Origin of the sequence: Aeromonas cavernicola, assembly GCF_002795305.1 — a bacterium.
Classification (GTDB): Bacteria; Pseudomonadota; Gammaproteobacteria; order Enterobacterales; family Aeromonadaceae; genus Aeromonas; species Aeromonas cavernicola.
The window spans coordinates 1-87,121 of the sequence record NZ_PGGC01000044.1 but is presented as its reverse complement, the minus strand read 5'-3'; the positions used below and the strand labels follow the sequence as shown (position 1 = coordinate 87,121).

Sequence of the window (87,121 nt, the reverse complement as noted above, 5' to 3'; positions counted from 1 at the left end):
CTGACGTCGTGGATGGCGGCCGCATCCCAGAACAGCGGGTGGGGCAGCGGCTTGCCAGTCTTGAGGGTCTCGTGCATGCCGAGCAGCGGCATCATCCCCTCCACCGTCAGGCGGATGTCGAAGTCGTTGCCGCCGATCCGCTGGCCGCTGTGGCCGAGCAGATCGCCGCTGCGATCCAGCTGATCGCGGTAGCTCGGGCCCATCCGCAGCATGGAGCAGTCGGTGGTACCGCCGCCGATATCCACCACCAGCACCACGGCGTCTTCGGTGAGGCGCGCCTCGAATTCAAACCCGGCGGCTACCGGTTCATAGAGGAACTCCACCTGCTCGAAACCGGCCAGACGGGCCGCCTCGGTCAGGATGGCGATAGCTTGCTGGTTGCTCTCCTCCCCCGCCAGGCCCTGGAAGTTGACCGGGCGGCCGATCACCGCCTGGCGGATCGGGGCGCCCAGCTGCTGCTCCGCCTGCTGGCGGACATGGAGCATCATGGCGCAGACGATATCTTCAAACAGGGCGATCTGGGGGGCCTTGAGGCCATAGGCGCCAAGGAAAGATTTTGGCGATTTGATATAGTAGCCGTCGTCCGGCTCTTCCAGATAGCGTTCCAGTGCGGCACCGCCGAAGCAGAGCTCGTCGATCAGTCCCTCTTCGCGCATCTGGCGGCGAACCATCTGAGCGCGGCTGACCACGGGGCCACGCAGCTTGAGGTACTCCGCCTGCTGGGCCGGTGCCAGCCCTTCAGCCAACAGACCGGCGATGGCATCTCGGTGGGGGGCGTGCAAGGTGGAGGGAAGATAGTGGGATGGACCAAGGTTGAGCAGTCTGGGGCGGCCCTGTTCCATCACGGCCACCGCGCAGTTAGAAGTGCCGTAATCAAATCCGATAAACATAGGCAACCAGACTCCTGCATAAAAAGGGCTGGTAGCCTAACCGATGGCGCCGAGTCTCACAACCCGGCGCATAGAGATGTAAAGCGGGGTACGACGAGGGGGGGTTACTCCACCTCGTTGTCGCAGCGGCCCTGGCTTTCGATGGCGCGAATATTGCCGAGGGTGGTATCAGCAATGGCATGCAGCGCCTCGCGGGTCAGGAACGCCTGATGGCCGGTAAACAGCACATTGTGACAGGCCGATAAGCGGCGGAACACGTCATCAGTGATCACTTCGTTGGACTTATCGGAGAAGAACAGATCTTCCTCCTCCTCGTAGACATCCAGCCCCAGCGCGCCGATGCGGGAGGTCTTGAGCGCCTCGATGGCTGCGTTGGAGTCGAGCAGGCCGCCACGGCTGGTGTTGATGATCATCACCCCGTCCTTCATCTTGGCGAACGCCTCCTGGTTCAGCAGGTGGTAGTTCTCCTTGAACAGCGGGCAGTGCAGGCTGACGATATCGGATTGGCGAAACAGGGTATCGAGATCCACATACTCGGCCCCTAACTCGATGGCGACCGGATTCTGATACGGATCGTTGACCAGCAGACGAACCCCGAACCCCTTGAGGATGCGCAGGGCGGCGAGCCCAATCTTGCCGGTGCCGATGACGCCAACCGTTTTGCCATGCATGTTAAAACCAACCAGCCCTTCCAGCGAAAAATTAGCATCGCGGGTGCGTTGATAGGCCTTATGAATCCGGCGGTTGAGGCACATCATCATGCCGACAGCATGCTCGGCGGTCGCCTCGGGGGAGTAGGCGGGGACTCGCACCACTTTCAGCCCCAGCTCTTTGGCAGCGGCCAGATCCACGTTGTTGTAACCGGCACAGCGCAGGGCGATCACCTTGGTGCCATTGCTGGCCAGTTCGGTCAATACCTCGCGATCCGCATCGTCATTGACGAACAGACAAACTACCGGAACACCATGGGCCAGCCGCGCTGTCTTGGCTTCCAGTCGCACATCGAAAAACTCCAGCTCAAAGCCGAAACGGCTATTAGCTTGGTTGAAATGCTCTTTGTCATAGCTCTTGGTACTGAATACGGCGACTTTCATGATGTGCGCTCCGCGACTGATGATGTGGTTAAATTACAACAAAACAGGCTGGTTATCACCGGAAAAACCAATGGTTCATCGGCCCCACGGCATAATGGGCACTGCACTGACAGCACTTTTGTACGATCCATCCACCAGCTTAGTGCTGTAAGTCAGGTAGATCAGCGCATTGCGTTTTGTATCGTAAAAGCGCACCACTTTCTGCTCCTTGAACACCAGCGAGGTGCTAACGTCGAACACCTCTTCTCCCGCCTTGAGCTGCTCGGGCACGGTGATGGGGCCGATCTGGTGACACGACAGGGAGGCGTGGGAGGGATCTTCCGCCAGTCCCAGCCCCCCCTTGACGCCACCAGTCTTGGGACGCGCCAGATAGCAGACGACGCCGTCGATGCGCGGGTCGTCGAACGCTTCTACCCGAATCTTGTGGTTGGGGCCAAACAGCTTGAAGGCGGTACTGACTTCACCAATGGTATCCGCGTTATCTGCGAATGCCGACATACTCAGCAACCAGCCTGCGAGTAGCAGGCTGAGGTTGGCTTGCCTCATGGTCATACCTCGAATCATCAGGTTAGTAGTAGCCCCGCTCACACAGAGACAGGTCACCACATGGTTTCTGTCACAGGGGGGGATAGTCCCAATATCGGGCTGGGATGCTTTTTAACAAGGGGGTGAGATCTGGGTTGGTGAGAGTAATGGTGATGCGCTGATCCAAATTCGCACTGGCTAACGCCTCGCGGATCCGAGGATGTTGTTTATAAAACGTCATAAAACTGCCATCGGCATATGAGCGCTCTAACCCTTGATGGATCGCTCGCGCCAACTCAGGGTGTTTGGGGCTCACAAAAAATAGCTGTGCCATGGAGTAACGCAGCACCAGACGCTTTTCAATAGCAAGATTGGAATACTCTGCGCCTAGCTCTCTACGCTCAGCGAAGATCGCTATAAGGGATCGCGGGAAAAAATCCAGCTTGTCACCATCGTTAATCAGCCGAAACAAATTGCTGTACCGCCCCGAATAGGTCTTAATTCCCGCGTGCCTGAGCACCTTGTTATCCGCCCAACCCACCCCCTGCGCTACCTTCATCTGCTTTAAATCATCCACGTTTTTAACGCGATCGAAGCGCGCTTGATCATTGACATGGATCAGGCCAAGGCGCAGCCCTTCCAAGCCACGGAAAATGGGAATGGGGATGGGAATAAACATCGATTCAAGCTCGCTGGATGTACTCATCCAAAACACATTGATGCTCTCGCCCTTGCTCAATTGCTGCTGTAGCGTGAATTGGTTTAGATCGAGGTCAACCTGTTTAATTTGAAAAGGTTGACCTGAGTGGGAGAGTGCCAGCTCCAGCAGCTTAAGCTGGTACTCTTGCTCGAGATGGTTAACGGGCCGACTGGGCACCTTCACTATTAGACCTTGGGCTTGTACCAGCATCGGCAAGCAGACACATAGCTTGATGAGCCATTTCATACGCCGTTTTCCGCTAGAAATCAGGGGTAACTGAAGTCTAACCAAGTTATCACTAGCGTGCTGAAAAGTGGCCATACCCCCAAGCCTATGGGCATGACCTCGGGGTCATCAGGTGGTGCCGATTAACCGGCGATCACTACATCCTCGCCATATCAGGCGACACGGCGGAACACATGATTATCGTTGAACTCTTTGGTGCTTTGGCACTCAAGACAGAACCGAGATTCAGGCCGAGCTTGCAGTCGCTTCAGTGAGATTTGCTCCCCACAAGACTCGCAGTAACCAAATTCCCCTTCACTGATCCGTCTTAACGCACCTTTGAGATTGCGCAGATGCAGTTTGTCATGCTCGATTCGATTCAGCTCCAAACGACGAGCTTCTTCAATGCTGGCACGATCAATTTCGTCAGCCATCTCGTTGGTATCGGTGGCGATGGCTTGGCTAGCCTGAGAATTGAGGCGTTCTTCGAGCTCGACGATGTGTCGCTCGATCTGGCCCTTATAAAAGGCCAGTTGGTCTTTATTCATGAAGTCACACATTCGATTTTACTACCAGTCAGTTAACTCAATGATCTCTGTTAATGGGGTCATCTGGATAAAGACCAACCCCCTTGTTACTGGATTGACACCGCGCTACCTCGGCTGAAGCGGCCACAACAGGTGTAAATCAGGGCGGGCCTTGTACCAAAAAAAAACCGCTCTGCAAAGTAAATCGGCCAAAGAGTGTGGTTCTTGACAAAGAAAAACCCGCCAGTGGTCGGATAAGTGACCACTTTATTCAAGATGGAAGCCTGATGAGATGAGCGGTCAGTACGACGCCATATTGCCTATCTACGTGTTTAGTATTTGGCATCGAGATGGTCATTATATGCGCCGTTATTTATAGTTTTTTAAACACTCCCGCTTGACATCGCCCTTGCTGGCGGGCTTTTATGGGGGTATTAATTACAATTTCGTAACAAGGGTGTTCCATATATTAGACACCCTTGCCAATGGTAATCGTACAGTCGGGGTTTAACATGGACAGTATCAAAGGCTGGATGGAGAGCAATCGCATCACGGAAGTGGAGTGCCTGTTCCCAGATTTCACCGGCAACGCCCGGGGTAAAATCATCCCAGCCAGTAAGTTTTTACGTGAGGGTGGCATGCGCCTACCCGAAGTCATCTTCACCCAGACAGTCACCGGCGAATATCCGGATGACGACAGCATGATTGACCCGCTTGAGCGGGACATGCAGCTTTACCCAGACCCTAACACTATCCGCTTCGTGCCGTGGGCACTGGAGCCGACCGCCCAAGTCATTCACGACTGCTTTGATGTCAACGGTAAGCTTATCGACATTGCGCCGCGCTCGGTGCTGCGTCGGGTACTGTCATTTTACGAAAAACAGGGCTGGAAACCGGTGGTCGCACCAGAGCTGGAATTTTATCTGGTCACTCGCAATGAAGATCCTGATTACCCGCTGATGCCGCCAGTAGGCCGTAACGGCCGTCCAGAAACCGCGCGCCAATCCTTTAGCATCGATGCGGTTAACGAATTCGACCCCATTTTTGAAGACATGTATGACTACTGCGAGGCGCAAGAGCTGGAAGTCGACACCCTGATCCACGAATCCGGCGCCGCCCAGATGGAGATCAACTTCCTACATGGGGATGCTATCGACTTGGCCGATCAAGTGTTCCTGTTCAAACGCACCATGCGTGAAGCCGCGCACAAACACGGAATCTACGCCACCTTTATGGCCAAACCGATGAGCAATGAGCCCGGCTCGGCGATGCACATTCACCAGAGTCTGGAAGATGCCAACGGCCATAACCTGTTTGCGACGGCGGAGGGGAATAACTCCGATCTGTTCATGCACTTTATCGCCGGACTGCAAAAGTACACCCCAGCGGTGACTGCCCTGTTGGCCCCTAACGTCAACTCCTATCGTCGTCTCACCTTTGGCGAAAGCGCACCGCGTAACGTCCAGTGGGGGGTGGAAAACCGCACCTGCGGTTTGCGGGTGCCGTTCTCCGAGCCCAGTGCGCGGCGGGTAGAAAACCGCTTCGCTGGGGCCGATGCCAACCCTTATCTGGCGCTGGCCGCCACCTTGGCGTGTGGTTATCTCGGCATGATGGAGAAACTAGAGCCGATGCAGGAGATGAAATCGAGCGCCTACGACCTGCCCTACAGCCTACCCCGCTCACTGGAAGAGGCGCTCAGCCACCTCGAACAGTGCGAGCCCATCAAGGAGATGCTGGGTGAGCGGTTCACTCGCGCATTTGTCGCGGTCAAGCGCAAAGAGTATGAGACCTATTTTGGGGTGATCAGTCGCTGGGAGCGGGAGTTCCTGCTGCTGAACGTATAAATCAGGCGAGCCAATCCATCATCCCACTTGGGGAGGCCCGCCTTGGCCTGCTCCATGTACCGCCAAGCCATGGCAACGAGCCAGAGCGTCCCATCATCGATTCATCACCATGATGGGTTGCTCTCCTCTTATCCCATGCCGACCACATCGCTGACATCGAAGGACCAAGGAGCAAGCAATGCAACAGACTACCCGTGAGTGGCAGCAGCTGGATGCCAGCCACCACTTACACCCCTTTACTGACTTTCAGGCGCTCAATAAAAAGGGCAGTCGCATCATTACCAAGGCCAGCGGTGTCTACCTGGAAGACTCCGATGGTCAACGTATCCTCGATGGTATGGCGGGGTTGTGGTGCGTCAACATGGGCTATGGTCGGCAGGAGCTAGTCAATGCCGCCACCCAGCAGATGCAGCAACTGCCCTACTACAACCTGTTCTTTCAGACCGCCCACCCGCCAGTAATTGAGTTAGCCACCCTGTTAACCGAGATCACCCCCCCTCACCTCAATCAGGTGTTTTTTACCGGCTCAGGGTCCGAATGTAACGATACCGTGCTGCGGATGGTGCGCCACTACTGGGCCAGTAAAGGGCAGCCAGAGAAACAGGTGATCATCAGCCGCCATAACGCTTACCACGGTTCTACCGTCGCAGGGGCCAGCCTCGGTGGCATGAAGGGAATGCACGCTCAGGGTGGCCTGCCCATTCCCGGCATAGTGCACATCGATCAGCCCTATCACTTCGGTGAAGGACAAGGGATAAGCCCCCATGAGTTTGGGCTAGAGCGGGCCCGCCAGTTGGAGCAGAAGATTCTGGAGCTGGGGGTGGACAAGGTCGCTGCCTTTATTGGCGAGCCAATCCAAGGGGCGGGCGGGGTGATTATTCCGCCCGACAGCTACTGGCCTGAAATCCAGCGCATCTGCGATCACTACGGCATTTTGCTGATCGCCGACGAGGTGATCTGCGGCTTTGGTCGCACCGGTCATTGGTTTGCCAGCGAGGGATTTGGCATCAAACCCGACCTGATGTGCCTCGCTAAGGGGATCACCTCTGGTTATTTACCCCTTGGCGCGGTGATGGTGAGCGATCGGGTCGCCAAGGTGTTAGTTGAAGAGGGAGGCGAGTTTAACCACGGTTTCACCTACTCAGGCCATCCGGTGGCATGTGCCGTGGCCATCGCCAACATTAAACTTATGCAAAGCGAAAGCATAGTTAAGCGAGTAAACGAGACCATCGGCCCCTATTTACAGCGCCGCTGGCGCGAGTTGGCTGACCACCCATTGGTGGGAGAAACCCGTGGCAAGGGCTTGGTAGCGGCCCTTGAAATTGTCCAAGATAAGCGGACTAACCAGCGTTTCCCAACTGCGGCCAACGCGGGGATGACCTGTCGGGAATTCTGTTTTAACAATGGCTTGGTGATGAGGGCGGTAGGCGATACCATGATCATATCGCCCCCCTTGGTCATCACCGAGGAGCAGGTTGATGAATTAGTCAGTTTGGCAAGGCGAAGCCTAGACCTCACAGCCCAAACGCTGAAAGGTTGAGGCCGCCCGAGCAGATTGGCATTCGCATACAATGTGCTTAGGAGACAAGGATGATGTCTTTCAAAACAGGCGTAATCGCCGCCAGCGTTGCGTTGGTGATAGCCAGCACTGGCGCCATGGCCCAAGAGAAAGTGCTACATGTCTACAACTGGAGCGATTATATCGCCCCAGAAACCTTGGAGCAGTTCCAGAAGGAAACAGGCACCAAGGTGGTGTATGACGTGTTCGATAGCAACGAAGTGCTGGAAGCCAAATTGCTGGCTGGCAAATCTGGCTACGACATCGTGGTGCCCTCTAACCCCTTCTTGGCAAAACAAATTAAGGCTGGGGTGTTCCAAAAGCTCGATAAGAGTAAGCTCCCCAACTGGCAAAACATGGATGCTGATCTGCTCAAAGCTCTCGAACCAAGCGATCCGGGTAACCAATACTCCATCCCCTATCTGTGGGGCACCATCGGCTATGCCTACAACGCTGAGAAAGTGAAGGAAGTATTAGGTGCCGACGCGCCGGTTAACTCGTGGGATCTGGTGTTCAAGCCCGAGAACATGGCCAAGCTCAAGGAGTGCGGCGTCTCCTTCCTCGACTCACCGACCGAAATGCTACCCGCCGCCTTGCAGTATCTGGGCTTTAAACCTGATAGCCAAAAGCCCGCTGAGCTGAAGAAAGCGGAGGAGCTGTTCCTCTCCATTCGCCCCTATACCGCCTATTTCCACTCCTCCAAATACATCTCGGATTTAGCTAACGGCAACCTGTGCGTCGCGGTGGGTTACTCCGGTGACTTACAGCAGTCCAAAGCGCGAGCGGCAGAGGCAAAGAATGGGGTCGCGCTGACCTACACCATCCCACAAGAGGGGGCAGGCAGCTTCTTTGACATGATCGCCATCCCCGCGGATGCCAAGAACGTGGAAGATGCCCACACCTTCATCAACTACCTGATGAAGCCAGAGGTCATCGCTAACATCACCAACGTGGTGCAATTTCCCAATGGTAATAAAGCGGCGACCCCGCTGGTCGATGAGCCGATCCGCACCGACCCAGGTATCTACCCCAGTAGTGCCACCCTGCAAAAGATCTACACCTTTCCAGACCTGCCCGCCAAGGTGCAGCGGGTAATGACCCGGAGCTGGACCAAGATCAAGTCAGGTAAGTAAATATGAATGCCCCTCCCAGTCCGCAGTTCGGCTGGGAGGGGGGTGACACCATCGCTTAAAGATGGGCCGAGCGAATGGATGCGCTAACGGTCAACCACTGAACAGGAGAACTGAGACTGTGTATGTAAGTAAGCTCATAACCCTGACCTTGGCTGCAGGGTTAGCCAACCTGGCCCAGGCCGCCCCTGTGGTCCATTTTTACAACTGGTCTGACTATATCGGCGAGACGACCCTCAGCGACTTTCAGCAAACCACTGGCATCAAAGCGATCTACGACGTGTTTGATTCCAACGAAACGCTGGAAGGCAAGTTGCTGACGGGACGAACCGGTTATGACGTGGTCGTGCCCTCTAACAACTTCTTGGCCAAGCAGATCCAAGCTGGGGCGTTTCAGAAGCTAGATAAAGCCCTGCTGCCCAATCTCAGCAATCTGGACCCGCTGCTGCTCAAGCAGCTCGATAAGGTCGATCCGGGCCATCAATACGCGGTCCCCTATCTGTGGGGTACTAACGGCATCGGCTATAACGTCGACAAGGTCAAGGCGGTGTTAGGGGTCGATAACATTGACTCTTGGTCAACCCTGTTTGAACCAGAAAACATGGCAAAACTGGCACGCTGTGGCGTGGCCTTTCTCGACTCAGCCGATGAGATGATCCCCGCGGTGCTCAACTATCTCGGTCTTGACCCCAATAGCCACGATCCCGCCGACATTAAGCGGGCAGAGGCACAAATCTTGAAGGTGCGGCCCTATGTGGCCTATTTCCACTCCTCGAAATACATCGGCGATCTGGCCAACGGCAACATCTGTGTGGCCGCGGGTTTCTCGGGTGACATTCTGCAAGCCGCCACCCGAGCCGAGGAGGCAGGCAAAGGGGTCAAGATTGCCTACCGCATTCCCAAGGAAGGGGGCAATCTTTGGTTTGACATGATGGCCATCCCAACCGATGCCACCAATGTCAAAGAGGCGCACGCCCTGATCAACTATGTGTTGCAACCCGAGGTCATTGCCAAGGTCAGCAACTATGTGGGTTATGCCAACCCCAATGCCAAAGCAGGCGCATTTATGGATCAAGCCGTGCGCAACGATGAAGGGGTATACCCGCCCCAGGCGATACTCGAACGTTTATATGTGCAACAGGCCCATCCCCGTTCAGTGCAGCGCCAAATCACCCGGAGTTGGACCAAGATCAAGTCCGGAACCTAACCTTGGTGCCCACCACTGGGGCACCAAATCGCATTTATAGACCGGCTTTGCGGTCGGTATCCTGTTAGGAGTTTGGTCATGGCGATAGCTTCCAGTGCCTACAAAAAAGCCCTTGAGGGCAGTCAGCAGCGCAAAGAAGTGCTGGTCAAGATCGATCGGGTCAGCAAGCAATTTGATGAAACCTTGGCGGTCGATAACGTCTCGCTCAACATCCACAAAGGTGAGATCTTCGCCCTGCTTGGCGGCTCGGGCTCTGGCAAATCGACCCTGCTGCGGATGTTGGCAGGGTTCGAGCGCCCAACCGAAGGCCGGATTTTTCTTGATGGAGTCGACATCACCGACATGCCGCCTTATGAGCGCCCCATCAACATGATGTTCCAGTCCTACGCCCTGTTTCCCCATATGACGGTGGCGCAGAACATCGCCTTTGGTCTTAAGCAAGACAGCCTGCCTAAGGCTGAGATCGATGCCCGAGTGGAGGAGATGCTCAAGCTGGTGCAGATGACCGAATACGCTCGGCGCAAGCCGCATCAACTCTCTGGTGGTCAACGGCAACGGGTGGCACTGGCACGCTCGTTAGCCAAGCGCCCCAAGCTGCTGCTGCTAGATGAACCCATGGGGGCACTCGATAAGAAGCTGCGCTCCAAGATGCAGCTGGAGCTGGTGGAGATCATCGAGCGGGTCGGGGTGACCTGTGTCATGGTGACCCACGATCAGGAAGAGGCGATGACCATGGCAGAGCGGATCGCCATCATGCATTTGGGCTGCATTGAACAGATCGGCAGCCCGATGGATATCTACGAGACCCCGGCCAGTCGGTTGGTGTGTGAGTTTATCGGCAACGTCAATCTGTTCGACGGCCTGCTGGTGGAAGATGAGCAAGATCACGCCACCATCGCCTGTGCCGATCTGGATCAACCCATCTATGTGGGCCACGGCATCAGCTCCCGCGCCGAAAACAAGAAGGTAACTTACGCCCTGCGGCCAGAAAAACTGCTGATGAGCCTGCAAAAACCGACCGACATCGAGCACCCCGACTTTAACTGGACCACGGGGGCAGTCTACGACATCGCCTATCTGGGCGGTCACTCGGTTTATCACATTGAACTGCCATCAGGCAAAATCGTTCAGGCTTTCATCGCCAATGCCGAACGCCACGGCAAACGGCCAACCTGGGATGACCAGGTATTCCTCTATTGGGAAGATGACAGCGGCGTGGTGTTGCAATCATGACCATATTGAGACGACTGAAGCAGGTGGGGGGGCGCCGACTGGTGATCGGCATCCCCTTCTTCTGGCTGTTCCTCTTCTTCTTGCTGCCCTTCATCATCGTGCTGAAGATAAGCTTCGCCGAAGCGGATGTGGCCATTCCCCCTTACACCGACGTGGTGAGCTGGGCCGATAACCAACTCACCATCTTGCTCAACATGGGCAACTACCTGCTGCTGCAGGAAGATGAGCTCTACATTGCGGCCTATCTGGGCTCGCTGAAAATAGCCTTTGTCAGCACCCTGTTGTGCTTGCTGATTGGCTATCCGATGGCTTACTCCATTGCGCGGGCGAAAAAAGAGACTCAAACCGTCCTACTGCTGTTAATCATGATGCCCACGTGGACTGCCATCTTGATCCGGGTTTATGCCTGGATGGGGATTCTTAGCAACAACGGCTTGCTCAACAGTGTGTTGTTGGGGATCGGCGTGATTGACGAACCGCTGCAGATCCTCAACACCAATCTGGCGGTCTATATCGGTATCGTTTACTCCTATCTGCCCTTTATGGTGCTGCCGCTCTACGCCAATTTGGTCAAACATGACCAAAGCCTGCTGGAAGCAGCCTCCGATCTGGGTGCCCGTAACCTGACTCGGTTCTGGCAAATCACGGTGCCGCTCTCCAAAAACGGCATCATCGCCGGCTGCATGTTGGTGTTTATTCCGGTGGTGGGTGAGTTTGTCATCCCCGAGATGTTGGGCGGCCCAGAAACCCTGATGATCGGCAAAGTGCTGTGGCAGGAGTTCTTTAATAACCGCGACTGGCCGGTGGCCTCAGCACTGGCAGTGGTGATGTTGGCCGTGCTGATCATCCCAATCATCCTGTTTAACCGCAATCAGGCCAAAGAGCTGGAGGGCAAGATATGAAGCGCATTGAGTTTGCCAAGCTGATGCTCTGGCTGGGGCTGCTGTTTATCTACTTGCCGATGGTCATCATGGTGATCTACTCCTTCAACGCCTCTAAGCTGGTGACGGTGTGGGGCGGCTGGTCACTGAAGTGGTACTTCGGCCTGCTCGATAACAAGCAGCTGATTGGCTCGGTGTTCCGCTCGCTGGAGATCGCCCTCTATACCGCGATTGCCGCAGTGGCGTTGGGCACGGTGGCGGCCTTCGTGCTGACCCGCATCCCTCACTTTCGTGGTCGCACCCTGTTCGGTGGCATGGTCACGGCGCCGCTGGTGATGCCCGAGGTGATCACCGGCCTCTCCTTGCTGCTGCTGTTCGTGGCGATGGCCCAGCTGGTGGGCTGGCCCGCCGAGCGGGGCATGTTGACCATCTGGATCGCCCACACCACCTTTTGCAGCGCCTATGTGGCGATCGTGGTGTCGGCGCGGCTGCGGGAGCTGGATCTTTCCATCGAGGAGGCGGCGATGGATCTCGGCGCCAAGCCGTGGAAGGTGTTCTTCCTGATCACCATCCCGATGATCGCCCCCTCGCTGGCGGCAGGTGGCATGATGTCGTTCGCCCTGTCGCTCGATGATCTGGTGCTGGCGAGCTTCGTCTCCGGCCCGGGCTCCACCACCCTACCGATGGAGGTGTTCTCGGCGGTACGGCTCGGCGTGAAGCCGGAGATCAACGCGGTCGCCAGCCTGATCCTGCTGTCAGTGTCCCTGTTCACCTTTAGTAGCTGGTATCTGATGGCCAGAGCGGAAAAACGCCGTCGCGCCGAAATTGCCATGACTAATCAGCTCCAAGCGCTGGCCTAACCTCGCAATAACAAGGGGACCGTCGGTGTCCCCTTCCCCCTCTCTTAACCCATCTCGATATTGGCCGCCTTTTGAGTCCCAGTTTGCGCCCCCTTATGCTGAGCCTCGTCAGGTCTGGGATCCTCGCGGTGATGTAGGCGCGCTATCTGGCGAACAAAACCTGCATATTAGCTGGGCTGGGTACATGCTGAATAGTTAACCGAACGGTCGGTTTTCCTGGTTTTGAGCGCAAAAAAGGCTTGTGTCATATCAGGGCTTTCGGTAGATTCTCGCCCCGCAGACATCGGTGTGTAGCGCAGCTTGGTAGCGCACTTCGTTCGGGACGAAGGGGTCGGAGGTTCGAATCCTCTCACACCGACCAAATTTGAAAAGGCCGCTCAATAGAGCGGCCTTTTTGCATCACGGCAGCAACGCTAGGTTATCCCCCTCTTATCCCCTCGCAGCCAGTAGATCACACTCGCGTTAATCCCAGTCAGGTTGCGGGTAAAGTGCGCCGTGCGCGCCAGTCACTCGCCACTACCCCACTAAATAGGTGCCAGTGCCAAACGCAATGTGGGTGCCTTGCTCGTTGTGCAGCTCCATTCTGGCAACCGCCACCTTGCTGCCCGCTCGGATAATGTGGGCGGTGGCGATAAACTCGTTGCCGCGCCCTGGGCGCAGATAGTCAACCCGCAAGTCGATGGTACCAAGGCGAGAAAAACGCTCCTTGAGGTAGCTGTGGGAGAAATCCTCCAGCTCGTCGATGCAGGAGGCGGCGACGATCATACCGCCCGCCACATCCAGTAGCGTGGCGGTGACGCCGCCGTGCAGGATGTGGTGGAAAGGGTTGCCGATCAGCTTCTCGTCCATCTTGATCCGCAGCTCCACCTTGTCGAAGTCGTAGTGGGTCACCTGCATCCCGATCAGCTTGTTAAACGGCATCTTTTCGGCAAACAGGTTGGCAATGCCACTGAGCGCCATCTTCTTGAGCATCTGCTTCATTCTCTGATCCCAATCCTTGTCAGCACAGCGGAGTAAAAGCTCAAGCCAGTCTGCAACAGTTCGTTAACAGCCGCAATGGCAGGTTTATTGTGAGCGGCAGCTGCTTTAGAATGGCGACCCCAAAGGAGAGCCCATGACCGCGATTGCCGACACCCTGCCCGATCCTCAGCCAGAAACCGCCCTCGCGCTGTTACAGGCGGTGTTCGGCTATCAGCAGTTCCGGCCGGGCCAGCAGGAGATCATCGAGCAGATCGTCGCGGGGCGCGATGCGCTGGTGCTCAAACCGACCGGCGGCGGTAAGTCACTCTGTTACCAGATCCCTGCCCTGCTACGGCCCGGGCTCGGGGTGGTGGTATCACCGCTAATTTCACTGATGAAGGATCAGGTCGATAGCCTGCGCGCCAACGGCGTGGCGGCGGCCTATATCAACTCGGCCCTGAGCCGGGAAGAGATGATCCAGCACATCGCCGCCATGCGCCGTGGCGACATCAAAATCGTCTATGTCTCCCCCGAACGACTGTTGCAACACGAATTTATGGATCGGCTGGCCGAGCTGCCACTGAGCCTATTCGCCATCGACGAGGCCCACTGCGTCTCCCAGTGGGGCCACGATTTTCGGCCAGAATACGCCGCGCTCGGGCGGCTTAAGCAATGGTTCCCGCAGGTGCCGGTGGTGGCGCTCACTGCCACCGCTGATGAAGCGACCCGCAGCGACATGCTGCACCGGTTGGAGCTGAGCGATCCCTTTATCCACACCGCCAGCTTCGACCGCCCCAATATCCGCTATAGCTTGGTGGAGAAATTCAAGGCCGCCGAGCAGCTGCTGCGCTACGTGCAGAGCCAGAAGGGCAACTGCGGCATCGTCTACTGCTCCAGCCGCAATCGGGTGGAAGAGGTGGCCGAGCGGCTCTCCCGCCACGGCTGCAAAGCGGCGCCCTATCACGCTGGGCTGCCCCTTGAACAGCGCCAGCAGACCCAAGATGCCTTCCTCAAGGATGACATCGAGATCGTGGTGGCCACAGTGGCGTTTGGCATGGGCATCGACAAGCCCAATGTGCGTTTCGTGGTGCACTACGACATCCCAAAGAACATCGAATCCTACTATCAGGAGACCGGCCGCGCCGGCCGTGATGGCACCCCCGCCGAGGCGCTGCTGCTGTACGATCCTGCCGATATTGGTCGGGTGCGGCGCCTGCTCGACAATATCGAGAACCCCCACCAGTTACAGGTAGAGCAGTACAAACTCAACGTGATGGCCGCTTTTGCCGAAGCGCAAACCTGCCGCCGTCAGGTGCTGCTCAACTACTTTGGCGAGTACAACGACAAGCCGTGCGGCAACTGCGATATCTGTCTCGATCCGCCCAAGAGCTATGACGGCACCGAAGATGGCCAAAAAGCGCTCTCCTGCGTCTGGCGGGTGGGCCAGAATTTCGGAGTGGGTTATGTGGTGGAGGTGCTGCGCGGCTCGCTCAACCAGCGGATCAAGGATCACGGCCACGACAAACTCTCGACCTACGGCATCGGCAAGGATCAGAGCCACGAATATTGGATGAGCGTGATCCGTCAGCTGATCCACAAGGGGCTGCTGACCCAGAACATCACCCGCAATCTGGTGTTGCAATTGACCGAGGCCGCCCGCCCCGTGCTGCGCGGCGAGCTGAAACTGACACTGGCGGTGCCCCGCTTGCAGCCCATTTCCAGTCGCAAAGAGAAGCGCAACGATCTGCTCGATAACGCCAACTACGATAAGCGCTTGTTCAAGGAGTTGCGCGGCCTGCGCAAACAGATCGCCGAAGATGAAGAGGTGCCGCCCTACGTGGTGTTCAACGATGCCACCCTAGTAGAAATGGCCCAACTCATGCCAATGACCGAGAACGAGATGCTGGCGATCAACGGCGTCGGCCACCGCAAGCTAGAGCGCTTCGGCGAGGCCTTTATGGACCTGATCATCGACTACTGCCGCAGGTAGCGAGCAACTCAGGTGGAAATGGGCTCAACTCATGCCAATGACCGAGGACGAGATGCTGGCGATCAACGGCGTCGGTCACCGCAAGCTGGAACGCTGCGCCGAGCGTCATCGACGGTTAGCTGGAAGCCGCCAATAGCGGTATAAAGGGTAACCCTGAGGATACCCACGGATGCACCGCCCCCATGAAGCTTATCAACACCTTTGCCACTGAACTGCCTTGGGCTTGTGAGCCCGTGGTCCCGCAGCCACTGCAGGATGCGCAGTTATTACACCTCAATCGCGATCTGCTCGCCGAACTGGGGCTTGCCGAGGTCAGCGATGCACACTGGCTCGCTTGCTGTGGGGAGGGGCGACCGCTCCCTGGGATGCAGCCGGTGGCACAGGTCTATGCCGGCCATCAGTTTGGCGGCTACAGCCCACGGCTCGGCGATGGGCGGGCGCTGCTGTTGGCTGAACAGCAGGCGCCAGATGGCCAGCGCTGGGATCTTCATCTCAAGGGGGCAGGCAAAACCCCGTTCTCCCGTTTTGGCGATGGCCGCGCCGTGCTGCGCTCCAGCATTCGCGAGTATCTCGCCAGTGAGGCCCTGCATGCCCTCGGCATCCCCACCACCCGCGCGTTAGTGCTGGTGGCCAGCCAAGAGCCGGTTTATCGCGAACAAGTCGAGACAGGGGCGACCGTGCTGCGCACCGCCCCTAGCCATCTGCGCTTTGGCCATATCGAGTATTTCGCTTGGAGCGGACAGGGGGAGAAGATCCCGCTGCTGCTCGATTATCTGCTGCGCCACCACTTCCCCGAGCTGAATAATGGCGCCGAGCTGTTTACCGAAGTGGTGCGCCGCACCGCGCGACTGATTGCCAAGTGGCAGGCGGCGGGCTTTTGTCACGGGGTGATGAACACCGACAACATGTCGCTACTCGGCCTGACCCTAGATTACGGCCCCTACGGCTTTATCGATGCCTACGTGCCTGATTTTGTCTGCAATCACTCAGATCCGGCGGGCCGTTACGCGCTGGATCAGCAGCCGGCGGTCGGCTATTGGAATCTGCAAAAGCTGGCGCAGGCACTGGCAGGCCATGTGGACGATGCCGCACTGGCCGCGGCGTTGGCCCAGTACGAGCAGCAGCTGATGCTGCACTACTCCGAACTAATGCGGGCCAAACTGGGGTTGGCGGTGTGGCAGGAGGATGACCCAGCGCTGTTCCGTGAGCTGTTCCGGCTGCTGGCGGCAAATAAGGTGGATTACCACCTGTTCCTGCGCCGTCTCGGTGAGGTGACGCAAGAGGGGGCATGGCCTGCGTCTCTGCTGGCCCTGTTGCCTGATCCGGCCATTTGGCAGGCGTGGCTGGAACGCTATCGGCTGCGACTGGCCAGTGAAGGGAGCGAGGATGGGGCGCGCAAAGCGCAGATGGATGCCATCAATCCCAAATATGTGCTGCGCAATACTCTGGCCCAGCAGGTGATCGAAGCCGCCGAGCAGGGCAACATGGCGCCGTTCGAGCGGCTGTTCACCGCCCTGCGCCGTCCCTATGATGAGCAACCCGACTATGAGGATCTCGCCACCCCTAACCCTGCGTGGTATTGCGGCGGCGAGCTTTCTTGCAGTAGTTAAGGGGCTGTCGCTAAGAGGTACTAGATGAACTGGCGAATAATTGAGACCGACCCCACCACGGGGGTGATATTGCTGACCTGCCCCGCACTGGCGTGGGATAACTTCCCCGCCCTCGCCCCCCAGCTGTTAGCCGCGTGGGAGCTGGAGCTGCTTGAGCAAGAGTCCGGCGCTGACCGACACAGCTGGCGAGTGGCGTTTGAAGGCAGCCAGCTGCGGCTGGAATATGATCACTACAGCGGCTGCTGGCTCGACGCGGTACTCCCCGAGGATCGTGAGGTGCTGTACTGGCTCGCCCGCCAGCATAAAGATTGAACTCTCGGCGGCGGTGGGTATAATGCCGCCCCTCAATTATCGCCATGGTGGCGATATGGGTTCCCTAACCCCATTAACCAAAAAGGTCACAATATGAATCTGACCCCTGCTCAGCACCAGACGGCGCTGATGCGCCTCTCGTTGTTCCACATCCTGATCATTGCCAGCAGTAACTATCTGGTGCAGCTGCCGATCACCGTGTTTGGCTTCCATACCACCTGGGGGGCATTTAGCTTCCCGTTTATCTTTCTGGCCACCGACCTGACGGTGCGGATCTTCGGGGCAGGCCTAGCCCGCAAGATCATCCAGACCGTGATGCTGCCCGCCTTGGCTGTCTCCTACGTGCTCTCGGTGCTCTTTTTTGAAGGGAGCTTTCAGGGCCTTGGCCAGCTGGCCGATTTTAACCTGTTCGTGGCACGCATCGCCTTGGCCAGCTTTATGGCTTATCTGGTGGGACAGTTTATGGATGTGGTGGTCTTTAACCGCCTGCGCTTGCTCAAACACTGGTGGATTGCTCCTGCGGCATCCACCCTGTTTGGCAATCTGGTCGATACCATTACTTTCTTCAGCATCGCGTTTTGGCGCAGCACTGACCCCTTCATGGCCGAACATTGGGTCGAGATTGCCACCGTGGACTACGTGTTCAAACTGTTGATTAGCTTAGGGTTGTTTGTCCCGCTCTACGGCGTGTTGCTGCGCTACCTGAGCCGTAAACTCTTGGGCAACGCAGAACAAGCAAGGCTGCATACCGCCACGCGCTCAGCCTAATAAGCCCATCGCCCGGCCAGTACCACAACGCCCGCCACCAGCACAGCTGGCGGCGGGCGTTGCTTATTGGGCGCGTAGCAGAGGGGGCGACCCAGCGGCCGCCGCCCATTACTTATTGAGCATTTCCAGATTTTCCTGTTTATCCAGCACCACTACCTCACATTCAGCCCAGATATCCTGAAATGCACGGGGGGCGGCGCGGTTAAACAGACACATCAGATTACCCAGCCCAAACGCCGCAGTGGCCAACCGGATCAACGCCTGAGTCACCCGGATCGGGCTGCCATCTTTATTCTGGATACGCAAACGCCACGCACGCATCCCCAGCGTCTGCCCCGCTCTGGTCCAGAACCAGCCATAAAACCCAAATCCCACCACGGCAAGCCAGGCGGTATAAATCAAGCTGAAGCGGTGGCGAGTCAACAACCATAAGGCGTCCTCTCCCTCCGGCACACTCGCAAGCTCAGTGGCCAGTAACAACTCGGCGATGCCCATGCCAATAAAGCCCGCAATGATCAGCAGCGACGCCACCACCAATCCGTCATATAACAGGGCGCCAAGGCGCCGTAGCAGCCCAGCAGAAGGGTGATGAGGTGTCGACACAGCGGAGGGAGTAACAGAGATGGGTTTACGCTTGGCCATTATTTTTCTTCCTATAAAATGATGGCCGCATTCTATGTAACTAGTTCTTTATCAGCAAGTTGTTGAATAAATAAGCAAATGATTGCATTACTTTGAAAAACATCTTGCATGGCATCGCGCCATTCGTATAATCGCCCGCAGTTGCCCGGGTGGCGAAATCGGTAGACGCAGCGGATTCAAAATCCGCCGATGAATAATCGTGTCGGTTCGAGTCCGACCCCGGGCACCATTAGAATTCAATGACTTAAGGCCATCCTAGCGGGTGGCCTTACGTTTTTCTGGTTTAAAATGGCGACAGCGTGGCGGCAGAGCATTAACTGTCCATATCAGTGTCCGCTGAGGTTTAGGATCAAAGCCTAGGTGCGCCCCATCGCGGCGACGCCAACCCAGCCAGCCCCAACACCTTGCCCTACCCTAGCCCCCTTGCCCCTCTCCCTTGCTGGCGCGGCAGCCTGTTGGTTTTGCGCATCCCACAATTTTGCTCAACCGACTGTGTTACTTATCCCACAGGGCGCACTCACGGCGACACCGTCTCAGCGTCACTGCCGCGTGGGGCGCCTCGGCGGCCATATGGGCTATTGCCAGCATTAGTTGCCAGCATATGTTTAAAATTGGTGCCGCCGATGCCCCACTCGGCACAGAGTCATCGTGTTTTTGAGTCTCAGATCAAGCCATCCAAAGGGCGGTTGTGAGACAATCTCGCGCAATCTGTCCCGCAAACGGAAACGGTTCATGGTCGAGATCAACAAAGCCACGCTCAGCGAAGCTGACATCATCGCTAAATACCTGCTGCCCGCCATCAAAGCGGCGGGGTGGGACGATCTGACCCAGATCCGCCACGAGGTGAAACTGCGGGATGGCAAAGTGGTGGTGCGCGGCCAGCTGGCCGCCCGCAAGAAGGTCAAATCGGCCGATATCGTGCTCTATCACAAGCTGGGCTTGCCACTGGCGGTGATCGAGGCCAAAGCCAACCGGCATGAGATTGGTAAGGGGATGCAGCAGGGGCTCGATTATGCCCGCCTGCTGGATGTGCCGTTCGTGTTCGCCAGCAACGGCGATGGCTTTATCTTTCATGACAAGACCAACTCAGCCAAGCTGGAATCCGAGCTGGCGCTGGCGGATTTCCCCAGCCCAAGCCAGCTGTGGGACAGATTTTGTCAGTGGAAGGGCTACAGCCAAGCGCAGTTGCCCGTCATCAGCCAAGACTACTACTCCGATGGCAGTGACAAAACTCCCCGCTACTACCAGCTGCAAGCCATCAACAAGACCGTGGCAGCCATATCAAAAGGTGAGGATCGGGTATTGCTGGTGATGGCCACCGGCACTGGCAAAACCTACACCGCGTTTCAGATCATCTGGCGTTTGTGGAAGGCGGGGGCCAAGCAGCGCATCCTGTTTTTGGCTGATCGCAACATTCTGGTGGATCAGACCAAGATCAATGACTTCCAGCCCTTCGGCTCGGCCATGACCAGGATTACTGGGCGCACTGTCGATCCTGCCTATGAGATCCATCTTGCCCTCTATCAGGCGCTCACTGGGCCAGAAGAATCACAGAAAGCCTTCAAGCAGGTCTCCCCTGATTTTTTTGATCTGATCGTGGTGGATGAGTGCCATCGGGGCAGCGCCGCCGACGACAGCGCGTGGCGCGAGATCCTCGAATACTTCTCATCGGCCACCCAGATTGGCCTCACCGCCACCCCCAAAGAGACCGAGACCGTCTCCAGCACTGATTACTTCGGTGACCCTGTTTATAGCTACTCCCTGAAAGAGGGGATCGAAGATGGTTTTCTTGCCCCCTACAAGGTGGTGCGGGTCGATATCGATGTGGATTTGCAGGGCTGGCGTCCTACCAAAGGGCAGCTGGACAAACAGGGCAACCAGATTGAAGACCGCATCTATAACCAGCAGGATTTCGACCGCGCTTTGGTGATCGACGAGCGCACCCAGCTGGTGGCCGAAACCATCACCAACTACCTCAAGAAAACTGACCCGATGGCCAAGACCATCGTGTTTTGCAACGACATCGATCATGCCGACCGGATGCGGCGGGCCTTGGTCAACCTCAACCCGGAACAGATGGCCAAGGACGATCGCTACGTGATGAAAATCACCGGCGATGATGAGTTGGGTAAGGCCCAGCTTGAGAACTTCATCAACCCGAAAAAGCCCTATCCGGTCATCGCAACTACCTCCGAGCTGATGACCACCGGCGTCGATGCCAAGACCTGCAAGCTGGTGGTGCTGGATCAACACATCCAGTCCATGACCAAGTTCAAACAGATCATCGGCCGTGGCACCCGTATCGACGACAAGTACGGCAAGCTCTGGTTTACCATTCTTGACTTCAAGAAGGCCACCGAGCTGTTTGCTGATCCCCGTTTCGATGGCGAGCCGGAGCGGGTCATGGTGGTCAGCCCAGCCGACATCAACAACCCCGATGATGATCTGGGCGATCTCATTGACGGCGCCGATCCACTGCCAGCCGATCAACCCGGCGATCATAACGATCCGTTTGCCCTTGGGATCGATGAGGATCCCAACCACTACACAACCGATAGTGATGGTGGTCAGTGTGGCACTGAGTGCGGCGCAGGGGGTCAGGGTGCAGGCCCGCTGGGCGACCCCGAGCCAGGGGTCAGCAAGTATTATGTCAACGGCGTGGCGGTCAGCGTCATGGCCAAGCGGGTGCAGTATTACGATGCCGATGGCAAGCTGGTGACCGAATCCTTCAAGGACTACACCAAAAAGACCCTGCTCAAGGAGTTTGCCACCCTCGATGCGTTCAGCAAACGCTGGCAAGGGGCGCAGCGCAAGCAAGCCATCATGGATGAGCTGGCACAGGCGGGCGTGCTGTGGGAGGTGTTGGAGCAGGAAGTGGGTAGGGATCTCGACCCGTTCGACCTTATCTGCCATGTGGTATACGATCAGCCGCCGCTGACCCGCCGCGAGCGGGCCAACAACGTCAAAAAGCGCAACTACTTCACCAAATACAACGACACCGCCCAGCGGGTATTGACCCGCCTGCTCGATAAATATGCCGATCAGGGGGTGATCGAGATTGAGACCAAAGATGCGCTAAAAGTGGCCCCCTTTACCGAGCTGGGCCGCCCGCTGGAGTTGGCCAAGAAGGGCTTTGGTGGCGCCAAACAGTTCGAGCAGGCCATCACCGAGCTGGAGCAAGAGATTTACCGGCACGCCTGACACCAAGGCGGCCACCGTACCACCAAGCGGCCATGGCAATCATGGCCGCTTGTGTTTATTGATATTGCCGACGCATTCACCCCGGTATTCGTCACCCTTTAGTAACAAGCAGAGAAGCACATGTCATCCATCAGCTCAGTTATCAAATCCATTCAAGACATCATGCGCAAAGACGCCGGCATCGACGGCGATGCCCAGCGCCTCGGTCAGCTCTCTTGGCTGCTGTTTTTGAAAGTGTTCGACGCCCAAGAAGAGGAGCTGGAGTTTGAGCAGGATAACTACCGTTGCCCCATCCCCGAGCGTTTCCTGTGGCGCAACTGGGCGGCCGATAGCGAAGGGCTGACCGGCGATGCCCTGCTCGATTTCGTCAACAACGATCTGTTCGACTCGTTAAAAAACCTGCCCGCCAGTATCAGCCTCAACCCCCGTGGTTATGTGGTGAAAGAGGCGTTTTCAGATGCCTTTAACTACATGAAAAACGGCACCCTGCTTAAGCAGGTGATCAACAAGCTGAACGAAATCGACTTTACCGACAGCAGCGAGCGCCACCTGTTTGGTGACATTTACGAGCAGATCCTGCGCGATCTGCAAAGTGCCGGTAACGCGGGCGAGTTCTACACTCCCCGCGCCGTCACCCGCTTTATGGTCAACCGCATCGACCCCAAACTCGGCGAGCGGATCATGGACCCGGCCTGTGGCACCGGCGGCTTTCTCGCCTGCGCCTTCGATCATGTCAAAGCGCACTATGTCGAGACCTCAGCCGACCATCAGACCTTGCAGCAGCAGATCCTCGGGGTCGAGAAGAAGCAGCTGCCCCATCTGCTGTGCACCACCAATATGCTGCTGCACGGCATCGAGGTGCCGGTGCAAATTCGCCACGGCAACACCCTCGACAAACCGCTGTCGAGCTGGGATAGCAATATCGATGTGATCCTCAGCAACCCGCCCTTTGGCGGTACTGAAGAGGATGGCATCGAGCAGAACTTCCCGGCCGATCTGCGCACCCGCGAAACCGCCGACCTGTTCTTGCAGCTGATTATCGAGGTGCTCGCCCCAGCAACAGATGGCAAGGGCGGGCGCGCCGCCGTGGTGCTGCCCGATGGCACCCTGTTTGGCGAAGGGGTCAAAACCAAGATCAAACAACTGCTGACCAGTGAGTGCAACCTGCACACCATAGTGCGGCTACCCAACGGGGTGTTTGCCCCCTATACCGGCATCAAGACCAATATCCTGTTCTTCACCAAGGGCGCACCCACCAAAGAGGTGTGGTTCTACGAGCACCCCTATCCGGCTGGGGTAAAGAGCTACAGCAAAACCAAGCCGATGAAGTTCGAGGAGTTTGACGCCGAGATCGCTTGGTGGGGCGATGAGGCAGACGGCTTTGCCGCCCGGGTTGAGAACGAACAGGCGTGGAAGGTCAGCATCGACGAGATTGTGGCCCGTAACTTCAACCTCGATATTAAAAACCCCCATGTCGGCGAGCAGATAAGCCACGATCCCGACGAGTTGCTGGCGCGCTATGCCACAGAACAGGCCGAGATCCAGACCCTGCGTGACCAGCTACAAGCCATTCTGGGTGATGCCTTGGGCAAAGGCGGGGCAGATCAACGCCATGAATGAGACCACTCAAGAGATCGCCATCTTCGAGGGGGAGAACGGCGACATTGCCGTCACCCTGCAACAAGAGACCGTCTGGCTCAATCAGGCCCAACTGGCAGGCCTGTTTGCCAAAAACAAACGCACCATCTCCGAGCATATTCGCAACCTGTTTAAAGAGGGCGAGCTTGAAGAGAGCGCAGTTGTCCGGAATTTCCGGACAACTGCCAGCGATGGTAAAAGCTACGATACCCAACACTACAACCTCGATGTCATCATCTCAGTGGGCTATCGGGTCAAGTCACCGCAAGGGGTGCGCTTTCGCCAGTGGGCCACCAGACAACAAAGGCCAGCAACCAACAACATGACTCAGACCACCGCCCTGCGGGTAATACATCCAGCGCAAGGCAAAGGTGAACAACGCGGAGCCGCATAATGAGCAATCCCGTCGATCGGTTACCCCATCATCAGCTCATTGCTGAGTTAAAGCAGCTGATCACCACAGCCAAGCAGCAAGTACAGGTGCACGTTAACGCACAGATGACCCTGCTCTATTGGCAGCTCGGCCACACCCTGCAACACCACATGCTCAACAACCAACGGGCAGACTACGCCAAGCAGTGGGTAAAACAGATCGCCAAGCAACTGACCGAGGAATATGGCAAAGGCTTTAATGAAAAAAGTCTGCGTAAAATGATGCAGTTCTATCAAGCCTTTCCCGAACAAGAGATTGTCGCGACGCTGTCGCGACAATTAAGTTGGTCGCACTTTATCGAGGTGCTGCCGATCACCGTGCCGCTTGGCAAGAACGGGGCAGATCAACGCCATGAATGAGACCACTCAAGAGATCGCCATCTTCGAGGGGGAGAACGGCGACATTGCCGTCACCCTGCAACAAGAGACCGTCTGGCTCAATCAGGCCCAACTGGCAGACCTGTTTGCCCGCGATCAATCGGTGGTCTCCCGCCATACCCGCAATGTATTTAGGGATGGCGAGCTGCCTGTCGCAGGCAATATGCAAAAAGTGCATATTGCTGGCAGTGACAAGCCGGTGACCCTCTACTCCCTCGATGTCATCATCTCAGTGGGCTATCGGGTCAAGTCACCGCAAGGGGTGCGCTTTCGCCAGTGGGCCACAAGGCTGCTAAAAGAGCACCTGATCAACGGCTACACCCTCAATCGTCAGCGCTTTGAGCAAAATGCCCGCGAACTGGAAGCAGCACTGGCACTGGTGCGCAAGGCGGCCCGTGGCGATGGGCTTAGCCTCGCCAGTGGTCGGGGGTTGGTGGAAATTATTAGCCGCTACACCCAAACCTTTCTCTGGCTACAACGCTATGACGAAGGGCTACTGACCGAGCCGACCGGCACCGAGGGCGGCATCTTGCTGGCCCCCGAGCAAGCCATGCAGGCGCTCGGCGAGCTAAAAGCCCAACTGATGGCGCGCGGTGAAGCCACCGAGCTGTTCGCCCGTCCACGCGGCGACGGACTGGCCGCCCTGCTCGGTAACCTTGGTCAGAGCGTATTTGGCCAGAGCGCCTACCCCACCGTGCAGAGCAAGGCCGCACACCTGCTCTATTTTGTGGTGAAAAACCACCCCTTTACCGATGGCAACAAGCGCAGCGCCGCCTTGTTGTTTGTCGATTTTCTCTATCGCAATCAGGCGCTGTGGCTGGCAAGTGGCGAGCCGATCATCAACGACAGCGGGCTAGCGGCCCTGACCCTGTTGGTAGCCGAGTCGGCCCCAGCACAAAAAGAGACCCTGATCCGCCTGATCATCAACATGCTGACCCCGGCAATCGCTGCGACTGACTTTGGAACCACCCCATGAACCCTATCGATACCCTGATCACCGACCATCTGGATCTCTGGACGGCGGCGGTGCGCCCCAAAAGCAGTGCCGGACGCGGCAGCAGTAGCAAGCTGGAGCTGACCGGCATCAAAAAGCTGCGTGAGCTGATTCTGGAATTGGCCGTGCGCGGCAAACTGGTACCACAAGACCCCAGCGATGAACCGGCCTCCGTCCTGCTGGAACGGATTGCCGCCGAAAAAGCGCGGCTGGTGAAAGAGGGCAAAATCAAAAAGCCCAAAGCCATGCCGGAAATTAGTGAAGAAGAGAAGCCGTTTGAATTACCGGAGGGATGGGAGTGGTGTCGACTCTCTGAACTAGGTGTTTTTTTTGGTGGGAAAACACCTAGTAAAATGAAGTCAGATTATTGGGGGGGGGATATTCCTTGGGTGACACCAAAGGATATGAAAGTTGACTACATAATTGAATCAGAAGATTACGTAACAGATCTTGCAGTTGATGATGGACTTACTTTGGTAAAACCAAATTCGCTATTATTTGTTGCGAGAAGTGGAATCTTGAGAAGGAAATTCCCCGTTGCCATTACAACTGTCACATGTACAGTGAATCAAGATTTAAAAGTATTGCAACCATTTGATTGTGGATTGACTCCGTATATTCATTTAATGATGAAAGGATTTGAGCAATACATTTTAAAAAATTTAACTAAAGTCGGAACTACAGTGGAAAGCTTGGTTTTTGATGAGTTTTCAATAAATCCATTTATATTACCTCCGCTTTTTGAGCAACAACGCATCGTTGCCAAAGTCGATGAATTAATGGCCCTCTGCGACCAGTTGGAGCAGTGCAGCGAATCGCAGTTGGCGGCCCATCAGACGCTGGTTGAGACCCTGCTCGGCGCTTTATTGCAGCCTGCGGCTGCCGCTGAGGGCTCACTGACAGACTCCTGCGATGCCGAGGAGTTAAGCCAAAACTGGGCGCGGCTCAGCACTCACTTCGATACTCTCTTTACCACCGAAGCCAGCATCGACGCCTTAAAACAGACCATCCTGCAACTGGCGGTAATGGGCAAGCTGGTACCGCAAGACCTGAGCGATGAACCAGCCGCAGCTTTGCTGGAGCGCATCGCTGCCGAAAAGGCGCGGCTGGTCAAAGAGAAGAAAATTAAAAAAGAGAAACCGCTTCCTGCAATCAGCGAAGAAGAAAAACCGTTTGAATTACCTAATGGATGGGAATGGTGTCGCTTGAATGATTTGGCATTATCATCAGAGGCTGGCTGGAGCCCTCAATGTGAAGCCAACCCAAGAGAAAATAAAAATTGGGGTGTGCTTAAGGTTAGTGCCGTGACATGGGGTACATTTAAACCTGATGAAAACAAAGTATTGCCTAATGCTCTTGAACCTAAACCTGAATATGAAGTCCAGTCAGGTGATTTTCTTATTTCTCGTGCTAACACCGCTGAATTAGTTGCAAGAGCCGTTGTTGTTCCAGACGAAGTTCCGCCTTATTTGATGATGAGTGACAAAATCATTAGATTTAAATTTTCTAAATCTATTTTGGCTGATTACATCAATCTGGTTAATAACTCTGCTTTTTCTCGAACCTACTATGCAAAAGTCGCAGGTGGGACAAGCAGCTCAATGAAAAATGTTTCAAGAGTTCAAATTCAAAATTTGGTTATTGCTTTGCCACCGATGCTTGAGTCACGAGAGATAATCAAAAAAATAAATCAACTAATGACCCTCTGCGATCAACTAAAATCCCGCCTGCAAACCAGCCAGCAGACCCAACTTGCCTTGGCCGAGTCGCTGGTGGCAGGAGCCCTTGCCTGATGCCCTTCGCTCGCCCTTGGCTTAGCTATCAACAGCAACTGGATCAGCTGATTGGGCGCGGTATCACGGTCACCGACCGGGATGCCGCACTGAGCTATCTGGAGCGGATCGGCTATTACCGTTTAAGCGGCTACTGGTACCCGTTTCGCCGCTTTGAGCCCGCGGCTGAGGGGGAAAGCAAACGGGAGACCCGGGCGACCGACCAGTTTTGCCCCGACACCCATCTGTTGGATGCGGTGGAGCTCTATCTGTTCGACAAGAAGCTGCGCCTGTTGGTAGTGGATGCGCTGGAGCGGATCGAGGTGGCCTTGCGGGTCGATCTTGCCTATCTCCTTGGCAAGCGAAATACCTTTGCTCACCTCGATCGCAGCTACTTCCACCCCAGCTTTATCCGGCAGCCCGCATTCAGGGGAAGTCACCAGACCCGCTTTGAGGCGTGGATGGAGAAATACCGGGGGCTGGTAAAGCGCTCCAAAGAGGATTTTGTGCGCCACTACCATCAGCGCCATGGTGAGGAGCTGCCGATCTGGGTGGCGGTGGAGGTGTTTGATTTTGGCGCCATCTCGCAGCTGATCGGCATGATGAAGGTGTCGGATCAGCAGCATATCGCCAGCAAATACGGTCTGGACTGGCAGGTGTTTGCCAGCTGGATCTACGGCCTCAGTTACCTGCGCAATATCTGCGCCCATCATAGCCGCCTCTGGAACCGCAACGTAACGACGCAGGTGAAGTTGCCCAAGCCAAGAGAGGTGCAATGGTGCGATTTTCTGGCAAAAGATGATGAGCGGCTGGCCAAGCCATTCGTGTTGCTGGCCATCACACGGCATCTACTCAAGGTGATTTGCCCGAATACCCTGTGGCATCTGCGCCTGCGGGATCATCTGCTGACGTTCCCCACACAAAAGTCGGTGCGCAAGCTGGGGTTGGCAAACATGGGGTACATAGAGAACTGGCAGGAGTGGTGGTAAATCCACCAAATAAGAACCCCAGCGTAAGTTGCGAAGCAACCAAGAGGCCGGGGTCGTGTTGCGGATAAGACTATGTCCAGTCGACAGGATAGTCAAACTGTTTGTCTCACATTGAGCCAGAGAACCTGATGGTCTGGGACAGATAAAACGGGGTTCTCTGCACGTCATTGCTGATGTTTTTTTGTTTTATGACAAGGAGTTGCGATGCTAGATGCCATTTTTGGGGTGGTAAAGCTGGCCGCAGGGCAAGGGGCTATTACCGCTCGCCAAGTGACAGCAGCCCCTAATGCCGCGCCCTACTCAATCACACCACGGGGCCATGGCTAACGGCCCGCGCCCTTGATCCCATCACCTTACGCCGCCATACCGATGTGCGGCGCTACCCGTGTACGGTCCGGCTAGCTGCGCTTTCATCGCAGGGCGCTTCCATTCCATTTGCGGTGCGCTTTCATTTACGGTGCGCGGCGCAGGTCTGCCGGGGCTCGCTATCCCCACAGAGCAAACAGCAGGGTGCCGAGGGCGCCAGCGGTGCCAATCAGGATCACGATGCGGGGGTGGCCGTGCAGCTTGGTCCACATAAACAGGCTGGTGAGGGCCAGCAGCAGCAGGGCGATGGCAGCCAGATCGCCAAACAGTTGCCAGCCAAGGCCGGTGCCCATGCCGCGATGCAGGCGATTGAGGCTGGCGGCGAAGTTGGCTTGCTGCAATTCGGTGCGCACTTGCAAGGTGCCCGCCACATAGCTCGCCGCGACCGTCTGGCTCAGGCTGGCCCCTCGGATCTCCCAGCGGGCTGGTAGGGTCAACTCCCCGGTCGGGGTTGGCAGTGTTTGAGCAGGGGTGAGCATGGTCCGGCTCTGCTCGAAGTTATCAGGGTAGCGTTGTTGCAGCAGCGCTTTGAGGGCATCTGGGCTGGCAAGGGGCTGCGTTAGGGTGATCAGTTCGCTGGATTTATCGGTGTGCGGGCCGGGGATCGGCAGCACGGCGCGATGCTGCAACCAGAGCCCGGTGATGCCGTAAATCAGCATCAGGACGAGGGTGGCAAACCCAGCCCAAGCGTGAATGCGGCGTACCCATTTATTGTTATGAAGGGGGATTCGGCGGTGTTTGAGCATCTGCGGTGTTACCTAATAATGGTGGCGCCTAACCCAGACGCCTAAAAAAGTGGCCAGCAAACGCTGGCCGGGGATGATTACCATATGGTGATCAGAAGCGGTAGCTGCCACTTAAGATCAGCTGACGAGGGGTGCCCGGCATGATCTGGTTGGCGCTGGTAGCACTCACGACGTATTCATGGTCAGTCAGGTTTTCGGCACTCAGCTCGGCTTCCCATTGTTGCCAGCGGTAACCGGCCCGCGCATCGAGGCGGGCATAGCCGGGCAACACGGTGGCATTGGCATTATCGGCGAAGCGATCGCCTACCGCTGTCACGCCGGTTTCACCGAACCAACCCTGCTCACCACTTTTGTAACCAACATAGAGTTGGCCATTGTGACGGGAGACGTTAGCCGGGCGTTTGCCCTGCAAGTTGGCCTCGGCCCTGACTTGTTCGGCATCTTGAATAGCAATGCCGCCACGCAGGTAGATCTGGTCGGTTAGTTCGGCACGAGCGCTTAACTCGATCCCCTCGGTACGTTGCAACCCAGTGAGCAGGATTTTGGTCGGATCGAGTGGGTCTCTGGTGCGTTTGTTGTACATTTCCAGTCGATAAATCGAGAGGGTGGTCGCGACATGACCGGCCAACCAGTCGCTTTTCACACCCGCTTCATAGAGCCGGGTGTTCTGAGGGTCGAGATTGTTGTTTTGATCGCCTGGGGTCAGACCGATCAGCTCGCCCCCCACTGGGGTGAAGGTCTTGCTGTAGGAGGTGTAGAACGCATGATCCTCAAGCGGGCTCCATACCAACCCCAAACGCGGACTAAGGCTGATGACTGAGCGGGTCTCTTCCTTATTCAGGTCATGGCGGCGGCTGGTCACGGTGAAATCATCGCGGCGCAGACCGGCCACCAGCTGCCAATCGCCAAGGGTCAGTTGATCTTGCAGATAGAGGCCATTACCGCGCACCCGATGCTGGGCATCGCTGGATAACCTCATGGCGCCGTTATAGCTCGGCAGCGCGCCCGGCTCATAAAGATTGCCCGCAGGGATCGGGGTGGCATTTTGGTAGAGCTTGGGGGTGCGCTGTTGAGAGCTCAGCTCGACACCAACCAGCAGCCGATGCTCAACGGGGCCGGTTTGCAGCAAACCTTCCGCTTCGATGTTGTTGATCAGGCTCTTGGCCTTGAGATCTTGCTGCCAACGGGAGCGGGTGACCTGATCCCCTCTCACCCCAGTGACATAGGTATTGTCAAACTGGCTATCGAGGGTGATGTAACTCAGTTGCTGGCGCAGCTGCCACTGCTCGTTGACATCCCAAGTGAGACTAGATCGGGTCGATTGCGCCACGTCGTCGATGAAGTCGCGGCTAGTATCGCTGTAGACATATTCACGGGGTACGTTGGCGGGGCGACCATTCATCCCCGGAATGCCGCGATCTGGGGTGCGATCGTGCTCGTTACGCTCGTACTGTACCAGCCAGTTGAGGTTGTCGCGGATCGCCCAGTTAGCCGAGGGCGCCAGCAGGGTACGCTTGCTCTGCACGCCGTCACGAAAGCTATTTTTATCTTCCTGTGCCACGTTCAACCGCAGTTGCAGTTGCTCGTTTGCCTCGCCATTGAGATCGGCGGCCAGCCGCTGGCTGTCGAAACTGCCGACCTGGGCGCTGACGCTAGATTGCTGCCCCTTGTGCGGTTTTTTGCTGATCCGGTTGACGATCCCGCCCGTGCTGCCACGGCCGTAGAGCACCGCCGCCGGCCCTTTGAGCACCTCGACTCGCTCGATATTGCCAAGGTCGCGGGTGTACTGCATATCGTCCCGAAAACCGTCCAGATAGAAATCACTGCTGGCGCTGAACCCACGGATGTTGACGCTATCAAAGCGGGTATCGCCGCTGGCGTTCACCCCGGGGATGCCGGTCAGCGCTTCGCTCAGGGTCGGTTGACCAAAGGCGGTCAACTCGCTGACCGAGACGCTGTCGATGGTCTGGGGCACCCGCTTAGCAGGTGTGTTGGTGCGGGTGGCGGTGGCCACTTCCTGATGTTGCGATTTCTTGCCAACGACCGTGATGGTTTCATCGGCAGCATGGGCATTGTTACCTGTGCCAAGCAGTGCCAGCGCGGCGAGCGCGCTGCTAAAACGAGTGTGCTGCATATTCAATGTTGACTCTGCAATAGTAGCCTTAAGGCAAAAAGTTATTGATTTTATTGTAATTATGAGGGCTCACAAAACTGGCATGTGAATGATATTGATTTTCATTTTTATCGCAAGGTGAAAAACAGCGTCGCTTAACCAACACGAGCCAGGAACGGTGACAAGCCATCCCTAGCCGATGGAGAACAGCAGATAAAACGGGCCGTGGGGCCGCGTTAATAGATGAAATTATTAATAATTACTTTTTCGTAAGATTTATCTGAATCTTCGTCAATTGTGACAAATCCCCTTCTTCGTTGATTGAATTTTCTCCTCAGTTTCTATCTAATCCCCCGCCAAAATCGTGATGCGTCACCCTCCCTTGGTCGTTGCCCTTAGTGAACGTGGTGGCGAGCTAACGTTGCGGTGTAACCACTCGCCTCACCTCCGTTTCACCTATGTAGGCTATACACACAGATGATCCCTTTTGTCCTGCGCCAACTCTCCATCGGGCGCCTTGTTATACTCCCGCTGATCTTGGCATCCGTGGGGGCGGTAGCCTTGGCGGCCTCCCCTGCCGAGCAACAGGACATTGAGCAGCGCCAACGGGCATTGCTTGAAGAGGCGGCCCGCCAGCGGGATGAGGTCTCCCGCCAGCAGGTGTTGCCTATCACCCCGACAGGCCCAGCCAGCGAGGCATCAGGCCCCTGCTTTCAGGTGACCAAGATCCAGTTTGATGGCGCCTCACAGCTGACCGAAGATCAACAGCACCGTCTTGCCACCCCGTACTTAAACCGCTGCATGGGGCTCGCCCAGATCAATCAGCTGATCCGAGACACCAGTCAGTGGTATGTGGCACAAGGATGGGTGACCAGCCGCGCCTTCTTGCCAGAGCAGGATCTGGCACAGGGGACCCTGACCATCGCGATACTGGAAGGTCGCATCGAGGCCATCAGGGTCAATGGCCAGCCAGATCGGATCACCCGCACTCTCTTTCCGGGGTTGATTGGCCAAGTGCTCAACTTGCGGGATTTAGAACAAGGGGTAGATCAGCTCTCGCGGCTGCGCTCGCTCTCCTATCAACTTGATATCCAGCCCGGCACCCTGCCCGGCCACTCTATTGTCAACCTCAACGGCAGCCAAGGCGTGCCATGGCAAGGCAACCTGGAGTTTGACAACAGTGGCCAAAACAGCACCGGAGCAGAGCAAGGGCGGCTCTCGCTTAGCGCCGACAATCTGTTATCACTGGCCGAACAGTGGACACTGGCGGCCGCCCGCAGCACCGATGGGCGCCCTAGCCACCAGGCCAGCAACTGGCAGGCGGGGATCAGTCTGCCGTATGGCTACTGGTTGTTTGATGTGGGCTACCAGTACAGCGATTACCGTAACGATCTGCGGTCACGAGGGTTTATCTATGACAGTCGTGGCGATACCCGCACCACCACCGGAAACCTGACCCACACCCTGTATCGGGATGGCCAGACCAAGTTAGCGGGCGTGCTTGGCATCACCCACCGCCAGAGTCGCAACTTCATCATGGATCAACTGCTCGACACCAGCAGCTATCAGCTCTCCTCACTGCGACTGGGTACCAATCTGGCTACCCGTGTCGATCGCCACTTCTTCACTCTTAACCCAGCCCTGACGCTGGGTACTGACTGGTTCGGCGCAGATAGCGACCACGGCCGAGCGGCCCAGTGGCCGCAAGCCCAGTTTACAAAATGGGGACTGTTTGGCAGTTACAGCACCGCAGGCGAGCAGTGGGGCTGGCTGTCGACCCTCAATGGCCAATGGACATCGGATCGACTCTACAGCGTGGAGCGGCTCTCCCTTGGCGGGGATGCCTCGGTACGTGGGTTTAAAGAACAGAGCATCAGCGGCGATGTGGGCGGCTACCTGCGTAGCGAAGTGAGCTGGCAAGGCGCTGTCCCCCATTGGCTCGGTCAATGGCGTAGCTGGCTGGCACTGGACATGGGCCGGGTCGACATGGCGGAACAAGGGGATGGCTGGCACGACTTGGTGGGCACCGCGATCGGCTGGGAGCAACGCTATCGCTACTTTACCGGCAATATCAGCGTGGGGTTCCCGTTAAGCGCCCCAGACTGGCTCGATGCTGACGACTGGGTGCTCTATTACCGAGCAACAGTGCCCTTTTAATCGGGTCCACCGACCCATCAGCAGACGAACCAACACGAGGTGATTGACCTGCCCTACTAATGGCTGGCGTCACTGGCGTATGAGCGCCTCCATCAGGCAACCAAACTAAGCCGTTTGGCTCAGTAACACCGTGCGGATAAGTAACAATGACCATGAAACAACCGGGATCAATAACAGTAACGCCCCCCCAATTCTCACGGGTATGTCGCGCCGTTGTATACCAACTCTGCCTGATGATGGCGCTGCAGCCAGCTCATCCTGCCTTTGCTGAAGGCATTGCCGTGGCCACCGGCAACACCACCCTCAATCAAGCGGGGAATGGAGTACCCATCGTTGACATCGCCACCCCCAACGGGGCAGGGGTCTCGCACAACCGCTATCAGGATTTTAACGTCGGCCAGGCGGGCGCCATTCTCAACAATGCCACCGGTCAGCTGACCCAGACCCAGCTGGGCGGGCTGATTCAAAACAACCCCCATCTCACTGGTCAGGCTGCCAATCTCATCATCAATGAGGTAGTGGGCGCCAATCCGTCGCAGCTACAAGGCTATCTGGAAGTTGCAGGCCAGCAAGCCGGCGTCGTGATCGCCAACCCCAATGGCCTCACCTGCGATGGCTGCGGCTTTATTAACACCCCCAATGTGACGCTCTCCACCGGTAAGCCGGTGTTGGATCCACAGGGGCAACTGCAAGCACTGGATGTTAAACAGGGCACCCTGACCGTGGGCGGCAAGGGGCTTGATGCCAGCCGCCAAGATTCCGTTGACTTGATGGCGCGGGCGCTGCAACTGAATGGCGCCCTCCATGGCCAGACCGTCAATGTGGTGGCAGGTGCAAACCGCATCGATCGCCAAACTGGTGAGGTGACGGCGCAAGCAGGCACCGGGCCCACCCCGACCATTGCCATCGACGGCGCAGCGCTCGGTGGCATGTATGCCAATAAAATTCGACTGGTGTCCAGTGAGCAAGGGGTCGGGATCAATCTGGCCAACGTAGTGGCCAAGCAGGGCGACTTAACCCTGGATGCCAATGGTGCCATCCGGCTGCGAGACAGTGCAGCCCAAGGCGATCTCACCCTCGCGGCGAAAGGGAATGTTGCGCTGGGCGGTAAGCTGGCGGCACAGGGGGCGCTAACGGCTAGTGCTGCGGGCGACATCCACCTCTCGCAAAGCCAGTTAGCGGCCGACAGTGCCAAGCTCGCAGGCAAGCAAGTCACGGTATCAGCCAGTCAAGTGGACGCTCGTACTATCAATGTGGCGGCAACAACAGCCCTTGTGCAGCGTGGTGAGCTAAGCGCAGCCGAGCAGCTAGCGCTATCAGGTAACACCGTGACCCTTGCCGGCCGTCAACAGAGTGGTGGCGGCGTAACCGTTACCGCTAGCGAGGCGGCCAGTTTGCAAGGCACCTTGGCTGCGGCGGGCTCGCTGACCGTCAAGGGCGGTCAGCGCTGGGTGCAAAGTAAAGAGGCCAACCTTGAAGGTCAGGCACGGGTCGAGATCACCGCTGATGAGATCGCCCTGTCTGGCAGGATGCAAGGCCAGCAAATAGCCATAAATGGTAAAAAACTCACTAACGAGGCCAGCGTAACGGCGGGGCAAGCTCTGACCGTTAAAGCCGATCGAGCCACCCAGCAAGGCACCATGCACAGTCAGGGGCAACTGAGCTGGCACGGTGACCAACTCGATAATCAGGGTACCCTCTCGGCTGATGGTCATGGCGAACTCACCCTCACTCAGCTCACCAATGGCCCAACGGCACAATTGCTCAGTAAGGGGCCATTGACCCTGAACAGCAGCACCTTGACCAACCAAGGTAAGGTGGTGAGCGAAGACGCTTTGACGATCACCAATCAGGGCGCGCTGCTCAATAGCGGCACCCTAGGGGGCGCTCGGTTAACCCTTGGCACAGACCGACTAGATAACCGTGGCATGTTGCTTGGCCGCGATGGTATTGCCCTCACTGGGCGTGACATGGCTTCTGCTGGGCAACTGATCAGTGATGGCACCCTCACCATCGGCAGCCAACTGCTGCTACTCAGTGGGATCACCAAAGGCCAGCACGTCACCCTCAACGCCCAGCAACTGGCGCTTGATGGCACCTTGCAGGGGGAACAGGTCACACTGACAGCAGACCAGATAGCCAGTGGTCAGCAGGGGCAATTGCTTGCTCAAACTAACCTCAACGTCAGCGCGCGTGAGGCCGTGCAAGAAGGAACATGGGCCGCGAAAGGGGAGATGGGGTTAGCCATCGGGACCCTGCTTAACCGTGGCACCTTAGCCAGTGATGCGCTGCTGCGCTATCAGGGCAAGCAATTTGTCAATGGTGGTGCGGTCTCGGCAAATGCACTGACCCTGCACGCTAATGCGCTGCGCAACAGCGGCCAGCTTGTCGCGGCGCAAACGGGCCAGATCACCAGCGATACCTTAGACAATCAAGGCCGGTTGCAGGCTGGGGGCACCCTGAGCCTGACCAGCCCCCATTTACTCAACAGTGGCCAGCTGATCAGCGGCTTAGCGCTGGCTATCACCACCGGCACCTTCACCAACAGCGGCACCACGGCAGCGGGCACCACCCTTGCCCTGCACGGCTCGCTGCTCACCAATCACGGTAAATGGGTAGCGGGAGAGGCCTTGCACCTCAAGGCTGACACCGTAACCCAAGGGCAAACCGGCGTCACCGCCAGCAATAGCGCCCTGACCATCGATGCCACCACCCTGACTGGGCAAGGCATGTTTTCGGCCAAAGGTCCGCTCGCCCTGCGAGCGACGACCCTTAACGTCGATGGCCAGCTCTACAGCGACGATGCCCTCACCCTGAGTGCTGAACAGCTCAGCTTGAGCGGCCGTAGCGACAGCAACACACTGCAACTTGCAGCAAGCAATGCCACCCTCAATGGCACCCTTACCACCTTGCAAGATGCCGCCCTACAGCTGAGCGGCACCTTGCAACACCATGGCCGCATCAACGCCAATCAGATTGCGATCAACGCTGTGCGCATGGAGGGTAACGGCGACCTCTATGCAGAGAAAACGCTCAATGTGAACGCCAACCAACTGGCGCAAGGTGGCACTTGGTTGGCCAAAGAGAGTGCGGCCCTGCGCGGCGACACCCTGCAGCTGGGCGGCACCTTGGCCGCGCTGGCGGGGCTTAGCCTGAATGCCAGCACCGCCCTTGCCAGCAGTGATAGTGCCAAGGTGATAGCAGGCAGCCAACTGGCCGTCACCGCCCCTACCCTGCAGATGGCAGGACGCTGGCAGGCAGGCACAGCGGCCACCCTGACCAGCCGCCAGCTAACCCAGCTTGGCGATCTGGTGACTGGCGGCGCACTCACGGTACAGGCACAGGATTGGCAAGTAGGTGGGAACACCCAAGCAGCAGGCGCCATCGCGGCGACCCTCAGCGGCCACGCCGATCTGGCGGGGCGTGTCAGTAGTCACCAAGATATTCGCATCACCGCTAACCGCCTGACTCAGCGCGGGGAGCTGCTGGGACAGGCCAATGTCACGCTTAGCGTGCAAGGCATGTTGCAGCAGTTGGGCAAGCTGATGGGCCAACAGACCCTCAACATCAGCGCGGATCACCTAGACCAGCAAGGCGACATCATCGCAGGCCGCAGCGTGGTCATGGCTCGCACCGTCACTCAGCAAGGTCAGTGGCTGAGCGACGGACAATTTCGCTATCAGGGCCAACAGCTTGATAACCGTGGCCAACTGCAAGCCGCCGATATCCAGCTGCAAGCCAACCACACCAGCAACCGAGGCAGCGTGCTGGCGCACAACCAGCTGACCTTGGCTGGCGAGCGGCTCGACAACCTTGGCCAGTGGCAGGCAGGGGCACAAACCCTGACCCTCAACGCGTTAAGCAACACACAAGGGGCCCAACTGCGCAGCCAGACCGATGGCACCTTAGACGTGGCGCAGCTAGATAACGCGGGTCAATTAGTGGCACAAGGCACCCTGCGTGTCAGTGGCCAGACCCTGCATAACCAGAGCGGCGGCCTGATCAGTGCCGATAACCTCGCGCTCACCAGCACCGACACCCTCAGCAGTGCCGGCATCTTGTTTGGCCTGCGCCAACTGCTGGTCACCAGTGCCACCCTCGATGGTAGCGGCCAACTGCTGGCAGGCCGCCAGTTAGGGATCGATACCGAGCGCGTGACCCAGATTGGCCAATGGCTCTCTGGCGGCGATCTAGCGTTGAAGGTCGGCAGCAGCCTGACCAGTCAAGGGAACATCAGTGCCAACAATCAGCTTGAACTGGACGTACAAGGTGACTGGCAAAACCGGGGCCAGTGGGTGGCAGGCAGTGGCCTGCGCGCCACCACCAGCGGCGCCCTCGACAATCAAGGCCAGCTTATCAGCAATGGCACCCTGCAACTGAGCGCCAGCAGCCTAGATAACAGCGGCAGTGTGCAAGCAGGCAATACGCTACGCCTTGATACCAACGGCGCACTACGCAATAGCGGCATGATCGCCAGTGTGGGGAACCAACAGTGGCTAGGTGACTCTTTTTATAACGAAGGCACTCTGTATAGCGGTGGCCATCTGTCGCTGACCGCCAACAGTAACCTAACTAATCAATACGGCACGCTATTAGCTGAACAAGGCGCCGCACTGAAGGTCAATAACGGCCAGCTTATTAATGCCTCGGGGACCATTGATGCGGGGAATGGTGATTTAACACTATCAGCCCAACAGGTTATTAATAAAAAGGCTGTATGGAGCATTAGAGAAGATGAACCCACCCGTATTGATTTTCAGTTTACGGTAGCACCGGAACTTACGATCCCCGCTTTCATATCCTTGGCAGATATGACTGCCACAGATGCCTGCTGGTTATCATACGCCGACACCTGCGTTTCTTTTGACGAATTTAAAGCACAGCCTGGCCGTGACTATGGTTTTACCTATCAGCAGTTTGATGATATGAGAAACTCTCTTAGCGCTGATGAAGTCATGGTATACCCAGCCGCAATAAATGATGGTGACTATGCAAAGGGCCTATACAAGGCCAGAAAAATTGCGGCAGATCAATTACGGCTGTACTTGACCAAGGGCGGGATGAGTGTACTAGCTGATAGCCCGTCAGCAATGCTGCTATCGACGTCAAACATCACCATTAACGCACAGCAAGTTGAGAATGATGCTAGCCAGATTCTGGCGGGCGGCAATATCAATATCGATGCAGACACGCTGTATAATCGCAGCTACCAAGCTGGCGGGATTTATGAATACGTAGATTATTTCTTTTCTTGGGATCAGCCCAACGATGCTGGTGCCGTGTTTGGGGATGGCTACGCCCCAAGGGATAACAGCGTTTATTCTGAACGGGTCGAGGGCAAAACCTTCAACGCCCTGATCTCCGCAGGTGGTAATTTAACCGGCACCGTGGCCGGTATGATTGACAACGTCACCATCAAAGCCAATGCGGGGCCGGTTTCCAGCACCACTCCTCGCCCTGAGCTTGCCAATGTCGCGGTCGATGGCCCGCGTGGCCCCAGTTGGCAGGCTGGCCCCAATGCTCAGCAGGTCACCTTTACCCCAGTGGGTGAACCCAATGGCGTACCACTGCCGGATTATCCGCTGCCGGGCGGGGGCAATGGTCTGTTTGTGGTCACCGATAAACCCGATAGCCAATACCTGATCGAGGTCAATCCGCTTATCAGCGAGCTGGGTTCGGCGGGCAATGCCGCCCTCGCCAATATCGACCAAGCACTGGCCGCCGCCGCCCAGGCGAGTGGTCAGTGGGATAGCTGGCAAGCCATTAACGCCGCCCAGCCAGGGGCCCTGCCCGATGGAACGCCGCTCACGCTCGCCCCCGCTGTCGAGCAAAACCCGGTTTGGACCGACCCTGGCAAGTTCTTAGGTTCCAACTACTTCTTTGCCCAACTGGGCTACAACCCAGAGCGCGATATCAAGCTGCTCGGCGATGCCGCCTTCGATACTCGGGTTATCCGCGATGCGGTACTGGCGCAAACCGGCCGCCGCTTTATCAATGGCGAGATGGGCTCTGACTTGGCCCAGATGCGCGCTCTGATTGATAACGCGGCGCAAAACCAGCGTGACTTGGGCTTGATGCCGGGGGTCGCCTTGACTGCCGCGCAAGTGGCGCAGCTCGGCCACAGCATGGTGTGGTGGGAGCCAATCTGGTTTAACGGCCAGATTGTGCTCGCTCCCAAGCTCTATCTGACCGAGGCCGACCAGCGTCACCTCACGGGCAGCGTCATCACCGCAGGCAATATCGACCTCAAAGCAGGTGCCATCAACAACAGCGGCACCTTCTTGGCCGATGGCACCCTGTCGCTCAAAAGCGGCACTACCCTGACCAATCAGGGCTCCTTGCAAGCGGGCGGCAACCTTGGTTTGCTGGCAATGGACGACATCCTCAATCAAGGACAGATAGCCGGCCAGAACGTGACCTTGGCCAGCGCCAACGGCAGCATCATCAATCAGACCCAGACCGCTCAGCGCCATGTGGATGTCAACGGCATCCTCTCCGAAGTCTTAAGCGACCAGACCCGCTTTAGCCGCACCGACATCGGTGACACCGCCAGCATTACGTCAGCAGGCACTCTGTTGTTGCAAGCGGGCAAAGATATCAACCTCTCCGCCGCCGAGCTGCTAGCGGGCGGCAATATGACCCTGCTGGCCGCTAACGATATCACCATCGACAGCCTTGAGAGTCGCCACAGCTGGGAAGAGGGACAAAACCGCTTCTCGCGTATCGACCAGCTGATGAGCGAGCTCAATGCCGGGGGCGCGCTCTCCCTCACCGCAGGTAATGACCTCAGCCTGACAGCCTCAATGGCCGAAGCCAAAGGGGATGTCAGCCTTAGCGCAGGCAATAACCTGCTGCTGGCCAGCGAAGCGAACCAGACCAGCGATGATGTGCGCCAAGGCAACAAACACACCATCGACCGCACCACCGCTCAGGTCGGCGCAACCATAGCCGGCGATAACGTCAGCGTCAGCGCAGGCAACCACCTACTGGCCCAGGCCAGCACCATCACGGCGCTAGGCAATGCCAGCTTGCAAGCCGGTGGCGAGTTGCAACTGGTCACCGCTGATAACGAGGAGTTCCACTACGAGAAAAGCAAGAGTAAAGGCACCTTTAGCTCGAAAACCACCGAGATAGAGCAGCGGGATGTGACGGCACAAGGCACCACCATCACCGCCGCTGGCAACGTCAGCCTCGCTAGCCAAGGGGATATGACCCTCAAGGGCAGCGCCATCAAGGCCGGCGATACCCTCGCGCTGGATACCGACGGCCAGCTCAACCTGTTAACCGCGACCGACGAGCACTTCTACCGCAAAGATGAGCAGAAGAAGGGCTTCACCGTCACCGCCCAAGGCAATGGCACCAGCTCGACCACCGAGCGGCAAAACCAGCTGGAGGGCAGCGATATCACCATCAACGCAGGCCAAGGTGTGCTGCTGCAAGTGGGCCAGCGGGAAGGGGAAGACCTGCAAGCCAACCTCACGGCACTGGCCAACGAGCCGGGGATGGCGTGGGTCAATCAGGTCAGCCAACTGCCGGGCGTCAAGCAGGAGGCAGTGCAAGAGGCCTATGAGCAGTGGGACTACAAACAGCAGAGCCTTAACCCCATCGTTGCCTCGGTCATTGCCATTGCTGTGGCGGCGGCCTCGGGCGGTGCGGGTGCTGCCTTACTGAGTACACAGACTGCCGCGACCACGGCGATGGCCAATGCCGCCTTTGCCACGCTGGCAACCCAAGCCGCCCAGTCGATGGTGCTGCACGGTGGCGACCTCTCCGCAGTGCTCAAAGACCTCGGCAGCAGCGCCAACATCAAACAGCTCGCAACGTCGGTCGCCACGGCTGGGGCGCTGAGCGGCTTTGACCAATGGGCAGGGCTCGACAGTGCCGCTAAGCAAGCCAATAACCCGTTTGCCCAACCGGGTGCTGCGGACTTGATGAGTTGGGACACCTTTAACCGAGTGACCGGCCACGCCACCATCAGCGCCGGCATCACTAGCACCATCAACGGTGGCAGTGTTGGTGATGCCTTTAAAGACAGTCTGTTGGCCAATATTCAGGCCCAAGTAGGCAAATCGGTAGCGGGGGTAATTGGCGATAACGGCAATGCGTTGGGTGATGTAGGCAAAACCATCGCCCACGGCGTCACCAGTGGCGCCATTGCCGAAATCACCGGTGACAAGTTTGCCGCAGGGGCCGCTGGCGGTGCCATGTCTGAGCTTGCCAGCAACTGGAGCCTTGGCGCCTTTGGCGACAACGAAGAGTACCAAGTTGCCCTTAACAAGGTACTGGGCGGATTGGCCGCTGCTACCGTTCACACTAGCGATATAGGTTCCTCACCTGCTCTTCCCTCGTGGAAAATCGATTAACGCGGCATAAGCTGTTACGCGACGAGCAAGCCATCACCTCTTTAGGGTCCAAGATAAGAAAAAATATCGACACGTTTGTTACTGTTCGCAGCTTTTAATCGATTTCGCAGATAACTTTTTGACAATACTAAAAGTACCTCTATAATCCTTGCGGTTTTGAATAAGGTCGGGATATAGCAATGCGATTGTTAACTCAAATAACATCCTTACAAGCTGGGAAAGCACAGCCACGCTGCCCCCTTCTTGTTAATGCTTCCCCCTTAGATCGATCCCCATTTTCAAAAAAAAGCCCCTGTTTCAGGGGCTTTTTTTTGTGTCCGAAAAACCTCAACACATCTCAAAGGGAGTGCAGACGATGACCAATCCGCTCTATAAGAAACACGTCATCTCCATCTCTGACCTCACGCGGCCAGAAATGGAGTTGGTTGTCTCAACCGCACAGCGGTTGAAAGCTGAGCCCAACCACAGCCTGTTACAGAACAAGCTGGTTGCCAGTTGTTTTTTCGAGGCTTCGACTCGTACCCGCCTCTCGTTTGAAACGGCAGTGCAACGCCTCGGGGGAAGGGTCATCGGCTTTGCAGATGGGGGTAATACCAGTGCTAAGAAGGGCGAAACCTTAGCTGACTCGATCCAAATTATCGGGTCTTACACTGATGCGGTGGTGATGCGTCACCCAAAAGAGGGGGCGGCTCGGCTTGCCTCTGAGTTTTCTCGTGTGCCAGTGATCAATGGGGGGGATGGTTCGAATCAACATCCCACCCAGACTCTGCTTGACCTGTTTTCTATTCACGAAACCCAAGGCCGCCTTGATAACCTCAATGTGGCCTTCGTTGGTGACCTGAAATATGGTCGAACCGTGCACTCGCTGACCCAAGCATTGAGTTTGTTCAACTGTCGCTTCTTCTTCATTTCTCCCGAAGCGTTAGCCATGCCTGAGTACATTTGTGAAGAGCTGGAGGAGAAAGGCATTCAATTTAGCGTGCACGACACGATGGAAGAGGTGATGCCTGAGCTCGACATTCTTTACATGACACGGGTGCAAAAAGAGCGCTTCGATGAGACCGAATATAAGCACATGGCTGCGAAATTTTTGCTGGATGTAGTGATGTTAAAAGGCGCCAAAGCCACCATGAAGATCCTGCACCCCCTCCCTCGGGTTGATGAGATTGACGTCGCCGTTGATCACACGCCTCATGCCTATTACTTCCAGCAGGCGGAAAATGGGGTGTATGCACGCCAAGCTTTGCTGGCATTAGTACTGAACGAAACTGTCTGAGGGGAATATCATGCCTGATAAGAATCAATTACAAGTCGAAGCGATTCACCACGGTTCCGTCATTGATCACATCCCTGCTGGCCAGGGCATTAAGATCCTCAAGCTGTTCCAGCTGATCGAAACCCAAGAGCGGATCACTGTAGGCTTCAACCTTAAGTCGGGTGCGCTGGGTAAAAAAGACCTGATCAAGATTGAAAATACCCGCTTAACAGAGCAACAAGCCAATCAACTCGCATTGTTTGCCCCTAACGCCACCGTCAACATTATTGAAGATTTCGTGGTGGTGAAAAAACATCTGTTAGCGCTACCAGAATCCATCAGCGGTGTCTTTCACTGCCCCAACTCTAACTGCATTTCTCATAACGAGCCGGTAGCGAGCTACTTTCGAGTGCGGGAAGTGAAAGGGGTGGTACAGATGAAGTGCAAATATTGTGAGAAATCCTTTCCCCAAGAGATCGTGAGCGAACGCTATTAATCAATAGTAAACACGGGCAGGCCAGTGTGATTCATCCTTGCATGATGCACTGGCCTGTGCGCATTTTTTCACCGCGAACCGCCGCAAAGCTCGCTTATTGCCACTGGTCATCCTCCGGATCTGGCAGAAGATCAGGATTAAGCTCGCCTGGAATTCGTTTTTCTTCATCAGCCCATTCACCGAGATCAATGAGCTGGCAACGCTTGCTGCAAAAAGGGCGAAAAGGGCTCTGAGGCCCCCACTCTAACTCGGTTTGGCAGGTGGGGCAGTTAACCTTGGTCACCATCATCACTCCTTAGCAACAGGCCAGTAAGAAAGACACATCACCGATCTGCTGCTCCGCACTAGGGAGAAACCGTAAGGCGAAACGATTCTTGTGGCCACTCAGGGTCGGGTAACACAGCTGGTTTCCCGTCAGTTTGATGCGAATTAACTCGGCACTTTCCGCGGTATCTTGGAAAAAACCATTGCTCGCCAAGCGCTCATTGAAACTGCCCGACTCACGCCACAGTCTCAGTAGTAGCGAGATGGCATCCATTAATAGGTTGATGTCACTGAGCCATTGTTGCATCTGCTGATGACGAACCGCGACAGGGGTATTGATCCAATGATGCAGCTGGGGGACATCAAAGGCACACAAGCCACCAGGGATCGAGAAACGCTGGCGAATGGAGCCAAGTAGTCGATCTTCCTTAAGCCGCACACCAGGACGCGAGCTATTAAGCAGACTGCGGGCCAGCTGGCTACTCTCCTGCTGCATCTGCTTAATCTGGGCTAAGTCGACGTCGGGCAGGCTCGCCCAATGGGTCAAACGCTGACCCAGCCGCTCCAAGTCTTTGATAAGGTCCGCCCGCAGATCGCCACGCTCCAGCAGCTCCTGTAAGTCAAACAGTCCTTTGAAAAAGGCAATATGCGCCCAAGGCTGGTCACAGCCAAGATTGTCGCGGATCTGGGAAAATAAAGATTCCAAACGAAGGTAAGTCCGGCTTTTTTCATTGAGGGGAAAATCGTAAATCATGCCTAATCCTGGCCAGCTATAAACCCGCTTAGTTTACTCACAGTTAGCGGGCTTGTTGAGAGGCAAATGCCAGATATGATTCATGTAGCGCTAGGATCTGCGCTTTTATCGCTCGTCTGTCGCTATGTTGATTGTCTAGCACGTCATCTGCGGCAGCCAGTCGCTGTGCTCGACTGGCTTGGGCTGCCAAAATAGCCTGTGCCTGCTCCCGAGTCACACCATCTCTATGGCACGTGCGCTCAATTTGAGTCGCTTCATCCACATCCACCACCAGCACCCGATGGGCGATAGCTGTTAAGTTATTTTCCACCAGCAAAGGCACCACTAACACGCAGTAAGGGGATCGCACGACGGCGCACTGACGCTGCATTTCACTGCGGATCAACGGATGGAGTAACCCATTTAGCCACTCTTTGGCTAAGGGGTCGGCAAATACTCGCTCACGCAAGCAACGGCGATCGAGCTGGCCTGCCACATCCATGATACTTAGACCAAAATGCGCCACGATAGTCGCCAGCGCAGGAGTACCAGGCGCGACGACTTCTCGCGCAATCACATCAGCATCGACGATCTCAATACCCAACTCGGCAAATTGATTAGCAATGGTGGTTTTACCGCTGCCAATCCCCCCCGTTATTGCGACAATAAACATCAATTACAGCACCATATCGAGATACCAATTGGTGAGGGCATTTCCCCATAGCAAGGCGACCCAGCCCGCCACCGCCAAATAGGACCCAAATGGAATGGGCTTCCCCTGTTGATGTTTACGCAGCAAAAGCAACGTAATACCAACAAGCGCGCCAATGAGTGAAGAGAGCAGCAACGCAATCGGTAACGCTTGCCAACCCAGCCATGCCCCCAAGGCCGCCAGTAGTTTAAAGTCGCCATACCCCATTCCTTCTTTGCCAGTGAGCAGCTTGAAGGCCCAGTAGAGACTCCAGAGCACCAGATAACCCACCATGGCCCCGATCACCGCATCGGCCAGTGGTACCAAGCCGCCAACCCAATTGAACAACAAACCGCCCCACAGCAGCGGCAAGGTGAGCTGGTCAGGCAGTAGCATCTTGTCGAGATCAATAAAGGCCAGCGCCACTAGCGTCCACGTGAGCAATAACGCGGCCAAGGTGCCCCAGCCCGGCGTCATCACCATGGCAACAACCACCGAGAGCAGGGCTGTCAGCAGCTCTACCAAGGGATAGCGGGCCGAGATAGAGGCCTGACAATCGCGGCAACGCCCTTTGAGCCAGAGCCAGCTCAGCAGCGGGATGTTCTCCAACGCAGTGATGGCGTGGCCACAGTGAGGGCAAGCGGATCGCGGTACCATCAGGTTGTAACTCTCTGGTGCAGTGGCTTGCTCATCGGGGGCAAAATAGCTGCGATACTCAGCATGCCACTGCCGCTCCAGCATGATGGGCAAGCGATGGATGACCACGTTGAGAAAGCTGCCGACCATCAGCGAGAAGAGAAAAACCAGCGAGAAGTAGAGCCAGGGCAAGCCGTGAGCCAGCTCGAGAAGAAGTGTCATAACCAACCGTCAGTCATTAAATGAGGGGAAAGACATGGCGGTGGCGCCATGCCCTGATGAGTCAACCTACCACATCGCCAAGCTTGAAAATGGGCAGGTACATGGCGATAACCATACCGCCGACCAGCACCCCGAGTACCACCATGATGAGGGGCTCCAGCAGGCTGGTGAGGCCATCGACCAAGTCGTCCACCTCTTGCTCAAAAATCGTGGCGACCTTGGCTAGCATATCATCGATGGCCCCTGACTCCTCACCAATCATCACCATCTGGATCACCATATCCGGGAAGAGAGCCACCGTGCGCATCGCCACATTGACCTGCATCCCTGCGATGACTTCGTTCCGAATGGCCAGCACCGCTCGGCGATAAACAGCATTACCCGACGCCCCCGCAGCAGACACTAGCGCATCGACCAGTGGAATCCCTGCCGAAAACGTTGTTGACAGTGTGCGAGCAAAACGCGCCATGGCCGCTTTGTGGAGAATCATCCCCACCACCGGCACAGTCAGCAGAAACTTATCGGTATTGTCTTTCACTTTTTGGGAAGATCGCCAAGCACGAACATAGACAAAAACCGCCAGCGCCACAGCGCCAAAAAACAGATACCACCAATCCTGCATAAAGCGAGAGATCCCGATGACCAACTGGGTAAAGATGGGTAACTCGGCACCGAAGCTCTTAAAAATTTCTTCAAACTGCGGAATAACAAACAGTAACAAGATTGAAGTCACGACAATCGCCACCAAAATCACCATGGAGGGATAGAACATGGCCTTCTTGATCTTGGATTTCAGCGCCTCAGACTTCTCGCGGTAAGTAGCGATGCGATCATAAATGGTTTCCAACGCCCCAGAGTGCTCACCCGCCTCCACAAGATCACAATAGAGATCGTCAAAATAGCGAGGATGGCGGCGCAGCGCATCAGAGAGCGGGATCCCGGTCTCGACATCTGCTGCGACTTGCCCGATGAGTTCTCGCATGGTGGCTTTTTCATGGCTGCGCGCAATGATTTGCAAGGTTTGCACCAAAGGCACCCCTGCAGTCAGCATGGTGGTGATCTGACGCGAGACGATGGCGATATCCATTGGCTTGATATTAGCGCCTTCCTTGGAAAAAAAGCCTCGACTCTTTTTGCTGACCTTGGTGGCACTCACCCCCTGCTTGCGCAGCTCAAGCTTCACACTATTGATGCTGTCAGCTTGCAACTCACCCGATACCTTTTGTCCCTTGCGGTTTAGCCCGCTCCAACAAAAGGTAAATACTTTTTTCGGTGTATTTCGTTTTTGCGTCAGCGTCGCCATCGTTACTGCATCCTGCAATTGAATCGGCTGAGGGAAGTGCGCCAGTCTGATGATTACTTCCGGCACCTGCAATGCATTGCGTTAGCAACTTATTGATACTCAAGCATGTTAGAGCGACATGTAGCGAATGCTCCTGATCATGGTTCGTCTGTAGGATCAGTTCGTCGTCACTCTGTTAACTTCCGCCAAACTGGTCACGCCCAGCCGAGCTTTTTCGAGCCCAGATACACGCAGCGTTCGCATACCTTCTCGCTGTGCGAGCGCGGCAATCTGCAATGAGTTAGCCCCCTGCATGATCTCTCTTGCGATGTCATCTGACATCAACATCACCTCATACAAACCCACTCGTCCCTTATAACCGCCCGCACACTCTTTACAGCCCACCGGCTTAAACAACCGTAAACCCGCCGCGAGCTGCTGTGGGCTAAACCCGAGCTGCAGGAGCTCCGCATCCGGCAGCTCGTGTGGCGCCTTACAATGCTCACACAGTTTGCGAGCCAAGCGCTGAGCCACGATCAAGGTCACGGAAGAGGCAATATTGAAGGCAGGCACCCCCATATTGATCATCCGAGTCAGAGTTTCAGCGGCGGAGTTGGTGTGCAAGGTCGAAAGAACCAAATGGCCCGTTTGCGCAGCCTTGATGGCTATTTCAGCGGTTTCGAGATCACGGATCTCCCCCACCATCACCACATCGGGATCTTGCCGTAGAAAAGAGCGCAGGGCGCTGGCGAAAGTAAGACCCGCTTTAGGATTGACCTGAACCTGATTGACACCAGGCAAGTTGATCTCCACCGGATCTTCTGCGGTAGAAATATTGATCTCAGTGGTATTTAAAATATTCAGGCCAGTATAAAGCGAGACTGTTTTGCCCGAGCCGGTCGGGCCCGTCACAAGGATCATGCCCTGTGGCTTGGCAAGCGCGTGCAGATACTGCGCCTTTTGCTGCTCATCAAACCCCAGCTGATCGATATTCAACCGTGCTGCAGAAGAGTCGAGCAACCGGATCACGATCTTCTCGCCCCACATGGTCGGCAAGGTGTTCACCCGCATATCGATGGATTTATTACGGGGTAATTTGAGCTTGAGGCGACCATCTTGAGGGAGCCGCCGCTCTGCAATATCAAGCCTCGCCATCACCTTGAGGCGAGCCGAGAAGCGGCTCGCCAAACTCACTGGGGGTGTCGCTACTTCATGTAAAATGCCATCAATGCGAAAGCGGATCCGGTATTTCACTTCATAGGGTTCAAAATGCAGATCGGAGGCACCGCGCTTGATGGCATCCATCATGATTTTGTTGATGTACTTAACGATAGGTGCGTCATCATCGGTGGTGTTGACGCTTTCATCGAGCCGACTACTCTCGTCGAACACCTCAAGCTCAGCGATCTCCGATTCATCGAGATGCTCGATACCCAGCGCATCACTGTCGTTTTCCAATAATTTACTAATCGCGGTGCTGAGTTTGTTCTCCTCCACCAACAGCGCTTCGGTATGCAGCCCGAAGTTAAAGCCAAAATCCTCCAATGCCGACACATTGGTCGGATCTGACATGGCGATATAAAGAGTGTGCCCTTGAGTGTAAATTGGCAGGACGTGGTATTTCTCAATCAACTTTTGATTGAGGTACTTCTGCGGGATCTCGGCCAAATTGAATGCGGCAAGATCTAACAGAGGCACCCCATACTCTTGCTCGCAAAAGTCAGCCAATACCCGACTGTCCAGAATCTTTTGTTCAACCAGAAAGCTCACAAAGGGTTTACGCACAGCCTGAGCTTGGCTGAGATAACGTTGCGCATCTTCTTCATTAAGCAGAGAAGAGGCGGCCAAGCTTAATGCTAGGCCGCTATTGAGGTTAGAAGTCATATGTTAGCAGAGGCCTGCCGCCACACAGGTACCGGTATCTCTTGACCAGTTGACCTGTTTATTAGCCTCGACAGTGCCAACCAAGTCAAATCGGGTATCGTCATCAAAATCAGTCCCCCCCTCCACTCGAATTAAGACCTCTGTTGCTGAATTTGCTGTCACTTCTGTATTACCTGCTCCAGAAGCAATTCGCTCAGAGCTAGCATTAGCGATACCAGCGACTAAAGCAGAATTTGCCGCTGTCACGCATGAAGCATTGGTTGACGTAAGATTAATGTTTGCACCGGTTTCATCCGCAGCTTGCACACAAACCTCAAATGCGGTTTTTGCTGGGCTAGCTGCTGATATAACTTCGGAAAATTTTGCCCTCTGGGTATACGTCTGATAAGCAGGCAGTGCCACCGCGGCCAAAATAGCCACAATCGCTACCACAATCATCAATTCAATAAGGGTAAAACCTGATTGTTTGTTCATTACAAATATCCTTTTTGTCTTTGTTTGCTACCGATGACGTTGGAAAACTATCCACGGGTCAAGAGCTTCGCGCAGCTTGCTTACTTAATGTTGTCAACAAAAAACCAAATTAAAATCATAACCTTATGCATCACTGACAGAGCAAGTACCCAGCAAAGTCAGTGACGGCTAATGCCACCCTCTTCGTTTTTAGGTTCGTCATGGCTTTAAGGAAAGGCCCATTAAGCACCTTTTGCAAGTCGGTCAAGATAGTGCGTCACTCACCTTTATACGCCTCTCTGATTTGGGAAGATGGCGACCCCATCACTTATGCGTCATCAGAGAAAACGCATCGAGAGGTCAAGCGCCCGCACATGTTTGGTCAGTGCCCCAACCGACACAAAGTCAACGCCGGTCGCAGCCACATCGGCTAAGGTGGCGAGAGTCACATTGCCGGAGACCTCCAGCTTGGCACGGCTTTGGTTGAGAGTGACCGCCTCGCGCATCATGGTCAGATCGAAGTTATCCAGCATCACGATGTCTGCGCCAGCGGCGAGCGCTTGTTGCAATTCGCGCAAGGATTCGACTTCGACCTCCACTGCTTTACCTGGGTTGAGACGGCGTGCCTCGGCTACCGCTTGGGGAATCCCACCGCAAGCGAGAATGTGATTTTCTTTGATGAGGTAGGCGTCATACAGGCCGATGCGGTGATTGTTACCACCGCCACAGGTGACCGCATACTTCTGGGCGGAGCGCAGCCCAGGAAGAGTCTTGCGGGTATCAAGCAGGCGGCAGGCGGTGCCGGCTAGCTCAGCCACATAACGGGCCGTAAGGGTCGCAACACCGCTGAGCGTCTGCACGAAATTGAGCGCCGTACGTTCACCGGTTAACAAAATACGAGCTGGGCCATGCAATCGAAACAATGGCTGATTGGCGACCACTGGCTGCCCATCTTGCACCAACCACTCCACCTCGACGGCCGCCTCCTGCATCACCTGCAGTTGCCCAAAAACCTGATCAACCCAAGGCTGACCACAAAATATGCCCGCCTCGCGGGTAATCACTTGAGCATTGGCCATCCGATCGGCGGGGATCAGCTGGGCACTGATATCAGCTGTGGCATCGGGCAGCCCCTGTTCCGTGAGGGCATCGCCCAAGTCTTCGAGTAGTGCAGCACGTACCGCGCGGCTAACATCCTGTTGAAACATCGTCTATTCCTGCAAAGGCCTGAGCTGCAACTGCCGCTCTTTTTGAACCAGCTCCAGTCGCCCGAGGGCGTTCATGCCGACCAGCACTTCGTCGCTATCTGCTGCTGGATTGATAAAAATGGCCAAATCGTACAGGGTCAATGGCCCCATCGCTAGCGTTTCAATCTGGCCAGTGCCGACCTGAACAGCGCCCGCAGCCGTCGTGACTTGGCTGCGACCACGGGCACTCAACCCCAGCTGATCCGCAACCTGCTGCGGCACCGTTACTAGCGTGGCACCGGTATCGAGCAGCAGTTGCACCGACTGACCATTGATGGCACCCTCCAACCGATAGTGGCCGCTCGGATCAGCCCTCAGCAGCAACTCGCCATTGGCCGTTACACTGGGTTGGGTGCGAGCATGGAAGTACAAGGTCAGTAAGCCCATTAAAGAGAGCCAAGTTAGTAACCAGAGCCAGCGAGCGGTGTGCTGCATACCTTATCCATCTCGAGCGGGAAGTGGCTCAGCCTACCATAATCGGGCCTAGCCATGGATGTTGTCATGGAGTCAGTCGGCCTAGCTGGCCACGACTCTTTACCTGTTAGCCAAAGCGAGTAGCCGATGACGCAACCTAATCGCGAGCTCTTTTTCTCCATTGATGACGCAGGCTGGTGCCAACCAGCACGCCACTCGCCCTCTCCTCATCACAACGAGCGGGCCGACCCAAGCGATATCTCTTTGCTAGTGATACACGGTATCAGCCTGCCACCCGGCCAATTTGGCGGCCCCTATATCGACCATCTGTTTTTGGGCAAGCTGGATCCCGATGCCCATCCTTACTTTGCCGCCATCCATCAACTGCAAGTCTCGGCCCACTGCTTGATCCGCCGTGATGGCGAAGTAGTGCAATATGTCCCATTTAACGCCCGTGCTTGGCATGCTGGGGTCTCCCACTGGCAAGGACGGGAGGCGTGCAACGATTTCTCCATCGGCATCGAGCTAGAGGGGACCGATGAACTGCCCTATACCGATGCGCAATACCATGTGCTAGCGGCGTTAAGCCACGCCATTTGCGCCCATTATCCCGCCATCACCCCCACCCAGATTGTCGGTCACTGCGACATCGCACCTGGCCGTAAAACCGACCCCGGCGATAGCTTCGACTGGCCGCGTTACCGCTCAGCCATCATCACCTAAGCAGATTAACGCCCCCCCTTCGCAGGTGGGGAGCACGCTGGCAGCCGCATGATGGGTACAGATGCACCATGCCGGGCGTTACTCAAATGTTGTTGCGCACCCATCATCCTTTATTGGTCAGACCAATTTCTTTGAGCGTCATCATGTTTGTACTCACTCCCCCTTTAAATAGTCCAATTCAATCTTGACCTAGATCATCTTTTGGGTGGACTTTTCTGGAGGGCTCTGCTAATTTTTGCCGCATCCACCAAATTGGTAATACCAATTTAACAAAGTAGCCCCATGCCCTACCGTAAGATTACGCAACCCAAGTTGGCTGACTCCATTGTCGCCGAATTGGAACAGATGATTCTGGAAGGCAGCCTGCAGCCGGGGCAAAAATTACCCCCTGAGCGGGAGCTCGCCATCCAGTTTCAAGTGTCACGCCCCTCCTTGCGCGAAGCTATTCAGCGCTTGGAAGCGCGCGGCTTGCTGTCTCGTCGGCAGGGTGGCGGCACTTATGTGCAAAATGCCCTGAGTAAGGGGATCGCTGACCCCTTATTCGAGCTGCTCAGCAATCACCCAGAAGCCCAGTATGACCTGCTGGAATTTCGCCACGCACTAGAGGGCATTTGCGCCTACTATGCCGCGTTGCGGGGAACTGAATCCGACTTTACCCGGATTCGTCAGGTGCAAGTCACCATTGAAGAGGCTGGCCAACAGGGATCCTTGGTGGCTGAGTCGAGCGCCGTCACCCAGTTTTATCTGGCGGTGGCGGAGGCATCTCATAATGTGGTGTTACTGCATCTGCTGCGGGCCATGGGGCCTATGCTCGAACAGAACATTTTGCGAAATAACGAGATTTTGAATCGCCGTCCGGGAGTGGTAGCCAAGATCCGTCGCCATCGCGCGAACCTGATCGAGGCGATTCTTTCGGAGGCTCCGGAACGGGCTAGAACCGCTTGTCATGAGCATCTGGCCTTTATCGAGGACACCTTGTTGGATATGCAGAGGGAAGACAGCCGGATCCAGCGATCCATGCGTCGGATCCGTCGGCAGGAAAACTGATCCCACAAGGCTTTATTGTCTAATCTTTGCACCATTCAACTGCCGTGCAATCACAATAGGAACCAGCCATGTCTGATATCCTGAAGAACGATGTGGACCCGATAGAAACGCTGGAGTGGCTTGCCTCTCTGGAATCCTTGCTGCGTGAAGAGGGTCCGCAACGCGCATCGTTCATCCTTGAACAGTTGGCCGAAAAAGCTCGCGCAAGCGGCGTGGACGTGGCTGCCAAGGCGAATCGCGATTACATCAATACCATTCCGTCCAGTGATGAGCCGGACTATCCCGGTGACTTAGAGATAGAGCATCGCATTCGTGCCATCATCCGCTGGAACGCCATGATGATCGTATTGCGTGCCTCGAAGAAAGATTTGGACCTCGGTGGTCACATGTCCTCTTTCGCCTCTTCTGCGACCATTTATGATGTCTGCTTCAACCACTTCTTCCGTGCTCGTAGCGAAAAGGATGGCGGCGATCTGGTTTATTTCCAGGGCCATATCTCCCCAGGTATCTATGCCCGTGCCTTCGCTGAAGGTCGCCTGACCGAAGAGCAGCTGGATAACTTCCGCCAAGAAGTCGATGGCAAAGGTATTCCTTCCTACCCGCACCCGAAACTGATGCCGGACTTCTGGCAGTTCCCGACCGTCTCCATGGGCCTGGGCCCGATTGCGGCTATCTATCAGGCGCGTTTCCTCAAATACCTGACCGACCGTGGCATCAAAGATTGCTCCGAACAGACTGTTTACGCCTTCTTGGGTGACGGCGAGATGGACGAGCCAGAAGCCAAAGGTGCCCTGACCGTTGCCGTGCGTGAAAAGCTCGACAATCTGGTATTCGTGGTCAACTGCAACCTGCAGCGGCTGGATGGTCCGGTTGTCGGCAACGGCAAGGTCATTAACGAGCTGGAAGGCCTGTTTGCTGGCGCCGGCTGGGATGTCACCAAGGTGATCTGGGGTCGCAAGTGGGATGAACTGCTGCGCAAAGATACCTCTGGCAAGCTGGTGCAGTTGATGAACGAGACCGTGGATGGTGACTACCAGACCATGAAGTCCCGTGATGGCGCTTATGTCCGCGAGCACTTCTTTAATCGCTACCCAGAAACCGCGGCGCTGGTCAAAGATATGACCGATGCGGAGATTTTTGCCCTCAACCGCGGTGGCCACGATCCACGTAAATTGTTTGCTGCGTTCACCAAAGCCGCGCAAACCAAAGGTAAGCCGACCGTGATCCTCGCCAAAACCATCAAGGGTTATGGCATGGGCGACGCGGCTGAAGGCAAGAACATCGCTCACCAGGTCAAGAAGATGGAGCTCGACTCCGTGCGTCACCTGCGTGATCGCTTCAACCTGCCCGTCAGCGATGCTCAGCTGGAAAACCTGCCTTATCTGAAGATTGAAGCAGGGTCAGCGGAGCATAAGTATCTGCATGACCGCCGTGCCGCACTTAAGGGCTATGTGCCGACTCGTCTGCGCGAGAGCACCACCAAGCTGGAAATCCCGGCGCTGGATGCCTTCGGCCCGCTGCTCGGTGAGCAAGCGCGCGAAATCTCCACCACCATGGCGTTCGTCCGTTCCCTGAACGTGATGCTCAAAGACAAGTCCATCGGCAAGCGGATCGTGCCGATCCTGGCTGACGAAGCCCGTACCTTCGGGATGGAAGGTCTGTTCCGCCAGATCGGTATCTACAGCCCGCACGGTCAGCAGTACACCCCGCAAGACCGCGACATCGTCTCCTATTACAAGGAAGACCAGCAGGGTCAGGTGCTGCAAGACGGTATCAACGAGCTGGGCGCTATGTCCTCTTGGCTGGCTGCTGCGACCTCTTACAGCACCAACGACTGCCCAATGATCCCGTTCTACATCTACTACTCCATGTTCGGCTTCCAGCGCGTCGGCGACATGGCGTGGGCAGCCGGTGACCAGCAAGCCCGTGGCTTCCTGCTGGGTGCAACCTCCGGTCGTACCACGCTTAACGGAGAGGGCTTGCAGCACGAAGATGGTCACAGCCACATCCTGGCGAACACCATCCCGAACTGCGTCTCCTACGATCCGTCCTACGCCTATGAAGTGGCGGTGATCGTACAAGACGGCCTGCGCCGGATGTACGGTGAGCACCCAGAGAACGTGTTCTACTACATCACCACCCTGAACGAGAACTATGCCATGCCGGCCATGCCAGCAGGCGCTGAAGAGGGTATCCGTAAAGGTATCTACAAACTGGAGTCTGTGGCAGGTGCCAAGGCGAAAGTTCAGCTGCTGGGTTGTGGTTCAATTTTGGGTCATGTGCGCACCGCTGCCCAGATCCTGGCAAGCGAATACGGCATCGGTTCCGATGTGTTCAGCGTCACCTCCTTCAACGAACTGGCCCGTGACGGCCAGGACGCGGATCGCTGGAACATGCTGCACCCGACCGCTCAAGCACGTGTTCCCTACATCGCTCAGGTACTGGGCGGCGAAGCCACCATCGCTGCGACCGACTACATGAAGTCGTTCGCCGATCAGGTGCGCGCTTTCGTACCGACCGAGAACTACCGCGTGCTGGGTACCGACGGTTACGGCCGTTCAGACAGCCGTGCCAACCTGCGTCGTCACTTCGAAGTGAACGAGTTCTACGTAGTGGTTGCTGCCCTGACCGAACTGGCCAAGCGTGGCGAGGTAGACAAGCAGGTTGTGGCCGATGCGATCAAGAAGTTCGGCATCGATGCTGACAAGGTCAACCCGCTCTACGCATAAGCAGATCAGGTGTTGCACCGCACTGCGGCGCGACCTTGCTGGGGTTTAAACGGTTAACGCGAGATCTGCGTGGCGGCATCAGCCCGTCACGCGGATCAACGCAAGAGGATAACGCACAATGTCCAAACAGATTATGGTGCCGGATATCGGCGCTGATGAGGTTGAAGTTACCGAGATCATGGTGGCCGTGGGTGACAAGGTCGAGCTGGACCAGTCCATCATCGCGGTAGAAGGCGACAAGGCCTCCATGGAAGTACCGGCGCCGTCTGCCGGTATCGTCAAAGAGATCCTGATCAAGGTGGGCGACAAGGTTGCCACCGGTTCCCAGATCATGATCTTTGAAGCTGAGGGCGCTGCTACGGCGGCACCCGCTCAAGCCGCATCACCCGTTGCTGCTACTCCGGCCGCCGCCCCTGCTGCTGCCGTGCGCAAAGATGTGCATGTACCAGACATCGGTGACGACGAAGTAGACGTCACTGAGATCATGGTTGCCGTGGGCGACATGGTAGCAGCCGACCAGTCCATCATCGCCGTGGAAGGTGACAAGGCCTCCATGGAAGTGCCGGCGCCGTTCGCCGGTCGGGTAGTCGAGATCAAGGTTGCCGCTGGTGCCAAGGTTTCTACCGGTTCTCTGGTGATGGTGTTTGAAGTAGCTGGCGCTGCGTCCGCTGCCGTTGCCACTCCGGCTCAAGCCGCCGCTCCCGTGGCTGCAGCCCCGGTTGCCGCTGCTGCCAAAGAGGTCAACGTACCGGATATCGGTGGTGACGAAGTGGAAGTCACCGAGATCATGGTCGCCGTGGGTGACAAGGTTGCAGCCGACCAGTCCCTGATCGCCGTGGAAGGTGACAAAGCCTCGATGGAAGTACCTGCGCCGTTCGCCGGTGTGGTCAAAGAGATCAAGGTGAAGGCGGGTGACAAGGTCTCCACCGGATCGCTGATCATGGTCTTCGAAGTAGCTGGTGCTGCTCCGGCCACCGCAGTTGCTCAGGCTGCCGCCCCGGCACCGGTTGCCGCCGCACCTGTGGCGGCTGCGCCTGCGACCGTTGCCCAAGCTGCTGCCGCTTCCGATTTCGTGGCCAACGATGCTTACGTGCACGCTTCTCCGGCAGTACGTCGTCTGGCGCGCGAGTTCGGCGTCAATCTGGCCAAGGTCAAAGCCTCTGGCCGTAAAGGCCGCATCGTCAAAGAGGACGTGCAAGCCTATGTGAAAGATGCCATCAAGCGCGCCGAGTCCGCTCCGGCTGCAGGTGCCGGTACTGGCAACGGCATGAGCGTGTTGCCGTGGCCGAAGGTCGATTTCAGCAAGTTCGGCCCTGTCGAAGAGCTAGAACTGACTCGTATCCAGAAGATCTCCGGTCCTTCACTCCACCGCAACTGGGCCATGATCCCTCATGTCACCCAATTCGACGAAGCCGATACCACCGAGCTAGAAGCGTTCCGCAAAGAGCAGAACGCGATGCTCGAGAAGCAGAAGTCGGATGTGAAGATCACCCCGTTGGTGTTCATCCTGAAAGCGGCCGCCAAGGCGCTGGAAGCGCATCCGCGCTTCTGCAGTTCGCTGTCTGAAGATGGCAGCAAGCTGATCATGAAGAAATACATCCACATCGGTGTGGCGGTCGACACCCCCAACGGACTGGTTGTGCCGGTCGTGCGCGACGTCAACAAGAAGGGGATTTTCGAGCTGTCGCGCGATCTGGCCGAGATCTCCAAGAAGGCCCGTGCTGGTAAACTGACCGCGGCCGACATGCAGGGTGGTTGCTTCACCATTTCCAGCCTAGGTGGCATCGGTGGTACTAGCTTTACCCCGATCGTCAACGCGCCGGAAGTGGCCATCCTCGGTGTCTCCAAGTCCGACTTCAAACCGAAGTGGAACGGCAAGGAGTTCGTACCGCGCCTGATGCTGCCGCTGGCACTGAGCTACGACCACCGCGTGATCGACGGAGCCGATGGCGCTCGTTTTATTACCACCATGAATGGCGTACTGTCCGACATTCGTCGGCTGGTTCTGTAAGTGAGAGGGTGGGCCCAGCGCCCGCCCTTTTTACTTCTCATTTCATTAACAGACTTGTAAACTTGCCCCGTTTTTCACAGCCGAAGCGTCCTTCTTAAACTGAGTAAAAAGTAGGTTTAATACTGCGCTGTCCGGGGATCTAAGAACGACAAAGAGGTCATGATGAGTAAAGAAATCAAAACTCAGGTCGTGGTACTGGGTGCTGGCCCTGCCGGTTATTCTGCCGCCTTCCGAGCTGCCGATCTGGGTCTGGATACCATTATCGTCGAGCGTTACTCCACCCTGGGTGGTGTCTGCCTGAACGTGGGTTGCATCCCTTCCAAAGCGCTGCTGCACGTTGCCAAAGTGATTGAAGAGGCCAAAGCGCTGGCTGAGCACGGCATCGTCTTCGGTGCACCGCAAACTGACGTCGATAAAGTTCGTCTGTGGAAAGAGAAGGTGATCAATCAGCTGACCGGTGGTCTGGCTGGGATGGCCAAGATGCGTAAAGTGCAGGTTGTGAACGGCTTTGGTAAATTTACCGGCCCAAACACCCTCGAAGTGGCTGGCGCTGATGGCAACACCACCATCACCTTCGACAATGCCATCATCGCGGCGGGCTCCCGTCCGGTGAAGCTGCCCTTTATTCCCCATGATGATCCGCGCGTATGGGACTCTACCGATGCGCTTGAGCTGAAAACCGTGCCCGGCAAGCTGCTGGTTCTCGGTGGTGGCATCATCGGTCTGGAGATGGGGACTGTGTACTCCTCGCTGGGCTCCGAGATCGACGTGGTGGAATTTGCCGACCAGCTGGTTCCCGCTGCCGACAAAGACATCGTCAAGATTTACACCAAGCGGGTGGCCAAGAAATTCAACATCATGCTGGAGACCAAGGTCACCGCCGTTGAAGCCCGTGAAGACGGCCTGTACGTCTCCTACGAAGGCAAGCACGCCCCAGCCGAGCCGGTTCGTTATGACAACGTGCTGGTGGCCGTAGGCCGGGTGCCGAACGGCAAGATGCTGGATGCCGAGAAGGCGGGCATTACCGTCACTGAACGCGGTTTCATTGAGGTGGATAAGCAGCTGCGCACCAACGTGGCCCACATCCACGCTATCGGTGACATCGTGGGCCAGCCGATGTTGGCTCACAAAGGGGTACACGAAGGTCATGTTGCCGCTGAAGTGATCGCCGGCAAGAAGCACTACTTCGACCCGAAAGTGATCCCCTCCATCGCTTACACCGAACCAGAAATGGCTTGGGTTGGGGTGACCGAGAAAGAAGCCAAGCAACAAGGGCTCAACTTCGAAGTCGCGACCTTCCCGTGGGCCGCTTCCGGTCGCGCTATTGCGTCTGATTGCTCCGACGGTATGACTAAGCTGATCTTCGACAAGGAGAGCGGTCGCGTCATCGGGGGGGCCATCGTGGGTACCAACGGCGGTGAACTACTGGGTGAAATCGGTCTGGCTATCGAGATGGGGGCTGACGCCGAAGATATCGCGCTGACCATCCATGCTCACCCGACGCTGCACGAGTCAGTCGGTCTGGCAGCCGAAGTATTTGAAGGCTCCATCACTGACTTGCCTAACGCCAAGGCAAAGAAGAAGTAATAACTTCTCGCTGGTAATGCCGATGAGAAAAGCCGCTCCGTTGTTGTGAGCGGCTTTTTTATTGTCAGTCCAGCGTCGCTAAATTAGCAGCGCCCCTTCTTAGCCTGACCGGGTGGGCAAAATGTCCCATTATCGTGACCATCGCTGACTCTGATACGTGCATCATCAATGCTCACATCCGCCCCATGTACCCGAACCGGCCCGTTACTGCAGGCGCAGAGCAAGCTCCCAAGCAACATCATCATTAACCACGTGTGCATACCGCCTCCTATGTTTTGCTCATTATGATCGATCCTATTCTCACGCATATAGGGTCGTTCGGCTGTGCCACGTCACAGGGTGGCGCGGTGATGGCGGGAATCCACAGACAAACATCGTTTATGTCTCAGCCTAATGGCACTCATACCGATACGACGGCAGTTAATGCAGCACAACATGTGGCCCCAAACAGCAACACGCATAAAAAAATCCGAAGCCAGTTGGCTTCGGATTTTGGGCACATGGCATCGGTCTCCCGATGACGTCTCACCACCAATCAGTTAGCGACGAACACAGCTTATATATCCTCTGTTATCGCCAAAGCGCTGGGGAGTCACCTCACCATTTTCTAAGTCCAAGTACTCATTGGTATTAAAAAAGTTCGTCAGGTATTTGTCATTGGTTGCCCAGCCCAACACCGACCTGGCTTGACCGTTCGGATAGGCCGCATACAGGGATTTCATCTCATTAGTTGTCGGTGCTCGCCAGCCACCACCATTGGTAGTAAGAGTGTTACAGTAGCGTTGAGCCATCAACCACCGTCTCATCACACCGTCCGGGCGACTAAACTGGCCCACCCCATTAACCACGACAAAGTTATTCACCTTCGCGGTAGCACGACCAACAACAGATTTGTCATTAGAAGTCATCGTGGCGGTAATCTCAGTACTCCCCTCACCAATACCTCTTACAATACCTCTTACAATACCTCTACTACTGCTGTTAGAGACCGTCACGACGTTCGTATTTTCACTACGCCAAGTCGCAGACTCGGTGACGTTTAAGGTATTACCATTATCCAAGCGGGCCCGTGCAGTAAACTGCACCGGCTGGCCAATAGCCACGTCTGCAAAAGATGGGATGACCTCAATTGACTCAATACTTGCACTGACCACTTCGACAGGTAAGGTTGCAGCCACCGTTTGGCCATTGATCGTGCCTTGCGCCTCGATCATTGCTATCCCCACACTATTGCCGCGTATAAATCTGCGACCTTGGTTGGTTGGTAGATCCGCATTCACAGAAGTATTTGTCTGACTCCAAGTGAGCTCGCTGCTATTAGTGACATCCAGCTCACTGCCATTGGAGAGACGGATGAATGCCTTCAGCTCTGTGCTCATCCCCTCAACCACATAAGGTGAGTCAGAGGTCAAACGCAATTGGCTGACGATGGCATCAGTAATGTTAAGCCACGCTCGTGCCTCGAACGGTCGCTCATTAAACGTACCAGAGGCGGTTACCTCAACTCTACCTGGCGCCATAGCTCTTAGCACAGCGCTCGCACTCGGCGTCACTGTTGCTAGATTGGCATCACTGGTTGCCCAGCTTAGGCGATCACCACTGATCTCGGTTACTGAACCATCGCTCAAGGTAAGGTAAGCCTTAACATCGGTGGAGAGACCAGCGGGAAGATCCGCTGCGTCAGGCACAATCGTCAAGGCCGTAGCAATGGCATCGGTCACTGTCACCTCACTGCTAGCACGCAGCTCTTGATTATCAAGTGTAACACCTACTGCAGTGATGGTGGTCTGGCCGGGACGAAGTCCAGTGACCCACACCTCGCCATCTGTCCAACGATGAGTGAAGCTGGCGGTCTGCGGATCACTACTACTCCACTCCAGCCCCTCATCCGAGGTCACATCAACCAGCTGACCATCATCAAGCTCCACTTGTGCCTCTATCACGGTCGAGCCACCTACCACAATCGATGTACTAGGCGGGATCAGGGTTAAAGATTTGGCAGTCACCACCTTGATCTCTACCGAACCACTCAGCATTCGACCACTTACGGTGGCGGTGGCAGAGATCGTAGCCGTGCCCACTCCTGCACTATCGATATACGCATAGCCAGGAGCGCCATCAGCTTCGGCACTGGTCACCGTTGCGACTGTCGGTGCGTTGCTACCCCAGATAACAGAAACATCTGATGAGATATCGACCAGCTGTCCATCAGAGAGCCTGACTTGGGCGAGAGCAACGGTTGACATTCCCAGCCCCAGCGAAGTGTTATCCGCCGTGACCACTAACCGCTCAGCGACCGCTTCGGTGACCGTCACCACTGCGGTAGCCTCGACGGATTTGCCAAAAAACTCGGCGGTGGCGGTCAGCGTCGCTGTACCCGGTTTATTCCCTTTGACCAGTGGTTTGCCTGCACCAGTATCTATTACCTCTGCTGTTGCCGGATCGCTGCTGCGCCAAATCAAGTTGTTCCCCATGGCATCAAACGTCTGGCCATTTGTCATAGTAAGAAATGCGGATAAAGGAGCAGACAACCCATGCGCAACAGAGATAGTTGACGGAACAATATCCAACCGCTCCACCGCAAAGACAGTCAAGGTGATGCTTGCATTCAAGTTGTCAAACATGCTACCGCCAGCTCGGCTGGCTTGGCCTCCTGATAGGGTTACCGTGGTGACACCAGGGGTCAAACCACGGAAAAGCACTCTATCAACTCGGTTATTTAAGACTTCACCTATGGTCGGATCACTCACACGCCACACCAAGATATCGTCATTGGTAATATCTAGCTTGTTACCATCCGACATAGTGGCAATTGCTTTAAGTTCTAGCCCCACCCCCACAGGCACAGAAGAGGATACCGAAATCAATTCCACATGATTCACTACTGCATCCAGCACCTGGATCTCGAACTCAGAGGTCAATAACTTACCATTGATATTCAGCGAAACGGTGATGGTGGTTGATCCCGCTTTCAAGCCCACCACTTGATACGAGCCATCACCCTTATTCACAATGGTGGCAACATCAGGATTACTACTACGCCAACTCAAACCAGCTTGAGCAGTGACATCGACCACTTGTCCATCGGATAATCTGGCTTTTACCATGATGGGCTCCGAAAAACCCGCCACGATGTTTGAGCCAGTAGGTTTAATGACTAACTGTTCAACTTGCGCATTCGTGACTGTTAGCTGAAAAACGCTAGTAAATGAACGACCATTCATTTCCAGCGTCGAGCTGATAGTCGCGGTACCTGGGGCTACCCCTTTAACCTGAAATCGGCCCGCCCCTCGATCGACAATGACCGCCACCTGCGGATTGCTACTTTTCCAACTCAAACCCGATGGTGCACGCACATCCTGGAGCTGACCATCAGATAACCGCACTTGTGCCGCCAATGGTAATGACAGCCCCGCAGCAACGGATGATGCCGTCTGTTTTATCAACAAGTGTTCAATCACCGCATTGGTCACGACAATCGGCGCTGATACCTCAAATACACGCCCATCGAAATCGAACGTGGCAGTAATGGTCGCCTCACCAGGGGCCACCCCAACAATTTGATATATGCCAATACTTTTATTCAATATGGCTGCGATTTGAGCACGATCACTGCTCCAGCGCACACCGGAATGCGCAGTGATATCGACCGTCGAGCCGTCAGACATTCTGGCTCGCACTGTTAATGGTTGTGCTAACCCAACCGCAATAGAGGGGGGAATATCGTCGATAAGCAACTCTTCAACGACCGCGTCCGTGATCGTGACCTGCACCTTTTCAGCAAATTGAGTGCCATTGACCGAGCCTGACACCGCAATCGTTGCGACTCCGCTCGCCACGCCCTTGATGGTGCCTCGACTATCACCTTGCGTACTGATGGTAGCAACACTGGCATCATCGCTGCTGAGGTTAAGCTCGGCATCTTGGGTTACGTCTAACACTTGGCCATCAGCAAAGACGGCTTCTATTTTTACCTGCTGTTCTAACCCAACCGGCAAATTAATCTCAGTTGGCGTAATAATGAGTCGTTCAACCGCTACTTTCCCTTCATCATCGTTCGATGAACCACCGCAGGCCACCATCACCAGTGCGGTAAAACACACCATAAAGAGGCGAATCATATAAAAAAAGGCGGTATTGATGTGGGCACTTTTTAGCCCATTAAAGGCTGTTATATTCCCTGCCCTCACCAGTCTTAATCTCTTATCCATTAGATGTATCCTTTCTGTCTGGTATTAAGATTGACATTTCCTTGTTGCCACATGACCAACCTTTAAATAACAGCGTCCATTGTGCTTATTGCTGTAAACAACATAAAAAATCCGTGGAGTCATGCGCGTCATCTCTAGCGGCAAGGTCGTTCTTTTCTTTAATAATTAATTCCCACGAACATAAAATAACAAAATAATCAATTGTGAATATCTCTCATAAACGCACTAGGCGCTAACACCAATAAGCACGCAAGCCGCGCACGGCGTGCTTGTGATCATCAATGGGCTCCTTATAGTAAGGCGCAAACTTAGCTCGCGATTCCCGAGAACAATGAAACCTAGACTCTCTAGCGCACGCACGATCAAAACCCATTTGTTATTACTGTTATTGGCGGTGTTACCGTGTGTGGCTATGGCCTCCGAGAACGAACGCCCGCAGATTGCCCTAGTGCTCAGTGGTGGTGGTGCTAAGGGAGCGGCCCATATCGGCATCCTCAAAGCACTCGAACGCCAGAGGATCCCCGTCGATATTATTGTGGGAACCAGCATGGGGGCATACGTTGCTGGCATGTATGCAATGGGACTGAGTGCCCAAGAAGTAGAACAAGCGACCCTCGCCATCGACTGGAATAAGGGTTATCAGGATAAAGTGGGTAGGGATGAACTTTCCCTGCGTAAGAAACAGCAGAGTGAAAAATATCAGCTGCGCACGGATATCGGCCTCAACGGAGATTCAACACTGCTGCCGGATGGCTTCTTTCAAGGCCAATCCATGGCCAGCTTGCTACGCCATGCCACCTCCAATTTACCAGTACAAGAAAGCTTCGATAACCTGCCGATCCCCTATCGGGCGATGGCAACTGACATGGAAACAGTCACCCCATTTGTGCTCAAACGCGGCAACTTGGCCAAGGCCATGCAAGCGTCGATGTCGATTCCAGGGGTACTCAAACCGGTAGAGTGGGAAGGCCATATCTTGGCCGACGGCGGCACGGTCAACAACATGCCAGTCGATGTGGCCAAAGCAATGGGGGCCGATGTGGTGATCGCGGTAGACATTGGAGCCAAGCTGCGCACCCGCGAATCCCTCACATCAGGGCTCGCCATGATCGATCAACTCACCACCTACATGACACAGGTCGGCACGGAGAAACAAAAATCGCTACTCGGCCCCCGCGATATTTTGCTCACTCCCATACTGGGTGACATAGGGATCGCCGATTTTGCACGGATGCCAGAGGGGATCAAAAGCGGAGAAGAAGCCGCCCTTCACGCATCCGCACAGCTCAGCCCCCTTGCGCTATCTAAAGAACGCTATAACGAATACCGTAGCCATAAACTCAGCCGCCGTGCTGAGCGCAGTGGCCAACTGGCCTATTTCATCGATAAGGTGGAGATCATCAACCGATCACGCCTCTCTAATGAAACCGTGCGAGCCACCTTGAAGGTTCGACCCGATAAAGTCCAAACCAATGAGAAACTGGAAGCCGGGATTCGTCGACTCTATGCGTTAGAGTCGTTTGATCGCATTACTTATGAGGTGGTCGAGCGTGATGGCGAGAACGTATTAGTGGTTGATGCCAGCGAAAAAAGCTGGGGGCCGGGTTATCTCAATTTCCAACTGGGTTTTTCTGACGATTTCGAAAGTCGCTCCAGCTACAACGTTGGCATGTCTTATACCCTCACTAACATCAATGAGTGGGGGGGCGAATGGTTGACGGAAGCGTCGTTAGGCACCGCAAAACACCTGAAAACCGAGGTTTATACCCCACTTGAGCCTTCGCAAACCTTTTTTGGTGAGGCCAATCTGAGCTATGACGAAACTCAGCGGCGGCTCTTCTTGTCCGAACAACCCCTCAACGAGTCAGCAATTCGTTACCTTGATGCGCAGTACGCCTTCACTAGTGCAGAGTTGGCGGTGGGCTGGAACTACCAGCCTTGGAGCCGGCTCTCGCTGGGCCTAGGGGGACAGGTTGGCGATATTGAGATCAGCAGTTTTAGCCGCATGGACAGCGACATCTCATCTTGGGGCCCCTATCTACGAGCTGAACACGACACGCTGGATAGCCGTTATTTCCCCTATCGGGGCAGCCACTTCGACCTGACAGGGGGCTATTCTCATGTGCAATTCCGTGACAACCGCGACTTTAGCGAGCGATACAAGGGGATCAACTATCAGCTAGCGATGAGCAAACCTTGGTCGTGGGAGAGGCACAGCCTCAACCTAACCGTGGAGGGTGGCGGTTCGACATCTGAAGAAGTGTTGCCGTTATTTGTCCAAGACTTAGGCGGCTTATTTCGACTATCTGGCATCCCATACGGGCAACTCAGCGGCCGTTACAGCTTGTTTGGCGGATTGCGTTACATCTATCGTGTGGCAGATAACGACTTTGGCGCACTGCGCATTCCCCTCTACCTTGGCGGTTCTCTCGAACAAGGCGGGGTCTGGGAAAAAGGGGAGGAGATCAGCATGGCCACCTCATACAGTGCAGGCTCCCTTTATCTAGGAATGGAGAGTTTTATCGGCCCTATCTTCCTCGCTTATGGCATGGCAGAAGGGGGAGAAGACATGCTGTATCTCCAACTAGGCAGCACATTTGAATAGCCTATAAATGATGCTTAATTGTTAAATTAAAACGAGTGTCGTTTTGGCTTATTTCAAAAAAACGAGTTGATTTAAATGGTTGCATCTTGATGACCAATAACAACAAGGGCAGTGGATTTTAATTAGTCGTTAAAACTTATATAGTGGGGAGCACCCCGCAGGGTGCCCCGCAAGGACGATCGCCGCGAGCGTGGGCGACCCCCCAAAAAGACCAAAGAGGAATTAGTCGTGCTTGAAACATACCGTAAACACGTCGCAGAACGTGCCGCCGAAGGCATCATCGCCAAGCCTCTGGATGCAGAGCAGGCCGCCGCCCTAGTTGAGCTGCTCAAGAACCCGCCCGCTGGTGAACAAGATTTTCTCAAAGAGCTATTAGCTTCCCGCATTCCCCCCGGTGTTGATGAAGCGGCCTATGTCAAAGCCGGTTTCCTCACTGCGCTCGCCAAGGGCGAAGCTCACTCCCCCGTCCTGCCTGCTGCAGAGGCCGTTGAGCTGCTCGGCACCATGCAGGGTGGTTACAATATTCAACCGCTGATCGACCTGCTGGACGATGCGACTCTGGCTCCTCTTGCCGCCAAGGGGCTCTCCCACACCCTGCTGATGTTTGACTCCTTCCACGACGTGGAAGAGAAGGCCAAGGCGGGGAATACCCATGCCAAGCAGGTGATGCAATCTTGGGCCGACGCCGAGTGGTTCCTCTCCCGCCCGGAACTGGCCGAGAAGATCACCGTCACCGTGTTCAAGGTGACCGGCGAAACCAACACCGACGACCTCTCGCCGGCGCCAGATGCGTGGTCCCGCCCGGACATTCCGCTGCACGCCCTGGCGATGCTGAAAAACGCCCGTCCCGGCATTACCCCGGACAAGGATGGCGCCGTCGGCCCCATCAAGACCATCGATGCCCTGAAAGAGAAAGGCTTCCCGCTGGCCTATGTGGGTGACGTGGTCGGTACCGGCTCTTCCCGTAAATCCGCTACCAACTCGGTGCTCTGGTTTATGGGCGACGACATTCCGTTCGTGCCGAACAAGCGCGCTGGCGGTGTCTGTCTGGGCGGCAAGATTGCCCCGATCTTCTTCAACACCATGGAAGATGCCGGTGCCCTGCCTATCGAAGTGGATGTCTCTGGGCTTGCGATGGGCGATGTGATCGACATCTACCCGTTTGCCGGCAAGATCTGCAAGCACGGCACCGAGCAGGTGCTGGCGCAGTTTGAACTGAAAACCGAGGTGCTGATCGACGAAGTGCGCGCCGGTGGCCGTATCCCGCTGATCATCGGTCGTGGTCTGACCGACAAGGCCCGCGAAACACTGGGTCTGCCGTTCTCCACCGTATTCCGTCGCCCTGTGCCTGTGGCCGATACCGGCAAGGGCTTTACCCTGGCCCAGAAGATGGTGGGCAAGGCGTGCGGCGTGAAGGGCATTCGCCCGGGCACCTACTGCGAGCCCAAGATGACCACGGTCGGTTCTCAGGACACCACGGGCCCGATGACCCGCGATGAGCTCAAAGATCTGGCTTGCCTCGGCTTCTCCGCTGACTTGACCATGCAGTCCTTCTGCCACACCGCGGCTTATCCCAAGCCTATCGATGTGCAGACTCACCACACCCTGCCGGACTTCATCATGAACCGCGGCGGTGTGAGCTTGCGTCCGGGTGACGGTGTCATCCACTCCTGGCTGAACCGCATGCTGCTGCCGGATACCGTGGGTACCGGTGGTGACTCCCACACCCGTTTCCCCATCGGCATCTCCTTCCCGGCGGGCTCCGGTCTGGTGGCCTTCGCCGCCGCCACTGGCGTGATGCCGCTGGATATGCCGGAATCCGTGTTGGTGCGCTTCAAAGGCGAGCTGCAACCGGGCATCACCCTGCGTGATCTAGTGCATGCCATCCCCTACGCCGCCATCCAGAAAGGGCTGCTGACCGTCGAGAAAGCGGGCAAGAAGAACATCTTCTCTGGCCGCATTCTCGAGATCGAAGGTCTGCCGACCCTGAAAGTGGAACAAGCATTCGAGCTGGCCGATGCCAGCGCCGAGCGCTCTGCCGCCGGTTGCACCATCAAGCTGGATCAGGCACCGATCATCGAGTACCTGAAGTCCAACATCGTGATGCTGAAATGGATGCTCTCCGAAGGCTACGGCGACCCGCGCACCATTACCCGCCGCATCAAGGGGATGGAAGAGTGGCTGGCCAACCCTGTGCTGATGGAAGCGGACAAGGATGCCGAGTACGCCGAAATCATCGAGATCGATCTGGCCACCATCAAGGAGCCGATCCTGTGTGCGCCGAACGATCCGGACGATGCCCGTCTGCTGAGCGACGTGGCTGGCGACAAGATCGACGAGGTGTTCATCGGTTCCTGCATGACCAACATCGGCCACTTCCGCGCCGCCGGCAAACTGCTTGAGAAGTACCAAGGCGAACTGCCGACCCGCATGTGGATCGCACCGCCTACCAAGATGGACAAGGATCAGCTGACCGAAGAGGGCTATTACGGCATCTTCGGCCGCGTCGGTGCCCGCATCGAGATCCCAGGCTGCTCCCTGTGCATGGGCAACCAGGCGCGGGTAGCGGAAGGGGCCTCTGTCGTTTCTACCTCCACCCGTAACTTCCCGAATCGCCTAGGTAAAGGTGCCAACGTCTATCTGGCCTCTGCTGAGCTGGCCGCCGTTGCCGCCATCCTCGGCAAGATCCCGACCGTGGCGGAGTACCTGCAATACGCCAAGGCGCTCGATGCCACGGCGGCAGATACTTACCGCTACCTCAACTTCAACGAGATCGCCTCCTACACCAAAAAGGCCGATGCAGTGATCCTGCAGCAAGCGATATAACCCAGTAGGCGACCCGTTCGCCCACCTACTCTCAGCCCAGCAAGCTTGTTGCTGGGCTGTTTATTTTCCAGCCGATGACGTTTGTGATCGGGCCAATACTTAGCAAGCTGCGACATTTGCTGGCTAGGGCCGTGAGATAGGCCGCATATCTTAACCCGCGGTCGCAGTATGATGTGACCCGAATCCTGACGGAATAAGTGCCACGGCGGCTGACGGACAAGGAGCTCCTCATGCTAGAAATGCAGATCCATCCCCGTTTTCAAGAAACCGACGCTCTCGGCCATATCAATAATACGGTGCCTGCGGTCTGGTTCGAATCGGCACGCGATCCTCTGTTTCGGATCTTCTCTCCCACTTTGGCTGTCGATGACTGGCATTTGATCATCGCAGGCTATACGGTGCAGTTTAAGCGGGAGCTATTTTATGGCCAGCCGGTGTTGATTAAGACTGGGGTTTGCCACATCGGCACCCGCTCTTTCACGGTCTGGCAAGAGGCTTGGCAAGATGGCGAGCTGGCTGTCACCTGCGAAACATCACTGATCCATTTTGACTACCAAACTCGCCAAGCCCAACCCCTTAGCAATGCTCAGCGGGAAGCGCTGCGCGTTTGGTTACGCGACTCTTAACCTTGGCGTTAAGCCAATCACAGGAACGTTATGTATCACCACACTATGCGCAGCACCGTATTTGCACTCACCCTTGGGCTTTGTTCGCTACCTACTCTGGCTGCCTCCCTCGCAGAGCAATTCACCCTGATGGAACGAGCAGCAGAAGGCGCCCTCGATACCCGATTATTTAGCTATGACGGCGTGGACATTAAAGCCTGGGTTGACGGCGACCCCGTAATTATCGCCGTCCCGATTAAAGATGCACAGGGCAAGCAAGAAGGAGAAAGCCGCTACTACTTCAAAGGGGGAACGCTGTTTGGGGTCAAAGAGCCTGCCGCGCAATTTGCCTTTGATCCCAGTGGCAAGCTGACCGAATGGCTCGACGACAAGGGTCAACCTGCTGAATTTGTCAGTAAAATGAGCATGACACAGCGTCAAGAGTGGCTGCTCAAACGTGCCGATGAGTTAAGTCAGCTTTTTGCTGCCAGCCCAAGCGAGCAGCAAGCGGCTAGCAAGAAGGTCAAACTCAAGGGTGCGGACCTTGCCCATTGGCTTTGCAGCCATAAGCTCATGGCGCTCGCCAAAGGCGATAAGGTGATCTACGAGCAAGAGAAGCTCAAGGTCAGCCAACAAGGCATCGAGGGGGAAGTTTCATTACGTCAGGACCAAGGCTGGCAAGAGCTCAGCCTCTCCTGTGAAACCCAGGGCCATCGCGTCACTCGGCTCACTTGGCAGCCATTACCGAGTGCCAATAAGCCACGTTGAGCCGCCGATGTTAACTAACCTTGCTGGCTGCACCCGATAGGCTCGGGTGCGTCTTTTTACGCTGTCATCACATCAACTTAGCCTTGAATCTACCCTATGCCCCTTGCTCACTTAGTCCGCCCAATGGTGATTGTCTGTTGCCTATTGCATCTCCCTATCAGCCTTGCTGATCCGAGCGTAACCCTGAGCACACCCACTGCTGGCTGGCGCTATTCAGGGCTAGTCGATAGCCCGCAACAGGCGCGGGTCGCTTACCCTACACCACCGATTGATCGTGGTGGTCAGCGTGGCCGCAGTTTGATTGAAGGTCAGTTACAAGCGCTTTCTGCGAGTCGGGCACAGCGGCTGATCGTCAACGGTAATCCTTTACCCCTTTACACGGATGGTGAGGGCCGCTTTGTCCGACCCTATTCATTCGGTGCTGGCAGCAATAGTGTTGAAGTCGTGAGCGATACCGGAAAATCCCTCAAAAAGGTACAGTTTTACGAAGCCAATACAGCGCAAGCTACGCCACGTCTACGGCTTACCTTGGGTTGGAACGATCCCAAAGCGGAGTTGGATCTCCATATCCTGACGCCTGATGGTCAACATGCGTTTTGGGCCAAGCCGACCTTGAACACGGGGGGCGGCTTAGAGCCCGATGGCGTGGATGGCCCAGGGCCAGAGATGTTTACCATGGCGGCCCCACTCAGAGGCACCTATCTGGTCTATGTCAACTACTGGGGTAACTACAACGATCAGCAGGGTTATAACTTTAACGAAGAGACGAATCAGCAAGAGGTCGTCACCGCGGAGATAAACCTGATTTTTAATGAAAATAGTGTCGACGAAAAACGTGAGACCTTTGTAGTCCCTATGCGCAGTATCGGCGGGCTTCAACTCGTAAAATCATTCACTTATTAGCCTGACTTGCACCACATTGAGCTTGGGGACCAGCAGTGGCGATGACGATGAACCATCTCGCCTCGCTCTATCCCCATGGGGTTACTCAAGGTGCTCAGCCTGTAACCGCATCACGATCGGTCCGTTAGCATCTGGGAAATGGTAACGATCGAGTTCAGCCCGTGGCACCCATGCCACTGCCTGCCCCTCTTTGCCAAAGGGCTCACCGCTAAAGCGCGTCACCTTCCAGATATCAAGCAACACCAGCTTATCGGGGTAGTCATATTGCAGCTCCATAAATGGTGTGCAATCTTGCACCCGGATGCCTATCTCTTCCGATAGCTCCCGGTCTAATGCGGTGAGTAAGTCTTCACCTGACTCGACTTTTCCTCCTGGAAACTCCCAACGATCGCCTTGATGGCGGTCAGCTGAGCGCTTGGCAATAAAGATATCGCCTCGCTCATTCTCGATCACACCCACTGCGACCCAAATCCGTTTTTTCTGCTCCATCTCGTTCTCCTGTGTCACGACCTCATCAGCTCAGCCCCGCAGTAACAACAAGGCGGGCACCATGGCCCGCCTTGTTGTGTACTGGCAGCAATCAGCTTAACTGCCCGTGGCAATGCTTGTACTTCTTACCTGAGCCACAAGGGCAAGGGTCATTACGCCCAATTTTCTGCTCATCACGCACAAATGTGGCCTGACTCTCTGCTGGAGCGCCCTCATCGCCAGCCAGCTGGCTCTGAGCTGCAGCATGACCATAGGTTCTGGGCGTAGCTTGGGCCTGCTGACGCTGCTGCTCCTCAAGCGCCTCAACATCTCGCTCCTGCACTTGAACCCGACTTAAGATACTGACTACGTCACGTTTGAGGGTCTCTAACATCTGAGTAAACAGATCAAAAGATTCCCGCTTGTACTCCTGCTTGGGATTTTTCTGGGCGTAACCACGCAGATGGATACCTTGGCGCAGATGATCCATCGCCGCTAGGTGCTCTTTCCACAGACCATCTAGCGTCTGTAGCATCACCGCTTTCTCAAAGTTACGCAGCACCTCAACCCCAACCAGCTCCTCTTTGCGAGCATAGAGTTGATTCGCTTCTTCTAAAATCCGCTCACGCAGTTTCTCTTCATAGAGCTTGTCATCTTCTGCCAGCCACTGCTGCAGTGGTAGCTGGAGCGAAAAATCAGCCGCGAGTCGAGCTTCTAAACCTGCGACATCCCACATCTCTTCCAAAGACTGAGGCGGGATATATTCATCAATGACACTGTTGTAAACATCACCGCGTATGATTTGAATCGTCTCAGAGATATCGCCGGTGTCTAACAGCTCATTGCGTTGCTCGTAAACGACCTTACGCTGATCATTGGCCACATCATCAAACTCCAGCAAACTCTTGCGGATATCGAAGTTGCGACCCTCTACCTTACGCTGGGCATTCTCAATCGCCTTGGTAACCCAAGGGTGCTCGATGGCCTCGCCCTCTTCCATCCCCAGCTTTTTCATCATGCCGGTCACGCGATCGGAGGCGAAGATCCGCATCAGGGCATCTTCCATGGAGAGGTAAAAACGAGAGGAACCTGGATCACCCTGACGACCAGAACGGCCACGCAGCTGGTTGTCGATACGACGGGATTCATGACGTTCAGTACCGATAATGTGCAGACCCCCCGCAGCCAGCACCTCATCGTGCCGTACCTGCCACGCCGCTTTCAACTCAGCAATCTGCTCGCTGGTGGGGTTCTCCAGCTTGGCAATTTCTGCCTGCCAGTTGCCGCCCAGCACAATGTCAGTACCACGACCAGCCATGTTGGTGGCGATAGTGACCGCACCACTCTGGCCAGCCTGCGCCACGATTTCCGCTTCCATCTCGTGGAACTTGGCGTTCAGCACCTTGTGCGGGATTTTCTCCTTGGTCAGGATGCCGGAGAGCAGCTCGGAGTTCTCGATGGAGACAGTACCGACTAATACCGGCTGGCCATTGGTCACGCACTGACGAATATCTTCGACAATAGCGGCGTATTTCTCTTGGGCGGTCAGATAAACCAGATCCCCCATGTCTTTACGCACCATTGGCTTATTAGTCGGGATGACCACGGTGTCCAGACCATAAATTTGTTGAAATTCAAAGGCTTCGGTATCTGCTGTGCCGGTCATCCCCGCCAGCTTGTTGTAGAGGCGGAAGTAGTTCTGGAAGGTGATGGATGCCAGCGTCTGGTTCTCGTTCTGGATCTTCACCCCTTCCTTCGCTTCAACGGCCTGATGCAGACCATCGGACCAGCGACGGCCCGGCATGGTACGGCCGGTGTGCTCGTCGACGATGACGATCTCATCTTTCTGGACGATGTAATCCACGTTGCGCTCGAACAGGGTGTGAGCACGCAGACCCGCATTAACATGATGCAGCAAGCTGATGTTAGAAGCAGAGAAAAGGGAGTCATTCTCGTCTAGCAGCCCCTCTTCCTTGAGCAGATCTTCCACAAAGATCTGGCCGTTTTCGGTCAGCAGTGCTTGACGGTTCTTCTCGTCCACCGTGTAGTGGCCATCTCCGGTGTATTCTTCCGAATCTTCTTTATCTTGTTTGACCAGCTGTGGGATCAGCGTGTTGATCCGGGTGTAAAGCTCAGAGCTGTCTTCTGCTGGGCCCGAAATGATCAGTGGGGTACGAGCTTCATCGATAAGCACCGAGTCCACTTCATCCACCAGCGCGTAGTTGAGAGGGCGCTGTACACGCTGTTCCGGCGAAAACGCCATATTGTCGCGCAAATAGTCAAAACCGAATTCGTTGTTGGTACCGTAAGTAATGTCGGCGGCGTAAGCGTCACGCTTCTGGGAGGCATCCATACCTGGCACGTTACAATCCACGGTCATGCCAAGGAAGGTAAACAGTGGGCGGTTAGCTTCTGCGTCACGCTTGGCCAAGTAGTCGTTGACCGTCACCACGTGCACGCCACGGCCACTCAGGGCATTGAGGTAAGCTGGCAGGGTAGCGGTCAAGGTTTTACCCTCACCGGTTTTCATTTCCGCAATGCGGTTGGAGTTCAGCACCATGCCGCCGATCAGCTGTACATCGAAGTGACGCATGCCGAACACCCGCTTAGACGCTTCACGCACGGTTGCGAATGCTTCCGGCAGCAACTGCTCTAGGGTTTCACCCTGCTGGATACGCTGGCGGTACTCGGCCGTCTTGGCTTGGAGCTCGGCATCCGAGAGAGCCTCGAACTGCGGCTCCATGGCATTGATCTGTTTTACAATTTTGCGCAAAGCCTTGAGCGTTCTGTCGTTCCGGCTGCCGATAATCTTGGTAAGCAGTGTGCTAATCATGGGTACCAACTATTTTTGGTTATAAAAGCGTTCCGTCACTGGAACCTGAAGAAAAAACCTAACCCCGGCCAGCACTGAGAAAGCGAGCGGGGTTGACCTGACGACCATCTTTCAACACTTCGTAATGCAAGTGCACCCCAGTCGCACGACCAGTTCGGCCCATCAAGGCAATCTGCTGTCCCTGATCGACTAAGGTGCCTACTTCAACCAATAACTTAGAGTTGTGAGCATAGCGGGTGATCAAACCATTCCCGTGATTGATCTCCACCATGTTGCCAAACTCCGGATGGCGGCCAGACCAGCTGACAAGCCCAGGCCCTGTCGCTAAGATGGGGGTGCCCGGTTTGCCACGGTAATCCACCCCTTTGTGCATCTTGGCTCGTCCGTTAAACGGATCAACTCGGCCACCAAACCCGGATGAAACCCAAACTCGCTCCTGTTTGACTGGCGAGCCAGCAATAAAACCAGCGTCGGTGATATGGTGATTCATGATAAAAGATTCAAGTACCGACAGCTGCTCTTCTCGACTACTGAGCTGTTGGCTGAGATGCTTCATTGAGGCTTGTAACTCCCCTAAGCTCACTTCTAAATCTTCATCGTAAGAGGGACCACCCATTGGGGGCAGCTCTTTGAAATTAAACTCGTCGGGATCGAGATCGGCCTGCTCAGTTAAGCGTTCGCCCAGTGCATTTAAACGGCCGAGCTGACCCTGCATAGAGCCGACCTGAGCCGCTAGCATCACTAGCTGCTCGCGGGCCTCATCGCTACTCTGGTCGGCAGAGCGCTGTTCAGCCATCGCCAGTGCGACTTCCAGTGCGTCGACCTTCTGCTGCCAGCTCTGCCAAAGCCAGCCACCGCCAAAAGCCATAAGGGATAAAATGATGCCGCCGACCCAAGCCAGACGTTGTTTTGGTAAGTGCAGACTGCGTCGCTGCCTACCGTGGAGGATCAGGGTAATGCTCATAAAAATAAAACCGGGAGATTGTCGGTGTCACAGGATGGAGTAAAAATAAAGGAACATCGGTGCGGAGAGGAACCGATGCTCCCTTGTATCACTATCTTAAATCAAGCCAAAACCAAACCATTATCGTAGTAAGCGATAGGCGCTTTGTCGCCCTCACCTTCAAAGGTCACTAGTTCCCAAGACTCTTGCTCAGCCAATAGAGCGCGCAATAGCTTATTGTTGAGAGCATGACCAGTCTTGTAGGCGCGGAATTCACCGATAATGCTGCGGTTACACATATAGAGATCGCCAATCGCATCTAACATTTTATGTTTGACGAACTCATCTTCGTAACGCAGGCCATCTTCATTCAGAACCCGATAGTCATCTAGTACCACCGCATTTTCTAGGCTTCCGCCTAGCGCTAGGTTTTGGGAACGCAGGTACTCGATATCACGCATAAATCCAAAGGTGCGAGCGCGACTAATCTCTTTTACGAACGAAGCGCCGGAAAAATCCAGCACACAGCGCTGGTTACGGCCTTCGAATACTGGGTGTTGAAAATCGATTTCAAGATCCATCTTAAAACCATTGCGATAGGGATGAAACTCAGCCCACTTATCACCATCTTCAACCCTAATGCTCTTTTTGATCCGCACAAACTGCTTGGGCGCGTTTTGTTCGCGAACACCGACTTCTTGCAATAAGTAAATAAAAGGATGTGCACTACCGTCCATTACTGGGATCTCGGGCGCGTCAACTTCCACGTACAAGTTATCGATCCCCATACCAGCTAATGCAGCAGAGAGATGCTCAATGGTGGAGACACGAACACCGGCCTCGTTAACCAATGCGGTACAGAGCAGTGTGTCGCGTACTTGCTCTGCGTTTGCCGGCAGCGCCACCACAGGATTCAGGTCGGTACGCAAGTAAACGATCCCTGTGTTGACAGGTGCAGGCCGAAAAGTCATTGTCACTTTTCGGCCGGAATGCAGGCCGACACCGGTCGCCTGGACACTCGTTTTCAAGGTTCTTTGTCTAATCATGGGTGTACCCGCATTAACAACTTAAAATCCAGACCATAATGGTCGCTGGCAGGCTATCCTAGCATATTCCTTAAACAACAGACAAACTCAGGCCACTATAGGCTTAGTCTGCTTGCTTGCGCAGAAATGCTGGTATGTCTAAATAATCAGGCTCACGACGCGCTTGCGGCTCAGCATTAACCACTTTCGCTGGCGCTTCGTCAATCACTCTGTTTTGCATCATGTCACTGACTAAAGGCTGGCGCACTGGACGCTCTTGCACTTGGCTGTTCTTAACCAAGGTGATGTCTGGTTTACGCTCAGCACCGATCCCTGTCGCTACTACGGTCACACGCAGTTCATCGTGCATTTCCGGATCGATGACGGTTCCCACCACCACGGTGGCGTTTTCGGAAGCAAAGGCCTTGACCGCATTACCGACGGTCTCGAACTCTTCAATGGTCATATCCATACCGGCGGTGATGTTGACCAGAATGCCACGGGCACCGGCGAGATCGACATCCTCCAACAGCGGGCTAGAGATGGCCTTTTCCGCGGCTTCTTCCGCGCGATCATCACCAGAGGCGGAACCAGTCCCCATCATGGCAGTTCCCATTTCACGCATCACGGTACGCACGTCCGCGAAGTCAACGTTGATCAAGCCCGGACGGGTGATCAGCTCGGCAATGCCCTGTACCGCGCCAAGCAGTACATCGTTGGCCGCCTTGAAAGCGTCCAGCAGTGAGATGCCGCGACCCAGTACCTTCAGTAACTTATCGTTAGGAATCGTAATCAGGGAGTCGACGTTTTTGGAAAGCTCATCAATACCGTGCGCAGCGAAGCCCATCCGCTTCTTCCCTTCGAAAGAGAACGGCTTAGTCACAACAGCAACGGTCAGAATGCCCATTTCGCGAGCGACTTCGGCTACGATCGGAGCAGCACCAGTACCAGTGCCACCGCCCATACCAGCGGCAATAAATACCATATCAGCACCCGTCAACAGTTCACGCAGTGCCTCTCTGTCTTCCATTGCGGCATCGCGACCCACCTCTGGATTAGCTCCTGCACCTAATCCTTTAGTAATACCGCCCCCGATTTGCAAAGTGGTATTGGCGCTGGAATTACGCAGTGCCTGCGCATCGGTGTTAACGGTAATAAACTCGACACCTTCAATATTCTGACGGACCATGTGCTCGACAGCATTACCGCCACCGCCACCGACCCCGATCACTTTAATGACGGCTTCGTCGGTGTGACTATCCATGAATTCAAACATAACGTCTCTCCGCTTTATTTGCTGCCTTCAGCAAAATTCTTAGAACTCGCCACGTAACCAGTTACTGACCCGTTTAACTAGGCCACCAACGCTTGCTTTGGCGGTATATTCTTTATTCGTATTAGTGGCTTGATGAGTTCGTCCGTATTGCAGTAATCCGACCGCAGTCGAGTACACCGGCGCCTGTACGTAATCGCTCAATCCACGTATGTTCATCGGCTCGCCCACTCGAACTTGGCATTGGAAGACCTGCTCAGCGCATTCAACTATGCCTTCAATTTGTGCTGCACCACCGGTCAATACTACTCCTGCCGCCAACTGATGTTTAACACCTTGGGCTTTCAACTCAGCTTGAATTCGCACAAGCTCATCATTAACCATTGAGAGCAATTCGGTATAACGAGGCTCGATCACTTCAGCCAGTGTCTGTCGCTGCAGGCTGCGGGCAGGGCGGCCACCGACACTGGGTACATCAATATTATCTTCCTTGCTGACCAAGCGACCGAGAGCACAGCCATAACGAACCTTGATCGCTTCAGCGTCAAGTGGAGGAGTACCGAAGGCATAGGCTATATCGCTAGTAACCGTGCTACCTGCATATGGAATCACCTTAGTGTGCCGCAGAGCACCACCAGTAAACAGCGACATATCCATGGTGCCACCGCCAATATCAACGACACAGACCCCTAGCTCCTTCTCATCTTCCGTTAAGACTGCATAGCTGGAGGCCAGCGCAGAGAAGATCAGCTGATCTACCCGTAACCCTACTTTTTCAACACACTTTTCAATGTTACGAGCCATGTCATTGTGGCAGGTAACAAGATGTACTTTAGCGGCCATACGCACGCCAGAGAGGCCAACCGGATTCTTGATCCCTTCCTGATAATCGATGGCAAACTCCTGAGGCAATACATGCAGCACACGTAGTTCATCGGAAAGGCGAACCGACTTGGCTGTGTGGATCACGTTATCCACATCTTCTTGGGTCACCTCCTCATCGGAGATAGGCACCATTCCCGTTTCGTTACGGCAATCAATATGTTTGCCAGAAAGCCCCAGATAAACCGAACTTATCTGGCAATCGGCCATCATCTCAGCCTCTTCTACTGCTCGGCGCAGTGACTTGACCACGGAATCGAGGTCGTTGACGCCCCCCTTCTCCATCCCGCGAGACGTATGGCTGCCCATGCCAATAATATTCAGTTCACCATCAGGCAGCACTTCGCCGACCAGAACTGCCACTTTGGTTGTGCCAATATCTAGTCCGACAATCAAATTTCTATCTGCGGTGTTGGTCATGCACGGTCTCTTTGCTTATCTTCCAGCCAACCGCCATTCCAGTGTCATATCGTAGGTCAACGTAAGCCACAAGCTCACGAGGTTCGATCACTGGAAAGGCATCAATAAATCTCTGTAATCGTGGCGCAATATCAGAACGCCCTACAAACAGCTTAATATCGCCATCCAAGGTTAATTCCCAAGCGTGGCGGGAGGTCAAATTCACCCCCAACACTTTATATCCTTTTGCCGCAAGTAATGACTGATAACGGCGACTCTCTTCCAATACTTTGACGGCTTGGTCATCGGGCCCCGACAGCCGCATCAACGGAGCTTTGACTCGGTCTGGTGCAACAAAGATCTCACCGTTATTATTTACAAAGCGATTGCCGTTCCAACGTGCTGCCACCTCTTGCTCGGTGAGATAGACCTTGATCTTATTTGGCCACATTTTACGTACAGATACTTGGGCAACCCAAGGCAAAGTATTCAACCGTGCTTGTAACTCATTCACATCTAGCTCGAAGAAATTACGCAGCTCAGCGTCTCCCATCACAGCCATTCTCAGTTCTTCGGTTTCTAGATACTGGTGCTGTCCTTGCAGTAACAGTTCACTCATGGGCAATCGACTGGCATCGGTTAGCCAATCCTTTACATCCAACGCCGTCCGGTAACACCCCCATATCACCAACAGGAAAAATATCACTCCAGCGATAAAGCCACCTTTGGTACGGCCTTGCGTTTTAGCCTCCACCCGTTCAATCCCCGTGTAACGCCCTAAACCAGCCTATTGCAGAACCGATTTGCCATTATATAGGCAGCGGCTTGGCGGTCAAAACTCTCGTTGAGCCCTCAAATGCAAGATTTCATGCTATCGGTATTCAGCTTCATTTCTGCTAGACGACGAGCCAATCCACCGACATTACCTGCACCTTGCGTGAGCACTAAGTCACCATCACCGATCACATCTGCCAATATCGCAGGCACATCATCGGTCGCCGCAACAAAGATCGGCTCCAAATTACCACGCGAGCGGATCGAACGGCACAGTGCTCGGCCATCTGCACCCGGAATGGGCTCTTCACCTGCGGCATACACTTCTAGCATGATCAACACGTCCACTTTGGAAAGCACATCAGCAAAGTCTTCATAGAGATCTCGAGTACGACTGTAACGATGAGGTTGAAAAACCATCACGAGTCGTCGTTGTGGCCAACCCGCTCGCGCAGCACTGATCGTCACCCTCACCTCACTTGGATGATGACCGTAATCATCTACCAACATCGCCTTACCGCGACCGGTTTCAAATTCGCCATACTGCTGGAAGCGCCGCCCCACCCCTTCAAATTTGGCCAATGCAGAGATAATGGCTTCATCACTAACGCCATCTTCTGTCGCAACTGCAATCGCCGCGGCGGCGTTTAATGCGTTGTGAATCCCAGGTAAATTTAGGGTCACTTGTAATTCACCTGCATCTTTACGACGCACCCTAAAACGACTCAGGTTAGTGCTCTGAACAAAATCAAGCACTTGAGTATCGGCATCATCAGACAGACCATAAGTGAGTGTTGGGCGAGCAATCTCGGGCAGCATTCCACGGATCACAGGATCATCGATGCAAACGACCGCCAACCCATAGAAAGGCAGGTTGTGCAGAAACTCGATGAACGTGGCTTTGAGCTTAGAAAAGTCACCGCCGTAGGTATCCATATGATCCGCCTCAACGTTGGTAACGATAGAGACCATAGGCTGCAAATGCAGGAAAGAGGCATCACTCTCATCCGCCTCTGCAATCAGATAGCGACTACTTCCTAGCCGAGCATTGGTGCCCGCACTGTTGAGCAAACCACCAATGACGAAAGTAGGGTCTCGTTCAGCTTCAGCATAGATGCTAGCGACCAGACTCGTAGTGGTCGTTTTACCGTGAGTACCCGCAATCGCAATACCGTGGCGAAAACGCATCAATTCAGCCAGCATCTCAGCACGACGGACCACGGGTATCCGTAGCTCACGCGCCGCTAACAACTCTGGGTTATCCTGCTTGATTGCCGTCGACACCACCACGACGCTCGCCTCGCTCACATGCTCTGCACTGTGGCCAAGAAAGATATGGGCACCCAATGTTTCAAGCCGCTCGGTAACGGCATTACGGGCTAGATCAGAGCCCGTCACCTGATACCCCTCATTGGCAAGCACTTCAGCAATGCCCCCCATACCGGCACCACCAATACCGATAAAGTGGATGCGACGCACGCGGCGCATTTCGGGGATCACAGTGCGTAACTTTGCCAGTTCAACCTTGGTCATAATTATCTCTTTAGTCTGCTGCTCGGCACCGGCCACAGTTGGCTTGGCATTCGGCGGCATCAATCTACAAATAATGAATGGGAACACCACGCAACCTGTGCGCCCAGATTCTTGTTATTTACTCTGGCCGCAGGTGAGCCGTTTGCACTCATCAGCAACCCGCTCAGCGGCATCAGTAATCGCCACTCGGCGCGCCGCGAGGGCCATGTTCAATAAAATGTCTCTACGCCCAGCCAACCAGGACAGACGAGCCGCGAGCGAAGCAGCCGTCAGCTCTGACTGAGGTAAAAATTCAGCCGCCCCCCCATCCACCAGAGTTAACGCATTACGAGTCTGATGATCATCCACGGCATGGGGGAGCGGCACAAAAATGGCCGCCACCCCCGCCGCCGCTACTTCGGAGACAGTCAACGCCCCAGCACGGCACACCACCACATCGGCCCAAGCATAGGCATCAGCCATGTCGTTGATAAACTCGCTCACCGCTGCCGTCACCCCCTGTTTGGCATAGGCCGCAGTGACAATATCGCGATTACCTTTGCCGCACTGGTGACGAACGTCAATCGGCACACCAGCGACGGCAACGGCAGCGGGCAGCTGCTCATTAAGCACACGAGCCCCAAGACTACCGCCAATAACCAGCAAATTGAGTGGTGTATCGGGATTACTCAGCTGCGGCTGAGGTAAGCTAATCACCTCTGGACGAACTGGATTACCGACCACGGCCGTGCGACGACTCGGTGCAAAGGCCCCCGGAAATGCCATCAATACTCGCTTTGCCAAGTGGGCTAGTAGCTTATTGGTCATACCCGCAGCCGCATTCTGTTCGTGCAGTAGCAGCGGAATCCCTGATAGCCAAGCGGCCACGCCGCCAGGACCGGAGGCAAAGCCACCCATGCCGAGCACCACGTCCGGTTTAATCGTTTTAAGCACCCGACGCGCCTGCAAGACCGACTTGATGATGCGATATGGCGCCACCAACAAGCGTTTGATACCGTTGCCACGTACCCCTTGAATATCGATAAAAGAGATTGGATAACCATGGGCAGGCACCAGATCGGCTTCCATGCGATCAGCCGTACCGAGCCAGTGGACACGCCACCCCTGCGCCTTTAGTTGATCCGCCACGGCTAGCCCAGGGAATACATGCCCGCCAGTACCGCCAGCCATGACTAACAATGTTTTGCTCACGCCGCCTCCCGCACCCGCGCCTGGGCTGTCGCCTGACGCAACTCAAAATCGATTCGAATTAACATGCTCACAGCGACCGTCATGATGATGAGACTAGAGCCACCGTAACTGACTAAGGGGAGTGTCAGCCCTTTGGTCGGCATCATGCCGCTGGCCGCCCCCACGTTGACGAAAGTTTGAAAGCTAAACCAGATGCCGATGCCGATGGCTAAGTAGCCGTCATAGAGCCGCTCTGCCAGCAGAGCGCGATGCCCCAACTTAAGCGCCTTGACGGCTAACGCGAAGATCAGAAACAGCGCACCCAAGACGCCGACATAACCCAACTCCTCCCCCAAAATTGCAAACACGAAGTCGGTGTGCGCCTCCGGTAGGTACTCCATTTTCTGAATTGAGTTGCCAAGCCCCTCACCAAACCAGCTGCCGCGGCCAAATGCCATCAGCGACTGAGTAAGCTGATAGCCACTACCAAACGGATCAGCCCAAGGGTCCATAAAAGAGGTCACCCGTCGCATCCGGTAGGGCTCAATAATAACCAGCAAAGCCACGCCACCGAGGCCACCGCCGATCAGGATCATGAACTGCCACAACTTGGCTCCCGCTAAAAACAACATGCCAAATGAGGTGACGAACATCACGACCGTCGACCCGAGGTCAGGTTGCATCAGCAGTAAAATCGCCAGCACCCCGAACACCGCCAGCGGTTTGAGAAAACCCAGCCAAGCTTCACGTACTTCATGTTGACGACGAACCAGATAGCCCGCCAAATAGACAAACAGCGCCAACTTGCCAAATTCCGCGGGCTGTAAATTGAAAGGCCCCAGCGGCAGCCAGCGCACCGCGCCATTGACGTTACGCCCCACCAGCAGCACCAATACCAGCATCATGATCGCCAGCAGTAGCATATGGCCGTTATGCTGCTGCCAGCGCGCCATCGGTACCTGCAATACAAACCACGCAATACCCAGTGCCATCACCAGGAAAATACCGTGCCGCTTCACGAACATGAATGGATCGTCACCCAAGGCAATTCCCTCAGGAATTGAAGCTGACGCCACGATGACAACCCCTACCGCCATTAATGACAGAGCAAGCAGCACCAATTGCCGATCGTAGAGACCAGCCGGTCGCGCCGGTAATAACCAGCGCTGAAAAAAACCTGCTGCTGCGCGCAGGGTACTCATAGCGCCCGTACCATCTCAGTAAAACGATCGCCACGTACTTCAAACGACTGAAACTGATCAAGGCTGGCACAAGCGGGGGCCAGCAGCACCCAGTCACCGGGTTTGGCATCAGCCGCGGCCTTGGCGACCGCGGCGGCCAGATCGGCGACTCGCTCGGTTTGCTCGCCGAGCGCCAACAGCACTTCAGCATCTTGGCCAAAGCAATACATGTGATCGATCTGGTTGCCCAGCAGCGCCTGAATCGGGCCAAAATCCTGCCCCTTACCCTGCCCCCCAGCGAGCAGCAGTAGCCGCCCTTTGACCGACTCCCGCACCCCAGCAACCGCAGCCAACATCGCACCCACATTGGTAGCTTTGGAATCGTTGATCCAGCGCACCCCATTCACCTCACGCACGAAGCGGGCGCGATGGGGCAAGCCTTCGAACCGCCGCAGCACCGCCAGTTGGGCGTCGCGGGGAATGCCGACCGCATCACACAGCGCCATCGCTGCCAACGCATTAGCTTGATTGTGAGCACCAACGATCTTCATCTCGTCTACCGCGAGTAGAGGATCGCCGTGCAACGTCAACCAGTAACGTCCATCCAGCAGACAGCGGCCATAGCCGTTGCAATCGAGGCCAAAACTCTGCCACTCCGTCCCCACATCGGGCTGAGTCTGAGGATCGTCGCGATTAACCAGAATGTGTTTAGAGTGCTGATGGATCTCCATCTTGGCTGCCCGATAGTCGGCCATACCCTGATAGCGGTCCATGTGATCTTCCGAGAGGTTCAACACCACCGAAGCGACAGCACGCAGGCTGTGGGTAGTCTCCAGCTGAAAGCTGGAGAGCTCCAGCACACAAAGATCCATCGGTTGCTTGAGCAGCTCCAAAGCCGGTGTACCAATATTGCCACCCACTCCAACCTTGAGCCCCGCTTCAGCAATCATCTCCCCCACCAAGGTGGTTACCGTGCTCTTGCCATTGGAGCCGGTGATGACGATCACTGGTGTTTCAGTCTCACGCACGAACAGTTCGATATCCCCGACGATCTGCACACCACGCTCGGCCGCTGCCTTCAGTTCAGGGGTCGCCAGCGCAATCCCCGGGCTCGCCACGATCAGGCGAGCCTGCTTGAGGCGCACTTCATCAAGCCCGTGGATCAGCTCCACTTGCGGTGGTAGTTGCTCCTTGCCAGGCGGGTTAGCACGGGTATCCATCACCAATGGCGTCACGCCACGGCCGAGGAAATAGTCGACGCAAGATAGTCCGGTTTTGCCCAATCCGATGATGATGACCATGGTCTTATCGCACCTTCAGGGTGGCAAGACCCAACAACACCAGCACGAGGGTAATGATCCAAAAGCGCACGATCACGCGCGGCTCCGGCCAGCCCTTCTTCTCGTAGTGGTGATGGATCGGCGCCATGCGAAAAATTCGCACGCCGCGCAGCTTATATGACCCCACCTGCAGGATCACCGACAAGGTCTCCATCACGAAAACACCACCCATGATCACCAGCAAGAACTCCTGACGTACTAGCACAGCGATAGTGCCAAGCGCACCACCCAGCGCCAAGGAGCCAACGTCCCCCATGAACACCTGAGCCGGATAGGTATTGAACCAAAGAAAACCCAATCCCGCCCCGACAATGGCGGTACAGACGATCACCAGCTCGGAGGTATAAGGCACATAAGGAATATGCAGGTAGCTAGCAAAGTTGACATTACCAGTGGCCCAAGCGATCAGGGCAAAGCCCCCCGCCACCATGACGGTCGGCATAATGGCCAAGCCATCCAGACCATCGGTTAAGTTGACCGCATTTGAGGTGCCGACGATGACGAAATAAGTCAGTAGGATGAACATCAGGCCGAGCTGGGGCATCACATCTTTGAGGAAGGGCACTACCAGCTGGGTCTGGCCGTCATGAGTCGCGGTGGCATAAAGAAACAGTGCCACTCCCAATGCCACGGCGGATTGCCAGAAGTACTTCCAGCGCGCAATCAGGCCATCAGTATTCTTACGCACCACCTTGAGGTAGTCGTCGGCAAAGCCGATGGCGCCATAGGCGCCGAGCACAAACAGCACCAGCCAGACATAGGGGTTGTCGAGGCGGCACCAGAGCAGCACAGACGTGAAGATCGCAGCAATGATCATCAGGCCACCCATGGTCGGGGTGCCCCGCTTGCTGAGGTGGGACTCGGGGCCGTCGTTGCGGATCACCTGACCGAATTTCAGGATCTGCAGTCGGCGGATTAAGTGCGGCCCCATCCAGAGGGCAACCCCCAGTCCAGTGATGATCGACAAAATGGCGCGAAACGTCAGGTAAGAGAAGACGTTGAAAAAGGTAAAGTGCGGGGTAAGCAGCTCAGCCAACCAGACTAACATGGGGCAGACTCCTGATGGTCGTTGACCATGTTGACAATATCTTCCATGCGAGAGCCACGGGACCCTTTAACCAAAATCGAAATTTCCTGATGCGTATCAATCATGTGAGCAAGCACTTCAAACAACGACGCCTTGTTATCGAAATGTCGGCCCGCCGCGGCATCTGCGGTGTGGCGACTCTGTTCCCCCACTGTCAGCACGGCATCCAGACCGCGCTCGCGGGCATGACGGCCAACCCGGGCGTGTTGCTCGGCAGACTCATCACCCAGTTCCCGCATATCACCAAACACCAGCACCTTAAAACCGCCCATGGCAGTCAAGGCATCAATGCCCGCCAACACGGACTCCACGCTGGCGTTATAGGTATCGTCCACCAAGGTCAGTCCGCCCCAGCGCTGCACGCAGAAGCGCCCCTTGACCGGAGCCATCTGCTCCAGTCCCGCCTTGACACAGGCGAGGGATGCACCGAGGGCCAGACAGCCCGCGGCAGCAGCCAGTGCGTTGGCCACGTTGTGGCGGCCCGGAATCGCCAACGCCAGGCTCACTTCGCCCTGC

Annotated in this window: 65 protein-coding genes and 2 tRNA genes; 35 read left to right on the top strand and 32 right to left on the bottom strand. The window is 55.7% G+C overall.

What is annotated here, in order from left to right; genetic code table 11:
- The 5 genes from yegD to CUC53_RS05050 form a co-directional block, all read right to left on the bottom strand.
- Nucleotides 1–890: molecular chaperone (gene yegD, locus CUC53_RS05070; RefSeq protein WP_100293143.1), on the bottom strand; the 890-nt coding region annotated here is incomplete at its 3' end.
- Nucleotides 891–994: 104 nt separating this feature from the next.
- On the bottom strand, nucleotides 995–1,984 hold the full coding sequence (locus CUC53_RS05065; RefSeq protein ID WP_100293142.1) for a 2-hydroxyacid dehydrogenase: 990 nt from the start codon (nucleotides 1,982–1,984) through the stop codon (nucleotides 995–997).
- Between the two features lie 75 nt (nucleotides 1,985–2,059).
- Nucleotides 2,060–2,536 (bottom strand): CreA family protein, encoded by a 477-nt coding sequence (locus CUC53_RS05060; protein ID WP_100293141.1) that lies wholly within the window; start codon nucleotides 2,534–2,536, stop codon nucleotides 2,060–2,062.
- Between the two features lie 64 nt (nucleotides 2,537–2,600).
- Complete coding sequence (locus CUC53_RS05055) at nucleotides 2,601–3,455, bottom strand: hypothetical protein (RefSeq protein WP_100293140.1); 855 nt, start codon at nucleotides 3,453–3,455, stop codon at nucleotides 2,601–2,603.
- Nucleotides 3,456–3,607: 152 nt separating this feature from the next.
- On the bottom strand, nucleotides 3,608–3,994 hold the full coding sequence (locus tag CUC53_RS05050; protein WP_100293139.1) for a TraR/DksA family transcriptional regulator: 387 nt from the start codon (nucleotides 3,992–3,994) through the stop codon (nucleotides 3,608–3,610).
- Between the two features lie 479 nt (nucleotides 3,995–4,473).
- Here CUC53_RS05050 and CUC53_RS05045 point away from each other — a divergent pair, with 479 nt between their 5' ends.
- The 8 genes from CUC53_RS05045 (at nucleotide 4,474) to CUC53_RS05010 (ending at nucleotide 13,035) form a co-directional block, all read left to right on the top strand.
- Nucleotides 4,474–5,805: a glutamine synthetase family protein gene (locus tag CUC53_RS05045; RefSeq protein ID WP_100293138.1), complete on the top strand. Its 1,332-nt coding sequence runs from the start codon at nucleotides 4,474–4,476 to the stop codon at nucleotides 5,803–5,805.
- Nucleotides 5,806–5,983: 178 nt separating this feature from the next.
- Complete coding sequence (locus CUC53_RS05040) at nucleotides 5,984–7,345, top strand: aspartate aminotransferase family protein (protein WP_100293137.1); 1,362 nt, start codon at nucleotides 5,984–5,986, stop codon at nucleotides 7,343–7,345.
- Between the two features lie 53 nt (nucleotides 7,346–7,398).
- The gene (locus CUC53_RS05035) at nucleotides 7,399–8,496 is read left to right on the top strand and encodes a polyamine ABC transporter substrate-binding protein (protein WP_100293148.1); all 1,098 of its coding nucleotides are present in this window, start codon (nucleotides 7,399–7,401) and stop codon (nucleotides 8,494–8,496) included.
- Between the two features lie 142 nt (nucleotides 8,497–8,638).
- Nucleotides 8,639–9,700 carry a polyamine ABC transporter substrate-binding protein gene (locus CUC53_RS05030; RefSeq protein WP_420808043.1) on the top strand — a complete coding sequence of 354 codons (1,062 nt, stop codon included), beginning with the start codon at nucleotides 8,639–8,641 and terminating at the stop codon, nucleotides 9,698–9,700.
- A gap of 78 nt (nucleotides 9,701–9,778) precedes the next feature.
- Nucleotides 9,779–10,933 (top strand): polyamine ABC transporter ATP-binding protein, encoded by a 1,155-nt coding sequence (gene potA / locus CUC53_RS05025; RefSeq protein ID WP_100293135.1) that lies wholly within the window; start codon nucleotides 9,779–9,781, stop codon nucleotides 10,931–10,933.
- Nucleotides 10,930–11,835, top strand: coding sequence for an ABC transporter permease subunit (locus CUC53_RS05020; RefSeq protein ID WP_100293134.1), 906 nt, complete (start codon nucleotides 10,930–10,932; stop codon nucleotides 11,833–11,835). The genes potA and CUC53_RS05020 overlap by 4 nt, the downstream gene beginning before the upstream one ends.
- Nucleotides 11,832–12,674: an ABC transporter permease subunit gene (locus CUC53_RS05015; protein WP_100293133.1), complete on the top strand. Its 843-nt coding sequence runs from the start codon at nucleotides 11,832–11,834 to the stop codon at nucleotides 12,672–12,674. Before CUC53_RS05020 ends, CUC53_RS05015 begins: the two co-directional genes overlap by 4 nt.
- A 284-nt stretch (nucleotides 12,675–12,958) precedes the next feature.
- Nucleotides 12,959–13,035, top strand: a tRNA-Pro gene (locus tag CUC53_RS05010).
- 155 nt (nucleotides 13,036–13,190) lie between these two features.
- Here CUC53_RS05010 and CUC53_RS05005 read toward each other — a convergent pair.
- A complete protein-coding gene (locus CUC53_RS05005) occupies nucleotides 13,191–13,655 on the bottom strand; it encodes a thioesterase family protein (protein ID WP_167386686.1) in 465 nt (154 codons plus the stop codon).
- A gap of 133 nt (nucleotides 13,656–13,788) precedes the next feature.
- Here CUC53_RS05005 and recQ point away from each other — a divergent pair, with 133 nt between their 5' ends.
- The 4 genes from recQ to CUC53_RS04985 all read left to right on the top strand — a co-directional run bounded on the left by recQ (nucleotide 13,789) and on the right by CUC53_RS04985 (nucleotide 18,314).
- Entirely contained in the window at nucleotides 13,789–15,624 is a 1,836-nt protein-coding gene (gene recQ / locus CUC53_RS05000) for an ATP-dependent DNA helicase RecQ (RefSeq protein WP_100293132.1), read from the top strand.
- A 182-nt stretch (nucleotides 15,625–15,806) separates the two neighbouring features.
- A complete protein-coding gene (locus tag CUC53_RS04995; RefSeq protein WP_100293131.1) occupies nucleotides 15,807–17,234 on the top strand; it encodes a protein adenylyltransferase SelO in 1,428 nt (475 codons plus the stop codon).
- Nucleotides 17,235–17,258: 24 nt separating this feature from the next.
- The gene (locus CUC53_RS04990; RefSeq protein ID WP_100293130.1) at nucleotides 17,259–17,546 is read left to right on the top strand and encodes a DUF3630 family protein; all 288 of its coding nucleotides are present in this window, start codon (nucleotides 17,259–17,261) and stop codon (nucleotides 17,544–17,546) included.
- A gap of 93 nt (nucleotides 17,547–17,639) precedes the next feature.
- A complete protein-coding gene (locus CUC53_RS04985) occupies nucleotides 17,640–18,314 on the top strand; it encodes a 7-cyano-7-deazaguanine/7-aminomethyl-7-deazaguanine transporter (RefSeq protein ID WP_100293129.1) in 675 nt (224 codons plus the stop codon).
- A 108-nt stretch (nucleotides 18,315–18,422) separates the two neighbouring features.
- On the opposite strand, the gene CUC53_RS04980 is transcribed toward CUC53_RS04985, so the two are convergent.
- A complete protein-coding gene (locus CUC53_RS04980) occupies nucleotides 18,423–18,956 on the bottom strand; it encodes an RDD family protein (protein ID WP_100293128.1) in 534 nt (177 codons plus the stop codon).
- Between the two features lie 143 nt (nucleotides 18,957–19,099).
- Between CUC53_RS04980 and CUC53_RS04975 the strand changes: the two genes are divergently transcribed.
- The 9 genes from CUC53_RS04975 to CUC53_RS19445 all read left to right on the top strand — a co-directional run bounded on the left by CUC53_RS04975 (nucleotide 19,100) and on the right by CUC53_RS19445 (nucleotide 28,687).
- Nucleotides 19,100–19,185 (top strand) — tRNA-Leu (locus tag CUC53_RS04975).
- Nucleotides 19,186–19,688: 503 nt separating this feature from the next.
- Nucleotides 19,689–22,157: an EcoAI/FtnUII family type I restriction enzme subunit R gene (hsdR, locus tag CUC53_RS04970; protein ID WP_100293127.1), complete on the top strand. Its 2,469-nt coding sequence runs from the start codon at nucleotides 19,689–19,691 to the stop codon at nucleotides 22,155–22,157.
- A 120-nt stretch (nucleotides 22,158–22,277) separates the two neighbouring features.
- Nucleotides 22,278–23,777 (top strand): N-6 DNA methylase, encoded by a 1,500-nt coding sequence (locus CUC53_RS04965; protein WP_100293126.1) that lies wholly within the window; start codon nucleotides 22,278–22,280, stop codon nucleotides 23,775–23,777.
- A complete protein-coding gene (locus tag CUC53_RS04960; RefSeq protein ID WP_100293125.1) occupies nucleotides 23,770–24,189 on the top strand; it encodes a virulence RhuM family protein in 420 nt (139 codons plus the stop codon). The genes CUC53_RS04965 and CUC53_RS04960 overlap by 8 nt, the downstream gene beginning before the upstream one ends.
- A complete protein-coding gene (locus CUC53_RS04955) occupies nucleotides 24,189–24,587 on the top strand; it encodes a DUF1016 N-terminal domain-containing protein (protein ID WP_201796715.1) in 399 nt (132 codons plus the stop codon). The genes CUC53_RS04960 and CUC53_RS04955 overlap by 1 nt, the downstream gene beginning before the upstream one ends.
- Nucleotides 24,580–25,581 (top strand): virulence RhuM family protein/type II toxin-antitoxin system death-on-curing family toxin, encoded by a 1,002-nt coding sequence (locus CUC53_RS04950; protein WP_100293124.1) that lies wholly within the window; start codon nucleotides 24,580–24,582, stop codon nucleotides 25,579–25,581. The genes CUC53_RS04955 and CUC53_RS04950 overlap by 8 nt, the downstream gene beginning before the upstream one ends.
- Nucleotides 25,578–27,392, top strand: a complete 1,815-nt coding sequence (locus CUC53_RS04945) for a restriction endonuclease subunit S (protein ID WP_100293123.1) — start codon at nucleotides 25,578–25,580, stop codon at nucleotides 27,390–27,392. The genes CUC53_RS04950 and CUC53_RS04945 overlap by 4 nt, the downstream gene beginning before the upstream one ends.
- Nucleotides 27,392–28,360, top strand: coding sequence for an Abi family protein (locus tag CUC53_RS04940; protein WP_100293122.1), 969 nt, complete (start codon nucleotides 27,392–27,394; stop codon nucleotides 28,358–28,360). The genes CUC53_RS04945 and CUC53_RS04940 overlap by 1 nt, the downstream gene beginning before the upstream one ends.
- A gap of 204 nt (nucleotides 28,361–28,564) precedes the next feature.
- Nucleotides 28,565–28,687, top strand: coding sequence for a hypothetical protein (locus tag CUC53_RS19445; RefSeq protein WP_272896755.1), 123 nt, complete (start codon nucleotides 28,565–28,567; stop codon nucleotides 28,685–28,687).
- A 158-nt stretch (nucleotides 28,688–28,845) separates the two neighbouring features.
- Here CUC53_RS19445 and CUC53_RS04935 read toward each other — a convergent pair whose 3' ends face one another.
- Nucleotides 28,846–29,472, bottom strand: a complete 627-nt coding sequence (locus CUC53_RS04935) for a PepSY-associated TM helix domain-containing protein (protein WP_100293121.1) — start codon at nucleotides 29,470–29,472, stop codon at nucleotides 28,846–28,848.
- A 91-nt stretch (nucleotides 29,473–29,563) separates the two neighbouring features.
- Nucleotides 29,564–31,606 carry a TonB-dependent receptor gene (locus tag CUC53_RS04930; RefSeq protein ID WP_100293120.1) on the bottom strand — a complete coding sequence of 681 codons (2,043 nt, stop codon included), beginning with the start codon at nucleotides 31,604–31,606 and terminating at the stop codon, nucleotides 29,564–29,566.
- A gap of 456 nt (nucleotides 31,607–32,062) precedes the next feature.
- Between CUC53_RS04930 and CUC53_RS04925 the strand changes: the two genes are divergently transcribed.
- The 4 genes from CUC53_RS04925 to pyrI all read left to right on the top strand — a co-directional run bounded on the left by CUC53_RS04925 (nucleotide 32,063) and on the right by pyrI (nucleotide 43,856).
- Nucleotides 32,063–33,742 (top strand): ShlB/FhaC/HecB family hemolysin secretion/activation protein, encoded by a 1,680-nt coding sequence (locus CUC53_RS04925; RefSeq protein WP_100293119.1) that lies wholly within the window; start codon nucleotides 32,063–32,065, stop codon nucleotides 33,740–33,742.
- Nucleotides 33,743–33,888: 146 nt separating this feature from the next.
- Nucleotides 33,889–42,105, top strand: coding sequence for a two-partner secretion domain-containing protein (locus CUC53_RS04920; RefSeq protein ID WP_100293118.1), 8,217 nt, complete (start codon nucleotides 33,889–33,891; stop codon nucleotides 42,103–42,105).
- Nucleotides 42,106–42,460: 355 nt separating this feature from the next.
- Nucleotides 42,461–43,381, top strand: coding sequence for an aspartate carbamoyltransferase (pyrB, locus tag CUC53_RS04915; protein ID WP_100293117.1), 921 nt, complete (start codon nucleotides 42,461–42,463; stop codon nucleotides 43,379–43,381).
- A gap of 10 nt (nucleotides 43,382–43,391) precedes the next feature.
- Nucleotides 43,392–43,856: an aspartate carbamoyltransferase regulatory subunit gene (pyrI, locus tag CUC53_RS04910; RefSeq protein WP_100293116.1), complete on the top strand. Its 465-nt coding sequence runs from the start codon at nucleotides 43,392–43,394 to the stop codon at nucleotides 43,854–43,856.
- Nucleotides 43,857–43,950: 94 nt separating this feature from the next.
- Here the strand turns inward: pyrI and yacG are convergent, their stop codons facing one another.
- The 9 genes from yacG to CUC53_RS04865 form a co-directional block, all read right to left on the bottom strand.
- Nucleotides 43,951–44,142, bottom strand: a complete 192-nt coding sequence (yacG, locus tag CUC53_RS04905) for a DNA gyrase inhibitor YacG (protein ID WP_100293115.1) — start codon at nucleotides 44,140–44,142, stop codon at nucleotides 43,951–43,953.
- 9 nt (nucleotides 44,143–44,151) lie between these two features.
- Entirely contained in the window at nucleotides 44,152–44,874 is a 723-nt protein-coding gene (gene zapD / locus CUC53_RS04900; protein ID WP_100293114.1) for a cell division protein ZapD, read from the bottom strand.
- A gap of 43 nt (nucleotides 44,875–44,917) precedes the next feature.
- Nucleotides 44,918–45,526 (bottom strand): dephospho-CoA kinase, encoded by a 609-nt coding sequence (gene coaE, locus CUC53_RS04895; RefSeq protein WP_100293113.1) that lies wholly within the window; start codon nucleotides 45,524–45,526, stop codon nucleotides 44,918–44,920.
- Between the two features lie 3 nt (nucleotides 45,527–45,529).
- Nucleotides 45,530–46,402 (bottom strand): prepilin peptidase, encoded by an 873-nt coding sequence (locus tag CUC53_RS04890; RefSeq protein WP_100293112.1) that lies wholly within the window; start codon nucleotides 46,400–46,402, stop codon nucleotides 45,530–45,532.
- A 61-nt stretch (nucleotides 46,403–46,463) separates the two neighbouring features.
- Nucleotides 46,464–47,705, bottom strand: coding sequence for a type II secretion system F family protein (locus tag CUC53_RS04885; protein ID WP_100293111.1), 1,242 nt, complete (start codon nucleotides 47,703–47,705; stop codon nucleotides 46,464–46,466).
- A gap of 156 nt (nucleotides 47,706–47,861) precedes the next feature.
- Nucleotides 47,862–49,568 carry a PilB family type IVa pilus assembly ATPase TapB gene (gene tapB / locus CUC53_RS04880; protein WP_100293110.1) on the bottom strand — a complete coding sequence of 569 codons (1,707 nt, stop codon included), beginning with the start codon at nucleotides 49,566–49,568 and terminating at the stop codon, nucleotides 47,862–47,864.
- Between the two features lie 3 nt (nucleotides 49,569–49,571).
- A complete protein-coding gene (gene tapA / locus CUC53_RS04875) occupies nucleotides 49,572–50,042 on the bottom strand; it encodes a type IVa pilus major pilin TapA (RefSeq protein WP_100293109.1) in 471 nt (156 codons plus the stop codon).
- Nucleotides 50,043–50,359: 317 nt separating this feature from the next.
- Complete coding sequence (gene nadC, locus CUC53_RS04870; RefSeq protein ID WP_100293108.1) at nucleotides 50,360–51,229, bottom strand: carboxylating nicotinate-nucleotide diphosphorylase; 870 nt, start codon at nucleotides 51,227–51,229, stop codon at nucleotides 50,360–50,362.
- A 3-nt stretch (nucleotides 51,230–51,232) separates the two neighbouring features.
- Nucleotides 51,233–51,703: a retropepsin-like aspartic protease family protein gene (locus CUC53_RS04865; protein WP_100293107.1), complete on the bottom strand. Its 471-nt coding sequence runs from the start codon at nucleotides 51,701–51,703 to the stop codon at nucleotides 51,233–51,235.
- 126 nt (nucleotides 51,704–51,829) lie between these two features.
- Between CUC53_RS04865 and ampD the strand changes: the two genes are divergently transcribed.
- The 5 genes from ampD to lpdA all read left to right on the top strand — a co-directional run bounded on the left by ampD (nucleotide 51,830) and on the right by lpdA (nucleotide 59,779).
- Nucleotides 51,830–52,405 carry a 1,6-anhydro-N-acetylmuramyl-L-alanine amidase AmpD gene (gene ampD / locus CUC53_RS04860; RefSeq protein WP_100293106.1) on the top strand — a complete coding sequence of 192 codons (576 nt, stop codon included), beginning with the start codon at nucleotides 51,830–51,832 and terminating at the stop codon, nucleotides 52,403–52,405.
- A gap of 282 nt (nucleotides 52,406–52,687) precedes the next feature.
- Nucleotides 52,688–53,452 carry a pyruvate dehydrogenase complex transcriptional repressor PdhR gene (gene pdhR / locus CUC53_RS04855; RefSeq protein WP_100293105.1) on the top strand — a complete coding sequence of 255 codons (765 nt, stop codon included), beginning with the start codon at nucleotides 52,688–52,690 and terminating at the stop codon, nucleotides 53,450–53,452.
- Nucleotides 53,453–53,520: 68 nt separating this feature from the next.
- The gene (aceE, locus tag CUC53_RS04850; protein WP_100293104.1) at nucleotides 53,521–56,181 is read left to right on the top strand and encodes a pyruvate dehydrogenase (acetyl-transferring), homodimeric type; all 2,661 of its coding nucleotides are present in this window, start codon (nucleotides 53,521–53,523) and stop codon (nucleotides 56,179–56,181) included.
- Between the two features lie 118 nt (nucleotides 56,182–56,299).
- Nucleotides 56,300–58,192, top strand: coding sequence for a pyruvate dehydrogenase complex dihydrolipoyllysine-residue acetyltransferase (gene aceF / locus CUC53_RS04845; RefSeq protein WP_100293103.1), 1,893 nt, complete (start codon nucleotides 56,300–56,302; stop codon nucleotides 58,190–58,192).
- 162 nt (nucleotides 58,193–58,354) lie between these two features.
- A complete protein-coding gene (gene lpdA / locus CUC53_RS04840) occupies nucleotides 58,355–59,779 on the top strand; it encodes a dihydrolipoyl dehydrogenase (RefSeq protein WP_100293102.1) in 1,425 nt (474 codons plus the stop codon).
- A gap of 539 nt (nucleotides 59,780–60,318) precedes the next feature.
- Here the strand turns inward: lpdA and CUC53_RS04835 are convergent.
- Nucleotides 60,319–63,990, bottom strand: coding sequence for an Ig-like domain-containing protein (locus CUC53_RS04835; protein WP_100293101.1), 3,672 nt, complete (start codon nucleotides 63,988–63,990; stop codon nucleotides 60,319–60,321).
- Between the two features lie 331 nt (nucleotides 63,991–64,321).
- Here CUC53_RS04835 and CUC53_RS04830 point away from each other — a divergent pair, with 331 nt between their 5' ends.
- The 5 genes from CUC53_RS04830 to CUC53_RS04810 all read left to right on the top strand — a co-directional run bounded on the left by CUC53_RS04830 (nucleotide 64,322) and on the right by CUC53_RS04810 (nucleotide 71,697).
- A complete protein-coding gene (locus tag CUC53_RS04830) occupies nucleotides 64,322–66,595 on the top strand; it encodes a patatin-like phospholipase family protein (RefSeq protein WP_100293100.1) in 2,274 nt (757 codons plus the stop codon).
- Nucleotides 66,596–66,823: 228 nt separating this feature from the next.
- On the top strand, nucleotides 66,824–69,421 hold the full coding sequence (gene acnB / locus CUC53_RS04825; protein ID WP_100293146.1) for a bifunctional aconitate hydratase 2/2-methylisocitrate dehydratase: 2,598 nt from the start codon (nucleotides 66,824–66,826) through the stop codon (nucleotides 69,419–69,421).
- Between the two features lie 230 nt (nucleotides 69,422–69,651).
- The gene (locus CUC53_RS04820) at nucleotides 69,652–70,047 is read left to right on the top strand and encodes an acyl-CoA thioesterase (protein ID WP_100293099.1); all 396 of its coding nucleotides are present in this window, start codon (nucleotides 69,652–69,654) and stop codon (nucleotides 70,045–70,047) included.
- A gap of 45 nt (nucleotides 70,048–70,092) precedes the next feature.
- Nucleotides 70,093–70,794: a hypothetical protein gene (locus CUC53_RS04815; RefSeq protein WP_100293145.1), complete on the top strand. Its 702-nt coding sequence runs from the start codon at nucleotides 70,093–70,095 to the stop codon at nucleotides 70,792–70,794.
- A gap of 96 nt (nucleotides 70,795–70,890) precedes the next feature.
- Nucleotides 70,891–71,697, top strand: a complete 807-nt coding sequence (locus CUC53_RS04810; RefSeq protein WP_100293098.1) for a YfaP family protein — start codon at nucleotides 70,891–70,893, stop codon at nucleotides 71,695–71,697.
- Nucleotides 71,698–71,778: 81 nt separating this feature from the next.
- Here the strand turns inward: CUC53_RS04810 and mutT are convergent, their stop codons facing one another.
- From mutT to CUC53_RS04745, 13 genes are all read right to left on the bottom strand, one after another.
- On the bottom strand, nucleotides 71,779–72,186 hold the full coding sequence (mutT, locus tag CUC53_RS04805; RefSeq protein WP_100293097.1) for an 8-oxo-dGTP diphosphatase MutT: 408 nt from the start codon (nucleotides 72,184–72,186) through the stop codon (nucleotides 71,779–71,781).
- A 91-nt stretch (nucleotides 72,187–72,277) separates the two neighbouring features.
- On the bottom strand, nucleotides 72,278–74,998 hold the full coding sequence (secA, locus tag CUC53_RS04800; RefSeq protein WP_100293096.1) for a preprotein translocase subunit SecA: 2,721 nt from the start codon (nucleotides 74,996–74,998) through the stop codon (nucleotides 72,278–72,280).
- Between the two features lie 58 nt (nucleotides 74,999–75,056).
- Nucleotides 75,057–75,962 carry a M23 family metallopeptidase gene (locus tag CUC53_RS04795; protein WP_100293095.1) on the bottom strand — a complete coding sequence of 302 codons (906 nt, stop codon included), beginning with the start codon at nucleotides 75,960–75,962 and terminating at the stop codon, nucleotides 75,057–75,059.
- 101 nt (nucleotides 75,963–76,063) lie between these two features.
- Nucleotides 76,064–76,987, bottom strand: a complete 924-nt coding sequence (gene lpxC, locus CUC53_RS04790; protein ID WP_100293094.1) for a UDP-3-O-acyl-N-acetylglucosamine deacetylase — start codon at nucleotides 76,985–76,987, stop codon at nucleotides 76,064–76,066.
- Nucleotides 76,988–77,090: 103 nt separating this feature from the next.
- A complete protein-coding gene (ftsZ, locus tag CUC53_RS04785; RefSeq protein WP_100293093.1) occupies nucleotides 77,091–78,242 on the bottom strand; it encodes a cell division protein FtsZ in 1,152 nt (383 codons plus the stop codon).
- A 39-nt stretch (nucleotides 78,243–78,281) separates the two neighbouring features.
- Entirely contained in the window at nucleotides 78,282–79,541 is a 1,260-nt protein-coding gene (gene ftsA / locus CUC53_RS04780; RefSeq protein WP_100293092.1) for a cell division protein FtsA, read from the bottom strand.
- On the bottom strand, nucleotides 79,522–80,274 hold the full coding sequence (locus CUC53_RS04775) for a cell division protein FtsQ/DivIB (protein WP_167386685.1): 753 nt from the start codon (nucleotides 80,272–80,274) through the stop codon (nucleotides 79,522–79,524). Before CUC53_RS04775 ends, ftsA begins: the two co-directional genes overlap by 20 nt.
- Nucleotides 80,275–80,372: 98 nt before the next feature.
- Nucleotides 80,373–81,827: a UDP-N-acetylmuramate--L-alanine ligase gene (murC, locus tag CUC53_RS04770; RefSeq protein WP_100293091.1), complete on the bottom strand. Its 1,455-nt coding sequence runs from the start codon at nucleotides 81,825–81,827 to the stop codon at nucleotides 80,373–80,375.
- 114 nt (nucleotides 81,828–81,941) lie between these two features.
- Complete coding sequence (gene murG, locus CUC53_RS04765) at nucleotides 81,942–83,018, bottom strand: undecaprenyldiphospho-muramoylpentapeptide beta-N-acetylglucosaminyltransferase (protein ID WP_100293090.1); 1,077 nt, start codon at nucleotides 83,016–83,018, stop codon at nucleotides 81,942–81,944.
- On the bottom strand, nucleotides 83,015–84,199 hold the full coding sequence (gene ftsW, locus CUC53_RS04760; RefSeq protein ID WP_100293089.1) for a cell division protein FtsW: 1,185 nt from the start codon (nucleotides 84,197–84,199) through the stop codon (nucleotides 83,015–83,017). The genes murG and ftsW overlap by 4 nt, the downstream gene beginning before the upstream one ends.
- The gene (gene murD / locus CUC53_RS04755) at nucleotides 84,196–85,479 is read right to left on the bottom strand and encodes a UDP-N-acetylmuramoyl-L-alanine--D-glutamate ligase (protein ID WP_100293088.1); all 1,284 of its coding nucleotides are present in this window, start codon (nucleotides 85,477–85,479) and stop codon (nucleotides 84,196–84,198) included. Before murD ends, ftsW begins: the two co-directional genes overlap by 4 nt.
- Nucleotides 85,480–85,483: 4 nt before the next feature.
- A complete protein-coding gene (gene mraY, locus CUC53_RS04750) occupies nucleotides 85,484–86,566 on the bottom strand; it encodes a phospho-N-acetylmuramoyl-pentapeptide-transferase (protein WP_100293087.1) in 1,083 nt (360 codons plus the stop codon).
- On the bottom strand, nucleotides 86,560–87,121 hold a 562-nt coding region (locus CUC53_RS04745), incomplete at its 5' end, for a glutamate ligase domain-containing protein (RefSeq protein WP_272896754.1). The genes mraY and CUC53_RS04745, both read right to left, overlap by 7 nt.

What these genes read in the sequence shown, in the direction of transcription:
- nadC (WP_100293108.1), bottom strand. Translation starts at nt 51,229, where the DNA reads ATGTTTCAACAGGATGTTAGCCGCGCGGTACGTGCTGCACTACTCGAA.
- tapB (WP_100293110.1), bottom strand. Translation starts at nt 49,568, where the DNA reads ATGACTTCTAACCTCAATAGCGGCCTAGCATTAAGCTTGGCCGCCTCT.
- CUC53_RS04890 (WP_100293112.1), bottom strand. Translation starts at nt 46,402, where the DNA reads ATGACACTTCTTCTCGAGCTGGCTCACGGCTTGCCCTGGCTCTACTTC.
- CUC53_RS05015 (WP_100293133.1), top strand. Translation starts at nt 11,832, where the DNA reads ATGAAGCGCATTGAGTTTGCCAAGCTGATGCTCTGGCTGGGGCTGCTG.
- CUC53_RS19445 (WP_272896755.1), top strand. Translation starts at nt 28,565, where the DNA reads ATGCTAGATGCCATTTTTGGGGTGGTAAAGCTGGCCGCAGGGCAAGGG.
- CUC53_RS04965 (WP_100293126.1), top strand. Translation starts at nt 22,278, where the DNA reads ATGTCATCCATCAGCTCAGTTATCAAATCCATTCAAGACATCATGCGC.
- yacG (WP_100293115.1), bottom strand. Translation starts at nt 44,142, where the DNA reads ATGGTGACCAAGGTTAACTGCCCCACCTGCCAAACCGAGTTAGAGTGG.
- CUC53_RS04815 (WP_100293145.1), top strand. Translation starts at nt 70,093, where the DNA reads ATGCGCAGCACCGTATTTGCACTCACCCTTGGGCTTTGTTCGCTACCT.
- aceE (WP_100293104.1), top strand. Translation starts at nt 53,521, where the DNA reads ATGTCTGATATCCTGAAGAACGATGTGGACCCGATAGAAACGCTGGAG.
- CUC53_RS04795 (WP_100293095.1), bottom strand. Translation starts at nt 75,962, where the DNA reads ATGAGCATTACCCTGATCCTCCACGGTAGGCAGCGACGCAGTCTGCAC.
- mraY (WP_100293087.1), bottom strand. Translation starts at nt 86,566, where the DNA reads ATGTTAGTCTGGTTGGCTGAGCTGCTTACCCCGCACTTTACCTTTTTC.
- aceF (WP_100293103.1), top strand. Translation starts at nt 56,300, where the DNA reads ATGTCCAAACAGATTATGGTGCCGGATATCGGCGCTGATGAGGTTGAA.
- CUC53_RS04940 (WP_100293122.1), top strand. Translation starts at nt 27,392, where the DNA reads ATGCCCTTCGCTCGCCCTTGGCTTAGCTATCAACAGCAACTGGATCAG.
- CUC53_RS05060 (WP_100293141.1), bottom strand. Translation starts at nt 2,536, where the DNA reads ATGACCATGAGGCAAGCCAACCTCAGCCTGCTACTCGCAGGCTGGTTG.
- CUC53_RS04950 (WP_100293124.1), top strand. Translation starts at nt 24,580, where the DNA reads ATGAATGAGACCACTCAAGAGATCGCCATCTTCGAGGGGGAGAACGGC.
- lpxC (WP_100293094.1), bottom strand. Translation starts at nt 76,987, where the DNA reads ATGATTAGACAAAGAACCTTGAAAACGAGTGTCCAGGCGACCGGTGTC.
- CUC53_RS04995 (WP_100293131.1), top strand. Translation starts at nt 15,807, where the DNA reads ATGAAGCTTATCAACACCTTTGCCACTGAACTGCCTTGGGCTTGTGAG.
- CUC53_RS04925 (WP_100293119.1), top strand. Translation starts at nt 32,063, where the DNA reads ATGATCCCTTTTGTCCTGCGCCAACTCTCCATCGGGCGCCTTGTTATA.
- CUC53_RS04960 (WP_100293125.1), top strand. Translation starts at nt 23,770, where the DNA reads ATGAATGAGACCACTCAAGAGATCGCCATCTTCGAGGGGGAGAACGGC.
- CUC53_RS04935 (WP_100293121.1), bottom strand. Translation starts at nt 29,472, where the DNA reads ATGCTCAAACACCGCCGAATCCCCCTTCATAACAATAAATGGGTACGC.
- CUC53_RS04885 (WP_100293111.1), bottom strand. Translation starts at nt 47,705, where the DNA reads ATGGCGACGCTGACGCAAAAACGAAATACACCGAAAAAAGTATTTACC.
- murC (WP_100293091.1), bottom strand. Translation starts at nt 81,827, where the DNA reads ATGACCAAGGTTGAACTGGCAAAGTTACGCACTGTGATCCCCGAAATG.
- CUC53_RS05065 (WP_100293142.1), bottom strand. Translation starts at nt 1,984, where the DNA reads ATGAAAGTCGCCGTATTCAGTACCAAGAGCTATGACAAAGAGCATTTC.
- CUC53_RS05005 (WP_167386686.1), bottom strand. Translation starts at nt 13,655, where the DNA reads ATGAAGCAGATGCTCAAGAAGATGGCGCTCAGTGGCATTGCCAACCTG.
- mutT (WP_100293097.1), bottom strand. Translation starts at nt 72,186, where the DNA reads ATGGAGCAGAAAAAACGGATTTGGGTCGCAGTGGGTGTGATCGAGAAT.
- CUC53_RS04980 (WP_100293128.1), bottom strand. Translation starts at nt 18,956, where the DNA reads ATGGCCAAGCGTAAACCCATCTCTGTTACTCCCTCCGCTGTGTCGACA.
- CUC53_RS05055 (WP_100293140.1), bottom strand. Translation starts at nt 3,455, where the DNA reads ATGAAATGGCTCATCAAGCTATGTGTCTGCTTGCCGATGCTGGTACAA.
- ftsZ (WP_100293093.1), bottom strand. Translation starts at nt 78,242, where the DNA reads ATGTTTGAATTCATGGATAGTCACACCGACGAAGCCGTCATTAAAGTG.
- CUC53_RS04835 (WP_100293101.1), bottom strand. Translation starts at nt 63,990, where the DNA reads ATGGATAAGAGATTAAGACTGGTGAGGGCAGGGAATATAACAGCCTTT.
- murD (WP_100293088.1), bottom strand. Translation starts at nt 85,479, where the DNA reads ATGGTCATCATCATCGGATTGGGCAAAACCGGACTATCTTGCGTCGAC.
- CUC53_RS04945 (WP_100293123.1), top strand. Translation starts at nt 25,578, where the DNA reads ATGAACCCTATCGATACCCTGATCACCGACCATCTGGATCTCTGGACG.
- CUC53_RS04920 (WP_100293118.1), top strand. Translation starts at nt 33,889, where the DNA reads ATGACCATGAAACAACCGGGATCAATAACAGTAACGCCCCCCCAATTC.
- zapD (WP_100293114.1), bottom strand. Translation starts at nt 44,874, where the DNA reads ATGATTTACGATTTTCCCCTCAATGAAAAAAGCCGGACTTACCTTCGT.
- coaE (WP_100293113.1), bottom strand. Translation starts at nt 45,526, where the DNA reads ATGTTTATTGTCGCAATAACGGGGGGGATTGGCAGCGGTAAAACCACC.
- ftsA (WP_100293092.1), bottom strand. Translation starts at nt 79,541, where the DNA reads ATGACCAACACCGCAGATAGAAATTTGATTGTCGGACTAGATATTGGC.
- secA (WP_100293096.1), bottom strand. Translation starts at nt 74,998, where the DNA reads ATGATTAGCACACTGCTTACCAAGATTATCGGCAGCCGGAACGACAGA.
- CUC53_RS04865 (WP_100293107.1), bottom strand. Translation starts at nt 51,703, where the DNA reads ATGCAGCACACCGCTCGCTGGCTCTGGTTACTAACTTGGCTCTCTTTA.
- CUC53_RS04985 (WP_100293129.1), top strand. Translation starts at nt 17,640, where the DNA reads ATGAATCTGACCCCTGCTCAGCACCAGACGGCGCTGATGCGCCTCTCG.
- CUC53_RS05020 (WP_100293134.1), top strand. Translation starts at nt 10,930, where the DNA reads ATGACCATATTGAGACGACTGAAGCAGGTGGGGGGGCGCCGACTGGTG.
- CUC53_RS05050 (WP_100293139.1), bottom strand. Translation starts at nt 3,994, where the DNA reads ATGTGTGACTTCATGAATAAAGACCAACTGGCCTTTTATAAGGGCCAG.
- recQ (WP_100293132.1), top strand. Translation starts at nt 13,789, where the DNA reads ATGACCGCGATTGCCGACACCCTGCCCGATCCTCAGCCAGAAACCGCC.
- CUC53_RS04830 (WP_100293100.1), top strand. Translation starts at nt 64,322, where the DNA reads ATGAAACCTAGACTCTCTAGCGCACGCACGATCAAAACCCATTTGTTA.
- CUC53_RS04820 (WP_100293099.1), top strand. Translation starts at nt 69,652, where the DNA reads ATGCTAGAAATGCAGATCCATCCCCGTTTTCAAGAAACCGACGCTCTC.
- potA (WP_100293135.1), top strand. Translation starts at nt 9,779, where the DNA reads ATGGCGATAGCTTCCAGTGCCTACAAAAAAGCCCTTGAGGGCAGTCAG.
- pyrI (WP_100293116.1), top strand. Translation starts at nt 43,392, where the DNA reads ATGCCTGATAAGAATCAATTACAAGTCGAAGCGATTCACCACGGTTCC.
- CUC53_RS05040 (WP_100293137.1), top strand. Translation starts at nt 5,984, where the DNA reads ATGCAACAGACTACCCGTGAGTGGCAGCAGCTGGATGCCAGCCACCAC.
- CUC53_RS04810 (WP_100293098.1), top strand. Translation starts at nt 70,891, where the DNA reads ATGCCCCTTGCTCACTTAGTCCGCCCAATGGTGATTGTCTGTTGCCTA.
- ampD (WP_100293106.1), top strand. Translation starts at nt 51,830, where the DNA reads ATGACGCAACCTAATCGCGAGCTCTTTTTCTCCATTGATGACGCAGGC.
- pdhR (WP_100293105.1), top strand. Translation starts at nt 52,688, where the DNA reads ATGCCCTACCGTAAGATTACGCAACCCAAGTTGGCTGACTCCATTGTC.
- CUC53_RS04990 (WP_100293130.1), top strand. Translation starts at nt 17,259, where the DNA reads ATGAACTGGCGAATAATTGAGACCGACCCCACCACGGGGGTGATATTG.
- CUC53_RS05035 (WP_100293148.1), top strand. Translation starts at nt 7,399, where the DNA reads ATGTCTTTCAAAACAGGCGTAATCGCCGCCAGCGTTGCGTTGGTGATA.
- lpdA (WP_100293102.1), top strand. Translation starts at nt 58,355, where the DNA reads ATGAGTAAAGAAATCAAAACTCAGGTCGTGGTACTGGGTGCTGGCCCT.
- CUC53_RS04955 (WP_201796715.1), top strand. Translation starts at nt 24,189, where the DNA reads ATGAGCAATCCCGTCGATCGGTTACCCCATCATCAGCTCATTGCTGAG.
- CUC53_RS04930 (WP_100293120.1), bottom strand. Translation starts at nt 31,606, where the DNA reads ATGCAGCACACTCGTTTTAGCAGCGCGCTCGCCGCGCTGGCACTGCTT.
- CUC53_RS05045 (WP_100293138.1), top strand. Translation starts at nt 4,474, where the DNA reads ATGGACAGTATCAAAGGCTGGATGGAGAGCAATCGCATCACGGAAGTG.
- ftsW (WP_100293089.1), bottom strand. Translation starts at nt 84,199, where the DNA reads ATGAGTACCCTGCGCGCAGCAGCAGGTTTTTTTCAGCGCTGGTTATTA.
- hsdR (WP_100293127.1), top strand. Translation starts at nt 19,689, where the DNA reads ATGGTCGAGATCAACAAAGCCACGCTCAGCGAAGCTGACATCATCGCT.
- tapA (WP_100293109.1), bottom strand. Translation starts at nt 50,042, where the DNA reads ATGAACAAACAATCAGGTTTTACCCTTATTGAATTGATGATTGTGGTA.
- pyrB (WP_100293117.1), top strand. Translation starts at nt 42,461, where the DNA reads ATGACCAATCCGCTCTATAAGAAACACGTCATCTCCATCTCTGACCTC.